The sequence below is a fragment of the Mesorhizobium sp. M0340 genome (assembly GCF_040321535.1).
Lineage (GTDB): Bacteria > Pseudomonadota > Alphaproteobacteria > Rhizobiales > Rhizobiaceae > Mesorhizobium.
Genome location: NZ_JAMYRR010000006.1, coordinates 1 through 111,385 on the forward strand (window position 1 = coordinate 1; position 111,385 = coordinate 111,385).

Sequence of the window (111,385 nt, forward strand, 5' to 3'; positions counted from 1 at the left end):
GAGCTGATCGTGCCGATCGCCATGGAAGAGAAGCTGCGCTTCGCCATCCGTGAAGGCGGCCGCACCGTCGGTGCCGGCATCGTCGTCACCATCAAAGAGTAATTTGGACTTAAACCGATCTGTCGCGGGCGCTGCCCGCGCCGCGCCAGAACAAGGAAGTGACGCATGAACGGACAGAATATCCGCATCCGCCTGAAGGCGTTTGATCACCGGGTGCTCGACGCCTCGACACGGGAAATCGTGTCGACCGCCAAGCGCACCGGCGCCAACGTCCGCGGCCCAATTCCGCTGCCGACGCGGATCGAAAAGTTCACGGTCAACCGGTCGCCTCACGTCGACAAGAAGAGCCGCGAGCAGTTCGAGATGCGCACGCACAAGCGTCTGCTCGACATCGTCGACCCGACCCCGCAGACGGTCGATGCTTTGATGAAGCTCGACCTAGCCGCCGGTGTCGACGTCGAGATCAAGCTCTAAGGAACCAGAGGTCAGCGGGGCGACCCGGAACTCTGAAGGAACAAGAGGCGTGGAGGGGCGACAGCCCCGACAGGGAACTCTAAAGGAATTGAACCGATGCGTTCAGGTGTGATTGCAAAGAAGGTGGGAATGACCCGCATCTACAACGATGCCGGGGAACATGTTCCCGTCACTGTTCTCCAGATGGAGAACTGCCAGGTCGTGGCGCAGCGCACGCAGGAGAAGAACGGCTATACCGCCGTCCAGCTCGGCGTTGGCCTTGCCAAGGTGAAGAACACGTCGAAGGCGATGCGCGGCCATTTCGCGTCCGCTTCCGTCGAGCCGAAGGCCAAGGTTGCCGAGTTCCGCGTCTCCGCCGACAACATGATCGATGTCGGCGCCGAGATCACCGTCGAGCATTTCGTCGTCGGCCAGAAGGTCGATGTAACGGGAACCACGATCGGCAAGGGTTTCCAGGGCGTCATCAAGCGGCACCACATGGGTGGCGGCCGCGCCACGCACGGCAACTCGGTGTCGCACCGTACACACGGTTCGACCGGCCAGCGCCAGGATCCGGGCAAGGTGTTCAAGGGCAAGCATATGGCCGGCCACATGGGTGACACCCGCGTCACCACGCAGAATGTCGAGGTCGTCTCGACCGATGCCGATCGTGGCCTGATCCTGATCCGCGGTGCGGTCCCGGGTTCGAAGGGTGCATGGATCCTGGTCCGCGATGCGGCCAAGGTGGCGCTTCCGGCCAATGCGCCGAAGCCCGCCGCGATCCGCGCCGTTGCAACCGATGGTGCCGCCAAGAACGAGGCCCCGGCCACAGAGGGAGCGGAATAATGGACCTCAAGATTACAACGCTTGGCGGCAAGGACGCCGGCAAGCTGAAGCTCTCCGAAGAGATTTTCGGCCTTGATCCGCGCGAGGACATCCTGCAGCGCGTCGTGCGCTGGCAGCTCGCCAAGAAGCAGCAGGGCACGCACAAGGCCAAGGGCCGCGCGGAAATCGCCCGCACCGGCGCCAAGATGTACAAGCAGAAGGGTACCGGCCGCGCCCGTCACCATTCGGCTCGCGCTCCGCAGTTCCGCGGCGGCGGCAAGGCCCACGGCCCGGTCGTGCGCAGCCACGAGCACGATCTGCCGAAGAAGGTGCGTGCGCTCGGTCTCAAGCATGCGCTTTCGGCCAAGGCCAAAAGCGCGTCGATCATCATCATCGACGAGCTGAAGCTGACCGAGGCCAAGACCAAGGCACTGATCGCGAATTTTGCGACGCTGGGCCTGAGCAACGCCCTGGTGATCGGCGGCGCCGAGCTTGACAAGAATTTCAAGCTGGCGGCGACCAACATCCCGAACATCGACGTGCTGCCCATCCAGGGCATCAACGTCTACGACATTCTGCGCCGCGGCACGCTGGTCCTTTCCAAGGCCGCCGTCGAGGCTCTCGAGGAGCGCTTCAAATGACCGACCTTCGTCACTACGACGTGATCGTCTCGCCGGCGATCACCGAAAAGTCGACCATGGCTTCCGAGCAGAACCAGGTCGTCTTCAATGTCGCCAAGAAGGCGTCGAAGCCGGAAATCAAGGCCGCCGTCGAAGCGCTGTTCGGCGTCAAGGTGATGGCCGTGAACACGCTTGTCCGCAAGGGCAAGATCAAGCGCTTCCGCGGCACGATCGGCCGCCAGAGCGACGTCAAGAAGGCGGTTGTGACGCTGGCCGACGGCCAGTCGATCGACGTCGCGACGGGTCTCTGAGCAAGGTCGCGAGGACAGAACAATGGCACTGAAAAAATTCAACCCGGTAACGCCGAGCACCCGTCAGCTGGTCATCGTCGACCGCTCGGGCCTCTACAAGGGCAAACCCGTCAAGGGCCTGACCGAAGGCCTGACCAAGTCGGGCGGCCGCAACAATTACGGCCGCATCACGGCCCGCTTCATCGGCGGCGGTCACAAGCGCACCTACCGCATCATCGACTTCAAGCGCCGCAAGTTCGACGTCGTCGGTACGGTTGAGCGTATCGAGTACGATCCGAACCGCACTGCCTTCATCGCGCTGATCAAGTACGACGATGGCGAGCTGTCCTACATCATCGCCCCGCAGCGTCTGGCTCCCGGCGACAAGATCGTAGCCGGGGAATCGGTCGACGTGAAGCCGGGCAATGCGATGCCGCTGGCCTCGATGCCGGTCGGCACGATCGTCCATAATATCGAGCTGAAGCCCGGCAAGGGCGCTCAGGTCGCCCGTTCGGCCGGTGGTTATGGCCAGCTCGTCGGCCGCGACCAGGGCATGGCGATCCTGCGCCTCAATTCGGGCGAGCAGCGTGTCGTCCACGGCTCCTGCATGGCCACTGTCGGTGCCGTGTCCAACCCGGACCACGGCAACATCAATGACGGCAAGGCAGGCCGCACCGTGTGGCGTGGCAAACGTCCGCACAATCGCGGCGTGACCATGAACCCGGTCGACCATCCGCATGGCGGCGGCGAAGGCCGCACCTCGGGTGGCCGCCATCCGGTTTCGCCCTGGGGCAAGCCGACCAAGGGCAAGAAGACGCGGTCCAACAAGGCGACCGACAAGTTCATCCTGCGCTCGCGCCATCAGCGCAAGAGCTAAGAAGAGGTAACGCCAAGTGACTCGTTCGATTTGGAAAGGCCCCTTCATCGACGGCTACCTTCTGAAGAAGGTGGACAAGGTTCGTGAAGGTGGTCGCAATGAGGTGATCAAGATGTGGAGCCGCCGCTCCACCATCCTGCCGCAGTTCGTCGGCTTCACCTTCGGTGTCTACAACGGCCAGAAACACGTTCCCGTTTCGGTGAACGAGGACATGGTCGGTCACAAATTCGGTGAATTCGCTCCGACCCGGACCTATTACGGTCACGGCGCGGATAAGAAGGCGAAGAGGAAATAATCATGGGCAAGGCCAAAGCTCCGCGCAGGCTTGCTGACAACGAAGCGCGCGCCGTGTTGCGCACGATCCGTATCAGCCCGCAGAAGCTGAACCTGGTTGCCGCGTTGATCCGCGGCAAGAAGGTCGCGACAGCGCTTTCCGATCTCGAATTCTCGGCCAAGCGGATTTCCGGTACGGTCAAGAAGACGCTGGAATCGGCGATCGCCAACGCGGAAAACAACCACGACCTCGACGTCGATGCGCTGATCGTGGCGGAAGCCTATGTCGGCAAGTCGATTGTCATGAAGCGGTTCCATGCCCGTGGCCGTGGTCGCGCCAGCCGTATCGAGAAGCCGTTCTCGCACCTCACGATCGTCGTTCGTGAAGTCGAAGAAAAAGGGGAGGCCGCATAATGGGCCAGAAAGTCAATCCGATCGGTCTGCGTCTCGGCATCAACCGCACCTGGGATTCGCGGTGGTTCGCGAACACTGGCGAGTACGGCAAGCTGCTGCACGAGGACATCAAGATCCGCAAATATCTTGAGAAGGAACTCAAGCAGGCTGCGATCTCGAAGGTCGTGATCGAGCGTCCGCACAAGAAGTGCCGCGTCACCATCCATGCGGCGCGTCCGGGCCTGATCATCGGCAAGAAGGGCGCCGACATCGAGAAGCTTCGCAAGAAGCTGATGGAGATGACCAAGTCCGAGACGCATTTGAACATCGTCGAAGTGCGCAAGCCGGAGATCGACGCGACCCTGGTCGCCCAGTCGATCGCCCAGCAGCTCGAGCGCCGCATCGCGTTCCGCCGCGCCATGAAGCGCGCCGTCCAGTCGGCGATGCGCCTCGGTGCCGAAGGCATCCGCATCAACTGCGCCGGCCGTCTCGGCGGCGCCGAGATCGCGCGCATGGAATGGTATCGCGAAGGCCGCGTGCCGCTGCATACGTTGCGCGCCGACGTCGACTACGGCACGGCCGAGGCGAATACGGCCTACGGCATCTGTGGCGTCAAGGTATGGGTGTTCAAGGGCGAAATCCTTGAGCACGACCCGATGGCTTCGGAGCGCCGCGCCACCGAGGGCGATCATGCGCATGGCGGTGGTGGTGAGCGCGAACGCGGTCGCCGTCGCGAAAACGCGTAAGACAGTCAGGAATTTGGAGTTAGAACGATGCTGCAGCCAAAGCGCACAAAGTTCCGCAAGCAGTTCAAGGGCCGCATCCACGGTACCGCCAAGGGCGGCACCAACCTGGATTTCGGTGGTTTCGGGCTGAAGGCGCTTGAGCCGAACCGCGTCACCGCGCGCGAGATCGAGGCGGCCCGCCGCGCGATCACCCGCGAGATGAAGCGCGCCGGCCGGGTGTGGATCCGTATCTTCCCGGACGTGCCGGTTACGTCGAAGCCGACTGAAGTCCGTATGGGTAAGGGCAAGGGCGCCGTCGACTACTGGGCGGCACGCGTCAAGCCGGGTCGCATCATGTTCGAGATCGACGGCGTCAACGAAGAAACCGCCCGTGAGGCGCTGCGTCTCGGCGCGGCCAAGCTCTCGGTCAGGACGCGCTTCGTACAGCGCATCGCAGAATAAGGACGGGCTGATCATGAAAGCCGAAGACATCCGGACCAAGACCCAGGACCAGCTGACCGACGACCTGGCCAGCCTGAAGAAGGAGCAGTTCAACCTGCGCTTCCAGAAGGCCACCGGCCAGCTTGAGAAGACCGCGCGCGTGAGGCAGGTCCGCAAGGACATTGCGCGTATCAAGACCATCGCTGCGGAAAAGTCCGCGGCCAAGAAGGCTTAAGGACGAAAACCATGCCAAAGCGCATTCTGCAGGGCACCGTCGTCAGCGACAAGAACGAGAAGACGGTTGTCGTCAAGGTCGAACGGCGCTTCACGCATCCCGTGATGAAGAAGACCGTGCGCATGACCAAGAAGTACAAGGCGCACGACGAGAACAACGCCCACAAGGTCGGCGATCAGGTGTTCATCCAGGAATCGAAGCCGATTTCCAAGGACAAGCGCTGGGTCGTGGTGTCTTCGGACCAGGCCTGATCAGGGCTGACGAAACGAATTTTGGACAGACCGGGGAGGGGTGAGAAACCCGTCCCGTTAGAAAAGAAGAAGGCGGCCAGTCATGATTCAGATGCAAACAAACCTCGACGTCGCGGATAATTCCGGCGCCCGTCGTGTCATGTGCATCAAGGTGCTGGGCGGCTCGAAGCGGAAATACGCTTCCGTTGGCGACATCATCGTGGTGTCGATCAAGGAAGCCATCCCGCGCGGCCGCGTCAAGAAGGGCGATGTGATGAAGGCGGTCGTGGTTCGCACGGCCAAGGACATCCGCCGCCCGGACGGCAGCGTGATCCGTTTCGACAAGAACGCAGCCGTTCTCGTCGACAACAAGAAAGAGCCGATCGGCACGCGTATCTTCGGACCGGTTCCGCGCGAACTCCGCGCCAAGAACCACATGAAGATCATCTCGCTCGCGCCTGAAGTGCTGTAAGGAGCCGGACCAATGCAAAAGATTAGAAAAGGCGACAAGGTCGTCGTGCTGGCCGGCAAGGACAAGGGCCGTTCGGGCGAAGTCCTTTCGGTGCAGCCGAAGGACGACACCGCGCTGGTGCGCGGCGTCAACCTGATTCGTCGTCATCAGAAGCAGTCCCAGTCCCAAGAGGGCGGGATCATCACCAAGGAAGCGCCGATCCAGCTGTCGAACATCGCGCTGGCCGACCCCAAGGATGGCAAGCCGACCCGCGTCGGCTTCATCTTCCAGAAGGACGGCAAGAAGGTGCGCGTCGCCAAGCGCTCGGGAGAAGTCATCAATGGCTAAGGCTCAGACCAAGCAGGCAACTGCCCAGAACACGCCGCGCCTCAAGCAGGTCTACAACGAGACCATCCGTAAGGCGCTGCAGGAGCAGTTCGGCTACGAGAACGAGATGCAGGTTCCGCGCATCGACAAGATCGTGCTGAACATGGGCGTCGGCGAAGCGACCGGCGATTCGAAGAAGCCTTCGATCGCGGCCGAAGACCTTGCGATGATCGCCGGCCAGAAGGCCGTGGTCACCCGCGCCCGCAACTCGATCGCCGGCTTCAAGGTCCGCGAGAAGATGCCGATCGGCGCCAAGGTCACGCTGCGCAAGGAACGCATGTACGAGTTCCTCGACCGCCTCGTGAACATCGCACTGCCACGCGTCCGCGACTTCCGCGGGCTCAACCCGAAGAGCTTCGATGGCCGTGGCAACTATGCCATGGGCATCAAGGAACACATCGTGTTTCCGGAGATCAACTACGACAAGGTTGATCAGATCTGGGGCATGGACGTCATCGTTTGTACGACTGCGAAGACGGACGACGAAGCCAGGGCATTGCTCAAGGCCTTCAACTTCCCCTTCCGCCAGTAACGGCAGCGAGAAAAGGAAAAATCTGAAATGGCAAAGACCAGCTCAGTCGAGAAGAACAACAGGCGCCGCAAGCTTGCGGACCAGTTCGCTGCCAAGCGCAAGGTGCTCAAGGCGATCATCATGGATCAGGCCAAGCCGATGGAAGAGCGCTTCCGCGCCCAGCTGAAGCTTTCGGCGCTGCCGCGCAACTCGGCCAAGACCCGCATCCGCAACCGCTGCGAAGTCACCGGACGTCCGCGTGCCTATTATCGCAAGCTCAAAGTATCGCGTATCGCGCTTCGTGATCTCGGCAATAACGGCCAGATCCCGGGCCTGGTCAAGTCGAGCTGGTAAGGAGCACATAACATGTCATTGAGCGATCCTCTCGGCGATATGCTGACCCGCATCCGCAACGCGTATGGCCGTAAGAAGTCGAGCGTTTCGACGCCGGCTTCGCGCCTGCGCACCCGTGTCCTCGACGTGCTGAAGGCCGAAGGCTATATCCGCGACTACAGCCAGACCGACTTCGACAACGGCAAGTCCGAAATCGAGATCGAGCTGAAGTATTTCGACGGTGCGCCGGTGGTGCGCGAAATCGCTCGGGTCTCGAAGCCCGGCCGCCGCGTCTACGTTTCCGCCAAGTCGATACCGCACGTCGCCAACGGCCTCGGCATCGCCATTCTTTCGACGCCGAAGGGTGTGATGGCCGACCACGAAGCGCGCGAACAGAATGTCGGCGGGGAAATCCTCTGCCAGATCTTCTGATCTGGTATGTGACCCGTTGGAATCCGGCTTTCGGGATCAAGTCCCGAAAACCGAGACCTGAAACAAGAGAAGTGACGAGGACAACAGAATGTCTCGTATTGGAAAGAAACCCGTTTCGCTGCCGCAGGGCGTGACCGCGACCGTCAACGGCCAGACCGTGACGGCGAAGGGTCCGAAGGGCGAGCTGAAGTTCGTGGTGAACGACGAAGTGCTGGTCAAGATGGAAGGCAGCGAGATCGCTGTCCAGCCGCGCGACCAGACCAAGACCGCCCGTTCCAAATGGGGCATGTCGCGCACGCAGATCGTCAACATCCTGCAGGGCGTCAAGGACGGCTTCGAAAAGAAGCTCGAGATCACCGGCGTCGGCTATCGCGCCGCGATGCAAGGCAAGAACCTGCAGCTGGCGCTCGGCTTCAGCCACGACGTTGTCTACGAGACGCCGCAGGGCGTGACGATTTCGGTGCCGAAGCCGACGGAAATCACAGTGACCGGCATCGACAAGCAGCAGGTCGGTCAGGTTGCCGCCGAGATCCGCGAGTACCGCAGCCCCGAGCCCTACAAGGGCAAGGGCGTCCGCTATGCCGGCGAGAAGATCGTCCGCAAGGAAGGCAAGAAGAAGTAATTTTAACGCCGCGGGGAGCGGTCGCGGGAGGCTCGTCCTACCGCATATGGTTGCCCCCGTTTTTTGAAGGCAAGGAACTGATATCATGGGCTCGAAAGAATCCACCCAACGCCGCGCTCAGCGCGTCCGCCGCCAGATCAAAAAGGTTGCCGGCGATCGTCCGCGTTTGTCGGTCCATCGCACGTCGAAGAACATCTATGTCCAGGTGATCGACGACGCTAAGGGCCACACCATCGCGGCTGCTTCGACGCTTGAGAAGGAGCTCAAGGGCTCGCTCAAGACCGGCGCCGACACCGCGGCCGCAGCTGCCATTGGCAAGCTGATCGCCGAGCGTGCCTCGAAGGCCGGCATCAAGGAAGTCGTCTTCGACCGCGGCGCCTACATCTACCACGGCCGCGTCAAGGCGCTTGCCGAGGCTGCACGTGAAGGTGGTCTGAGCTTCTAAAAACGAAATTCGCCCCGGCGACCCACCGAGGCCGCCGGACATTATCATCAACCGTGCTTCCGGAAAAAAACAAGGAACAGGATATGGCACAGGAACGTAGGGATGGCGGCCGCGGCCGTGATCGCGAAGAGCGCGACGACGGCATGGTCGACAAGCTCGTCCACATCAACCGTGTCGCCAAGGTCGTCAAAGGCGGCCGGCGCTTCGGCTTTGCAGCACTCGTTGTCGTCGGCGACCAGAAGGGCCGCGTCGGCTTCGGCCACGGCAAGGCGCGCGAAGTGCCTGAGGCGATCCGCAAGGCGACCGAATCGGCCAAGCGCGACATGATCTTCGTGCCGTTGCGCTCGGGCCGCACGCTGCACCATGACGTCGAGGGACGCTGGGGCGCGGGACGTGTCCTGCTGCGCGCCGCCAAGCAAGGTACCGGCATCATCGCCGGCGGCCCGATGCGCGCCGTTTTCGAGACGCTCGGCATGCATGACGTGGTCGCCAAGTCGATGGGTTCTTCGAACCCCTACAACATGGTTCGCGCCACTTTCGACGCGCTGAAGAGCCAGATGCATCCGAAGGATGTGGCTGCCGCGCGCGGCATCAAGTATTCGACCCTTCAGGCCCGCCGCGGCACCGCCGTTGCGGCTGAAGAATAGTCGACGCTGACCAGGGATCTGACCATGGCCAAGAAAGCAACCAAGACCATCACCGTCGAGCAGATCGGTTCGCCGATCCGCCGGCCGAAGGAGCAGCGCGCAACGCTGGTCGGCCTCGGCCTCAACAAGATGCACAAGCAGCGCACGCTGGAGGATACGCCCTCGGTGCGCGGCATGATCGCTGCCGTCCAGCATCTCGTCCGCGTCGTGGACGAGGGCTGAGCCAGAGCGCAGGAGAACCCAGATGAAACTCAATGATCTGCGTGACAAGGACGGCGCGACGCACTCCAAGAAGCGTCTCGGCCGTGGCATCGGTTCCGGTTCAGGCAAGACCGCCGGTCGCGGCGTTAAGGGCCAGAAGGCGCGCTCCGGTGTCGCCGTCAACGGCTTCGAGGGTGGCCAGATGCCGCTCTACCGGCGTCTGCCGAAGCGCGGCTTCAACAATATCTTCGCCAAGAGCTTCACCGTCGTGTCGCTGACCCGCATCCAGGCGGCGCTCGATGCCAAGAAGCTTGACGCTAAGACAGTTGTGACGGCCGAGGCGCTGGTTGCGGCCGGCGTCATCCGTCGCGTCAAGGACGGCGTGCGCATCCTTTCGGACGGCGACATCAAGGCCAAGCTTGCCTTCGACGTGGCCGGAGCCTCCAAGGCCGCGATCGAGAAGATCGAAAAGGCCGGCGGCTCGGTGAAGCTGCCTGAGCAGGCAGCCGCCGAGTAACGGCAATTTGAAGCACGGCCGGCAAAGGTGGATTCGGTTTTGCCTGCGGTCGTGCTTTGATCCGACAGATGTGGCGGCCGCATCAACGCGGCCGCTTGCATGTTTGCAGTCCGGAGCTTATCTCGTGAGCTTCGGTGACACGCGCCGCCTGAGCTGCGGGCATCGAGCGTGACCAAGCGGAGAATCAGGCATGGCTTCGGCTGCTGAACAACTAGCCTCGAATCTGAATTTTTCGGCCTTCGCCAAAGCCGAGGATCTGAAGAAGCGCATCTGGTTCACCATCGGCGCGCTGCTCGTCTATCGTCTTGGCACCTATATCCCGCTGCCCGGCATCAATCCCGACGCTTTCGCCCAGGCCTTCTCGTCGCAGAGCAAGGGCGTGCTCGGCATGTTCAACATGTTCGCAGGCGGCGCCGTGCAGCGCATGGCGATCTTTGCCCTTGGCATTATGCCCTATATCTCCGCTTCCATCATTATGCAGCTGATGACCTCGGTCATTCCGTCGCTGGAAGCGCTGAAAAAGGAAGGCGAGCAGGGCCGCAAGATCATCAACCAGTACACGCGCTACGGCACAGTGCTTCTGGCGCTGGTCCAGGCGTACGGCATTTCGGTCGGGCTTGAGGGCGGCAACGGCATCGTCAACGATCCCGGCATGTTCTTCCGCATCTCTACCGTCGTCACGCTGGTCGGCGGCACCATGTTCCTGATGTGGCTTGGCGAGCAGATCACCGCCCGCGGCATCGGCAACGGCATTTCGCTGATCATCTTCTCCGGCATCGTCGCCGGCCTGCCGCGCGCCATCTCCGGCACGCTGGAGCTTGGCCGCACCGGCGCCTTGTCGACCGGCCTGATCCTGGCGATCATCGTGCTCGCCATCATCGTCATCGCGCTGATCGTCTTCTTCGAGCGCGCCCAGCGCCGCCTGCTGATCCAGTATCCCAAGCGCCAGGTTGGCAATCGCATGTTCCAGGGCGATACCTCGCATCTGCCGCTGAAGCTCAACACGTCCGGCGTCATTCCGCCGATCTTCGCCTCGTCGCTGCTGCTGCTGCCTGCGACCGTCGCCGGCTTCTCGCAGACCACCAATATGCCTGCATGGGCCAGCACAGTCCTGGCGGCGCTCGGCCACGGCCAGCCGCTCTATATGGCCTTCTACGCGGCGATGATCGTGTTCTTCGCCTTCTTCTATACGGCGATCGTCTTCAATCCGAAGGACACCGCCGACCAGCTCAAGAAGCATTCTGGCTTCATCCCGGGCTATCGTCCGGGCGAGCGCACTGCGGACTATATCGACTATGTGCTCACCCGCATCACTGTCGTCGGCGCCATTTATCTGGTGCTGGTGTGTCTGCTGCCCGAGTTCCTGATTTCAGCGACTGGCGTACCGTTCTACCTTGGTGGCACTTCGCTCCTGATCGTGGTCAGTGTAACGCTCGATACGGTCGCGCAGATTCAGGGTCACCTGATCGCGCACCAGTATGAGGGCCTGATCAAGAAGTCGAAGCTGCGCGGGGGGAAAAAGGCCAGATGAGGTTGATATTGCTTGGACCGCCGGGGGCGGGCAAGGGGACACAAGCACTGAGACTGGTAGAACGACACGGCATCCCACAGCTTTCCACGGGGGACATGCTGCGTGCTGCTGTTCAGGCCGGCACCGAAGTCGGCAAGCGCGCCAAGGCGGTGATGGACGCTGGCGAACTGGTGTCCGACGCTATCGTCAATGCCATCGTGGCCGAGCGCATCGATCAAGCTGATTGCGCAAACGGCTTCATCCTTGACGGGTATCCCCGAACTCTGGTGCAAGCGGACGCCGTTGAGGAAATGCTGTCGGATCGCGGACTGGAGCTAGACGCGGTCATCGAATTTGTCGTCGACGACAAGGCGCTGGTTGGCCGAATCGTCAAGCGCGCCGAAGAAGCCAAGGCCGCAGGCCTGCCGGTGCGCAAGGACGACAGTCCAGCGGTGTTCGAAGAACGCTTGAGGGAATATTACAAGAAAACCTCGCCGCTGATCGGTTACTACTATGCCAAGGGCAAACTTAGGGGCGTCGATGGCATGGCCGACATCGATGCGGTGACGCAGCAGATCGAGGCGGTGCTCAGGGCGACGACCCGGCAGGTTGGCCGGGCGGCCGGCTAGAGAATCGAACGATTGCGCTTGACTGGAGCGGCCCGCTGGGGTATGGCGGCCCGTCTTCCTATCAGGCATGAGGCTTGCTTGTCCGCAAGGGCAAGGCAGGCCGCTTTGAACTGGAAACTCCCGCAAGGGCCGGCCTCCACCGGACGCGGGGCAACTTGAAGCGCCGGCTCGTCCGGCCTATATGGAGAAGAGAAGAACATGGCTCGTATAGCCGGCGTCAACATTCCGACCAACAAGCGCGTCGTCATTGCGCTTCAATACATTCACGGCATTGGCAAGAAGTTCGCCCAGGAGATCGTCGACAAGGTCGGCATCCCGGCCGAGCGTCGCGTCAACCAGCTGACCGACGCGGAAGTGCTGCAGATCCGCGAGACCATCGACCGCGACTACCAGGTCGAGGGCGATCTGCGCCGCGAAGTGTCGATGAACATCAAGCGACTCATGGACCTCGGCTGCTACCGCGGCCTGCGTCACCGCCGCTCGCTGCCGGTTCGTGGTCAGCGCACACATACCAATGCGCGCACCCGCAAGGGGCCGGCCAAGTCGATTGCCGGAAAGAAGAAGTAATTTAGGGCAGTAAGGAGTAGGGCAGTAAGGCAATAGGAACGGCAGACATACTGCCCTACTGCTATATTCCCCTACTGCCTTCTCCCTGGTGGAGCCGCTGGCATTACGGCGGTGTAGAGATCAACTGAAAGGACCATCATGGCCAAGGAAGCCACTCGTGTTCGCCGTCGCGAACGCAAGAACATCTCGTCGGGCGTTGCCCACGTCAATTCGACCTTCAACAACACGATGATCACCATCACCGACGCGCAGGGTAACTCGATTGCCTGGTCGTCGGCTGGAGCCCAGGGCTTCAAGGGATCGCGCAAGTCGACCCCGTTCGCTGCCCAGATGGCCGCCGAAGATGTTGCCAAGAAGGCCCAGGAACACGGCATGCGCATGCTCGAGGTCGAGGTCTGTGGACCCGGCTCCGGTCGTGAATCGGCGCTGCGCGCGCTGCAGGCCGCCGGCTTCACCATCACCTCGATCCGTGATGTGACGCCGATCCCGCACAATGGCTGCCGCCCGCGCAAGAAGCGCCGCGTCTAAAGAATTTACCGAACGCCGCGCGAGCGCCTCAAGGGCGCTCCTCCACGGCATTCCAGGTCGCCCGCCACGATTGGATGGTGGCGGGACAACGGAAGGAAAGCACTATGATCCAGAAAAATTGGCAAGAACTGATCAAGCCGAACAAGATCGAGTTCTCGTCGAAGAAGAAGACGCTGACCACGCTCGTCGCCGAGCCGCTCGAGCGCGGCTTCGGCCTCACCCTCGGCAACGCGCTGCGCCGCGTGCTTCTGTCTTCGCTGCGCGGCGCGGCTGTGACCGCCGTGCAGATCGACGGCGTTCTGCATGAATTCTCGTCCATCGCCGGCGTCCGCGAGGACGTGACCGACATCGTCTTGAATATCAAGGAAATCGCCATCCGCATGGAAGGCGACGGCCCCAAGCGCATGGTCGTACGCAAGCAGGGACCAGGTGCGGTTCTCGCCGGCGACATCCAGACGGTTGGCGACGTCGAGATCCTTAATCCCGACCACGTCATCTGCACGCTGGACGAGGGCGCTGAAATCCGCATGGAATTCACCGTCGACACCGGCAAGGGCTATGTGCCGGCCGACCGCAACCGCGCCGAGGACGCGCCGATCGGGCTGATCCCCGTCGACAGCCTGTATTCGCCGGTCAAGAAGGTCTCCTATAAGGTCGAGAACACCCGCGAGGGCCAGGTTCTCGACTATGACAAGCTGACCATGACCATCGAGACCGATGGTTCGATCTCGGGCGAGGACGCAGTGGCCTTCGCCGCTCGCATCCTGCAGGACCAGCTCGGCCTGTTCGTCAATTTCGACGAGCCGCAGAAGGAAGTCGCCGCCGAGCAGGTTACCGAGCTTGCCTTCAACCCGGCGCTGCTCAAGAAGGTCGACGAGCTCGAGCTTTCCGTGCGCTCTGCCAACTGCCTGAAGAACGACAACATCGTCTACATCGGCGACCTGATCCAGAAGACCGAAGCCGAGATGCTGCGCACCCCGAACTTCGGCCGCAAGTCGCTGAACGAGATCAAGGAAGTCCTGGCGGCGATGGGCCTGCATCTCGGCATGGAAGTGCCGGACTGGCCGCCGGAAAACATCGAAGACCTCGCCAAGCGTTACGAAGATCAATATTAAGCATGATCCCGAACCGAAGGTCAGCGCAGCAAAAAGTTGCAGACTTTTCGGACAAGATCATGCGGCTAACCAACTGGGGCTCAGGCCTCTTGAAACCGCAATGAAGGAGAAGAGCCATGCGCCACGGATTTAAAGGCCGCCGGTTCGCCCGCAGCATAAGCCATCGCAAGTCGATGTTTGCCAACCTTGCCGTGTCGCTTATCGAGCACGAGCAGATACTCACCACGCTACCGAAGGCGAAGGATTTGCGTCCGATCGTCGAGAAGCTGGTGACGCTCGGCAAGCGCGGCGACCTGCACGCCCGCCGCCAGGTTATTGCCCAGATCGGCAATGAAGGCGTCGTCAAACGCCTGTTCGATACCATCGCGCCACGTTATGCCACCCGCAACGGCGGCTATCTGCGCATCATGAAGGCCGGCTTCCGCCACGGTGATAACGCGGCAATGGCGGTCATCGAGTTCGTCGACCGCGACACCTCGGCCAAGGGCGCCGGCGACCGTGCCCGCATCGAGGCTGAAGGCACCGAAGAGGAAGCCGCGGCCGCATAAGGCTCGGCTTTCCTGAGAAGTTCAAAAGGGGCCTCCGGGCCCCTTTTTCTGTTTCCGAAGGTAACCGGGCAGGGCTGGTAGGGGTTTGGTCACCGGTTTTTGCGGCGACTACCCAAAATAATCGCATTTCAGCGGCTTAGCCTTTCATTTTGCACAATCGTCAGGACAATGGCGCCCGACTTGGAGGATTCGGAATGCGCGTTAAACGGCTGTCCATTGTTCTGATCTGCGCCTTGATGGCGTTGGCCGTCGTGCCGGCGGCCAGGCACGCGCTGGCGGAGGAGACCAAGCCAGATCCTGGTCTGTCCGACGTGCTGACCGACCTGTTGCATGGCGTCGAAGGCGAAAACGCCACCTCCGGCCCCGACAAGCGCGTGCCGTTCGGCCGCGAGGAGGTGCAGCTGTCCTTTGCGCCGCTGGTCAAGCAGACGGCGCCGGCTGTAGTCAATGTCTACGCCTCGCAGACCGCCAAGGTGGCGTCACCCTTCGACGGCGATCCGTTTTTCGAGGAGTTCTTCGGCCGCTCGCAGCCGCGCGCGCAGTCGTCGCTCGGTTCGGGGGTACTGGTCGATCCGACCGGCGTCGTGGTGACCAATTTCCATGTCGTCAAGGACGCCGACCAGGTCAAGGTCGCGACCGCCGACGGGCGCGAATTCGACAGTAAGGTGCTGCTCAAGGATGAGACGCTCGACCTCGCCGTGCTCAAGATTTCTTCCGACAAGCCGTTCCCGGTGATCGCCATCGGCGATTCCGACGCGCTCGAGGTTGGCGACCTGGTGCTGGCGATCGGCAATCCGTTCGGGGTCGGCCAGACCACCACCAGCGGCATCATTTCGGCGGTGGCGCGCAGCCATATCGGCGTCTCCGATTCCAGCTTCTTCATCCAGACCGACGCGGCCATCAATCCCGGCAATTCCGGCGGCGCGCTGGTCAACATGGGAGGGCAGCTGATCGGCATCAACACGGCGATCTACAGCCGTAGCGGCGGCTCGATCGGCATCGGCTTTGCCATCCCTTCGAACATGGTCCGCGCTTTCGCCGATGCGGCCAAGGCCGGGCTCGACTTCTTCGAGCGGCCGTATGCCGGTGCCGAGTTCGAGGCGGTGACGCCGCAGATTGCGGAATCGCTTGGCATGGACAAACCGACCGGTGCGCTGGTTTCTTCAGTCGAAGAGGCGGGACCCGCGGCCAAGGCAGGGCTCAAGCCTGGCGACGTAGTGCTGTCGCTCAACGGCAAGCCGGTCGAGAGCGTCGGGGCGCTGGACTACCGGATGGCGACGCTGTCGATTGGTACGAACGCCAGCTTCGGCGTTCTGAGCAAGGGTCAGCAGGCGACGATGGACATCGCTCTGGAACGACCGCCCGAAGGCGCCAAAGCTGCGGAACTCACATTGCGCGGCCGCAGCCCGTTTTCCGGCGCCAAGGTTGCTGAACTGTCGCCACGGCTTGCCCAACGGCTCGGTCTGCGCACCGATGTCAAAGGCGTAACCGTGGTCGACATCAACCGCGATTCGCCCGCTGCCGATTTTGGATTCCAGCCGGGCGACATCGTGCGTGAGGTCAATGGCCTGACGATCGACAAGGCGGCGACCCTGGAACAGGTAGCCCAGCAGGATACGCGCTGGTGGCGCTTTACCGTCGAGCGCGGCGGGCAGATACTGCGCCAGGTGTTGCGTTACTGAGCCCGACCGTCAGCATGATCGGGCTCCAGGCAGAAGAAGTTGCATGGCCGATCTGTTCAGTGTCGATGAACCGGAAAAGACGCCGCCCGGCAGGCCGCTGGCGGACCGTCTGCGCCCGAAGAACCTTGGCGAGGTCGTCGGCCAGGAGCACCTGACCGGACCCGACGGCGCGCTGACGCGGCTGATCGGCTCCGGCTCGCTCGGTTCGATGATTTTCTGGGGCCCGCCCGGCACCGGCAAGACAACGGTCGCACGGCTGCTTGCCGGAGAGACAAGCCTCGTCTTCGAACAGATTTCGGCCGTGTTTTCCGGCGTTGCGGACCTGAAGAAAGTGTTCGAGGCAGCTAAGCTGCGCCGCTCGAACGGCCGCCAGACACTGCTGTTCGTCGATGAGATCCATCGCTTCAACCGCGCTCAGCAGGACAGTTTTCTGCCGGTGATGGAAGACGGCACCGTCGTGCTGGTCGGCGCCACCACCGAGAACCCGTCCTTCGAGCTTAACGCCGCGCTTTTGTCGCGCGCGCGCGTGCTGGTCTTTCACTCGCTCGGCGAGGACAGCATCGCCAAGCTGCTGGCGCGGGCCGAGCAGGCAGAGGGCAGGGCGCTGCCGCTCGATGAAGACGCGCGGGCGATGCTCATCCGCATGAGCGACGGCGACGGCCGCGCGGCGCTGACGCTCGCCGAAGAGGTCTGGCGCGCAGCGAAATCAAAGGAGGTGTTCGGCGCCGAAGCTCTGCAGCGCATCGTCCAGCGCCGCGCGCCGATCTACGACAAAGGCCAGGACGGCCATTACAATTTGATCTCCGCCTTGCACAAATCGGTGCGCGGCTCCGATCCCGACGCGGCCCTCTACTATCTGGCCCGCATGTTCGACGCCGGCGAAGATCCGCTTTATCTCGGGCGCCGGTTGGTGCGCATGGCGATGGAGGATATCGGGCTAGCCGACCCGCAGGCGCTCGTCGTCGCTAACGCCGCCAAGGACGCCTACGACTATCTGGGCTCGCCCGAGGGCGAACTGGCCTTCGCCGAGGCGACCGTCTATCTCGCTACCGCGCCGAAATCCAATGCAGTCTATACCGCGTTCAAGGCCGCCACACAGGCGGCGAAGGAATTCGGTTCGCTGCTGCCGCCCAAGCACATTCTCAATGCGCCGACCAAGCTGATGAAACAGGAAGATTACGGCGCCGGCTATCGCTACGACCACGACGAGCCCGACGCTTTTTCCGGCCAGGACTATTTTCCGGAGAAGATGGGAAGGCAGACATTCTACGACCCGCCCGAGCGCGGCTTCGAGCGCGATATCAGGAAGCGGCTGGATTATTGGGCGAAGCTGCGCAGCGAGCGAGAAAAATAGCTGCCAGTCGCACAGTGGCGTGATCGCCGTTGTCTGGCGTGACAAAAAACCCTATCAAGATGCGCCTTCGGCCGGCGGACAGGCCAGAAACGTACCGACGATATTCAGAATGGAATCGCGCCTGGCGCGTGGAAAAATGACAAAAAAATCTCGCAAGACCCTTCGGAAGTTCGCCATAGCGATCCCGCTGCTGGCGCTCGGCTTTTATTTCATTCCCATCCTGATGACAATTTTCATTGTCCTCGGTCTGATCGACGTGTTGCGCAACGACAACAAGAACTGGGCCCTGTTCAGTGGTTATTTCCTCGGCAACGGCATCTTCACCTGGCTGCTTTCGCCCTTCAATCTGCTGGTCGATCTGCTGTGCTACAGAAACCGGGGTATCTGGAAACTGGACCAGTTTCCTCCGGACTATCAACGCGAGGTCAACGAGGTCCTGGACGTATTTAAGGCGCGCAAGGACGAGATCATCGCCGATATCGACGCCAATTTCGGCAGCGGCCGGCGCGGCATGTATGTCTATCAGTGGTATGGCAAGCACAAAATAGACAACGTTGCCGAATTCAACAAGGATTTCAAATATATCAAGACGATTGCCGTTTCTGTTTTCAGCGGCAGGGAATCGACTTCCTGGCACTTTGGCCCGCTCCGGCTCAGCCTGCGCATTCTCTACAACCTCATCCCGGTGAAATCGGAAGTGTTTGTCGAGTGCGGCAACGCCAAGAACTACTGGCACGAGAACCCGCTGTTCATCTTCGATGACACACTACTGCATCGCTCGGTCAACCAGTATGACGGGCGCCGCTACTGTGTGTTCATGGACATCATTCGCCCGTCGCCGTTTCCCGGTCTGATCGCGAGCCTCCTGGCCATCGTTTCGGTCAGCGTCGAGCGCATCAATGCCATGTTCTACAAAAACTGGAAGATGATCGCCTCCAGCAAGCCGAAGAAGGCCGGAGCCGCCTGACACCGTAGTGTGACCGGTGCGAGGGAGCACGATGTATGATCTGTTGCTTGTCTGCCTTGGTGGCGCGATCGGCGCAATGGCCCGCTTCTTCTTGTCCGGCTTCGTCGCCCGCCGGGTTGGCGAGACCTTTCCCTGGGGCACGATGGTGGTCAACGTCTCGGGAGCGTTTGCAATCGGTGTCGTTGCGCATGCGGTGACGCGCGACGGCATGCCCGCCATCTGGGCCTTTGCCGTCACCGGCGGCCTCGGCTGCTACACTACGGTCTCTTCCTTCAGCCTGCAGACGCTGGCACTGGCGCGCGAGGGCGAATGGCTGCGCGCCGGCGGAAATGTGCTGCTTTCGGTTTTCCTGAGCCTCGGCGGCGTGACGCTGGGCTTTGCCGCGGGAAGTCTTCTGATTGGCAGCGGGGCGCCGTGAGCGGCCCGCGGAAGCTCCGCCACGACGGGACGGAGACTGCCGCGGCCGGGCATGGCGGACGTCTCATTGGTTGGCGCAGAACCTCCGAAGCGGTTCGGCTCTATGCGACCGTGGCCGCAGGCAGCATGATCGGCGGTGTGCTGCGGGCGCTTGCCTCATCGACGAGCACTGCCCTGTGGGGCGCTGGATTTCCCTTCGGCACACTCCTCGTCAACATTGTCGGCTCATTCCTCATCGGCTTCTACGCGACATTGACGGGACCGGATGGACGCGTCTTCGCCGGTCCGCTGCAGCGCCAGTTCTTCATGGCCGGCTTCTGTGGCGGCCTGACGACCTTCTCGGCCTTCAGCCTTGAAACGCTCACCCTCGCGCAAGGCGGGAGGCTTCTGGCGGCTGGACTCAATATCGCGATCTCCGTGGTGGCCTGGCTTGCCGCCGTCTGGCTTGGCTACATCTTTGCAGTTCGCCTCAACCGGCTGAGAGGGTCCAGGCAATGAAGATACCAACGCAGGCGCAATTGCTGCGCATATTTATCGGCGAAAACGACAAGGCAGATGGCCGTCCGCTGTATGAGGTTATCGTGCTGAGGGCCCGCGAAATGCAGATCGCCGGCGCGACAGTCCTGCGCGGCGCGATGGGGTTCGGCCATTCCAGCCGGCTTCACACCACGAAGATCCTCCGCCTATCGGAGGATCTGCCCCTGGTCATCGAGATCGTCGATGACGAGGAAAAATTGGCCGCTTTCCTGCCCGTTCTTGAAACAATCATGACAAGTGGCTTGATTACGCTGGAGAAAGTTCAGGTTCTGCAATATGGAACCGACAACGAATAACCGAGTGAGATTGCGGGTGCCGGCGAATGCCGTTGCATGCCCGCAAAACGGCGATTGGAATCATGGCAGGCGTTGAACAGATCACAGTGGACGCCGGCGAGGCGGGCATGCGGCTCGACCGTTGGTTCAAGAGCCATTTCCCCGGTCTCGGTTTCGGTCATCTGCAGAAGCTGCTGCGTTCCGGCCAGATCCGCATCGACGGCGGCAGGGTGAAGGCCGATACCCGCGTCGAAGCCGGCCAGACGGTGCGTGTCCCGCCGCTCGAAGTCGACAAGAAAGGCGAAAGCCCGCTGACCGGCCATTCGATACGCAACCAGGGCGACGCCGATGTCCTGGCCAAGATGCTGATCCATGAGGACCCGAAGGTCTTCGTCTTCAACAAGCCGGCCGGCCTGGCGGTGCAAGGCGGCTCCGGGGTCACCCGCAATGTCGACGACATGCTGGAAGCCTGGCGCAACCAGAAGGGCGAGAAGCCGCGTCTGGTGCACCGGCTCGACCGCGACACGTCGGGTGTTCTGGTTGTCGCCCGTACAAGGCTCGCCGCCATGAAGCTCGCCGAAGCGTTCCGGGCGCGTGAGACGAAGAAAACCTACTGGGCGCTGGTCAAGGGTGTGCCGCCGAAGCGCGAGGACAAGATCTCGACCTGGTTGATCAAGGAACCGACGCCCGACGGCGATCGCGTGCGCATCGCCAAGCATGGCGAAAAGGGCGCCGACCACGCCGTGTCCTACTACCGTATCATCGAGCAGGCTGCACAGACGATGACCTGGCTGGAGATGGAGCCGTATACCGGCCGCACCCACCAGCTTCGTGTCCATGCCGCGCATATCGGCTGCCCGATCATCGGTGACCCCAAATATTTCGAGGCCGACACCAATTGGGATTTTCCCGGGGGCATGCAGAACCGCCTGCATCTGCACGCCCGCCGCATCGTCATCCCGCACCCCGACAAGGGGTTTGTCGACGTCACCGCGCCGATGCCGCCGCACATGCGCCAGAGCTGGAACCTGATCGGCTTCGACGACGCAAGCGCAGAGGATTAAATGAGCGAGGGCGTAAACCATGGATGAAGCGTCGCTCGTTCGTCAGTTGGTGAACTGGTTGCCATTCATCCTGATTCTCGTCGTCTGGTTCGCTTATATACGCCGCGTTGCAACCCGGCAGGGGTCGATGGCCGAAATGGGCCGTGAGAACACCGAAGCGGTAAGGCAGAATACCGAAGTGCTGAAGGCGCTGCTCGCGAAGCTGGAAAGCCAGTCCAAGCAATGACCGCAGCAACCGCAATGGACCGCCGCAGTTCCGTTGACGCTGCCGCCGCCGCCATCATGGTTGGGCTGACTTTTTCCTGGGGGCTGAACTACGTCGCCGCCAAGATCTCCTATGCCGGCTACGATCCCGTTTTCCTGTCGATCGCCCGCTCGGTGATCGGCGGCCTGTGTGTTTTCGGCTGGTGCCGCTGGCGCGGCATCGCGCTGTTCACGCCCGACAAGACCCTCGTCGCCGGCATTCTGGCAGGCGCGCTTTTCGGTCTCGAGTTCCTGTTTCTGTATGTCGGGCTCGAACACACCACCGTCGTGCGCAACACCTTGCTGGTCAACACCATGCCGTTCTGGATGCTGGTCGGCGGCCATTTCCTGCTGGGTGAAAGCATCACGGCACGCAAGCTCGTTGGTCTTCTGCTCGCTTTCGCCGGACTGGTCGCGGTGTTTTCCGACAAACTGAGCGCCAATGGCGGCGCAACATTGAGCGGCGATTTGCTCAGTCTCGGCGCCGGCATTCTGTGGGCCGTGACCAATATCGTCATCAAGCGGTCGAAGCTGGTGACGGCCAGCGCCGAAAAGCTGCTGCTCTATCAGCTGGCCGGGGCCGCCGTCGTCGGGATTTTGGTGATGCCTTTTGCCGGCCCGCCAGTCCGCAGCTTTGCAGTTCTGCCGACCTTGGCTCTGTTGTTCCAGGCCGTCTACGTCGTCGCGTTCACCTATGTTCTGTGGTTCTGGCTGCTCCGGCGCTACCCTGCATCTGGACTGTCGAGCTTCACCTTCCTGTCGCCGGTGTTCGGTGTGCTCTGCGGCGCCGTCTTCTTGAACGAGCCGTTGACAGTTCGTATCTTCCTGGCACTCGGCCTCATCGCCGCCGGTCTTATCATCGTCAACCGGCCGGCCCGAAAACAAGCCCCCGGATGAGCATGCGCGACATATTGAACGACCTCGAAGCTGGAAAGCAGCTCTCCGATCCGGACCCGGTGCGTCGCGCCCAGATCCAGATGAAGACGCAACTGCCGAAGCGCTTCTACAAGACCGTCGCAGTCGCGCCGGTCGAAGATGGTTTTGCCGTCCATCTCGATGGCAAGCCCGTCCGCACGCCGGCCAAAGCGCTGCTGGCGCTGCCGACCGAAAAGGCGGCTACTCTCGTCGCCGGCGAATTCGCCGCACAGGAGGAGACCATCGACCCGGTGACGATGCCGGTGATGCGTCTGGTCAATACGGCAATCGATGGCGTCGCCAGTGATCCCCAGGCGGTGCTGGAGGACATCCTGCGCTTCGCCTCATCCGATCTGCTCTGCTACCGCGCCGATGCGCCCCAAGGACTAGTCGACCGGCAGAACGAGCATTGGGACCCGGTCATCGACTGGGTGCGCAGCGCACTCGGCGCCCGGTTCCATCTCGCCGAAGGCGTGATCCATGTCGAACAGCCGCGCGAGAGTATCGCGCTGCTCGGCCAGCATCTTGCCCAACGTGCCGATCCGCTGCGCCTTGCCGCCATTCACGTCATGACCTCGCTGACCGGATCGGCGCTGCTGGCGATCGCCGTCGACTTCGGCGAGCTCGACGGCGAGGCGGCCTGGGCTGCCGGTCATGTCGACGAGGACTGGCAGGCCGAGCAATGGGGCCATGATGCAGAGGCGCTCGCGCGCCGTGCTGCCCGCAAGCGCGACATGATGGCCGCAGTCAAGCTGCTCGAAGCTCTCAAAGGCTGACGGCACCGCCCGCTATTTCGCACTGCACATTAGACCAAAGTCATAATCCCAAAGGCGGTCTGCCTCTGGGCACTGCTTTCTGTCATTTTTTGCACCGGTGGCTGCACTGAGTCTGCGTTGCGAGGAAACGCGGACGATGACGCGCAGCATCGAGGGCTGACGGAATCACACGGGAGGATACGCTCATGGCAATGGCATCGACCGCCGGCAAAACAAGCCGCGGCATGACACGCGAGGAGAAGAAGGTCATCTTCGCTTCTTCGCTCGGCACCGTTTTCGAATGGTACGATTTTTATCTCTACGGCTCGCTGGCAGTATTCATTGGTTCGACTTTTTTCAGTCCAACCATTCCGGAAGCGACGCGCAATATTTTCGCGCTGCTGGCGTTTGCCGCTGGCTTCCTCGTGCGCCCGTTCGGCGCATTGCTGTTCGGCCGCATCGGCGACCTTGTCGGCCGTAAATACACTTTCCTTGTCACCATGACGATCATGGGCCTGTCGACCTTCCTGGTCGGCTTGCTGCCTGGCTATGCGACTTTGGGCATCGCCGCTCCCGTGATCCTGATCATCTTGCGCATGTTGCAGGGCCTGGCGCTCGGCGGCGAGTATGGCGGTGCCGCGACCTATGTCGCCGAGCACGCACCTGACGATCGCCGCGGCTACTACACGTCGTGGATACAGACGACGGCAACGCTCGGCCTGTTCCTGTCGCTGGTCGTCATTCTGATCGTCCAGGGGTCGATGGCCAAGGAAACCTACGCCGCCTGGGGCTGGCGCATTCCGTTCATCGTTTCTTTTCTGCTCCTCGGGATTTCGATATGGATCCGACTGTCGCTTTCTGAATCGCCGACCTTCCAGCGCATGAAGGACGAAGGCAAAGGCTCCAAGGCGCCGCTGTCGGAAGCCTTCGGCCAGTGGAAGAACGCAAAGATTGCCCTGCTGGCACTGCTCGGCCTCACAGCAGGCCAGGCCGTAGTCTGGTACAATGGCCAGTTCTACGCGCTGTTCTTCCTGACCAACGTGCTCAAGGTCGACGCGCAGTCGGTCAACATCATGATCGCAATCGCGCTAGCAGTCGGCTCCATCTTTTTCGTCGTGTTCGGCTGGCTCTCCGACAAGATCGGCCGCAAGCCGATCATCATGGCCGGCCTTGCGCTGGCGATCGTCTGCACCTTCCCGTTGTTCAAGGCGCTGACCTGGGCAGCCAATCCGGCGCTCGCCACAGCGCAGCAGAACACACGCGCGACGGTGACCGCGGCACCGGGAGACTGCAAGTTCCAGTTCAACCCGGTGGGCACTGCAAAGTTCACGACCTCGTGCGATATCGCCACGTCGTTCCTGACCAAGAACTCGGTGCCTTACGACGTGGTATCGACTGCGGCGCCTGGTACAGCCGCGTCGGTCAAAATCGGCAACGAGACGGTCGAGTCTTATGACGCCACGGCCGCCGGCGATCAGGCCAAGGCCAAGGATGCAGCTTTCGCCAAGGCGGTCTACACGGCACTTCGGGATGGCGGCTACCCGCTGAAGCGGGCAGCCGCCAAGGTGCCGGACCAGAAGCTCGAGGCCTTTATTGCGGCCAATCCTGAGCTGAAGCTCGATGCCGCGGCAATCCGCGCCGGCGACAAGGCTACCGTTCCGACTGACCAGGCGATCAAGGACAAGCTGCTGACTGCCGACGAGGCTGCGGGAGCCCCCGAGGTCACTGTCTACACCGTACCCGGCGGCGGTCCCTTCGCCATGTTTGCCGACCCTGCAGCGGTCAACTGGCCGATGACGATCGCCATCCTGTTCATCCTCGTGGTCTTCGTCACGATGGTGTACGGGCCGATCGCCGCGATCCTGGTCGAGATGTTCCCGACCCGCATCCGCTACACCGGCATGTCGCTGCCCTATCACATCGGCAATGGCTGGTTCGGCGGGCTGCTGCCGGCGACGGTGTTCGCGCTCAGCGCCTACAAGGGCGATATCTACTACGGTCTCTGGTACCCAGTGGTGATCGCGGCGATGTCGCTGATCATCGGCATGATCTTTATCAGGGACACGCTCGGAACGGACCTGCACACCAAACAGTAGCCGGCCCGTCCCGGTTCAAAGCAAAGCCCGGCGCGAGCGATCGCGCCGGGCTTTTTCAATTTATCGAGTGCAGGGCTTAGCTCTTCCGATCCTGTTTCGCTTCCTCGATCGCTGCCTCATGATACCAGGCACTTCCGAAATCCGTTCGGTTGCGCAAAGAAGCAAGTTCTGCCGCGAACTTAGCCTTTCCGCTTAAATTTGAGGCAGAGGCGCGCGCTGCCACCGGGAACATCAGGATTTTGGCCGACTGACGAGTGGAAGTGATTTCCATTGTCGGTTTCCTTTCTTCGACAGAACCTTGCCGATTCAACCTTTCCCCAACATAGGTTCAGCAACCGAATTAGGCAACATGATTACGAAAAGATCAGTACGTGCACATTATTTGTGCAAAATGTGCTTGTGGATGATCCGAGCGCAGCATGACGGCGGACCAGCGATTTTGGGCGGATAGAACCTCACTTTTGCCGCATCCGTCGCCGGCGAGAATGGCACACGAATTGCATTTTAGTAATCCGGCAGGTCGGCTGCTGGATAGGCCGGCTCGCCCCGGCGCCATCCAGGGTTCGGTGATCAAGCAACGAGAGGCTAGAATGACGAAATACAAGCTCGAGTACATTTGGCTCGATGGATACACCCCGGTTCCCAACCTCCGCGGAAAGACGCAGGTCAAGGACTACGCCGAGTTTCCGACGCTCGACCAGCTTCCGCTGTGGGGCTTCGACGGTTCTTCGACCATGCAGGCCGAGGGCCACAGCTCCGACTGCGTTTTGAAGCCGGTCGCCGTCTATCCGGATCCCGCCCGCACCAATGGCGCGCTCGTCATGTGCGAGGTCATGATGCCGGACGGCGTGACGCCGCACGCGTCCAACAAACGCGCCACCATTCTCGACGACGAGGGCGCCTGGTTCGGCTTCGAGCAGGAATATTTCTTCTACAAGGACGGCCGTCCGCTCGGCTTCCCCGAGAGTGGCTATCCGGCGCCGCAAGGCCCGTACTACACTGGCGTCGGCTACAGCAATGTCGGCTCCGTCGCCAGGCAGATCGTCGAGGAGCATCTCGACCTTTGCCTTGCCGCCGGCATCAATCATGAAGGCATCAACGCCGAGGTAGCCAAAGGCCAGTGGGAATTCCAGATCTTTGGCAAGGGCTCCAAGAAGGCCGCCGACCAGATGTGGATGGCGCGCTATTTGTTGCAGCGCCTGACCGAGAAGTACGGCATCGACATCGAATACCACTGCAAGCCGCTCGGCGACACCGATTGGAACGGCTCCGGCATGCATGCCAACTTCTCGACCGCCTATATGCGCGAAGTCGGCGGCAAGACCTATTTCGAGGCGCTGATGGCAGCCTTCGACAAAAACCTGATGGATCACATCGCCGTCTATGGGCCGGACAACGACAAGCGTTTGACCGGCAAGCACGAGACCGCGCCCTGGAACAGGTTCAGCTACGGCATCGCCGACCGCGGCGCTTCGATCCGCGTGCCGCATTCCTTTATCAACAACGGCTACAAGGGCTATCTCGAGGATCGCCGTCCGAACTCGCAGGGCGACCCCTACCAGATCGCTTCGCAGATATTGAAGACGATCGCCTCCGTCCCGACCAGCGCCGAGGTTTCGGCGGCGGCTTGAGAATGCGTTCACGGCGCGGACCTCGAGTGTCTGCGCCGTGACTTTCTTTCCCATCGCATTGCATAAAAAACCCCGGCGTCTCCGCCGGGGTTTTTCTACGTGACTATGAGGTTCGGGATCACACCGAATAATACATATCGTATTCGACCGGATGCGGCGTCATTTCGAAGCGCATCACCTCGGCCATCTTGAGCTCGATATAGCTGTCGATCTGGTCGTCGTCGAAGACGCCGCCGGCCTTCAGGAAGCCGCGGTCCTTGTCGAGGCTCTGCAGGGCTTCGCGCAGCGACCCGCAGACGGTCGGGATCTTCTTCAATTCCTTCGGCGGCAGGTCGTAGAGATCCTTGTCCATCGGCTGTCCCGGGTGGATCTTGTTCTTGATGCCGTCGAGGCCGGCCATCAGCATGGCGGCAAAGGCGAGATAGGGGTTGGCACCAGGATCGGGGAAGCGGACCTCGACGCGCTTGGATTTCGGCGACGAGCCGAACGGAATGCGGCACGAGGCCGAGCGGTTGCGTGCCGAATAGGCGAGCAGCACCGGCGCTTCATAGCCCGGAACCAGGCGCTTGTAGGAATTGGTCAGCGGGTTGGTGAAGGCGTTGATCGCCTTCGCATGCTTGATGATGCCACCGATGTAGAACAGGCAGCTCTCGGACAGGCCGGCATATTCGTTGCCGGCGAAAGTCGGCTTGCCTTCCTTCCAGATCGACTGGTGGACATGCATGCCCGAGCCATTGTCGCCGAACACCGGCTTCGGCATGAAAGTGGCCGTCTTCCCATAGGCGTTGGCGACCTGGTGCACGACATATTTGTAGATCAGCATCTTATCGGCGTTGCGGACCAGCGTGTCGAACTTGATGCCGAGCTCGTGCTGCGCGGCGGCCACTTCGTGATGGTGCTTTTCAACGCGCACGCCCATTTCCGCGAGCACGGTGAGCATTTCCGAACGCATGTCTTGTGCCGAATCGATCGGCGGCACCGGGAAATAGCCGCCCTTGATGCGCGGCCGGTGACCGAGATTGCCGGTCTCATAGTCGGTGTCGTCATTGGACGGCAGTTCAGTGGAATCCAGCCTGAAGCCGGTGTTGTAGGGATCGGCCTTGTACTTGACGTCGTCGAACACGAAGAACTCGGCTTCAGGACCGACGAAGATCTGGTCGCCGATGCCTTCCGCCTTCATGTAGGCCTCGGCCTTCTTGGCGGTGCCGCGGGGGTCGCGGTTGTAGGATTCTCCCGAGATCGGATCGAGAATGTCGCACAGGATGACCATGGTCGACTGGGCGAAGAACGGGTCCATATGCACCGTATCTGCATCGGGCATCAGCACCATGTCGGACTCGTTGATCGCCTTCCAGCCGGCGATCGAGGAACCGTCGAACATGACGCCATCGGCAAACATGTCTTCCTCGACCTCGACGACATCCATCGTTACGTGCTGCAGTTTGCCCTTCGGATCGGTGAAGCGCAGATCAACGAACTTCACGTCGTTGTCTTTGATCTGCTTCATGATGTCTTTGGCTGTCGTCATGTCCCTGCTTCCCTATGTGATGACGTTTGAACGTGGCCTTTTAACGGGAAAATTCAGACGGCGTCCATGCCGGTTTCGCCGGTGCGGATGCGCACCACTTCCTCGATGTTCGAGACGAAGATCTTGCCGTCGCCGATACGGCCGGTCTGGGCCGCCTTGCGGATAGCTTCGATCGCGGCTTCGACCGCATCGTCGCCGAGCACGACCTCGATTTTCACCTTTGGCAGGAAGTCGACGACATATTCGGCGCCGCGATAAAGCTCGGTATGGCCCTTCTGGCGGCCAAAGCCCTTGGCTTCGGTCACGGTGATGCCTTGCAGCCCGGCCTCCTGAAGCGCTTCTTTCACTTCGTCTAGCTTGAACGGCTTGATGATCGCTTCGATCTTTTTCATGTAAAAAGTGGCCTCCACTGCCAAAAAAGACGGGTTGTGAGCCCCGCTTGCGCCTCGATCAAGCACGAACTGTGCCAATTGATGGGGCGTCGAGCAGCCTCACTTGATTTGGATACCATGCCGCGCAGGAATGTACATTCGCATCATTCGCTGCGTCGGATGCGCCATGAACGCCGCGAGCCTACACACCGCCGATCCTGCCGTCCGCACAAAAATTGGGCAGATCGGATATTTCATGAGCAGCTGCGCGCCGTCGTCCCGAACGAGATGCGCCGCCAAATTTGCTTGGGGACCTTCGTTGTTTGCGTCGGATCAAAAACTGGACAATGCTTGGGGAAATGATGTGCATGTCGCCTGATATTTCATGAGCAACGAACTTTTGTTTCCCTCCGAAATGGCCGAGGCCGACCGGCTGGCGATTGCCGCCGGTCCATTCGACGGTATTGGCCTGATGCGCAATGCCGGCGCCGCGGTTGCCGCCGTAGTGCTCAAGCGCTACCCGGCGGCTACACGCGTCCACGTGCTTTGCGGCCCCGGTAACAATGGCGGCGACGGCTATGTCGTGGCCCGCATCCTTCGGGAGAGCGCCGTCGATGTCTCTGTGTGGGCGTCCGGATCGCCCCAAGGCGGCCGTGATGCGGCACTCGCTGCCTCGGAATGCCCGGTTGAAGCTCGGCCGCTGTCGGATTTCGTTGCCGAGGTGGGCTCCGTCGTGGTTGACGCGCTCTATGGGGCGGGGCTGTCCAAGCCGCTGTCCGGCGACGCCGCCAAGGTGATCGACATTGCGGCCGAATTGAACTTGCCGGTTGTGGCGGTCGACCTGCCGTCGGGCGTTTCAGGGGAGAGCGGCAATGTGTTAGGAAAGGCCTTCCGGGCCCGGACCACGGTGACCTTCGCGCGAAAAAAGCCAGGCCATCTGCTGTTGCCGGGGCGCGAGCTGTGCGGCGATATCGAGCTCGCCGATATCGGCATAGACAACAGCATCGTTGCGCAGCTTCAACCGCGAACATTCGAGAACATTCCGGCGCTCTGGCTTGACCGCCTTCCGGTTCCGGCGGTCGACGCCCATAAGTACAAGCGCGGCCATGTTGGCGTCTTTTCCGGCGGACCGTCGGCGACGGGTGCTGCGCGGCTGTCGGCGCTTGCCGCGGCCCGGAGCGGGGCAGGGGCCGTCACCTTGCTGTCGCCGGCGAACGCCATGCAGGTGAACGCGGCGCATCTGACCTCGGTCATGCTGCACAAGATAGACACTATCGCGGATGTGGACGAATTCGTCGGCAGCCGCCGCCCATCGGCCTTCGTGCTTGGCCCGGGATTTGGCATCGGGGAGAAAACGCGCGATTTTGCCCTGGTCGTACTTGGCAACGCCCATGGGCAGGGCAGCGGGATCGACGGGCTGGTGCTCGACGCCGACGGCATCACCTCGTTTCGCGACACGCCGGATGCCCTGTTCGAAGCCGCCCGTCGACCGAAAACGCCGGCTCTGGTGATGACGCCGCATGAGGGCGAGTTCGCCAAGCTTTTTCCCGATGTCGCCGGGCACCACGATTTGTCCAAGCTCGCCAAAGCCCGCGCCGCCGCTAAGCGTGCCAGTGCTATCCTCGTCTACAAGGGCGCCGACACAGTGATCGCGGCCCCCAATGGCCGGGCAGCGATCAACAGCAATGGTGCCTCATGGCTGGCTACCGCCGGTTCGGGCGATGTGCTGTCGGGCATCATCGCCGGGTTGCTGGCTCAGGGCATGCCAGCCTTCGAAGCGGCCTGTGCGGCAGTCTGGATCCATGCCGAGACCGGCACCCGTTTCGGACCGGGGCTGATCGCCGAGGACCTGCCGCTGGCGCTGGTGGCGGTGCTGCGCGAACTCGTTGAAAGCCGCGGGATGGCTGCCGAATGAACCGCCTGATTGCGCTGCTCCTTGCGATCATTAGTGCCATGTCCATGGTACAGGCCGCGAACGCCGAAACTCCGCTAACCATCGTCGACGACCCGGCCGTTCTCGCCGAGCTTGACAGCAAGGGCTATGGTTTCGCCGGCATTTTCGGCGTCGATGGCAAGGGCGATTTGAAGACTCTCTACGACAAGGCGCCGGCCTATCATGCGATCGTCGAAACGATTGCAAGCGACGTCGCAGCATTGCGGGCCGAGATGAAGGCCGGCAGCCGGCCGCTTTACGAGGTGACCGACGGCAATGTCGGCCGTGTCATGGACATGCGCTGGCTGAGGACCGATGCCGCGCGCTTCCGTCTCGTCGGCATAGTCAACCGGCTCGATCGGCGCGACTTCGCCGCGCTGCAAGGCGACACGAGTTGCGGCGAAGTGCGCTTCATCTATCGCCTCGCCTACAGCTTCAAGAAGAACGGCAAGGTTTTGGCCTCGCGCCTGCCGTTCAATTTCAGTGCCATCTACAATGTCGCGCCGGATGCCGATGGCGGTTGTGTCGGCGTCGCCGGACGCTGGGCACCACAACTCGACGAGAGCGTCGATGCCGGCTGGCTGATCGGCGGGCCGCTGGAAAGAGCGGCGCTCACCTTCAAGCAGCTCGAGCTCAATGCGCAAGTGGTCCGCTTCCCCTCCGGCCAGGAGACCGAATTCGGCGGACAGGCCGCCTATCTCATGCGCATTTTCGGCATCGACGGGGGGGCTGTCAGTGAAAGACCGCTGGAAAACACGCCCGACACGGCACGTCTCGCCGACGACGCTGCGCTGAAAGCAAGACTTGCCGACTATGTCCGCACCAATGTCGCGGCAATCGACCTCGGCGTCTACCAAATCCCCGATAAATTCTTGGCAAAGAAGGTAGTCTCGTGGTCGACTTTCGGCAGCGCAAGGCAGGCCAACCACCCGTTCACGCCACTGTTCCAGCCCGCGGATTTAGCCGGGCTCGATTATTCCAAGCGGAAGCTGGTGCGCACGCCAGAGGCATTGGTCGAGCGGCTGGACAATGGCGCCTGCCAAGGCTGCCATCAGGCGGGTTCGACCGCCGGGTTCCACTTTATCGGCCTGGATGACAAGACGACCTCGCCGCTCAACCGCATCGAGGTCGGTATCTCACCGCATCTCCACGCCGACATCCCGCGCCGCGTCGCCTGGCTGCACGCGACTGCGAGGGGCAAGGAACCGAACCGCTTCCGCCCGCTGTCCTTCGCGCCGCCGGCGACATGGAACGATGCCGGCGAAATTGCCTATTCGCCGGCCGAAATGGCGATGCCGTGCTTCATGCCAGAAGATGCAGCCCGCTTCGGCGCGACTTGGCAATGCGGCGGCGGCACCGTCTGCACGCCGCTAGCGACCGCGTCCGGCGTGCGCACCAAGCTGGCGCAATGTCTGTTGCCCAAGGACAGCGAAAACATATTCTCCGGCCATCCGTGCCTGACCGGCTCGATCACCAGCAACCCGGCGCAACCTTTCAATGACCGCTATATCATCACCGGCCAGTTCGCGGCGTTCGCGCCAGGCATTTCGCGTACCGGCTACACCTGCCGACCGCCGAAGATCGGCGTGCCGGCGGGTATCGCTTATCGCGGCTGCGACGATCGGGATCGCAGCTTTGCCGCCTTCAAACCGGGCAAGCCGATGCCGAACGAGATTTGCGGATTGGTCGGCGGCAAAAAATTCGACACCTGCGTGGCGACCAATAATTTCGACCAGTGCCTGGGCGGCGCTGTCAATCGCGGTAATCGTCCCGCCTGCGCGGCCGACCATTTCTGTCGCGAGGATTACATGTGCCAGTCGCTGCCGCCCGATACGCCGGCCATCGGCAAGGTGAAAGGCATCGGCTTCTGCTCGCCGACCTATTTCATCTTCCAGATGCGCATCGACAATCACGCCACGCCGTGGTCGGGCGCTGTCAGCGCGACGATGGGAGCCGGGTTCGGAGCGACGGAAGCGGAATAGGCCGACGACTCTGACATTGGCCGCAGTAGCTCCAGGCGGACAGCTATCGATCGAGGTCGTCGGCGATGTTCGATGTCCATTCACCGTCGAAATGCCGGACGCGTTCGGCGACGATCGTATCGCTCAGCAGGCTCGACAAGGCGGAAACCAGAATTGGTTCTATCTTTGGAACCGAGCTAAATCCAAGAGCAATCAGACGTTCGGACCAGGGCGGATGGTCCGCGCTTTTGTTATCGGGCGCGTCCCAGGCCTTCTGCGCATATTCTTGCAGGATGGGAAGCCTCGACAGGTGACGGGCGGCCGCCAGAACTCTTTCGAGTGGTGGACGAGGCGGTACCATGGTGCCAAGCAGTTCACGTTTAAGCGGAATATACACTTGGTCATCGAAAAACGCACTGGCAGCACCGATCAGTAGCAGGGCGCGGGCCGCTTCATATGCGTCGCCGGACATCGCTGCATGGCGATCCGCGTCAATTTCCCCCCGCCGCGACAACCGTATTTCTTCGCGCTCCAGCGTGCGCGACAGCGGACCAAGCATCCAGTAGAACAGGCTGCCCGAAACGGTTTTTCCCGGAGGAGCGAAGTCGAAGATTAGATCGAAGCTTTTTTCGAGTTCGGCTAGGTTGAGGCCGCCGTTTGTGTCTTTGTTTCTCAGATGTGCGTTCTCATGGACCAAGATCGCGGCAAAAGCCTTTTGGTCGGTCACTGCGAGCAGAGGAAGGCCGATGGTGAGAATCGCCCTACGGCCAAGCAGCCCCAGAAACGGCCGCTCTTCACCGACACTGGCGTTGAGATCGGGGCTCAGCACGATGGTAGTCCGGCTGGCGCGGTGTTTGCCGGCAATACTCTCCCAGATGGCCCATAATTTCGGGGCTGATTCCCGAGCGATCCCCTCCACCTTGCTGGGTCGAAAACCGGCGAACAATGTCCCGATCAACAGAACCATGCCCAGCATCGCAGCTGGGATCGCAATAGCGCCAGCCGCGATGACGGCGAGCGGATGCCGGTCGAGAAACCAGAACCATAAGACTATTGGGCAGAACAGCGGCAGAGCGAAAAGCAGGACGGCAAACCTGCCGAAGCGCGCTCCCATGTAGAGGATCAGGCGCGACATCAGCGCCTCACAGCGGAATATTGTCGTGTTTCTTCCAGGGGTTCTGCATGTCCTTGTTGCGCAGCATCCTGAGTGCGCGGGCGATGCGCCGGCGGGTCGAATGCGGCATGATCACCTCGTCCACATAGCCGCGCTCGGCGGCAACGAAGGGCGACAGGAAGCGATCCTCGTAAGCCTTTGTATGCGCAGCGATTTTCTCCGCATCGCCGATGTCTTTGCGGTAAATGATCTCGACCGCGCCCCTGGCGCCCATGACGGCAATCTGCGCCGTTGGCCAGGCATAGTTCATGTCGCCGCGCAAATGCTTTGACGCCATAACGTCATAGGCGCCGCCATAGGCCTTTCTGGTGATGACGGTGATCTTTGGGACGGTCGCTTCGGCATAGGCGAACAGAAGCTTGGCCCCATGTTTGATCAGCCCGCCATACTCCTGCGCGGTGCCGGGCAGGAAGCCCGGAACGTCCACGAAGGTGACGATCGGGATCGAGAAGCAGTCGCAGAAGCGTACGAAGCGCGCCGCCTTGCGGCTGGCGTCGGCATCGAGCACGCCGGCCAGCACCATCGGCTGGTTGGCGACGAAGCCGACGGTGCGGCCCTCGACACGGCCGAAGCCGGTGACGATGTTTTTCGCAAAATTCTGCTGGATTTCGAAGAAGTCACCCTCGTCGGCAACTTTAAGGATCAACTCCTTGATGTCGTAGGGTTTGTTGGCATTGTCGGGGATCAGCCTGTCGAGCGACAGATCGTGATCGGTGACCGACTGGTGGCATTCGATCTCGGGAATTTCCGCCGTGTTGGAGGCGGGCAGCAGATCGACCAGCCGGCGCATCTGCAACAGCGCCTCGACGTCATTGTCGTAGGCTCCGTCGGCGATCGAGGACTTCGTCGTGTGGACGGAAGCGCCGCCGAGGCTTTCGGCGGTGACTGTCTCGTTGGTGACGGTCTTCACCACATCCGGCCCGGTGACGAACATGTAGGAGGTGCCGCGGACCATGAAGATGAAGTCGGTCATCGCCGGCGAATAGACGTCGCCGCCTGCGCAAGGGCCCATGATCAGCGAAATCTGTGGGATGACCCCGGAGGCCAAAACATTGCGCTGGAAGATCTCGGCGTAGCCGCCGAGCGCCGCCACGCCTTCCTGGATGCGGGCGCCGCCGGCGTCGTAGATGCCGATGATCGGCGCGCGGTTGCGCAATGCCATCTCCTGCACCTTGACCACCTTTTCGGCATGCGCCTCGGACAGCGACCCGCCGAACACGGTGAAATCCTTGGCGAAAAGATAGACCGGGCGACCATTGATGGTGCCCCAGCCGGTAACGACGCCATCACCGGCGATCTTGGTTTTCTCCATGCCGAAATCGGTCGAGCGGTGCTCGACGAACATGTCGAATTCCTCGAACGAGCCTTCGTCGAGGAAGACGTCGATGCGCTCACGGGCGGTGAGCTTGCCCTTCTTGTGCTGGGCCTCGATGCGGGCTCGGCCGCCGCCCATGCGGGCGATCTCGCGGCGCCGCTCGAGTTCCTTCAGCACGTCCTTCATGACCGGTCCCCAAAACGGAAAGCTGGATTGTGGTAATCGTGGCAGCAAGTGAGCGCAAGCGCCGCTTCGCCATGGCTTTTGCTGCGCTGCAGCATCCGACCCCTTGCATTCCGAAGCGAAGTGGGCCATATGCGGCGGCATAGGCGCTTGGGCCGGGACACTCCGGCCTTCTCGACGAATGAGACTGGTTGCGTCTGTTTTCCCTCTTCCCGACATATCGGCAAGGTGGCGAAAAAGCCCCGTGGCATGAAGCCTGCGGGCACGACAGCGCAGCCGTGTGGACGACGTCCGCCCGCCTTGTCGTTTCATGACAATTTTCGACGGCAGGTTGCGCCCTGCCGCCATCGATGTTTGCGGCCAGAAGCCGCATGAAAGAAGAATATTTTGACCAATGAAAACACTTTGACCGGTGAGAACACTGGGGAACTGACCGGTTTCGCCGCACTTGGAATTAGCGGTACACTGCTCAAGGCCACCCATGGCGCCGGCTTTACCGATCCCAAGCCGATTCAGGCGCAGGCTATCCCGCCGCAGCTCGAAGGCCGCGACATTTTCGGCATCGCCCAGACCGGCTCGGGCAAGACCGCGGCGTTCGCGCTGCCGATCCTGTCGAAGATCATCGCGCTTGGCACCAAGCGTCGGCCGAAGACGGCTCGTGCGCTGATCCTGGCGCCGACGCGCGAGCTCGCCGTCCAGATCGAGGACACCATCAAGATTCTCGCCAAGGGCGCGCATGTCTCGACCGCGCTGGTGCTTGGCGGCGTCTCGCGCTTCAGCCAGGTCAAGAAGGTTGCACCCGGCGTCGATATCCTGATCGCCACGCCTGGCCGGCTGACCGATCTGGTGCGTGAGGGCGACCTCGTACTTGCCGACACCAAATGGCTGGTGCTCGACGAAGGCGACCGCATGCTCGACATGGGCTTCATCAACGACGTCAAGCGCATCGCCAGGGCAACAGCGCCGGACCGTCAGACGGTGCTGTTCTCGGCGACCATGCCGGCCGAAATCGCCGAGCTGGCGAAAGGCTTGCTGAAGAACCCGATCCGCGTCGAGGTCGCCCCCCACAGCACTGCGGCCGCGGAGATCGTGCAGGGCGTCGTCTTTGCCCGCACCAAGCAGAAACGTCAGGTGTTGTCGGCGATGCTCGCCGACGAGGCGATGAAGTCCGTTATCATCTTTTCGCGCACCAAGCATGGTGCCGACAGGGTGACCAAGGACCTCGAGCGCGACGGCTTCAAGGCCGCCGTTATCCACGGCAACAAGTCGCAGAATGCCCGCCAGAAGGCGCTCAACGATTTCCGCGAAGGCTCGGTGCGAATTCTCGTGGCGACCGACATTGCAGCACGCGGCATCGATGTGCCCGGCATTAGCCATGTGGTGAATTTCGATCTGCCGGACGAGGCGGAGAGCTATGTCCACCGCATCGGCCGCACCGGCCGTAACGGCATGGATGGCATCGCCATCACGCTTTGCGACCCTTCGGAAAACGCCAAGCTGCGCCAGGTCGAGCGTATCATCCGCACCAAGCTGCCGATCGTTGCCGATCATCTCGGCAGCCCCGATCCGCAGCGCAATCCGGCCGAGAAGAACGAGCGCAGCTTCGAGCCGGCCAACGATCGCAACGACCACAACGGCCGTCGCGACGGCAGGCGTCCCGGCGGCGCCAACAACGGCTTCGCCAAGAAGCGTTTCGGCGGCGACAAGCCGGCCTTTGCGGGCGACCGCAAGCCGGAAGGCGCCAAGCCCTTCAAGGGCAACAACAAGCGCCGCTTCGGCGGCAAGCGACCGGCTGCACGGGCGGCATAACCTGACCGTTTTGCGTCCGGCCAAGCCTGCCTTGGTTACTCACGATTGAAAAGGGCGACCGGAGTGATGCTTCGGTCGCCCTTTGCTTGAGGCCTTTGGTTTACTTCACCACCGCCTCGACCCACACGACAATCCGCTGCGCGAGGGAAGCCGTGGTCGATGGCGCGAGCGCGTCGCCGGCAATGACGTGGCGCCCCAGCGACCCGCAAACACGATCCGTCGCCGCGTCACCGATCCTATTCGACCGGTGGCTTGCGGTCGAAATTCAGCGGCCGCGCATTCCAGCGGGTGACCGTGATGATCACCCATCGGCAGAACGGCCTCGGCAGCATCCTGAGCAGCTTCAGCGTCCAGCTCAGGCGGCGTGGGAATGTGACTTCGAAGCCGCCGCATTCGATGCCTTGCGCGATACGGCGCGAGGCCAGGTTGACCGGCATCAAGCCCGGCATCGGCAGGAAGTTCTTCTCAGTCAGCCGCGTGTCGACAAAGCCCGGATTAATCACCTGGATGCGGACGTTCATCTTGTCGAAATCGTATTTCAGCGACTCGGCCAAGATATTGACTGCCGCCTTGGTGCCGCCGTAAGCGGCGGTAGTGGGCCAGCCGAAATAGGCGGTGACCGAACCGATCAGCACGACATGGCCGCGCGAGCGTACGCGCATGCGTTCGATGACCGGCACCAGGCCATTGATGATGCCGAAATAATTGACTTCGAAAGACCGACGGAAATTGCGCGCGACAAGATCCTCGCCCGGCGTTGCGATATAGCTTCCCGCGTTGAACACTGCCAACACGATCGGACCGAGATTTTTCTCGATCGCTGCAACCGTCTCTGCCATGCGTTTTTCGTCGGTCACGTCGCAAGGAAAGGCTGCGACACGCCCCGACATCTGCGCCGTTTCGACGATGAGCGTATCGATCGGATGGTCATCGGGCGCAGTCACCGGGACGACATAGCCCTGAGCGGCAAGATCCTTGGCCAGCGAACGGCCGATACCGCTGCTGCCGCCCGTAATCCAGGCGACGCCATGCTTCGGATTGGCCCGATAGAGTGTCATGCTGCGCCCCGCCGGCTCTTCTTAACCTGCGCTCTACCGGTGAAGAAATCGAATGAAAAGAGTGCTTTTCGGTACATCGTTGAAATGAATACCGGCTGGGCGCCCCTGGGTGCAGGAATTGCAGTGTGCGAATGCGACTGGACCAGGCAAATTCTTGCCTTGAAACCGAAGCTTCGGGTTTCTAGGGTTTCGCCGCACCCACAAAGGAATCTCCATGCCCCGTTCTGTGATCGACGTGATCGGCAACACGCCCCTGATCCGCCTCAACAAGGCCTCGGAAGCAACCGGCTGCGAGATCCTGGGTAAGGCCGAATTCATGAATCCCGGGCAGTCGGTCAAGGACCGCGCCGGCCTGTTTATCATCCGCGATGCGGAGCAGCGCGGGTTGCTGCGGCCCGGCGGCGTCATCGTCGAGGGGACGGCCGGAAATACCGGCATCGGCTTGACACTGGTTGCCAAGGCGCTCGGCTACCGCACGGTGATCGTCATTCCCGACACCCAGAGCCAGGAGAAGAAGGATACAATCAAACTGCTCGGCGCCGAGCTGATCGAAGTGCCCGCCGTGCCTTACAAGAACCCGAACAACTACGTGAAGCTGTCGGGCCGGCTGGCCGAGCAGATGGCGAAGACCGAGCCGAACGGCGCGATCTGGGCCAACCAGTTCGACAATGTCGCCAACCGTGACGGCCATATCCGCACCACGGCCGAAGAAATCTGGAACCAGACCGACGGCAAGGTGGATGGTTTCGTGTCGGCGGTCGGTTCCGGCGGCACTCTGGCAGGCGTCGGTTTCGGGCTGAAGGCCAAGAACAGCCAAGTCAAGATAGCGCTGGCCGATCCGCTGGGGGCTGCGCTCTATTCCTTCTACACCAGCGGCGAGCTGAAATCCGAGGGCAGTTCGATCACCGAAGGCATCGGGCAGGGGCGGATCACCGCCAATCTCCAAGGCTTTACACCCGATTTTGCCTTCCAGATCCCCGACGAGGACGCACTGCCGATCATATTCGACCTGATCCAGGAGGAGGGGCTTTGCGTTGGCGGTTCGACCGGCATCAACATTGCCGGCGCCATTCGCCTGGCGCGCGAGTTAGGCCCCGGCCACACCATCGTGACCATGCTTTGCGACTACGGCACGCGCTACCAGTCGAAGCTGTTCAATCCTGAATTCCTGCGCGAAAAGAAGCTGCCGGTGCCGGGGTGGATGGAGCAACAGAGCACGATTTCGGTACCGTTCGAAAGGGTTGCCTGATGGCGCACAAGACCGAAGCGCTGTTTCGTGACGACGCCTATCTGGGGACGGCCGACGCCACCGTCGTCGCAGTCAACGATCGCGGGGGCATCATTCTGGACCGGACGGTGTTTTACGCCACATCGGGCGGGCAGCCGGGCGACACCGGCAGCCTCGAACGTGCCGACGGCACCGGCATTGCGATTATCGCTACGATCACCGGCGAAACCAAGGACGAGATCATCCATGTGCCGGCGCTGGAGCAGGCAGTTCCAAAGGTGGGCGAGCGCATGCGGCTCGCCATCGACTGGCCGCGGCGGCAGTTGCTGATGCGCATGCATTCTGCCTGCCACCTGCTTACCGTCGTCTGCCCGTTCCCGATCACCGGCGCCGCGGTTTCCGAGGACGACAGCCGTATCGATTTCGATATCCCGGACGCCGGCTTTACCAAGGAAGACGTGACGGCCAGATTGATGGAGTTGGTGCGGGCCGACCACCCGATCTTCACCCGGCTCATTTCCGACGAGGAACTGGCATCCAATCCGGGCCTGGTGAAATCCAAGAATGTGCGGCCTCCGGCTGGCACGGGAAAGATCCGATTGGTCTGCATCGGCGAGAACGCCTCGATCGACAGCCAGCCTTGCGGCGGCACCCATGTAAAGAGCACCGGCGAAATCGGCGAGATCCATATCGGCAAGATCGAGAAGAAGGGCCGCGAGAACCGGCGCTTCCGCATTCGCTTTGGTCCTATGCCGCCAGCCTGATATAGGACTGCGACAGGCGGGACAGGAGAGAAAAGATGGCCGACGACAGTCCTTTCACCATCGATGCCGATTGGTTGCAGAAGCGGCTCGGCAAGCCCGGCCTGACGATTGTCGACGCGTCCTGGTATCTGCCGGCACAAAAGCGCGACGCGCGCGCCGAGTATGACGCAGCGCATATTCCAGGCGCCCGCTTCCTTGACCAGGACGCGGTTTCGGACCCCGACGCGGCTCTGCCGCACACGCTGCCGTCGCCGCAGCATTTCGCGCAATATGTCGGCGCGATGGGTATTTCGGCCGATGACACGATTGTTGTCTATGACGGGCCAGGGTTCTTTTCTGCACCGCGCGCCTGGTGGTTGTTTCGCGTCATGGGCGTATTCCAAGTCTATGTTCTCGACGGCGGCTTCGACCGTTGGAAAGCCGCCGGACGGCCGGTGACGGCGGAGCCGACGAAGATCGCCCCTTGCGTGTTTTATGCCAACTTTGATGCCGCCCGCGTCGCCAGCCTTGCGGACATGCGCCGGATCGTCGAGACGGGGGAGAGCCAGATCGCCGACGCGCGCTCGCCTGGCCGTTTTGCCGGCACCGAGCCGGAGCCGCGCCCCGGCATCCGCTCCGGTCATATGCCGGGCGCGCACAACGTGCCGTTTTCGGCGCTTTCGGAAAACGGCACGTTGTTGCCAAAGGACAGGCTACGCAACGTGATCGAAGGAGCGGGCATCGACCTGTCGAAGCCGGTCGTCACCTCCTGCGGCTCGGGCGTCACCGCGGCAGCCATCACGCTAGCTTTGGAGACGCTTGGCCATACCGACAACAGGCTTTATGACGGTTCGTGGACCGAATGGGGCGGGCTTTCCGACACGCCCGTCGTGACGGGCAAGGACTGACGGGGATGGAAGACGGATCGCTGGAAGACATCGACGTCACCGTGACGTTTCTCGAAATGCATGTGCCGCCTGCCTATTCGCCGCCTCTGCCGTACAACCGCCAGATCGCGCTGCTCAAGACCAAAGACATTCCGCTGCATTTCTACCGCTATTTGATGGATCGGGTCGGCCGCAAATGGCACTGGGTCAATGTGCTGAGGCTGAGCGACGAGGAGCTTGCGGCGGGCATCCACCGCGAGGACCGCGACATCAGGGTGCTTTATCTGGATGGTGCGCCGGCCGGCTTCTTCGACCTCAAACCGCATTTGCCGGAGGAAGTGGAACTCGCTTATTTCGGAATGATGGAGCACGCGACCGGGCAAGGCATCGGCCGCTGGTTCCTCGGTGCGGCAATCGCCGCGGCGTGGTCGCACGGGCCAAGGCGGGTAACCGTGCAAACCTGTACCCTCGATCACCCAGCAGCACTGCCGCTCTATCAAAAACTAGGCTTTACGCCAGTGGCGCAAAAAAAAGAGGTCGTACATCCGATGTCTTTCGCCGAGCGCGCGGCCAGCGTCATGCGGCCCTGATTTCAGGCCCGTTCATCCAGGCTTCAGCTTGTCGTTGCCACGCCCAGGGTCTGGATCAACACTCAAATGTGTGTCCGACTTGTATGAGCCTAGCACTTTCCATATCGCTGTCGTCTAAAAACCGATGGTGATGGAGGATCGCACGATGACAATACGGGTGGTAATGGCCGGCGCGACGGGCTGGGTCGGCAAGGCGCTGGTTCCGGCGATCGGGGCGCAAGGCGACATGGCGCTGGCCGGGGCCGTGTCACGCAGCGGCGCTGGGCAGGATTCCGGTCTGCTGGTTGGCATGCCGGCTAATGGTATTGTCGTTTCGGCTTCGCTGGCCGAGGCGCTGGAGGCGCCGTCGGACGTACTGGTCGACTTCACCAAGCCGCATGTCGTGAAAGACCATGTGCTGCTCGCCATCGACAAGGGACGGCACGCTGTGATCGGCACATCGGGACTGGGTGCTGCCGACTATGCCGACATCGATGCCGCGGCGCGCGCCAACGGCGTCGGCGTCGTTGCCGCCGGCAACTTTTCCATCACCGCCACGCTGATGAAGCGGTTTGCACTTATGGCGGCAAAATACGTGCCGGATGTCGAGGTCATCGATTATGCCAGTGCAAAGAAGCCCGACGCGCCCTCCGGTACCGCACGGGAGCTTGCTGAGGCGCTGGCCGACATCCGCAAGGCCTCAACGGCAAAGCCGGTCTCCGAGGTCTCTGGCGTGCCGGCTACACGCGGGGGTGCGGTCGGCGCAGGCGAGGGGGTGCAAGTGCACGCGCTTCGCCTGCCGTCCTACATCCTGTCCTGCGAGGCGCTGTTCGGCCTGCCAGACGAGCGGCTGACCATCCGCCACGACGCCGGCTCGTCCGCAGCACCTTATGTGGCGGGCACGCTGCTCGCCATCAGACGGGTACAGCAGATCAAGGGTCTGGTTCGCGGTCTCGACGCGCTGATGGACTGATCCATTTCGGCAGGAATCGGGTGGGAAGCTCTGTCTTGCGAGCATAATTTCCGGTCAACGACACCGGAGATTTTGCCATGACGATAAGATTCAAAGCCTTGCCAACCGACGCGGTCCGGGCACTTCAGCGCGGCGGGGCGGATGCTTATGGCCTGATGCCAGAGCGGCAGATTTCGGACGGCGACGGCGTGCCTTGCCGTCATTGCTTGAAGAATGTTGCTGCGGGAGAAGCCTATCTTGTTCTGGCCTATCGGCCTTTTCCGGAGCTGCAGCCTTATGCCGAAACCGGGCCGATCTTTCTGCATGCGGAAGAATGCGAACGCGCCGCCGAGGTTGAGTTGCTTCCAGAAATGCTCGAAAGCAGCGATTACATCGTGCGCGGTTATGGCAAGGACGACCGTATTGTCTACGGTAGCGGCGGCGTCATTCCGACCGACGCCATTGCCGCACGGGCAGAGACGTTGTTCGAACGCGACGACATTGCCTACGTCCACATCCGCTCGGCGCGCAACAATTGCTATCAGTGCCGGATCGACCGCGCGTAACCGAACAGGCTGCACCGGCTTGGGGCTGTCGCACTCCCGTCGCATACAAGTGGTAGAAAGAGACTGTCGATCGATTTGCCGACCGCGGATGAACCGGCGGAAATCTCGAAAACCGAGGAAGCGGGGCTTTGGCTCCGCTTTTTTGTGCCTGCATTGTTCGCAAAACAAAAAACCCGCCGGGATTAGCCGGCGGGCTTGAACGATTTGCCTGGAGGGCCTTAGTTGAACTTATACTTCGCACCGATACGGACGGTGTGGAAAGAAGGAGTGGTGGTGAGGACATCGCTCGGCCCTCCAAACTCCTCCAGAATATCCTTCTCGGCAAACTGCGAATAACGATATTCGAGACCGACAGTTACGTTGTTGGTCACGGCCGCTTCCAAACCACCACCGACCGAGAAGCCGCTCGAGCCCCAATCGATGATGTCGCCGATGGGTGAAGATGCGTTCAGATCGAAATGTTGCCAGCTGTAACCGCCAAGCACATAGGCGAGGGTTGATTCGTTGACCTTCAAACCGACCCGGCCCAGCACATCGAAACCATAGTCGGTGTCCAGATTAATGGACCCGCCGGGCACTTCCAGCTCCGAGGTCATGCCGGAGTAGCGAGCATCAACCATAACGCCGGCAACCCAGCTGCCGAAGTCATGATCGTAGCCGGCGTTCAATTCGCCAAACACGCCTTCGCCGCCGATACCGTTGAACTCCAGGTCGCCAAGCGGCGGAACATTGATCTGATGCACCGACGCACCCGCGCCGCCCGCACCGCCGATATAGAAGCCGGTCCAGTTGTAGGTAGGTGCCTCAAAGGAAGAGACACCGCCATTCTGGGCGCCAAAACGATAATTGGCTGCTACCTGGAACGTGTGACGCGATGTATCGAGGTTGATTGCACCATCCGGTACACCGAACTCGGAAAGGACATCATCGTTGGTGCTGAATTGCGTAAAACGATATTCGGTTTTGATGGTCCAGTTGCTGTTGATGGCCGTCTCGACGCCGGCTCCGACGAAGTAGCCGCTCTGGTCCCAGTCGAAGTCAAAACCTGCGCTCGTGTCAAATTTGTATTTCTGCCAGGAATAGCCACCAAGGACGTAGCCCAAGGTGTTTGGCGTGAAGAGGTAGCCTGCCCGCAAGCCAGCGTCGAAACCATAGGTCTCTTTGACCGATGCGTCGAATCCAGCAACGTCGAGGGAGGTTTCGATGTTGCCGGCATGAGCGTCCAGAAGTCCGCCGATCAGGAACCGCGGCGCCACCATATAGTCGTACCCAACGGTGAGTTCACCGTACAGGCCTTCGCCACCAATGCCGTTGAACGACACCCCAGGAATGAAATCGCTGCTCAACTCGTGGACGTTCGCCCCGGCGCCAACGCCAAAGCCGACGTAGATGCCACTCCAGTTGAAGCCCGCCGTCTCCACGACCGGTTCGACCACGTCGGCGGCATGAGAGACCGACCCAAGCGCCAGAACAGAAACTGCGCCGAGAAGAAGAGATTTCGTGAATTTTCTGCTGATCATTACCCTGCCCCTGGTGAACCCTGCATCTACGTAGCATCGGCTCATTGTGGCGGCTGTAACAAAAAAGCCACAGAAAGAGCACATTGCATCAAACGGGCACCAGATGCAGGCAAAACCGGCTGTAGACCGAGAAAATTGCCTGTGAACAAGCAGCCGCCGACAGCATCGGCGACTCATCAGGAACAAACGGTTGGAAATCAGGCCGCGAGAACGGCCTTTGGCTCGACCAGTTCGTAACCGAGCGCCTCGGCCACCGCGCGATTCGTTATCTTGCCCTTGTGGACGTTAAGCCCGTTGCGCAGATGGTGGTCGTCTACCAGCGCCTTGAGGCCCTTGTCGGCAAGCTGCAGGCCATAGTGCAGCGTCGCATTGTTGAGCGCGTGGGCCGAGGTGACCGGCACCGCACCCGGCATGTTGGCGACGCAATAATGGATGATGCCGTCGACTTCATAGGTCGGCTCGGCATGGGTGGTGGCGTGCGATGTCTCGAAACAACCGCCCTGGTCGATGGCGACGTCGACCAGCACGGCGCCTTTCTTCATGCCCGACAGCATTTCGCGCGTCACCAGCTTGGGCGCTGCTGCCCCCGGGATCAGCACGGCGCCGACGACTATGTCAGCCGAAAAACATTCTTCCTCCAGCGCCTCGACGGTCGAGTAGCGGGTGTGAACGCGGCCGCCAAAGATGTCGTCGAGCTGACGCAGGCGCGGGATCGAGCGGTCGATGATAGTGACGTCGGCGCCGAGGCCGGCCGCCATCCGTGCGGCATGCAGGCCGACAACGCCGCCGCCGAGCACGGTGACCTTGCCGGGGAGCACGCCGGGCACGCCGCCAAGTAGCACGCCGCGGCCGCCATTGGCCTTTTGCAGCGCCGTGGCGCCCGCCTGGATCGACAGGCGGCCAGCAACTTCCGACATCGGCGCCAAGAGCGGCAGGCCGCCGCGCTCGTCGGTGACCGTCTCGTAAGCGATCGCGGTCACACCGGAGGCCAACAGGCCCTTGGTTTGCTCCGGATCCGGGGCAAGATGTAGATAGGTATAGAGGATCTGGCCGTCGCGGAGCTGAACCCACTCGTTGGGCTGCGGCTCCTTGACCTTCACGATCATGTCGGACTTGGCAAACACGTCGGCTGCCGTCTTGGCGATCGTGGCGCCGGCAGCGCGATACGCGTTGTCATCGGCGCCGATGCCTGCACCGGCGCCGGTCTCGACCAGCACTTCATGGCCATGCGCGACATATTCGCGGACCGAGCCCGGTGTCAGGCCGACGCGGTATTCGTGATTCTTGATTTCCCGGGGGCAACCGACGCGCATCTTTTTTCTCCTGATCCGGCCCTTTGGGGCTCGTTCCCTGTCTAGAGATAGTGAACCACGAATCGCTCGATAAGTGTTTGCGAATGCGCTTGCCTGAGAGGCGACTCTTCGATAATCGTTGCGCAAAACATTGCAATTGTCGCAGGAACTCGCAAAAATGCCGCTCGACAGGATTGATATCGCCATTCTTGAGACGTTGCAGAAGGATGGGCGGATACCCAATGCAGCGCTCGCCGAGAAGGTCGGCCTATCGCAGTCGGCCTGTTCGCGGCGGCTGGACAATCTGGAGAAATCCGGAACCATCCGTGGCTATCACGCTCGGCTGTCCAACGCTGCACTTGGGCACCAGATGACGGCGATCGTGCATATATCGCTGTCCGGGCAATTCGAGAAGACGTTGTCGGATTTCGAGGCAGCGATAAAGCGCTGCCCGAACGTCCTATCCTGCCATTTGATGTCGGGCGAATATGACTACATCCTGCGCATAGCGGCAAAGGATCTCGTCGACTACGAACGTATCCACAAGGAGTGGCTGTCGGCAATGCCGCATGTGACGAAGATCAATTCGTCTTTTGCCTTGCGCGAAATCGTCGATCGCACAGCGGTGGGAATGAAACCTGAACTCGCCTAGGCCCGAACTCGCCTAGGTGTTGACTGCCTCGGTCACCACACGGTCCATCGGAATGTCGTGCGGCTGCGGGTAGATGGTGACGATGCGCTGCAGTTCGTAGCCGACGCCGATGACCAGCGGTTTGAAGGGCATCGCGGCAAGCGTACGATCGAAGAAGCCGCCGCCATAGCCCAGGCGAAACTGCTCAGGATCGATGCCGACAATCGGCGAAATGACGATGTCGGGTAACACCGGATCGCCGTCAGCCGGTATCGGGATATTCCAGACGCCCTTCTCCAGCCGGTCTCCGTGGGTATAGGCGCGAAAGACAAGCGGCCGGTCTTTCTCGACGACGACGGGCAACGCCGTGCGCCCGCCCCGCGCGTCGACGGTTTCCATCCACGGGCGCAGGTCCGGCTCGCCGCGAAACGGCCAATAGAGGCTGACCACGCGGCCGGCGATGTCACCGATCATCGCGTCGAGCCCTTCGGCAATGCGCTGCGACATGGCTGCGCGCGTGTCGGCTGAAACGGCAAGGCGGGATGCGATCAATCGCTGGCGCTCGGCCTTGCGCCAGCGCCTTACGTCGGTCCAGTCGGATAGCGGCGGTTGGAACTCCGGGTCGAGCTCGTGCATAAAACAAGGCGGCGAGGCGTACTGCGCTGAGCCTTCATCTTCATCCCTAGCCATGCTTCACCTGCAATATATACAGTTCCAACCAAGTCGTATCCTGGACGCAGGCTATATCTGGGAACGAGTCTGCAGCATGCGTATTCACGACATCAAGGGACGACTCCCAGTTAGGTGCAGCGCAGGCATTGCTGCACTGCACAAGGACACTTACATCAGCCTTGGCGAGAGGGATGAGTGAGATGAACACAGCCAACCATCACGTCGTCGTCGTAGGCGCCGGATTCGGCGGTCTCGAATTCACCCGCGCACTTGCCGGCGCGCCGGTGCGTATCACCATGATCGACAGGCGTAATCATCACCTCTTTCAGCCACTACTCTACCAGGTGGCGACGACGGCGCTGGCCACCTCCGAAGTGGCCTGGCCGATCCGCCATCTCCTGCGCAAGCGCGATGATGTGACGACGCTGCTCGCCACCGTTCCCGGCATCGACCGCACCGGCAAGCGCGTGCTGCTGCAGGACGGCGGCACGGTCGCTTACGACACGCTTGTGCTGGCCACCGGCGCGCGGCACGCCTATTTCGGCCATGACGAATGGGAACCGTTTGCCCCGGGCCTGAAGACGCTGGAGGATGCCACCACCATTCGACGGCGTATTCTTTTAGCTTTCGAGCGGGCCGAACGGGAAACCGATCCCGCCAAGCGTCAGGCATTGCTGACGCTGGCGATCGTCGGCGGCGGGCCGACCGGCGTGGAACTGGCCGGCACCATTGCTGAGCTGGCGCACGACACGCTGCGCGGCGAGTTCCGCAACATCGACACGCGGCAGACGCGTGTGGTGCTGATTGAGGCCGGCGACCGCATCCTCTCCAATTTCGCTCCCGAACTCTCCGGTTATGCAACGAAGGCGCTCGAACGGCTCGGCGTGACCGTCGAACTCGGCCGGGCGGTTACGCGCTGCGATGCCGAGGGTGTCGTCTTCGGCGACACACACTTGCCGGCCAGGACAATCCTGTGGGCGGCGGGCGTCGCCGCTTCGCCGGCCGCCGAATGGCTCGGCGCGGCAGCGGACCGCGCGGGCAGAGTGCTTGTCGAGCCCGACCTGAGTGTGCCGGGAAACCCGGAGATTTTCGTCATCGGTGACGCAGCGCACGTCCTGCGGCCGGATGGCCGGCTGGTGCCGGGCGTCGCGCCCGCCGCCAAGCAGCAGGGACGGCACGTCGCCGCGACGATCAAGGCAAGGCTTGCCGGTGACGCGACACCGCGTCCTTTCAGCTACAGGCATGACGGCGATCTGGCGACGATCGGCAAGCGCGCCGCGGCCATCGATTTCGGCTGGATCAAGCTCACCGGCCGGCTTGCCTGGTGGCTGTGGGGCTTGGCGCATATCTACTTCCTGATCGGCTTTCGTAACCGGCTTGCGGTTTCCCTGAGCTGGCTATGGATCTACTTCACCGGTCAGCGCAGCGCGCGGTTGATCACCCAGGGCGACGACGATAAGGGCTGATTGTTCGCTGCCGGACATTCATCGGCGCGTCACCTCCTCTTGATGGAATCGGCTTCTGGACTCGGCTGGATTTCGGCGCGAAGCTTTGCTTCGGGCAGGACTTGTCACGTCGTGGAAGAAAGAGAAAACGAATGTCCCAACTGCGCCACCTCGTCTCACGCCGCGATTTCCTCGCCGGCGTTGCCGCCAGCGGAGCGCTGATCATGCTGCACCCGTTCCCCGCCCGGGCTCAAGCCAATCAGGCGCATCTGAGGATTATGGAGACGACCGACATCCACGTGAATGTGCTGCCTTACGATTACTACGCCGACAAAGCCAACGACACGATGGGGCTGTCGCGAACGGCATCGTTGATTGAAGCCGTGCGCAAGGAAGCAACCAACGCGATGCTGGTCGATAATGGCGACCTTCTACAAGGCAACCCGATGGGCGACTACATCGCCTACGAGAGAGGGATGAAGGATGGCGATCTGCATCCGGTCATGAAGGGCATGAACCTGCTCGGCTACGAATGCTCGACGCTCGGCAACCACGAGTTCAACTATGGCCTGTCGTTCATGGACAAGGTGCTGGCCGGTGCCAATTTTCCGTTCGTCTGCGCGAACCTGATCCGCGGCACCGAGCTCGCCGCGAACCCGCGCGACGACAAGCTCTATCTCAAGCCGTATGTCATCCTCGACAGGAAGATCAAAGACGGATCGGGCGCCGAGCAACCGATCAGGATCGGCATCATTGGCTTCGTGCCGCCGCAGATCATGGTCTGGGACCTGAAAAATCTCGAAGGCAGTGTCAAGACGCGCGACATCGTCGAGGCGGCCAAGGCGTGGGTGCCGCAAATGAAGGAAGAAGGCGCCGACATCGTCATTGCGCTCTCCCATTCCGGCATCGACGTGAAGCAAAGCGACATGATGGAGAATGCCTCCGTCTTCGTGGCAGGTGTCGAAGGCATCGATGCGGTGTTCACCGGCCACCAGCACCTCGTCTTCCCTGGCAAGAAGGACTTTCAGTTGCTGGAAGCCGTCGATCCGGCGAAAGGCACGCTGCAAGGCAAGCCCGCCGTTATGGCCGGCTTCTGGGGCTCGCATATGGGGCTGATCGATCTGTTGCTGGAGCGCGACGGATCGACATGGAAAATCGTCTCGGCGACCTCTGAGGCCAGGCCGATCTTTGAGCGGGTCGACAAGACGAACAAGCCGACCGTCGCGGACGACCAGCGCATCGTCGACGCGCTCAAACAGGATCACGAGGCGACGCTCGCCTATGTGCGCCGGCCTGTCGGCAAAACCTCGGCGCCGCTCTATTCCTATTTTGCGCTGGTCGCCGACGATCCATCGGTCCAGATCGTCAGTCAGGCGCAGACCTGGTACTTGAAGGACATCCTGAAGAACACCGAGTGGAAGGATATGCCGCTGCTGTCGGCAGCGGCACCGTTCAAGGCGGGTGGGCGCAACGGCGCCGACTATTACACCGACGTGCCGGTGGGCGATATCGCCATCAAGAACGTCGCCGACCTCTACCTCTATCCAAACACGGTGCGCGCCGTCGAAATCACCGGAGCGGAGGTGAAGGAATGGCTGGAAATGTCGGCCGGCATCTTCAACCGGATCGAACCGGGCAAAGCCGACCAGGCGCTCATCAACACTGACTTCCCATCCTATAATTTCGACGTGATCGACGGCGTCACCTACAGAATCGATCTGTCGCAGCCACCGAAATATGATTCGAAGGGCGGGCTGGTGAATGCTGGCTCGAACCGCATCATTGACTTGATGTTCAACGGCAAACCAATTGATCCCAACCGGAAATTTGTCGTCGCCACCAACAACTACCGAGCCGGCGGCGGAGGCAATTTCCCGCAGATCAATGCCTCGAAGATCATCTACGAAGCGCCCGACACCAACCGCGATGTGATCGTGCGCTATATCGTCAGCAAAGGCACCATCAATCCGTCGGCGGACGCCAACTGGTCGTTTGCGCCACTACCGGGAACCAGTGTCGTATTCGAGACCGGCGCCAGGGCAAAGGATTTCATTGCGCAAGTGACGTCGCTGAAGATCGAGCCGGCGGGCGAGGGCGAAGCAGGGTTTGCCAAGTACCGCATCACTCTCTAGGTGAGGATTTGAACATCGACTCGAAACTGTCTCAGCGTTAAGATACTGTCCGGTATAGCAAACCTTTTTCCAGCAGATGGCCTTGTCACCCGCGTGGTGCGAAACGCCGCTTGACGGCAGGCATGACCAGATCCAGTGCGTCCGTCGAAATCCCACCGGAATAATCGTCCGGCAGTTGGTCGATCGAGGCTGGGTCGTCGAGGCCTTGTGAAAAGCCGCCGCCGGAATAGGGACCGAGCAGGTAGACATGGCTGCCGACACCGTCCATACGGTCGAGAAAACGGTCCGGCCAGCCCCACATCCACTTGGCGATATTGACGGGGATGAGCAAAGTGCCCTGGCGGCAGGCATCAGGAACGTAGCCGCTCCAGCCGAGCGCAGTGTAGCGAAGAATGCAGCGCGTCAGGGATGCGCGGCTCAGCGTGTGCGTATCCGGCAATGCTGCCTTGACCGCGTCCATAGGCCTGTCGCCGCCATAGACCGTCAGATTGGCGCGCTCGGCCGGCGTCAATGTGGCGAGCCAGGCAGCCAGCATCTCGCCTTCCTTGGGATCGTTGCTTTTGACGTTGATGTTGAAGCGCCGGTTCGGGAAGCGCTGCAAGACTTCATCCAGCGACGGCATCATGCCGACACCCTTGCCGCGAAACGGAAAGGTCTTGCCGCCATCGGCAGTGTAGCCATAACCAATATCGAGCGTCTTCAATTCGGACATTGCATGGCTGCGCGTTTCACCCTTGCCGTCGGTGCGACAATCCGGCGTCCAATCGTGGAAGACGGCGAACTTGCCGTCCGTGGTAGGATGGACATCAAGTTCGAGCGCGTCCGCACCGAGCGCGAAGGCGGCTTCCATCGACGGTATCGTGTTCTCGAGGAAGGAATGGCGCGGCGTCAGCATGCGAGCGGCCGTGCATGTTTCCGATCCGAGGTTCGTACGGTCGAAATCCTGAGCCAGGCCGCGATGCGCAAGCACCGAAGGGGTGCCGGCCGGCCGGCTCGAAAGCAGCGAGGTGTTGTTGAGCCAGATGCCGCCTGTAGCGACAAGAATTGCAACGAGGGAGATCGTCCGTCTGCGCATGATATGATTTCCCATTGGCCGTTATGGCCGCATCCTGCGTCACGATCGGACTTTTTGACGGCCGGGCAGATCAAACGGCCGCTAAAGATTCCCGGGGAGGGTCCCCAGCAGCGTTGGAATCGTTATGGTTGCAACCGTCCATATGCGCTAGTTTTAGTCATGCGTTATGTCATCGTCATCACGACCGTCACCTTTTTCCTGATCTGGGACGGCATTTACAACCAAGGCCGCTACCTCGATAGGACGGTCAGGGAGGTAACCCGCATCGTGCACTATGTGACCAGCATGGTGTAGTTTCTCTTCGCTGCTACGGTTCGCAGACGCGACAAACCTGCCGATTGACGGCACACTGCCGCTGACACAAAAGAACGCCGGTCCAACGGTCGAGGAGGCTGGGTTGATCCGGCATATCGTTTTCTTCAGCGCACGGCATAAAGCGGATGTCGAGGCAGTGCGCACGGGCCTCCTTGCGCTTGGCAAGATACCTCATTCGCGTCACTTCGAGGTAACGCTCAACACCAAGGTCGACCCGCTCTCGGATGAGATCGATGTGGTCGTCTACGCCGAGTTCGAGGACGAAGCGGCGCTCGCCGCCTACAAGGCGCATCCGCTCTATGCAGAGACGACCAGCCGGGTCAAACCGCTACGCGAATTGCGTTATTCGGCCGACATCGTTGCAAGTAGACGAGCCGCCGTCCCCTAGGCGCTGATAGTGGTCTTGCCGCTGAGGCGTCGGCCAAGCCCTTGAACCATTTTCAGGAATGAGGCACACCGCGCGGGACATGACCGAGAACACCTGCGCAAGGCCTCATCCGCTCGATCATCTGGTGCTGCCGACCGCGAGCCTCGATGTTGCGCGGGCGCGCTTGACCCTGCTTGGCTTTACCGTTGCGCCGACAGGTATCCACCCTTTCGGAACGGAAAACTGCTGTGTCTTCCTCACCGACGGCACCTATCTCGAGCCGCTCGTGGTCGCCGACAGACAGGCCGTGGCAAAGGCGATCGCGAACCGCAATGTCTTTGTCGCGCGTGATCGCACCTATCGCGAAGAAAACGGCGATGAAGGATTTTCTGCCGTGGCGCTGGGCACCGAAAGCGCCGCCGCGGACTACGCGCGCTACATGGAAGCCGGTCTGTCGGCGGGAGACGCGCTAAGCTTTTCGCGCGCCTTCACCGATGCGACGGGAAAGAGCGACACCGCATCGTTCAAACTGGCCTTCGCGGCTACAGGCAAGGCAACGGACGCTTTTCTCTTCGCCTGCGAGCGGATCAATGCGCCGAACGTCGACCGCACTGCGTTGCAGGCGCACGCTAATGGCGCAACCGGCATTGTCGAAGTCGTGGCAGTCACTGGCGAACCTTTCGAACAAGGCCGCTTGATTTCGATCGTAGCCGGAATCGAGGCGCCGGGCGGCACTGTCTATAAGCTGCCGAATGCCGTCGTTACCATTCTGGATCCTGCAGCCTATTCGGCACGCTTCGGCATTCCCGCCGGCGCGCCATCTGAACTCCGCTTTGCCGGGATCGTCTTTTCGATTGGGCACGCCGACGCCGTCGCCAAACTGCTTGCAGCCAATTCCGTCGAACATCACACGCGCGGCAGTGATATCATCGTGCCGCCCGCGCCAGGGCAGGGCGCCGCCTTTATTTTCCGGGAGATCGCATGAACAAGCTCAATCCACTGATGCCGAACTCTTCCGTTGCGGTCGGCAAAGTCATTTTCGGCAACAGCGCGCCCTTATCGCTGATCGCCGGTCCATGCCAGCTGGAATCGCGGCAGCACGCTTTCGACATGGCCGGTGCGCTAAAGGAATTGACCGAAAGGCTCGGCATTGGGCTCGTCTACAAGACCAGCTACGACAAGGCCAATCGCACCTCGCTTGGCGGCACGCGCGGCGCGGGACTTGAAGTGGCAATGCCGATCTTCGACGACTTGCGCAAGAATTTTGCGCTGCCGATCCTGACCGACGTCCACACTGAGGAACAATGCGCGATCGTCGCTCCGCATGCCGATATCCTGCAGATTCCTGCCTTCCTCAGCCGCCAGACCGATTTGCTGATTGCTGCGGCAAGAACCGGCAAGGTGGTCAATGTGAAGAAGGGCCAATTCCTCGCGCCGTGGGACATGAAGAACGTCGTCGCCAAGATCATCGGCTCCGGCAACGCCAATGTCTTGGTGACCGAGCGCGGCGCATCCTTTGGTTACAACACCCTGGTGTCCGACATGCGGGCGCTGCCGATCATGGCCGAGATCGGCGCGCCGGTGATTTTCGATGCCACCCATTCCGTGCAGCAACCGGGTGGGCAGGGCGGTTCGTCTGGAGGCGACCGGCGCTTTGTCGAGACGCTGGCGCGCGCGGCCGTCGCGGTTGGCGTCGCCGGCGTCTTCATCGAGACGCACCAGGACCCCGACAACGCGCCTTCCGACGGTCCCAACATGGTGCCGCTAAAGGATCTTCCCGCATTGCTTGAACGACTGATGGCCTTCGATCGCATCGCCAAGAGCGTGGGTTGAACCAGCAGTTGCGCCACAGCAGCGTCGTCAAGAAAACTTTGAAGAATTTCGAACCCGCCTGGAACCTTAGCCCGCGGCCCTCATTGTCAAAATCTAATGTCAACGACGACGAGGAGAACACCATGACGACCCAGACGGGACACACCGAAGCCATCGCCGCTTCGCGGGTTATCGGCACATCGGTCTACAACACGGAAGGCACTCATATCGGCGACATCGAGGACGTCATGCTCGACAAATTGTCGAACGGAATCATGTTTGCCGTGATCGGTTTTGGCGGATTTCTCGGCATTGGCGAGAAATACCACGCCATTCCGTGGGCGAGCCTTGATTATGACGAGAACAAGGGTGGCTATGTCGTGCCGTTCACCAAAGACCAGCTGATGGCCGCTCCTTCTTACTCGATCAACGAGCTGACCGGCGCCGACGGCGAGGCCGCACGTGACGCCTCATACAACTACTACAAGGTCGAGCCTTACTGGCATTGACCTTACTGGCACTGACTATCTCCTGGAATCAAAAAGGCCCCCGGGAAATCGGGGGCCTTTCGATGTGGCGGGATGCTACTGCGCAATCTGCAGGGCCGGCAAAGGCGACGATCCCTGCGGGGGTTGCTGATTGTCGCACGACGTCAGGAACGCAGCCGCGATCAGGAACAAACTCACAATACCGCTCAACTGGGACATGGCGAAACTCCTCCTGTTTCGCCCCGCGCGACAACAGCCATAAACCAGAAACCGGCATGCCGCGTATGACAAATGATGACAGTGTTTTGTGCTTCGTGAGTCCCAAGAGCGGCAATGGGCGCGGGCAATATTTGCAACTGCCCCGATTGCGTTTTGCGGCGCTTTGGCTAAGAGGTGCGCGACGCTTTAATCGATCAATCGGGGACATCGCAATGACGGCCATCATCGACATTGTCGGGCGTGAAATCCTGGACAGCCGCGGAAATCCGACCGTCGAGGTCGACGTCGTGCTCGAAGATGGCTCGATGGGTCGCGCCGCGGTGCCGTCCGGTGCCTCTACCGGCGCGCATGAGGCGGTCGAACTGCGCGATGGCGGCCCCCGCTATCTCGGCAAGGGCGTGCTCACGGCGGTCGAGGCGGTGAACGGCGAGCTGTTCGAGGCGATCGGCGGCATGGAGGCAGAGAATCAGATCCATATCGACCAGACCATGATCGAGCTCGATGGTACGGCCAACAAGAGCCGGCTCGGCGCCAATGCCATCCTCGGCGTGTCGCTGGCGGTGGCCAAGGCCGCGGCCGAAGCGGCCGACCTGCCGCTCTACCGTTATGTCGGCGGTACCAAGGCCCATGTGCTGCCGGTGCCTATGATGAATATCATCAATGGCGGCGCGCATGCCGACAACCCGATCGATTTCCAGGAATTCATGATCCTGCCGATCGGCGCGCCGACGCTGCGCGACGGCGTGCGCTGGGGCTCGGAGATCTTTCATACGCTGCGAAAGAAGCTGAAGGACGCCGGCCATAACACCAACGTCGGCGACGAGGGCGGCTTTGCTCCCAACCTGAAGAGTGCGCCGTCCGCGCTCGACTTTATCATGGAATCGATCGAGCAGGCTGGCTTCAAGCCTGGCGAGGAGGTTGCGCTAGGCCTCGACTGCGCGGCGACCGAATTTTTCAAGGATGGTAACTACGTCTATGAAGGCGAGAGGAAAACCCGCGACCCGAAGGCACAGGCCAGATATCTGGCCAAACTTGCTGCCGACTACCCGATCATCACCATTGAGGACGGCCTGGCGGAGGATGACTGGGACGGTTGGAAAATGCTGACCGATCTCATCGGCAAGCAAACGCAGCTGGTTGGCGACGATCTGTTCGTCACCAACACGGCGCGGCTGCGCGACGGCATCCGCATGGGTGTCGCCAATTCGATCCTGGTCAAGGTCAACCAGATCGGCTCGCTTACCGAAACGCTCGACGCCGTCGAGACCGCGCACAAGGCCGGCTATACCGCGGTGATGTCGCACCGCTCGGGCGAGACCGAGGATTCGACCATCGCCGACCTCGCCGTTGCCACCAATTGCGGGCAGATCAAGACAGGCTCGCTGTCGCGCTCGGATCGCATGGCCAAGTACAACCAGCTCATCCGCATTGAGGAGGAGCTCGGCAAGCAGGCGCAATATGCCGGCAAGTCGATCGTGAAAAGCTGATTTCGAGAGAAAATCCGTGGCGGCGAGGGCGGGGACATTCCCGCCCTTTTTTGCTTCCTGGCTCTGAATCCAACAGGCTGTAACCGTCCATTAAGCACAATCGGGCGACAAAGGCGGCCTAGAGGATTCGGACCATGTGGACACGCCAGCACAAGCAAAGAAACACCGGCCGGCTGATCATCCCCTCGCTCTGCGTGGTGTTCCTGACTTATTTCGGCTTCCATGCCTATCATGGCGAGTTCGGCATCTATTCCAAGTATCAGCTCGAAGCCGAGACTGTCGAATTGCGGGGCAGGCTCGATGCCGTCAAGGCGCGCCGTGTCGATCTCGAGCGCCGCGTTCAGCTGATGCATGAGGGCACGCTGGAGAAGGACATGCTGGACGAGCAGGCGCGCAAGGCGCTTAATCTGTCCCACGCCGACGAGATCACCATCATGTTGCCGGGCACAAGATAACCCGATTTCAGTTAATCAGCGATATCTGCAATGATTTTAATTGGTTAGATGCATGACAGCCATGCGTTTTCGGCATGGCGAAAGCCTTCCCTGCATGTTAGCCTGCCTCAAATCGGTGGGAGAACTGATCTCCCTCGCTGTCCGCCAAGAGACGCCAACAGGGAGTGATGCATGGCCACCGCCACCAGAAAAGCGCCCGCCAAATCCAAATCAGACGGTAAAACGCCGGGCCTTTCCACCCCGAAGCCTGTTGAATTCACCAAAGACCAGGAGCTTGCCGCCTACCGGCACATGCTGCTCATCCGCCGCTTCGAGGAAAAGGCCGGCCAGCTTTACGGCATGGGCTTCATCGGCGGTTTCTGCCACCTCTACATCGGCCAGGAAGCGGTCGTTACCGGCATGAAGATGGCGCTGATCGATGGCGACCAGATGATCACCGCCTATCGCGACCATGGTCATATGCTGGCCATGGAGTTGTCACCGCGCGGCGTCATGGCCGAACTGACCGGGCGCCGTAGCGGCCTGTCGAGAGGCAAGGGCGGCTCCATGCACATGTTCTCCAAGGAGAAGCATTTTTACGGCGGCCACGGCATCGTCGGCGCGCAAGTGTCGCTCGGCACCGGCATTGCCTTCGCCAACCGCTATCGCGGCAACAACAATGTGACGCTGACCTATTTCGGCGATGGCGCAGCGAACCAGGGCCAGGTCTACGAAAGCTTCAACATGGCCTCGCTGTGGAAGCTTCCGGTGATCTACATCATCGAGAACAACCGCTACGCCATGGGAACCTCGGTCTCGCGCTCTTCGGCCGAGACGGATTTCTCGCACCGCGGCGCCTCCTTCAAGATTCCAGGCATCCAGGTCGACGGCATGGATGTGCGCGCCGTTAAGGCCGCCGGCGACCTCGCCGCCGAATGGTGCCGCGCCGGCAACGGGCCGCTCATTCTCGAAATGCAGACCTATCGTTACCGCGGCCATTCGATGTCGGATCCGGCAAAATACCGCTCCAAGGAAGAAGTGCAGAAAATGCGCTCCGAACGTGACCCGATCGAGCAGGTCAAGGCGCGGCTGCTCGACAAGAAATGGGCAAGCGAGGACGAACTCAAGGCCATCGACAAGGAAGTCCGCGACGTCGTCGCCGACGCCGCAGAATTTGCCCAGAACGACGCGGAGCCGGATCCGTCCGAGCTCTGGACCGACATCGTACTTTAACGAGAGGGCAAGGACATGCCGATCGAAATTCTCATGCCCGCCCTCTCGCCGACCATGGAAGAGGGTAATGTTTCCAAGTGGTTGAAAAAAGAGGGCGACAAGGTCGTAGCCGGTGACGCCATTGCCGAGATTGAGACCGACAAGGCAACGATGGAAGTCGAAGCCGTGGACGACGGCACGCTTGCCAAGATCGTGGTTCCGGCCGGCACCGAGGGTGTCAAAGTCAACACACTGATCGCTGTGCTGGCCGTCGATGGCGAAGACGTCGACGAGGCAGGCGAAGGTATCGGCGAGGAGGCCATTGAGTCGCAAGCGGAAGCGCCCGCGGCTGCTCCGCCCCCCGCGGCTGCTCCGGCCAAGAGCGAAGCTGCAGCACCTGTTGTCGCCGCACCCAGGCTGGAAATTGCCGCCGATCCCGACGTCCCGGCCGGCACCGAAATGGTCTCGACCACGGTACGTGAAGCCTTGCGCGATGCAATGGCGGAGGAAATGCGCCGCGACGGCGATGTCTTTGTCATGGGCGAGGAGGTTGCCGAGTACCAGGGCGCCTACAAGATCACGCAAGGCCTGTTGCAGGAATTCGGTCCGCGGCGCGTGGTCGACACGCCGATCACCGAGCACGGCTTTGCCGGCGTTGGTGTTGGCGCGGCGATGGCCGGCTTGAAGCCGATCGTCGAATTCATGACCTTCAACTTCGCCATGCAGGCGATCGACCAGATCATCAATTCTGCCGCCAAGACGCTCTACATGTCTGGCGGCCAGATGGGTGCCCCGATCGTCTTTCGCGGCCCGAACGGGGCGGCTGCCCGCGTCGCCGCGCAGCATTCGCAATGCTATGCCGCCTGGTACAGCCATATTCCCGGCCTGAAAGTGGTGATGCCTTATACCGCCGCCGACGCCAAGGGTCTGCTTAAGGCGGCGATCCGCGACCCGAACCCGGTCATCTTCCTCGAGAACGAAATCCTTTACGGCCACTCCTTCGACGTGCCGAAGATGGACGATTTCGTGCTGCCGATCGGTAAGGCACGCATTCACAAATCCGGCAAGGACGTGACCATCGTCTCGTTCGGCATCGGCATGACCTACGCGATCAAGGCCGAGGCGGAGTTGCGTGGCATGGGCATCGATGCCGAGATAATCGACTTGCGCACCATCCGCCCGCTCGACTTCGACACGATCATCGCTTCGGTCAAAAAGACCAATCGCCTGGTGGTGGTCGAGGAAGGCTTTCCGCAGAACTCGGTCGGCGACCATATCGCCAATCAGGTCTCGCAGCGGGCCTTCGATTTCCTCGACGCACCGGTCATCACCATTGCCGGCAAGGACGTGCCGATGCCCTATGCGGCGAACCTCGAAAAGCTGGCGCTGCCCAATGTCGGCGAGGTCGTCGAGGCGGTCAAAGCCGTCACGTATCGCTGAGCAGGGCGGAGGACAAAATGCCTATCAACATCACCATGCCGGCGCTGTCGCCCACAATGGAGGAGGGCAACCTTTCCAAGTGGCTGGTCAAGGAGGGCGACAAGGTTTCGCCCGGCGACGTGATCGCCGAGATCGAGACCGACAAGGCAACGATGGAAGTCGAAGCCGTCGACGAAGGCACGGTTGCCAAGCTGGTGGTTCCGGCCGGCACTGAAGGCGTCAAGGTCAATGCGCTGATCGCGGTGTTGGCGGCTGAGGGGGAGGATGCGGCGGCCGCCGCGAAAAGCGGTGACGGCGCTGCGCCGGCAAAGGCTGAGGCTCCGAAAGCGGACGCCTCCAAAGCTGAAACACCAAAGCCCGAAGCGCTGAAGCAGGAACCTGCCGCACCTGCAGCTAAGGCGGAAGCGGCGCCGGCCGCCAACGGCCATGCAAACGGTGAGCGCATCTTCGCCTCGCCGCTGGCCCGGCGCATCGCCAGCGAAGCCGGTATAGATGTCGCGGCGCTGACCGGCTCCGGCCCTCACGGCCGCGTGGTAAAGGCCGATGTCGATGCCGCGATTTCCAGTGGCGGCGCCAAGGCGGCACCAGCAGCAAAAGCGGCCCCCGCCGGCGCTGCGGCGCCTGCGGCCGCAGCACCCAAGGCGATGCCGGACGAGCAGGTGCTCAAACTGTTTGCCGAAGGCTCCTACGAGCTGATCCCGCACGACAATATGCGCAAGACCATTGCGCGGCGGCTGGTCGAGGCCAAGACCACCATCCCGCATTTCTATCTGACGCTCGACTGCGAACTCGACGCACTTCTGGCCCTGCGCACGCAGATCAATGCGGCCGCCCCGGTGAAGAAGACCGAGAAGGGCGAAACGCCGGCCTACAAGCTGTCGGTCAACGACATGGTCATCAAGGCTCTTGCCATGGCGCTGATGGCGGTTCCGGACGCCAATGCGTCGTGGACAGAAAACGCCATGATCAAGCACAAGCATGCCGATGTCGGTGTCGCCGTGTCGATCCCCGGCGGCCTGATCACCCCGATCATCCGCCGTGCCGACGAAAAGACGCTGTCCGTTATCTCCAACGAGATGAAGGACCTTGCCGGCCGCGCCCGCAGCCGCAAGCTGAAGCCGGAAGAATATCAGGGCGGCACCACGGCGGTGTCCAATCTCGGCATGTTCGGCGTCAAGGATTTTTCTGCCGTCATCAACCCGCCGCATGCGACAATCCTGGCGGTCGGCGCCGGCGAGCAACGCGCGGTGGTGAAGAACGGCGAGATCAAGATCGCAACAATCATGTCGGTGACGCTGTCGACCGATCACCGCGCAGTCGACGGTGCGCTCGGCGCCGAGCTGCTCGTCGCCTTCAAGCGCATGATCGAAGATCCGATGGGCATGCTGGTCTAAGCAGGGAACAGGGCGGTGCGGAAATTCTACACCAGCCTTTTCGCCTCCATCCAATCCGGCTCGTAAACGATTATCGTACATTGGCTGTTCGGGCGGTAGCGATTGCGGATAGGTCTTTGTTGGAGGGGGGAAAACGCATGAAAACGGTCCTCTGCTATGGCGATTCGCTGACCTGGGGCTATGACGCGGCAAGCCTCGGCCGACACCCGCTGGAAGATCGCTGGCCGAGCGTGCTGCAGGCGGCATTGGGCAGCGGCGTCGAGGTCGTTGCCGAAGGCCTGAATGGCCGAACCACCGCCTTCGACGATCACTTGGCCGGGGCGGACCGCAATGGCGCAAGGCTGTTGCCAACAATCCTGACGACGCACGCACCGATCGATCTGATCGTCGTCATGCTCGGCGCCAACGATATGAAGCCGTGGATTCACGGCAATCCTGTCGCGGCAAAGCAAGGCATGCAACGCCTGATCGATATCGTGCGCGGTCACGATTACCCGTTCAATTGGCCGGCGCCGCAGATCCTGATCGTCGCGCCGCCCGTAGTCAGCCGCACGGAAAACGCCGAGTTCAAGGAAATGTTCGCTGGCGGCGATGACGCGTCAAAGCGGCTGGCGCCGCAATATTCCGCCCTTGCCGACGAGGCCGGCTGTGGCTTCTTCGATGCCGGCACGGTGGCCAAAACCACGCCGCTCGACGGCGTCCATCTCGATGCCGAAAACACGCGGAACGTCGGGCAAGCGCTGGCGCCGCTCGTGCGCCTCATGTTGGAATTGTGAAGGAGAAAGCCGTGGCTGAGAACTACGACGTCATCATCATCGGCTCCGGCCCCGGCGGCTATGTCACTGCAGTGCGTTCGGCGCAGCTTGGCTTCAAGACGGCGATCGTCGAGCGCGAGCACTTGGGTGGCATCTGCCTGAACTGGGGTTGCATTCCGACCAAGGCGCTGCTGCGCTCCGCCGAGATCATGCACTATTCGGATCATCTGAAGGACTACGGCCTGAAGATCGACGGCAAGGTCAGCGTCGACACAGCCGCCGTCGTCGATCGGTCACGAAAGGTCTCGCTGCGGCTCAACGGCGGCGTCGGCTTCCTGATGAGGAAGAACAAGGTTGACGTCATCTGGGGCGAAGCCAAGCTGACCAAACCTGGCGAGATCGTTGTGTCGAAATCGTCGAAGAAGCCGATGGAGCCGCAGCCGCCGGCGCCCAAGGGCGTCAAGGGCGAGGGCACCTATAGCGCCAAGCACATCATTCTGGCGACCGGCGCCAGGCCGCGCGCGCTGCCCGGCATCGAGCCTGACGGCAAGTTAATCTGGACCTATTTCGAGGCGATGGTGCCGACAGAGATGCCAAAATCGCTGCTGGTGATGGGCTCGGGCGCCATCGGCATCGAGTTCGCCTCGTTCTACCGCACCATGGGCGCCGAGGTGACGGTGGTCGAACTGCTGCCGGCTGTGATGCCGGTCGAGGACGCCGAGGTCTCGAAATTCGCGCAGAAGCAGTTCGAGAAGCAGGGCATGAAGATCATCCTAGAAGCCAAGGTGACCAAGGTCGAGAAGGGCACTAACTCGGTCACCGCGCATGTCGAGATGAAGGACGGCAAGGTCGAGAAGATCACCGCCGATCGTATGATCTCGGCCGTCGGCGTACAGGGTAACATCGAAAACCTCGGCCTCGAGACGCTCGGCGTGAAGACCGACCGCGGTTGCGTCGTCGTCGACGGCTACGGCAAGACCAACGTGCCGGGCGTCTACGCCATCGGCGACGTTGCCGGACCGCCGATGCTCGCCCACAAGGCCGAGCATGAGGGCGTGGTCTGTGTGGAAAAGATCGCCAATTTCCCCGGCGTGCATGCCACCGACAAGCTGAAGATCCCAGGCTGCACCTATTGCAATCCGCAAGTCGCCTCGGTCGGACTGACAGAAGCCAAAGCGAAAGCCGACGGAAAGGACATCCGTGTCGGCCGCTTTCAGTTCGCGGCAAACGGCAAAGCGATTGCGCTCGGGGAGGACCAAGGCTTCGTCAAGACCATTTTCGACAAGAAGACCGGCCAGTTGCTGGGTGCCCACATGGTCGGCGCAGAAGTAACCGAACTGATCCAGGGCTTCGTCGTGGCGATGAATCTGGAGACCACCGAGGAAGAGCTGATGCACACGATCTTCCCGCACCCGACGCTGTCGGAGATGATGAAGGAGAGTGTACTCGACGCCTATGGTCGCGCACTGAATGCATGATAAATTAGTTGGGCGAGTCTCACAGGGAAGACACAAAGGAACTCGACGGCAGAGCAATTCGTTTCGCAGGCATCATCCATCATACAAGGAGAGGGCATATGGAAATGAACGGCGTGGGCTGGGTAGCAGCCATCATCATCGGTGGCCTGGCGGGATGGCTCGCCGAGATGGTCATGAAGAGCAATACCGGCATCCTCATGAACATCGTTCTCGGCGTTGTCGGCGCAATCGTGTTGAACGCCATCTTGCAGGCCCTGAACATCGGCATCTTCGGCGTCGGCTGGATCGCCTATCTGATCACCGGCTTCATCGGCGCGTGCATTCTGATTGCGGTCGGACGACTGGTGCGCCGCTAACCTCTGTCGGCACTTGCTATGCGAAAAAGGCCACCGGGGCATGCGTGATCGCGGCCTTTTTCTTTTCGCCGAAAAGTCCTAGATGACGTGGGTAGAGCGAGCGCTGGACAAGCGCTTGCCAATTAGCCGGGTTTCACATGGTCACCGTCCTCGACACGATTGCCAATGCGCCGCGCTTGCGGCATCCCGAAAAGGCGCACAAGCCGGATCAGGACGTACTGCGCAAGCCCGACTGGATCCGCGTCAAGGCGCCGATGTCGAAAGGCTATGCCGAGACGCGCGAAATCGTGAAGTCTCACAAACTGGTGACGGTTTGCGAAGAGGCGGGCTGCCCCAATATCGGCGAGTGCTGGGAGAAGAAGCACGCCACCTTCATGATCATGGGCGAGATCTGCACGCGGGCCTGCGCCTTTTGCAATGTCGCCACCGGCATCCCGACCGCACTCGACCCCGACGAGCCGGCGCGTGTCGCGCATGCGGTCAAGCAGATGGGCTTGAGCCATGTCGTCATCACCTCCGTCGATCGCGACGATCTCGCCGATGGCGGGGCCCAGCATTTTGCCGATGTCATTCGCGCGATCAGGGCAGCAACCCCGTCGACGACGATCGAAATCCTGACGCCCGATTTCCTGCGCAAGGACGGTGCGCTGGAGATCGTCGTGGCGGCCAAGCCGGATGTTTTCAACCATAATCTCGAGACCGTGCCGTCTAACTATCTGACGGTTCGGCCGGGCGCGCGCTATTTCCACTCGATCAGGCTCTTGCAGCGGGTCAAGGAGCTTGACCCCTCGATCTTCACCAAGTCCGGCATCATGGTTGGCCTTGGCGAGGAGCGGAACGAAATCCTGCAACTAATGGACGATCTGCGTTCGGCCAATGTCGATTTCATGACCATCGGCCAATATCTGCAGCCGTCGAAGAAACACCATCCGGTGATCCGCTTCGTCACGCCTGAGGAATTCAAGTCCTTCGAGACGATCGGCAAGACCAAGGGCTTCCTGCTGGTGGCGTCAAGCCCGCTGACGCGCTCGTCGCACCATGCCGGCGACGATTTCGCCAGACTACGCGCGGCGCGTGAAGCGTTTCTCAGGAAGTCCGCCTAACAAACTGGTTTCATGCCACAATTCGAAGCCCATCGCCGCGTCGCGCATACGCCGGAGCAGATGTTCGCTCTGGTCGCCGATGTCGAATCCTATCCGCAATTCGTGCCGCTTTGCGAGGCACTGACGGTTCGCTCACGCAAGGAACGCGACGGACGCACCTTGCTCATCGCCGACATGAGCATCGGCTACAAGGCGATCCGAGAGACCTTTACCACGCAGGTGCTGCTGAAGCCGGACGAGAACGCCATCGATGTCAAATACATTGACGGCCCTTTCAAATATCTGAGCAATGTCTGGCGCTTCGACCCGGCCGACGGCAGCGGTTGCAACGTCTGCTTCTTTATCGACTACGAGTTCAAGAGCCGCATTTTGGGTGCGTTGATGGGAACCATGTTCGACCGCGCCTTCCGCATGTTCTCCGAGGCGTTCGAGAAAAGGGCCGAAATCATCTACGGCGCGCCATCGGCAGCCTGATCCGCAGCGAGCGCGCGCAGACCCAGCTCAAGCGCATGCCGGACCGTCTCCCGGCGGATAAAATCACGGCCCTTGTCGGCGAACAGCTGGCATTCGCTGACTACCGGCCGGCCAGCCACGGCAACGCCGAACCAGACCAGGCCGACGGGTTTTTCCGCCGAGCCGCCGGCCGGACCGGCGATGCCAGTTACCGCCAGTGCAAGCCCGGCCGGCGAATGGGCCAAGGCTCCGGCCGCCATCTCCACTGCGGTCTCGCGCGAGACCGCACCGTGCGCCTCGAGCGTAGCGGCCGAGACGCCGAGCATCTCGGTCTTGGCCTGGTTGGAATAGGTGATGAAGCCTCGATCGACCACCGCGGAAGAGCCGGCGATGTCGGTCAGGGCGGCGATGATCATGCCGCCGGTGCAGCTCTCGGCCGTCGCCAGCGTGATGCCGCGCTGCTGGCAGGCCTGAAGCAGGGCATCTGCGAGATCGCTATTGCTCACTCGGGGACATCCCCTGGAAACACGACGCTGGCGGTCGCGATGGCCGCTATGCCTTCCTCACGGCCGACGAAGCCGAGCTTCTCATTGGTTGTCGCCTTGATCGAAATGCGATCGAGCGAAATTCGCAGGATTGCGGAAAGCGTTTCGGTCATCGCCTCGCGATGCGGGCCGACGCGCGGCGCCTCGCAGATCAGGGTGATATCGGCGTTGGCGATGCGCCCGCCGCGCGCGCGCACCAGCTTGGCCGCGTGTTCGACGAAGATGCGTGAAGCGGCCCCTTTCCACTGCGGGTCGGAGGGCGGGAAATGCGTGCCGATGTCCCCGGCGCCGCAGGTGGCGAGCAGGGCGTCGGTCAAGGCGTGGAGACCGACATCGGCATCCGAATGGCCGGACAATTTCCTGTCGTGTGGAATGGCGACGCCGCACAAGGTGACATGGTCGCCGGGCTCGAACGCATGGACGTCATAGCCATTGCCCGTTCGGATGTCGGGAAAACGTGGGGCGCTAGAAAGCCGCTGATCCGCCATTGCAATATCCCGTGCCCAAGTCAGTTTGACGTTGTCCGGCGAGCCGGGAACGATCTTCACCGGAATATGCGCCCATTCGGCGATTGCCGCATCGTCGGTGAAATCCGCTTTGCCCAGATGATGAGCCTTTTCGTGCGCAGCCAGGATCGGCCAGAACGGAAAGCCTTGCGGTGTCTGTGCGGCATAAAGCCCGGCCCTGGACACGGTTTCGCCGATCATGCCTTCTGCCGTTTCGCGCTTGAGCGTATCGGCAACCGGCAAAGCCGGCAGTGCCCCCTGGCGCTCGCCAATAGCGGCGATCGTGCGGTCTATTAGTTCCGCATCGACAAACGGCCGGGCCGCATCATGGATCAGGACCCGGCCCGGCGCATTGCTTCTCAACGCCAGCAGTCCAAGGCGGACGGACTCCTGCCGTGACGTACCGCCGGTCACAGCGACGACACGGTCGGCGTTCGCACCGGCCGTACGGCGGAAAAGCGCGCCGTCGTCGGCATGGATAGCAACGACGACAGGTCCAATCTTCGGATGCGTCAGAAAGGCGCCGAGCGTGCGTGCAATAACGGCGCCGCCGCCAATTTGCTGGTACTGCTTTGGCCCATTGGCCTGTCCGGCGCGCGCGCCGCGGCCGGCAGCAACGATGACCACGGCGACCTTGTCGTCCGCAGCTTGCTTTTCGCTCACATCTCTCATGCCGAGACGCTTAACCCATGATCCCGAAAAGTGGTATCGCTTTTGAAAGACCCAGGATTGATGCGGTGCGGCGATCCGTTTTTTTTCCCAAATGCGCCTTAATGTCACGACATTGCGCGTTGCACATTGCCGTCGTTCTGGCTAGAGAATGTGCAGCAACCGAAGGTGCTTGGTTTTTGTGCATGCCTGATGTGACCAAATTGGCTTCGCCGCTGGATGTGGGTGGCGTGAGAATCCGCAATCGCGTGTTTCTCGCGCCGATGTCGGGCATTACCGACGAACCGTTCCGGCAGCGCGCCCATGCCCATGGCGCCGGGCTGGTTGTATCGGAAATGGTGGCGAGCGGTGAGCTTGCAAAGGGCAGGGCTGGTTCGGGCCTGCGCATCCGTCATTCCGGGCTGCCTGTTCACATCGTCCAGCTTGCCGGCCGCGAGGCGGTGCACATGGCCGAGGGCGCGCGAATCGCGGCCGGCGAGGGCGCCGACATCATCGACATCAACATGGGCTGTCCGGCCAAGAAGGTGACGGGCGGCTATGCCGGTTCGGCACTGATGCGAGACCTCGACCACGCGCTGTCGCTGATCGAAGCGGTGGTCGGCGCGGTCAACGTGCCGGTCACGGTCAAGATGCGGCTCGGCTGGGACGAAGGTGCGCTCAACGCGCCGATGCTGGCGCGACGCGCCGAGCAGGCCGGGGTGATGATGGTGACGGTACACGGCCGGACACGTTGTCAGTTCTACCAGGGCAAGGCCGACTGGCGTGCCATCGCACGCGTCAAGAAGGCGGTCTCTATCCCGGTCGTTGCCAATGGCGATGTCGGCTCGCCGGCAGAGGCCGCGTCGATCCTCGAGCAGTCTGGCGCCGACGCGGTGATGGTCGGCCGCGCGCACTATGGCGCGCCGTGGACGGCCGGCAGCATTGTAGCGGCCGCGCTGGCCGAGCCGGTATCCAGCATGCCGGAAAGCCCGCAAGCGCTGGCCGACTACGTCATTGCCCATTACGAAGACATGCTGGCGCTCTATGGCGTGGAAAGCGGAGTGCGCCAGGCGCGCAAGCATCTCGGCTGGTATCTCGACCGCCACGCCGGCGGCACAAGCGACGACCGGCGCAAGACCATACTCACGTCTTTCGAGCCTGGGCGTGTCATTGCGTTGCTGCGCGACATGTTTTCAACCGCTCCCGAAGCGGCGAACCTGCGGAGTGCGGCATGAACGCCACCGTCACACAGAGCACGGATATGGCGGACGCCGCGCATATTGTGCTCAACACCATTCGCCGGCCGGTAATCATGGTCGATCCGCAAGGTTTCATCACCTTCGCCAATGCCGATGCCGAGGATTTTTTCCGGTCGAGCGCCACGATGCTCGCCCGCAACACGCTGCACAAGCTCATTCCTTTCGGCAGCCCGCTGCTGACGCTTGTCGACCAGGTGCGCGAGCGCCGGGCACCGGTCAACGAATACCGGGTCGACGTGTCGTCGCCACGTCTCGGCATCGAGAAGGTGGTCGACCTCTACGTCGCACCAGTGACGGAATTTCCAGGCTCGGTCGTGGTGATGTTCCAGGAACGCTCAATGGCCGACAAGATCGACCGGCAGATGACGCATCGCGGTGCGGCACGCTCGGTCACCGGCCTCGCCGCGATGCTTGCCCATGAGATCAAGAACCCGCTGTCCGGCATTCGTGGTGCTGCGCAGTTGCTAGAGCTGTCGGCGTCCGACGAGGATCGCGCACTGACCAGGCTGATCACCGACGAGACCGACCGCATTGTCTCGCTGGTCGACCGCATGGAGGTGTTTTCCGACGAACGGCCGATCGACCGCTACCCCGTCAACATCCATGTCGTGCTCGACCATGTCAAGGCAATCGCCAAGAACGGTTTTGCCAAGCGAATCAAGATATTGGAGGACTATGATCCATCATTGCCTCCGGTTTTTGCCAATCGCGACCAGCTCATCCAGGTGTTTCTCAATCTGGTAAAAAATGCCGCCGAGGCGATCGGCAGTGATCCGCAGGGCGAGATCATGCTATCGACCGCCTTCCGTCCGGGCATCCGTGTTTCCGTACCCGGGACCCAGGACCGCGTATCGCTGCCATTGGAATTCTGCGTGCGTGACAACGGTTCGGGTGTTTCCGAAGACATCCTGCCGATCCTATTCGATCCTTTCATCACTACCAAGCCGAACGGCTCCGGTCTCGGTCTGGCGCTGGTCGCAAAGATCGTCGGCGAGCATGGCGGCATCATTGAATGCGAATCGACCCCGCGCGGCACCACTTTCCGCATCCTGATGCCGGCGTGGAAAGAAACCCAGTTTGGCACCGACGACGACGGTGAAGGAGACCGCAAATGACCGTTCGCGGCAATATTCTCGTCGCCGACGATGATGCGGCCATCCGCACTGTCCTCAACCAGGCGCTTTCGCGCGTCGGCCATGACGTGCGCGTCACGTCCAACGCTTCGACGCTGTGGCGCTGGGTTGCGGCGGGCGAGGGCGATCTGGTTATCACCGATGTTGTCATGCCTGACGAGAACGCCTTCGACATGCTGCCGCGCATCAAGAAGGCGCGACCGGAACTGCCGGTCATCGTCATGAGTGCGCAGAACACGTTCATGACAGCAATTCGTGCCTCCGAAACCGGGGCCTACGAGTATCTGCCGAAACCGTTCGACCTGACGGAGCTGCTTAACATCGTCAACCGCGCTCTTTCCGAGCCGCGGCGGCCGAAGATCGATACGCGGGCCGACGAGCCGCCGGAAACGATGCCGCTGGTCGGCCGCTCGGCGGCCATGCAGGACATCTACCGCATGCTGGCGCGCATGATGCAGACCGACCTGACGGTCATGATCAGCGGCGAGTCGGGTACCGGCAAGGAACTGGTGGCGCGCGCGCTGCATGAGTACGGCCGCCGCCGAGGCGGTCCGTTCGTCGCTATCAACATGGCGGCGATCCCGCGCGACCTAATCGAATCGGAGTTGTTCGGGCACGAGAAGGGCGCCTTTACCGGCGCGCAGAATCGCTCCACCGGCCGTTTCGAGCAGGCCGAAGGCGGCACGCTCTTCCTCGACGAGATCGGTGATATGCCGATGGAAGCGCAGACGCGGCTGCTGCGTGTATTGCAGCAGGGCGAATACACCACGGTCGGCGGCCGCACGCCAATCAAGACCGACGTGCGCATCGTCGCTGCCACCAACAAGGACCTGCGCACACTGATCAATCAAGGGCTTTTCCGCGAGGACCTGTTCTACCGGTTGAACGTTGTGCCGCTCAGGCTGCCGGCGCTGCGCGAGCGGTCGGAGGACATTCCGGACCTCGTCCGCCACTTCTTTAAGCTCGGCGTCAGTGAAGGCTTGCAGACCAAGCGCATTTCCACCGGCGGCATCGAGCTGATGAAGCGCTACCCATGGCCCGGTAATGTGCGCGAACTCGAAAACCTCATTCGCAGGCTGGCCGCACTGTATTCGCAGGACGAGATTTCCGCCGAGATCATCGAGGCGGAGTTGAAGACCGGCGAAAGGCCTGTCGTTCCAGGTGGCGGCAACCTCATTCCCGACGACCTTTCCATCGGCCAGGCGGTGGAGCATTTCCTGCAACGCTATTTTGCCTCGTTTGCCGGCGACCTGCCCCCGGCCGGGCTCTATCAGCGAATCCTCTCCGAGGTCGAATATCCGCTGGTCCTCGCCTCGATGACCGCAACGCGCGGTAACCAGATCAAGGCTGCCGAATTGCTGGGGCTCAACCGCAACACGCTGCGCAAGAAGATTCGCGAACTCGGCGTCAACGTCTACAAATCGTCCAGGCAGGTCTAGACGAATCCCTTTACGAGCGCTTTCCAGGGGATCGATTGCCGAAAGATTTCCGTCTCGGCCACACTTGTTGCATAATCGCCACAATGCGTTGCATACATCCGACGCAATCACTGGCTCTAGACGGCGACATGGCCCTGCACGCACCGACACTGAGCAAATCGCCTTTCAGCAATACGGGCGCGCGAGACGGTCGCCGGCTGCTTGCGCTGCCGGGCGTGATCGCCATTGCCGGTGCGCTGGTGACGGCGGCGATCTCCTTCGCCATTCTGGTCGGCGCGACGCCGATCACGCCCGACGCGAGGACGACGCTGGCGCTGATTGCGCTTAATGCGGCGTTCGTCCTGTTTCTGATCTTGCTGGTCGGCCGCGAGGTGCATCGTATCCTGATGGCACGACGGCATGGCAAGGCCGCGTCGCGCCTGCATGTGCGCATAGTGGCGATGTTTGCGCTGGTCGCCGCCATCCCCGCGATCATGGTGGCGATCATCGCGTCGATCACGCTCGACATCGGCCTCGACCGCTGGTTCGAGATCCGCACCAAGACGATCGTCAATTCGTCGTTGTCGATCGCTGACGCCTATGTGCAGGAAAACGCGCGAAATCTTCAGGGCACGACGTTGTCGATGGCTTACGACCTCGACGCTTCGCGCACGCTTTACGGCCTCGATCGTACCGGTTTCCTCGACCTCATGAACAAGGAGGCGGTGGGTCGCTCGCTGGCGCACGCGGCACTCATCAAGCCCGATGGTTCCTTCGTCATGAGCGCCAAGACCGACGCGGACTTTGCCATGCCGGAGCCGCCTGAGGGCGCCGTGGCAAGCGCTGCCGACGGCAAGCCGGTGCTGATAGAACCGCGCACCCGCAACATCATGGGTGCCATCGTCAAGCTGCGCGAGATCGACGGCCTCTATCTCTACACCATCCGCCTCGTCGATCCCGAGGTGATCAAGGCGCGGCAGATCGTCAAATCCAACACCGCCGAATATCGCGGTCTCGAAGACAATCGCCGCACCTCGCAAGTGGCTTTCGCGCTTCCCTATCTGTCGCTGACGCTGATCATCGTCCTGTCCGCCATCTGGACCGGCATTGCGGTGGCCGACCGCCTGGTGCGGCCGATTCGTCAGCTCATCGGCGCGGCCGACGAGGTCGCTACCGGCAATCTCGACGTAGCCGTGCCTGTCCGCCCCTCCGACGGTGACGTCGCCTCGCTCGGCGACACCTTCAACAAGATGCTGATGGAGCTCAGATCGCAGCGCAACGAGATCCTGTCGGCCAAGGATTTGATCGACGAGCGGCGGCGCTTTTCGGAGGCGGTGCTTGCCGGCGTCACCGCCGGGGTCATCGGCGTCGATCCATATGGCATCGTCACCATCGTCAACCGTTCGGCCGAAACGATGCTGGCCATATCCGCGCCGGCAGCGCTTGGGCAGAACCTTTCCGCGGTGCTGCCGCATGTCGGCCGCGTTTTCGAGATCGGCCGCAAATCGGGCAAGCCGGTCTATCGCGAACAGGTCACCTTCTATCGTGCCGGCACCGAGCGAACCTTCAACGTGCAGATCACGATTGAAGCCGGCGACGACGGTTCGGAGGATAAGTCCTACGTCGTGACAGTCGACGACATTACCGATCTGGTCCAGGCACAGCGTTCCTCTGCATGGGCCGACGTGGCGCGGCGCATCGCCCACGAGATCAAGAACCCGCTGACGCCGATCCAGCTTTCGGCCGAGCGCATCAAGCGTCGTTACGGCAAGGTCATCACCGAGGACCGTGAGGTTTTCGATCAATGCACCGACACCATCATCCGGCAAGTGGAGGACATCGGCCGCATGGTCGACGAGTTCTCGGCGTTCGCCCGCATGCCGAAACCGGAAATGAAGGCAATCGATCTGCGCGATTCGTTGCGCGAGGCCTCGTTCCTGGTCGAAGTAAGCCGCGCCGACATCACCTTCGAGCGCGTCTTCGGCAATGAGCCGCTCAAAGGCACGTTCGACAGCCGCCTGATGGCGCAGGCGTTCGGCAACGTCATCAAGAATGCCGCCGAAGCCATCGACGGCCTTGATGCAGAGGATCGTCCGCACGGCATAATCCGGATTCAAGCCGGGCGTCAGAATGGCGCGATTCGAATCGACGTCATCGACAACGGCAGGGGCTTGCCGCGCGAAAACCGGCAGCGCTTGCTCGAGCCTTACATGACGACACGCGAGAAAGGCACCGGGCTTGGCCTCGCTATCGTCAAGAAGATCGTGGAGGACCATGGCGGGCGACTCGAATTGCACGATGCACCAGCGGACTTCCACGATGGGCGGGGTGCAATGATCAGCATCATCCTGCCGGTTGCCGCCACAGTTCCGATACGCGGCGAGGGCAAGACGGAACACGAAAAAGAAACTGAAAAGGTCGGTAATGGCGTCTGATATTCTCATCGTCGATGACGAGGAAGACATCCGCGAACTCGTCGCCGGTATCCTGAGCGACGAAGGTCACGAAACACGCACGGCGTTTGACGCCGACAGCGCGCTGGCGGCGGTCGCCGACCGAGCACCCCGGCTGATCTTCCTCGACATCTGGCTGCAGGGTTCGCGGCTCGATGGCCTCGCTCTGCTGGACGAGATCAAGACGATGCACCCGAACCTGCCGGTGGTGATGATCTCGGGCCACGGCAATATCGAAACGGCGGTCTCGGCCATCCGCCGCGGCGCCTATGATTTTATCGAAAAGCCGTTCAAGGCCGACAGGCTGATCCTTATTGCCGAACGGGCGCTTGAAACGTCCAAATTGAGACGCGAGGTTTCGGATCTCAAGTTGCGCAGCGGCGAGACTTTCGACCTCATCGGCATGTCGTCGGCAATGAGCCAATTGCGCCAGACCATCGAGCGCGTCGCGCCGACCAACAGCCGGGTCATGATTATCGGCCCCTCCGGCTCGGGCAAGGAACTGGCGGCGCGCGCCATCCACGCACTGTCGGCGCGCAAGAGTGCACCTTTTGTGACGCTGAGCGCCGCCAACATCACGCCAGAGCGTATGGAGATCGAGCTGTTCGGCACCGAATCGAACGGCGTCGAACGCAAGGTCGGCGCGCTGGAGGAAGCCCATCGCGGCATTCTCTACATCGATGAAGTGGCCGACATGCCGCGCGAGACGCAAAACAAGATCCTGCGCGTGCTGGTCGAACAGCAGTTCGAGCGGGTAGGGGGCACCAAGCGGGTCAAGGTCGACGTGCGCATCATCTCGTCGACCTCGCAGAACCTCGAAGCCATGATCGCCGACGGCCGTTTCCGTGAGGACCTTTATCATCGCCTGGCCGTGGTTCCGGTCATGGTGCCAGGACTGGCCGAGCGTCGCGAGGACATTCCTTATCTGGTCGACAATTTCATGAAGCAGATCGCTCGCCAGGCCGGCATCAAGCCGCGCCGCATCGGCGACGACGCGCTGGCGGTGCTGCAGGCGCACAACTGGCCGGGCAACGTTCGGCAGTTGCGAAACAATGTCGAGCGTCTGATGATCCTGGCGCGTGGCGACGATGTCGATGCGCCGATCACCGCCGACCTCTTGCCTGCCGAGATCGGCGACGTCATGCCGCGCACTCCAAACAAGTCCGATCAGCACATAATGGCGCTGCCGCTGCGTGAAGCACGCGAACAATTCGAAAAGGATTATCTGATCGCCCAGATCAACCGTTTTGGCGGCAACATCTCGAAGACGGCAGAGTTTATCGGCATGGAACGCTCTGCATTGCACCGCAAGCTGAAGTCGCTGGGCGTCTGACAGCCAAACCAGTCGTGGCCCACGCAATTATCGGTTACGGCGGTCTTGGAATCGCTTAAGAAAGCTGGGACTTCTTCAGGGATTAGCCATGCCGCGCATTGCCTATGTGAACGGGCGCTATGTCGCTCACGCCGAAGCTTCCGTGCATATCGAAGACCGTGGCTATCAATTCGCCGACGGCGTCTACGAGGTCTGCGAGGTGGCACGAGGCTTCATCGTCGACATGCCGCGCCATCTCGCTCGATTGAACCGCTCACTTACCGAACTCTCGATCGATTGGCCGATCACGCGCGGCGTGCTGCCGCTCGTCATGCGCGAGGTGGTGCGCCGCAACCATGTCGTCGACGGTCTGGTCTACGTCCAGGTGACACGCGGCGTCGCCAGCCGCGAGTTTTTCTTCCCGCCGGCGGGCACGAAGCCGTCGCTGGTGGTGATCGCGAAAAAAGCCGATCCTGCAGTTGCCGCGAAGCGGGCCGAGAGCGGGATCCGGGTCATCACGGTGCCGGAGAACCGATGGGATCGGGTCGATATCAAGTCGGTCGGCCTGCTGCCGAACGTGCTGGCCAAGCAGAAAGCCAAGGAAGCCGGCGCTCAGGAGGCCTGGTTCGTTGATGTTGACGGTACCGTCAAGGAAGGTGGATCGTCGAACGCGTGGATCATCACCAGGGACGGCGTGCTGGTGACACGGCCCGCCGAGCACGGCATCCTGCGCGGCATCACCCGCACGACGCTGTTCGATGTCGCCGCCAAGCTCGGCCTGAAGATTGAGGAGCGCGGCTTTTCGGTTGCCGAAGCCAAGGCCGCGCGCGAGGTTTTCATCAGCTCTGCAACCACGATTGCCATGCCGGTGGTGGCGATCGATGGCGCTCCCGTCGCCAACGGCCACCCGGGCTCGATAACAGTTTCATTACGGCAGGCCTTTTTTGACGTTGCGGAAAAAAGTCCAGCCTGATAACCGCACAGATGGAATGAACATCAATATATCTCGTTCTGCTTGTCGTTACTGACGGCAAGATGGTGTTTGCGTGCTTGACATGTGCCGGCTAATTTGGCGCATTGGCCTGCAAACCGAAGGGGATCGGCGAAAGACAAGAACAATGGCGGAACGATCGCAAAATCTTCAGGACCTGTTCCTGAATTCAGTTCGCAAGAGCAAAAACCCACTCACCATCTTTCTCATCAACGGCGTGAAGCTGACCGGCGTGGTCACTTCGTTCGATAATTTCTGCGTTCTGCTGCGTCGCGACGGCCATTCCCAGCTTGTCTACAAGCACGCTATTTCCACGATTATGCCGAGCCAGCCGGTTCAAATGTTCGATGGTGAGGAAAGCCAGGGCGCCTGATTGGCACGTGAGAAAGACGCGGACCGCAGCGTTCGCGGAAAACCAGCACATCAGACCGGGACAGAGGCCAACGGTCGGACCCGGGCGGTGGTCATCGTGCCGGTGCTTACCCGGCAGCCGCGTGGCGACGACGATACCAATCGTCCGCGCCTGACCCGTTCCGCCGAGGCCCGTCGCGACGAGGCGGTCGGCCTCGCCAGCGCCATCGACCTTGACTTGGTCCACACGGCGGTGGTGACCGTCAATGATCCACGTCCGGCGACCCTGCTCGGCAGCGGCAAGGTCGCGGAGTTCGCCGAGATCGTCAAAGAGGGCCACGCGGAAGTGGTCATTGTCGATCATCCGCTGACCCCGGTACAGCAGCGCAACCTCGAAAAAGAGTTGAACGCCAAGGTGCTCGACCGCACCGGGCTGATCCTGGAGATTTTCGGCGAGCGCGCCCGCACCAAGGAAGGCACGCTGCAGGTCGACCTTGCCCATCTCAACTACCAGAAGGGCCGCCTTGTCCGAAGCTGGACCCACCTCGAGCGCCAGCGCGGCGGCGCCGGCTTTCTCGGCGGTCCTGGCGAGACCCAGATCGAGTCGGATCGGCGTGTGCTGCAGGACAAGATCACCAAGCTGAAGCACGAGCTCGAAACCGTGCGCCGCACCCGCGACCTGCACCGCGCCAAGCGCAAGAAGGTGCCATTTCCGGTGGTGGCGATCGTCGGCTACACCAATGCCGGCAAGTCGACGCTGTTCAACCGGCTGACCGGAGCAGGGGTGCTGGCCGAAGACATGCTGTTTGCCACGCTCGACCCGACGCTGCGCCGCGTGCACCTGCCGCACGGTACGCCGATCATCCTTTCCGATACGGTCGGCTTCATTTCCGACCTGCCAACGCATCTGGTCGCGGCCTTCAGGGCGACGCTGGAGGAAGTGGTCGAGGCAGACCTCGTCATTCATCTGCGCGACATCTCCGATCCCGATACGGCCGCGCAGGCCGAAGATGTCGAGCGCATCCTTGCCGATCTCGGCGTCGATGCCCGCGATAGCAAGCGAGTCATCGAAGTATGGAACAAGATCGACCGACTCGACGAGGGCAACCGGGCGCGGCTGCTTGCTGATGGTGCTGACGGCAAGAAGGCGCCGCCAATCGCCATATCGGCGGTGACCGGCGAGGGCATCGATGCGCTGAAGGCGATCATCGAGACGATGATGTCGGGCGAACTGGAGACGTTCACCGTCACGCTCAAGCCCGACCAACTCGCCGTCGTCGACTGGCTTTACCGCAACGGCGACATCGCCTCGCGTGATGACAATGAGGATGGCAGCGTGACCATCGCGCTCAAGGCCACGCATAGCGCCAGGCAGGAGATCGAAAGCCGATTGCGCCGTCAAAACAACGGGTAGGGGCCTACTTTGCGCTTTTCGCTTGCTGCCAGAGCGCTTCCATCTCGTCCAGCGTCGCTTCTTCGAGGCTGTTTCCCGACGCTTGCAGCGTCCGCTCGACATAGTGGAAGCGCGATCGGAATTTTTCGTTGGTGCCGCTGAGTGCCGCTTCGGAATCAGTTTTGAGGTGCCGGCCGAGATTGACGACCGCAAACAGCATGTCGCCGAACTCATCCTTGATCGGCGCGCTGTCGCCTTTGGCCAGCGCTTCGCGCAATTCGCCGATCTCCTCCTCTATCTTTTCGAGGATCGGTGCCGCCTCGCTCCAGTCGAAGCCGACGCGAGCGGCCTTTTCCTGCAGCTTGAGCGCCCGGGTCAGCGCGGGCAGCGCGACCGGCACGCTGTCGAGAAAGCCCTTGCCATGGTCTTCCGGGTCGAGCCCACGGGTGAGGCGCGCACTGCGCTTCTCCGCCTTTTCCTCTGCCTTGATCTTTTCCCACATGCCCTTGGCCATGCCGGCGCTGCGCGCCTTGTCGTCGCCGAAGACATGGGGATGGCGGCGGATCATTTTTGTGGTGATGGCCTGGACCACATCGCCGAATGAAAATTCGCCGGCCTCCTCGGCCATTTGCGCGTGGTAGACCACTTGCAGCAGGAGATCGCCAAGCTCGTCCCGCAGATCGTCGAGGTCGCCGCGCGCAATGGCGTCCGCCACTTCGTAGGCTTCCTCGATCGTGTATGGCGCGATTGTCGAAAAGTCCTGCTCGATATCCCACGGGCAACCGGTTTCCGGCGCCCGCAGCGCTGCCATGATCTCGATCAGCCGGGAAATGTCTTTCGAGGGTTTCATCTGGGAAACGCTATCCTGTACACGGCTATGCGGCCAACGGCTTCAGCCGGTGAGGGCGCCTTGTCCACAGATGGGCCGCCAGACAATGATACGAAAGTGGAAGCCGGTTTCCGGAAGATCCTAGTTAGCAAAAGCATCAGTCGACCACGGAAACGATCGCCTTGGCGAGCGCATCCATGCCGTCCTCGGGCAGGCCAGCAATGTTGATGCGGCTGTCGCCGACCATGTAGATGCCATGCTCGGCGCGCAGCCGCTCGACTTGCGCTTCCGACAGGCCAAGCCGGGAAAACATGCCGCGATGGCTGGCGACGAAATCGAAACGGCCGGAGTTGGACTGCCGCCGGAGCGCCTCGGCGAACTGGACGCGCAGCCGCAGCATGCGCAGCCGCATCTCTTCAAGCTCTGCCTCCCAATCGGAACGCAATGCGGAGTCTTCGAGCACGATGCGCACCGCCGCCGCGCCGTGGTCCGGCGGCATCGAATACATGGCACGTGCCGCCGACAGCATCTGGCCCATCGCCAAATCCGCCTGCGCGCCGTCTTTCGCCATGATCAGCGCTGCACCGACTCGGTCGCGATAGACGGCAAAGTTCTTCGAGCAGCTCGAGGCAACGACCATTTCCGGAACTTTTGCCGCCAGAAGGCGCAAGCCAGCGGCATCCGCATCAAGCCCGTCGCCAAAGCCCTGATAGGCGATGTCGACAAAGGGCAGCAGGCCGCGCTCAACGGCAAGATCGGCAATGGCAGCCCATTGCGGGATGTCTAAATTGGCGCCCGTCGGGTTATGGCAACAGCCATGCAACAATACGACGTCGCCAGGATTCGCGGTTCTCAATGCATTCAGCATGTCGTCGAAGCGAACCGCACCAGAAGCAGCGTCGAAATAGGGATATTCGCGTGTCTGCAGGCCAGCGGCGCGCATCACCGGCGTGTGGTTCGGCCATGTCGGATCCGACAGCCAGACCATCGCGTCGGTGCGGGTCCTTTTCAGCAGCTCTGCCACCAGCCGCAGCGCGCCGGAGCCGCCGGGCGCCTGTGCCGCACGAATGCGCGTCATGTCGGCGGCTGGGCCGAACACCAACCTGGCTATCGCCGCGTTGAAGGCGGTATCCCCGGCAAGGCCGAGATAGGTCTTGGTATCCTGGCCGTGCAGCAACCGCTTTTCGGCTTCGCGCACCGCGCGCATCACCGGCGTCTTGCCGTCGCGATCCTTATAGACGCCGACCCCGAGATCGACCTTGTCGGGACGCGGGTCGGCGCGATAGAGGCCGATCAAGGCCAGGATCTTGTCGGCAGGCGCGGGCTGGAGATTTTCGAACATCGATAAGTTTCCGTTGGCGGCGGAGTGATACGCAAACCGGCCGTGCTTTGCCAGCAGTTTCATATGCGCCAACTCGGCGTCGGTTTGTCTCGAGGGCGGCCGATACTATCTGCCGGGCGAGGGCAGGCGCGAGATCTCCCAGAGAGAGCGCGGCGAGCCGAAAAATTCGGGGAGAGCGGGATTAAAATTCCGACCTGCTCCGTAAACAGGACATGAAACGGCCGATGCCACGCTTCGACATTCTGGGACAGCTCGGTTCACTGCGCCGCTATGCACGCTCGCTGACACGCGACAGCGCCGATGCAGAGGATCTGGTGCATGATGCGCTGGTGCGTGCCTATGAGCGACGCGGCAGCTTCCGCTCCGGCGGAAACCTTCGCGTATGGCTGCTGTCGATCGTCCACAACGCGTTCATCGATGGCTTGCGATCCCGCAAATCCGAAGCAATGCGCATCGAACAGGCCGGCTATCTCGCCGAGGCCAGCGTCCAGGCTGCGCAGGAACATTCGGTCCGTCTGGCACAGGTGCGCGACGCTTTTTTCACATTGCCGGAAGAGCAACGTTGCGCGCTGCATCTCGTCGCCATCGAGGGGCTCAGCTACAGCGAGGCGGCCGAGGTTAGCGGCGTGCCGCTTGGCACGCTGATGTCGCGCATCGGCAGGGCACGTGCGGCACTCCGCGAGATGGAGGACGCGGCACCGGCACGGGCGAAAGGCCATCTGAAGATCGTCGGAGGTCGATGATGAACCAACTGCGCGATCCCGTGACCGACACCGATCTCGACGCCTATGTCGACGATCAGCTGGACGTGGCGCGTCGCATCGAGGTCGAGGCGTTCCTTTCGGCCCGCCCGGAGGCGGCCGCACGGGTGATGTCCGACCTGCGGATGCGTGACGAATTGCGCGTGGCGCTTGCCGGATCGAAAGGCATGGCGCGGCCCGCGACGGCCGATGCCGCGCGGCGGCTGGAGCGGGGATTGGCGCGCGGCCGCGTCCTTGGTGCTTTGCAGCGAGCGGCGGCAGTCGCTGTCTTCGTCGCTGCCGGCTGGCTTGCGAACGGGCTCATCGGGCCGATATCGGTGACGGAAGTCGTCGCTTCGACCCATCCGCCCGCCTATGTGGAGGACGCGGTCCGGGCGCACCGCACGACGCTCGTGCGCGAGGCGATGTCGTCGCAACCCGAAGCGCCCGGCTACAATGCCGACGAAATTCGCGCCGCGACGGCGATCATTATGCCATCGCTGCCAGCGGACTGGACGGTCCGCGACGTGCAGATCTACCCATCGCAGTTCGGTCCGAGCGTCGAGATGGCTGTCGAGACGAAAGAGATGGGGCTGGTCTCGTTGTTCGCAATCAGGCCCGGGACATTCGACGTCGTCAAGCCGACTGTCGTTCCCTCGGGCGACGTTTCCTCGGCTTATTTCCAGATCGGCGAGGTCGCCTACGCGGTCGTCGCACATAGCGACATCCAAGGCATAGATGTCACGGCCGAAGCGCTCGCCAAGACGCTTTACTGATCGACCTTCAAGAAGGAGAACCACATGAACAATCTCGGATATATCGGGGCCGGAGCCCGAGCCGGAGCCGTCTACGACGAAGGCCTGCGCCGGCACATGCTGCGCGTCTACAACTACATGGGCCTTGGCCTCGTCGTTACGGGCGTGATCGCGTTCGTGGTGGCTTCCACACCCGCGCTTTACGTGCCGATCTTCTCCACACCGCTGAAATGGGTGGTTATGCTGGCACCACTGGCCTTTGTGCTCTTGTTCTCGTTCCGGATGCAGACGATGTCGGCGGCCGGCGCCCAGGCGATGTTCTGGGCATTCTGCGCGGTCATGGGGCTGTCGCTGGCTTCCGTGTTCCTGGTCTTTACCGGCACCAGCATCGCACGCACCTTCTTCATCGCCGCTACCATGTTCGGCGCGACCAGCCTTTACGGGTACACGACCAAACGCGACCTGACGCAGTTCTCGTCGTTCCTGATCATGGGCCTGATCGGCGTGGTAATCGCCAGCATCGTCAATATCTTCCTGGGCTCGACCGCGCTCCAGTTCGCCATCTCCGTGATCGGCATCGCCGTCTTCATCGGCCTCACCGCCTGGGATACCCAGACTATCAAGGAGCAGTATGCGGAAAACTTCGGTGCGGAATCACAGCAGAAGCTCGCTGTCTTCGGTGCATTCTCGCTCTATCTGAACTTCATCAACATCTTCCAACTGCTGTTGAACTTCACCGGCGAGCGCGAATAGCCGGCGTCGGACCACGACCGGAGGCGGATATCATGGACAGAAACGATCAACAGGCGATCGGACACCTCTTCGAGAAGTTGGCAAATGTCGAGCGCCAGGCGCCGCCGCGCGATGCGGAAGCAGAGCGCTTCATCCAGGATCAGATCGGCCGGCAGCCTGGCGCGCCATATTACATGGCCCAGACGATCGTGGTGCAGGAGCAGGCCTTGAACGCAGCTCAGGCGCGCATCGAAGAACTGGAAGAGCAGGCGCAGCAGCCCGCCGGCGGTGGACCGCTCAGCAGCTTCTTCGGCCGCAGCGGCGGCAGGCGCTCGGGCTCGGTTCCGCGGGTAGGGCGCGCCGCCTCCGTTGCAACTGAAGGGCCGCAGGACACGCCACAGCGGGCAGGCGGCGGTTTTCTTGCTGGCGCTGCGCAGACCGCGATGGGCGTGGCCGGCGGAGTGCTGCTCGGCAACGCGATCGCCGGCATGTTTGGCGGCAGCGAAGCGAAGGCCGCTGAACAGCCGACGCCGCAGCCGGACGAAGCCGATCAGGCAGGCGATGCCAGCTCCGACAATGGCGGTGACTTCGGTGATATGGAGTTCTGACGAGCGACCCAGACTGTGCCTGTGCCGGCGCTGGTGACGATTGCGGGTCAGCATAGGCGAGATGGCGAGGGCAGCATCCGGGAAGCGAGCCCTCGCCGGCGGCTAATAGCCCAGGCGCTTCAGTTCAGTCTTGACCGCTGCGATCGTCTTGAAGCGGAAGTGCTTCGTTGTGCCGTCGCGCCAATGGCAGTCGCATGTGGCGTCGAACTTCCGGCTCGCTTTCAATTGAGTCAGCGCCTTCTGGCCTGGCTTGGGGCCATCGAAGATGCGAACTTCGTAGAGCGTCCCTTCGACATCGTAGTGCATCTGAGCCCAGGAAAGTATCACGATCAGTTCCTTTGCCGGGTCGTGGTCGGCGTTGGCGAGGCCGAGCGCTATGTCCGGCGTGTCACCCTCCTGTTCACCGATCGTGACCTGGATTGCGCGATATCTGTTGTCAGCTAGCCGTTGCAGCGCGACGAGCGGGCGTTCCGGATAGTCCTCAGCGGTCTGGTAATCGACGAAGAGTGTCTGAAGGCCGCTCCAGCTCACGGCTGTGGTGTGCGGATCAGCATTGTCGGCGAACCCGACAACACGTTTGGCGAAAGCCAGGTCGTTCTCGCCTGGCGCACGATCAAGGTCCTGCGCTCGCGCGCCAGTGAGCACGCAGGCGAGGGTGAGGACGAAACTTGTGAAGAGCCCAAGTCGCTTCATGATTCGCAACCGTAGCATGCCGGTTGCGAATCTTCGCGCCTGGCCGGCAGCCGATGAAATCTTGTCTGGCCATCATGCGTGAGTAAGCCGGCTTTCAAACTTGACGGACGATGGTGCCGATTACATTGACGAGAAGGCGTGCGGCGGTCATCGCCGACAGGCCGTCAATGTCGGCGGGAGGATAGAGCTCGACAAGGTCGAATCCTGCGATCTTGGCCCGCCTGCCGAGGCCCGCGATCAGGTCGATCACTTGCGTATAGGTGAGGCCGCCAGGTGTACGCGCAGCTACGCCAGGCATGATACCGGGATCGAGGCCATCGCAGTCGAGCGTGATGACGATCCGCGCTCCTTCCGGAATGTATCGGAGAGCGGCTTCGACGCCCTGGGCGTGAACCTCGCGGGCGGTCACGAAACGGCTGCCATAGCGCCGCGCAGCTTCGATTTCGGTGATGCGTGCGCTACCGACGCCACGGATGCCGACCTGCACGATGCCGGCAACATGCTGCATCTCGCTCGCCCGGCGCATCGGGTTCGAATAGCCGTATCGTTCGCCATGCAACTCGTCGCGCCAGTCGATATGGGCGTCGATCTGCAGGATCCAGACCGGGCCGTGATCCGCAAATCCGGCGAGGAAGGGAATGGGCACGGAGTCGTCGCCGCCGAGCAGGATCGGCACGGCCGGCAATGCCAGGACCTCGCGCGTCTTCGCCTCGATCTTGGCCCGGTTGCCGGCATTGTCATGCATGGTGGTCGGGATGTTGCCGGTATCGATGCAGCAGATCGGCCTGCCGTCGAACAGCGGGCCACCAAGATCGAAATCCCAGTGCTCGATGAGCGTGGCATCGACCCGGCTTGCAGCGCGGATGGCGTCGGCTGCCAAGGCATAGCCATGACTGTCCTCGCTGGGATACGTGCTGCCGTGACCGGCTCCGAAGATCACCGCACGAGGCATGCGGCCATCGGCGAGGTGATCGGGAAAGCCGAGAAAGTGGGTCATTTGCTGGTTGTAACGCTGCGGTTCGTCAGACGCACGACAAATGTCGCATCTCTAATTTGCTCAACCGTCGCATTCCTAAAATGGCTGCTACAAGCTTCAGTCGCATAAGATAGGTTATGGAACTGAAATGGCGGATAAGAATGTGGCGTGGAAGTGGCACCAGCGAGCCGCTGGGCCGGCTTTAGAGCGAGAATTGGTTCACGCACCTTGCGAGATCCCACTCAGAAACCCAGCCGTAAAAACTTGGTCCTTCACGCTGATTCGTAAGGGATTTCGATCGTCATGCCGTCATAAGCAGGCTCGACGTTGGCCGGCGTCTCGGCCATTACCGTGGCGTAGTCGAGTGGCACATGCATATGCGTCAGCACCGCGTTCTTCGGCGCCAGTCTTTCGATCCAGCCAAGCGCCTGGCCAAGCGACAGATGGCTCGGATGGACGGTGTATTGCAGCGCGTCGATGACCAGCACGTCCAACCCGCGCAAGCGCTCGGCGGTCGCGTCCGGAAAGTCGCTGACATCAGGGCAATAAGCCAGCCCGCCGATGCGGAAACCCAGCGAGGTGATGTCGCCATGAAGCTGCAGCAGCGGTTCTAGGGTGAGGGCGCCGCCCTCGCCCTCGATCACCACCGGCCTGTCGTGGTCGATGATATGGGCGTTGACGATCGGCGGATACGAACTGCCTTTCGGTGTTTCGAAACAGTAGCGGAACGCCTCGCGTAAGCGCAGCATGGTGGCCTGATCGGCATGGATGTCGATCCGGTGGCGCTGCTCCAGTACGAAGCCGCGCAAATCGTCGATGCCGTGGATATGGTCGGCATGCGGATGTGTGTAGACCACCGCATCGATGCGCCTGACCGATGCCAGCAGCATCTGCTCGCGGAAATCCGGGCCGGTGTCGATGACGACTGTGGTCCGGACGCCATTCGCCGCGATCCGCTCGACGAGCGCTGCGGTGCGCGTGCGCCGGTTCCGGGGGTTCGCGGGATCGCAATTGCCCCAATCGCCGGTGATGCGTGGCGTACCCGGCGATGAGCCGCAGCCGAGGACGGTAAGACGTAACCGGTCGCTCATACGTCAGGCGCCCGGCGCGGCATTTTCCTGAACAGCCGGAAGAAATTATCCGTGGTGATATCAGCGATTTCGGCCTCGCTGAAGCCGATCGTCTCGGCCAGCACCTTGGCTGTATGCGCAACATAGGCGGGCTCATTGCGCTTGCCGCGAAACGGAATCGGCGCAAGGTATGGCGCGTCGGTTTCGACCAGCAGACGGTCGCGCGGCACATCGGCGGCGACGGCGCGCAGCTCGGCGGAGTTCTTGAAGGTCAGGATACCGGAAAACGAAACGTAGCCGCCGAGCGCAACACCGATCTCGGCTAGCCTGCGCCCAGACGAAAAACAGTGCAGGATGAAGGGGAAGGCGCCCTTCCCTGTTTCTTCTTCGAGGATGTCAGCCATGTCGTCGTCGGCGTCGCGCGAATGGATGACCAGCGGCAGACCGGTCACGCGCGCCGCGGCGATGTGGGTGCGAAAGCCCTGAGCCTGTGCGTCGCGCGGCGCATGATCGTAGAAATAGTCGAGCCCGGCCTCGCCGATCGCCACCACTTTGCGATGAGCAGAGAGCCGCACCAGATCATCGACAGTGACGTCAAGCTCTTCCGCCGCATTGTGCGGATGGGTGCCCACCGAGCAATAGACCTCATCGAAAGTCTCTGCAATCTCAAGCACTTGGCTAAATCGCCTCACCCTCGTCGAGATCGTCACCATACGGCCGACGCCGGCCGCGAGGGCGCGGGCGACGATGGTCGCCCGCTCTTCGGCGAAATCCGGAAAGTCGAGATGGCAGTGACTGTCGACCAGCATCAGGCGCTTGTATCCGTTTGCTCGACATAGCGAGGAAATACTGGTTCCGGCGCCGGCAGTGCCGTACCGGACACCAGCGCATGACGTTCGGCGACATGCGCGAAGTCGCGGCTGTCCGCCGGCACTGCCAAAAGATCGAGCAGCTTTGCCGCCGAGCCTGGAATGAAGGGCTGGCACAGCAATCCGACACGCCGGATCACCTCAGCCGTCGTCCACAGCACCGTTTCCATGCGTGCCGGATCGGTCTTCTTCAGCGCCCATGGCTCCTGCCCAGCGAAATAGCGGTTGGCTTCGGCCACCACGCCAAAGATCGCCGCCAGCGCCAAATGGATGCCCTGGTCGGCCATCGTCCTGCGCGCCGTGACAAGGGCGGCATCTGCCTGATCGAGGATCGCCTGGTCGGCGTCGCTCAATTCGCCACGCTTCGGCACCACGCCGCCGCAGTTCTTGGCGATCATCGACAGCGAGCGCTGCGCCAGATTGCCGAGATCGTTGGCAAGGTCGGCATTGGTGCGGTTGACGATCGCATCATGGCTGTAGCTACCGTCCTGACCGAACGGCACTTCTCGCAGGAAGAAATAGCGCACCTGGTCGAGACCGTAGTGCTCAATCATGGCGAACGGGTCGATGACGTTGCCGACCGACTTCGACATTTTCTCGCCGCGGTTGAACAGAAAACCATGCGCGAACACGCGCTTCGGCAATTCGATGCCAGCCGACATCAGGAAAGCCGGCCAGTAGACCGCGTGAAAGCGCACGATATCCTTGCCGATGACATGGACGTTTGCCGGCCAGAAAGACCATCTCTCGCTGGCCGGATCGGGATAACCGGCGGCGGTGATGTAGTTGGTCAGTGCATCGACCCAGACATACATCACATGCTTGTCGTCGCCGGGGACCGGCACGCCCCAGTTAAACGTGGTCCGCGAGATGGACAGATCCCTGAGGCCGGATTTGACGAAGCTGACGATTTCATTGCGCCGCTCCGCCGGCCCGACGAATTCGGGGCTGTTCTCGTACAGTGCGAGCAGCCTGTCCTGATAGGCGGAAAGCCGAAAGAAGTAGCTTTCTTCTTCGGTCCATTCGACAGGCGAGCCGAGCGGTTCGCGGCGCACGCCGTCGTCGCCGACCTTGGTTTCGGCCTCGTCGAAATAGGCTTCCTGCCGCACCGAATACCAGCCGCTGTAGCGGTCGAGGTAAATGTCGCTATTCTCAGCCATGCGTGTCCAGATCGCCTGGCAGGCCTTGTAGTGCCGCTCCTCGGTCGTTCGGATAAAAACGTCGTTCGAGCAGCCGGTCGCTTCGAGCATCGAACGGAAGATCGCCGAATTGCGATCGGCAAGCGCCTTCGGCGTCAGGCCTTCGGCGTCCGCCGTCTGCTGCATCTTCAAGCCGTGCTCGTCGGTCCCCGAGACGAAGAAGACGTCCTTGCCGTCGAGCCGCTGGAAGCGGGCAAGCGTGTCGCTGGCGATCACATTGTAGGCATGGCCGATATGCGGCTTTCCGTTCGGATAGAAGATCGGCGTCGTGACGTAGTATTTTTCGCGTGACATGGATGAGCCGTCATGAATGTCTGAATGAAAGATGTCGCGGTGAGATATCGCATCGAAACGGCAATTGCCATCCGACGCCAATGTGGTGGCTTCGAAGTTCCTGCGATTGATTGGGATCAATGCTCAGGGGCTTCAAAGCCACGCCAGCGGCCGTCACATTCGCATTGCAGAATTCAGGCGGTCGATCATGGTCAGGGCGTGCTGCTTTTTGTCGAGATTGTAGGTCTCGGTTTCAGATATAGCGTTCAAAGCCTCGTGCCAAGTATCCGACAGCGTTTTGGCCCGCGCGAGATCGCCGGCGAGCGCGGCCTGGCTGGCGCCGGCCGACAGCAGGTCGAGCGCGCGGCGATTGAATATCTCGAACGGGATTGCCTGGTCGCGGCCGGCGACCGCCTCGGCAAGACGGTAGGCGCCTGCGACATCCATCTTTTTGGACATCACCAGGGCATCGAGGGTGGCGGCGATTTCAAGCCCGCCATACTGCGTCAACAGGATCGCGTTGCGCGCGCTGCCCCCTGCCCGCTCCGCCAGCGCCGCGCGCGCCGCAGGATCCTCCGGTGGCGGGGGCTCGATGCCATCCAGAACCGCCATCAAGCTCTTGGCATCGAGCGGGGCCAATCGCACCATCTGGCAGCGCGACCGGATCGTCGGCAGCAAACTGCCCGGCGCATGGACGATGAGGATGAACAAGGTGCGCGCGGGTGGCTCTTCAAGATTCTTCAGCAAGGCATTGGCAGCATTGGTGTTCATGTCGTCGGCGGGATCGACGATAACCACCCGGTAGCTGCCGTCGTGCGAGGTCAGCGACAGAAAACGACTGACCTTGCGGATCTCGTCGACCGTGACCACTGTCTTGAAGCTCTTGGTCTTGTCGTTCGCGGGGCGTGTAAGATGCAGAACCGAAGGATGTGCCCCGGTGGCGATCTGGCGAAACAGCGACGAAGCCGGATCTGGAACGGCAAGCCGTTCCGGCGCCTGCTCGAAGGCCGGGTGCTTCAACAGATGATGCGCCAGATGAAAGGCCAGCGTCGCTTTGCCTATGCCCACCGGTCCGGCAAAGATCAGTGCGTGCGGCAGCTTTCCCGAGCGGTAAGCGGTGGCGAGCATGTTGGCCGCCTGCGGGTGACCGACAAGACGCGGCGTCTCGGATGGCTCGGGCACCCCGTCCAGCGTATCGTGCTGTTCCGGCGCGATGCGTTCGAAAATCATACCGGCGCCGCCTGCCTTCTTTGCGCCGGCATCATCCTCTCGAGAGCCGCGAAGACGATGGCGGTAACGACATCCTCCACAGTGTCGAGGTCGGCTGACGCATCGACGACGACGCAGCGTTCGGGTTCAGCTGCGGCGATCGCGAGAAACGCCTCGCGCCGGCGTTGGTGGATGGCCAATGTTTCCTTCTCGAAGCGGTCCGGTCCGTCACTGCTCCCCCGCCGGGCGGTAGCGCGCCTCAGGCCCTCGGCGGGGTCGATATCGAATATCAGCGTCATGTCCGGCACCATGCCGTTGATGGCGACCTTCTCCAATGCGTCCATGAATGCCGGGTCGAGGCCCCCGGTGACGCCCTGGTAGACGCGCGAAGAATCCATGAAACGATCGCAAAGCACGACCGAACCGCGCTCGACCGCCGGCCGGATGACCTGTTCGACATGGTCGGATCGAGCAGCGGCGAAAAGCAACGCTTCCATCTTGGGGCCGAACGGCTCGGCTGCGCCTGAAAGCAGGACATGCCTGACCGCCTCCGCGCCCGGCGAGCCACCCGGCTCACGCGTCACCAGCACATCGTATTTCTTGGCGCGCATCTTCTTTGCCAGCCGCTCGATCTGCGTCGACTTGCCTGCTCCTTCGCCGCCTTCAAAAGTGATGAAAAATCCGCGCGCCAAAGCCTTTGTCCATACTTCGGGGACCGTATAGTCCCGGCGGGAAAAAAGGTCCACCGCGACGGTGCTAACGCAGCCAGCCGACGGCCAGTTCCTTGGCGGCGTCGAGCGCGCGCTGCGGCAGCGAACCGACACCGATCGACTCGGCGGCGAACAGCGGCGTCTCCTGGCTCAGAGTATCGCCGATCCAGACGCGCAGCGTACCGACCGGCTGCCCCTCCTCCACCGGCGCGGCAACCGGTCCGTCATAGACGATCCGGGCGGTGAGCTTGTCGCGGTTGGTGATTGGCAGGAAGATCTGCACCGGTCCTTTTGCCTTTAACGCGACTCCGGACTTCGCGCCGCCAAAGACCTGGGCTTCGCCAACCACTTCGTCCTTGGCGAATATTTCAGTCTTCTCGAAGGAGCGAACGCCCCAGTCGAGCAGCTTTCGCGCTTCCTCAGCACGCTCGCGGTCGTTTGCCAGGCCGCTCATCGCCGCGATCACCCTTGTGCCGTTGTGGCTGGCCGAGCCGACAATGCCGAACCCGGATTGCTCGCTGGCGCCGACCGCGAGCCCGTCTGCGCCTATATCCATGGCCAGCAGCGGATTGCGGTTTCTCTGGGAAATCTTGTTCCAGGTAAAATCCTTCTGGCCGTAATAGCGGTAGAGATCCGGGTAGTTGCGCCAGATATGCAGCGCCAGAAGTGCGAGTTCGCGAACGCTCGTTTGCTGCCCATCTGCCGGCAGACCGGTGGAGTTGACGAAGGTCGATTTCTGCAAGCCGATCTGGCGGGCACGCTCGGTCATCTGCGCCGCGAAGTTTGCCTCGGACCCCGCGATTCCTTCAGCGATGACGATACAGCCGTCATTGGCCGCCTGCACGGTCACGCCCTGGATCAGGTCTTCAAGCCGGATCGTCGACTTGAGTTTCGCGAACATAGTCGATGTCCCCGAAGGAGCGCCGCCCTTGCGCCAGGCGTTTTCGCTCACCACGAAGGTGTCGTCGAGCGTCATGCGCCCCGATTTGATGGCGTTGAAGACCACTTCCATCGTCATCAGCTTGGCCAACGAGGCCGGCGGGATCAACCTGTCGGCGTCCTTGGAAAACAGCACGGTTCCGGTTTCGGCATCGATCATGAAGGCCTGCGCGGCCTTGGTCTCGAAAAGCTGTGCCGAGGCCGGCGCAAGCGAGAGCAGCAGCAGCAGGCCGAGCGCTATAAGCCCAGTGAAAGGGCGAAAAAATTTCATCAGATTCGACCAGTGAGCCGGCGCTCTTGCACGTTGGCAGAAGCTATCAGGCTTTTGCCTGGCGGATCAATCGCGCACGAAAAAACCAGGCAACCCCGAGCTCAGTCGCGTACAGCAAGCGCATCCGGCGCACCATGCGACCACGCTGCCTGCAGCATCTCGTCCAGGCTGCCACGGCCGTCGGCATAGAGGTTGACCGAGTACCAGTCCTTGCCTTCAAGTTCCGAGCGCTGGATTTCGGTCTTGCCGAAGCTGGAAAGCTGGGTCGCCACCTGCTCGGCTTCGGCGGCATCCTCGAACGAACCCGCCGCGACATAGTCCGTGGGCGACCGGGTTGGAGGAGCTTGCCGCTTCCACGATTGAAGAAGCTCGGCGGGCGACATGCCGGTGTCGTCCAGCTCGGCAAACGCGTTGGAGGCGCGCTGCACGCGCTCGTCGGCGTAAGACAGCGACGCCATGGTGAATGGAGATTGCGCCGGCAGGTTGATCTCCGGACGCTCCGGCACGATCGGGCCGAAATCGGGCAGTACAATGTCTCCCGAAGCAGACGCTTGCACCGCTATGACAGGCCCTGCATCGGATCCCTGCCCGGTATTCGTCAGCTGACCGGGGAACGGCACGGCTGCAGCGCTCACCGCCAGGCTTGGCGACGGCCCATTCATGGCGACCATGACACCGCTGGGCAGACCGTCCGACGGATCCGGCGCCCTGTTGCCTGGACGATACGAAGCCATAAGATACTGCCCGTCATTGCCTTCGAGCGGCGCACGGCCGACATATTCGACCTTCACCTCGGCCGTACCGATATTGGCATAATCGAGCATTTCAGCAGCGCGCTTCGACACATCGATGATGCGTCCATCATGATAGGGTCCGCGATCGTTGACGCGCACGATCACCGAGCTGCCGGTCTTCATGTTGGTGACCCGCGCATAGCTCGGGAGCGGCATAGTCGGATGCGCCGCCGTCAGATCTGCCATGTCGTAGACTTCGCCATTGGCGGTCAACCGGCCGTGGAACGCCTCACCATACCAGGACGCTAGGCCAACCTTGGCGTAACGTTTGTCTTCCTTCGGATAATACCACTTGCCGCGCACCTGATAGGGCTTGCCGAGCTGGTCGCGCCCCCGAGACGTCTTGAACATCACGCGCGGGCTGGCTTTCACGCCATATTCGGCTTCGGAAAAATATTCCTTGGAGCGAGGTTTCTTGTTGACCATCGCCTTTTGCTGCGGCGCGGCACATGCCGCAAGAAACGCTGCCGACAAGGCCAACAGCGCGAAAGCGAAAGCGCGACGAAGACGCGGGCGCGCCGTGGTCTGCATATTTTGATTGTCCCCTATAGCATCGACGAAGGCACCGCAGCATAAACGTCAGCGATGCCAAAGCACCCACTCCAGAAACGCCGGCAACGCCCTACCCCAATGCTTTTTGTGCGCAGGAATTGTTTATCACCGTATTAACCGATTGTGGTCGGAACCGGGCGAGATTGTGGCGCGGACCGTCTCGCCGGTCGGGATGAAGTCATCGCTTAGATCAGCAAAACGCCGTTCGTGGCGGGCTTTGAACCTCGCCTGGCGTGTCTGCGAGCGCAGACTCAGGGACCGAAGATCACGAGCTCGGTGAACGTCAGATCTCCAGGTGTGGGTGGTCTGGGACCCTTGAAGTATTTCAGCCCCTTGTTGGGGCGGTACCATCCCACCAAACCTGGAATCGGCTCCTTGGCGTCGACAAAGCAAACCAGGATTCCGCTTCGCAAGAGAAAGCGCCCCATGGCACCGGCGCAGCGGCTCAAATCCGCGAGCGAGCGGCAATAGATGACCTGATGGCACCGGATAAGACCGTGCAACATTCGGCGCGGCATCAACACCAGGGGGAACGCTGCTCCGTCGCAGATGCAGATCAGCGACAGGCACCCCAGCGCGGCGTGTTCCGAGAGTATGTATCTCTCACTCTCGGACAGCATCGCCAGTTCCGGAAGATCGGGACGCACTTCGACCACGCGACATGACCGCGGCGCCGAACTTAAAGCCGGCAAGAAGGTAAATTGTCCGCTGGAGAAGAGCCGAAAGCCGAGCGCCCGGTTGGCTTTCAATGTCGCTTGCGCCGGCGAAATGTTCGTGTAGGTCACGTCCTTCCGCTTGAGAACCGCCGCAACCAACATGGCGCCATAGGAACGGAATTCTGCGTCGACTGACCAGCTCGAAAGATTGCAGCGGATTTCCTCGCTCTCCGACCCCTGGTAGCGCGCATAAAGGGTGAGCACAACGCCGACGATCCGATCGGCATGCTCCAAAGCAAAGCCATATTGTGGGAACTCGGCAACCGCAGGCCGCTTCGACAAACGGGTCAGAGCCCGGATCCAGTAACTTCGGTTACGCGCCGGAAAGCCCCTGCACAGACAATCAACCACTCCCTCCCAGTCGGTTTCGCGAATTGGTCTACAGCGAAGACCGGGCCGGAGAGCGCCAAGTACGGCCAAAATTCAACTCCAGAAGACGATTTTACTTACATGTGCCTAATGCGCCCAACATATCAGCGCGCAACGATTAATAGTCCGTGCGGGTTTTAAAAACGATTTTCCACACTCAGCACAAACAGCTCGCCATGACGCTGCTCACCGTCCTGGATCGCGCCGAAAGGTGCGGCCGCCACGGTTGACTTGGCGTTGAATGCGGCTTTACAGGAATGGAGCGCGAACCGATCGGGGACCGTCCTGGTGCCAATCCGGTACCGACAGCTCGAACCCGCTCCTCTCGCGATATCCTAAGTGATTGAAAAATCACCCTGGAGGGATGGCCGAGCGGTTTAAGGCACCGGTCTTGAAAACCGGCGTGGGTGCAAGCCCACCGTGGGTTCGAATCCCACTCCCTCCGCCAGTGACGCTCTTTATCCCGAAAGCAATCTCCCGGGCTTGCATCGAGATGACCGGGACGCGAGCGAGCCCCCGATCGGATTGATTTTTGCGCCGAAATATGGTGCTTCTCCCGCCCATGAATAGGTTATTTTTTGCGCTCCTCGCATGGATGGCGCTGCCTTGGCCGGCCAGCGCGATGGACAGCGCATTGCGCGCCGGCCTGCTGAAACTCGATCCGCAAACCCGGCTGGAGCAGCGATGCGACGCCGAAATTCTCGACCGGATTACCCGCGACGACCACAAATACAAAGCCGATCGTGTCGTCGCCTACGCTTTTGCGACGCCCGAAATGGGCGCCGATGCGATCAGGAGCCCGGGTGCTGCGTTTCGCAGCAAAGGACAATGGTACCGGCTGAAATTCAAATGCGAGACAGCGCCGGACCATATGGAAGTCCTGCAGCTCCGCTACCGGATCGGTGATGAAATTCCGGAAAGCGACTGGCCCAAATACAATCTCTATAACTAGGCATTCGCGACCTGTGGCCGCATTTTGCAGGTGTTTCGGGCCGATCGTCGTAAACTCTGTATATTGCCGACCTTGTTCCAACCAGTCCCTTGACGTGCGGGAACCATACACGTTAGGCCCTCGAGGCATTCGACGCGAACGGTCGGCCAACCAGCAAGGGACTTCCAGTCGATGGAAATTTTCACTGCCGCGGGCTTCTCTGCCCTGCTCCAGGTCATCGCCATCGACCTCGTGCTTGCAGGCGATAACGCCATCGTCATCGGCCTGGCCGCAGCGGGCTTGCCGGTCGAGCAGCGCAAGAGAGCGATTCTCATCGGCGTGGTGGCGGCGACGGTGCTGCGCATCGGTTTTGCCGCGATCACCGTCACCCTGCTGCAGATTGTCGGCCTGCTGCTGGCCGGCGGCATCTTGCTGCTGTGGGTGTGCTGGAAGATGTATCGCGAGCTGCGCACGTCGCATGCCGACGAGGTGGAGGCGACCGAAGCGCTGTCCAATTCCGATATCAACAGCGATGATATGGTGGCCGGCAAGGCGCGTAAGAAGACCTTGGGTCAGGCGGCATTGCAGATCGTCATCGCCGACGTGTCGATGTCGCTCGACAACGTACTGGCGGTCGCCGGCGCGGCGCGCGATCATTTCCAGGTGCTGGTGATAGGCCTCGTCCTGTCGATCGCGCTGATGGGCCTTGCCGCGAGCTTCATCGCCAAGCTGCTGCACCGCCATCGCTGGATCGCCTATATCGGCCTTTTGATCATCTTCTATGTCGCACTCGATATGATCTATCGAGGCGCGGTGGAAGTCTTGCCGCATGTCAGCAGTGCGGTGAGTTGACGCATCGACTCGAATTCGTATCGGCCGTCCTTTTAGCTTCGGCGAGCCCTCGGTGATGCTGGCGGTTGCGTTTCGCCGCAGCCGCTGCCCATACCAATGCCGCGACAACTGTGATACTCCGCCGCCAATCCTGAAAATCCGGAAAAGCTTAGATGTCCGCCCCTCGCGTCAGTTTCGTCAGCCTTGGATGCCCGAAAGCCCTTGTGGATTCGGAGCGCATTATCACCCGCCTGCGCGCCGAAGGCTACGAGATCGCTCGCAAGCACGACGGTGCCGACCTTGTCGTCGTCAACACCTGTGGCTTTCTCGATTCGGCCCGCGACGAATCGCTCAACGCTATCGGCTCGGCACTTTCGGAGAACGGCAGGGTTATCGTTACCGGCTGCCTCGGCGCCGAGCCGGACGTCATTCGTGAAAGACACCCCAACGTCCTCGCCATCACTGGCCCACAAGCCTATGAAAGCGTTATGGCGGCTGTGCATGAGGCAGCACCGCCGAGCCACGGTCCCTACATTGACCTTTTGCCGCCGCAAGGGGTCAAGCTTACACCGCGCCACTATGCGTATCTCAAGATTTCGGAAGGCTGCAATAACCGCTGCACCTTCTGCATCATTCCGGCGCTGCGTGGCGACCTCGTATCGCGGCCGGCCGCCGACGTGTTGCGCGAAGCCGAGAAGCTGGCCAAGGCCGGGGTCAAGGAGATCCTCGTCATCTCGCAGGATACCAGCGCCTACGGCATCGACATCAAATACCAGACCAGCATGTTCGGCGACCGCGAAGTGCGGGCGAAGTTCCTCGATCTATCGGAAGAACTGGGCAAGCTCGGTGTCTGGGTGCGTATGCACTATGTCTATCCCTACCCGCATGTCGCAGACGTCATCCCCCTGATGGCCGAAGGCAAGATTCTTCCCTATCTCGACATTCCGTTCCAGCATGCCTCGTCGCAGGTGCTGAAGAACATGCGCCGGCCCGCTCATGGCGAAAAGACGCTCGAGCGCATTCGCAGCTGGCGCGACGTCTGCCCGGACCTTGCCATCCGCTCCACCTTCATCGTCGGCTTCCCCGGCGAGACGGACGACGATTTCGAGATGCTGCTCGACTGGCTGGACGAGGCGAAGATCGACCGCGCCGGCTGTTTCAAATACGAGCCGGTCAGAGGCGCGCGCTCCAACGAGCTCGGCCTCGAGCAGGTGCCGCAGGAGATCAAGGAAGCCCGCTGGCACCGCTTCATGCAGCGCCAGCAGAAGATTTCGGCAACGCAGCTCACCAGGAAAATCGGCAAGCGACTGCCGGTCCTGATCGACGAGGCGCATGGCAATTCGGCCAAGGGCCGGACCAAATACGATGCGCCTGAAATCGACGGCTCGGTCCATATCCAGTCGCGGCGGCCCTTGCGCGCCGGCGACATCGTCACGGTCAAGATCGATCGCGCCGACGCTTACGACCTCTACGGCTCGGCGGTCTGAGATCACTCAGTCCGAAATGAAAGGGCGCCTCGCGGCGCTCTTTCGTTCGGTGTGCTTCCGGTTGCCTACTGCGGCAGCTTGTCGTCGACGCCCTTCACGTAGAAATTCATGCCGAGCAACGTGGCGTCGTCGGCGACCTCGCCCTCCTTCAGCCAAGGTGTGCCGTCCTGCTTGGCGATCGGCCCGGTAAAGGGGTTCCAGCCGTCGGCGATCTTCTTGGTGGTGGCTTCGGCCATCGCCTTGACGTCGTCGGGCATGTTGGTGAACGGCGCCAGCTTGACGGCGCCGTCCTTGATGCCGAGCCATACATTGTCGGGCTTCCAGGTGCCGTCGAGTGCCGCCTGGACCCGGCTGATGTAGTACGGGCCCCATTCGTCGGTCAGTGCGGTCAGCTGCGCGTGCGGTGCGAACTTGATCATATCGGAGGACTGGCCGAAGCCGTGCAGCTTGCGCTCCTCCGCCACCTGCAACGCAGCGGTCGAGTCGGTGTGCTGGACGATGATGTCGGCGCCTTGGTCGAACAATGCCTTGGCGGCGTCGGCTTCTTTGCCCGGATCGAACCAGGAGTTCACCCAGACGATTTTGGCTTTGAAGTTCGGATTGATCGACTGTGCGCCTAGCATGAAGGAATTAATACCCATCACCACTTCCGGGATCGGGAAAGAAACGATGTAGCCGGCGACACCCGACTTCGATTGCTTGGCGGCGATCTGACCAAGTACGTAGCGGCCTTCATAGAAACGCGCATTGTAGATGCCGAGATTTTTGGCGGTCTTGTAGCCAGTGGCGTGCTCGAACATCACCTTGGGGAATTTTTTGGCGATCTTCACTTCCGGGTCCATGAAGCCGAAGGATGTGCCGAAAATGATCTTGCACCCCTCGCGCGCCAGGCGCTCGAAGGCGCGGTCGGCATCGGGGCCTTCGGAGACGTTTTCGAGATAGGCAGTCTCGACCTTGTCGCCGAGTGCCTTTTCCACCTCGAGCCGGCCCTGGTCGTGCTGGTAGGAGTAGCCGAAATCGCCGATCGGGCCGGTATAGACCCAGCATGCCTTCAGCTTGTCCGCCGCCTCGGCTGAGGCCGCCAGCGACAATGCGGCCGTCGTCGCCAGCACGGCAATAAGCAGTTTTTTCATTTTGTTACCTCTCTGAGTTAAGCCTTGGAGCTTCCGTCTTTTTGTTGTCAACGATCCGGAACGAATGGCTGGCCCAAGGAGGCCGGCGTGTTCATCATCGTCAAACGCTTGTTGCGCGAGATTAGAACGAGAACCACGACGGTTGCCAGATAGGGCAGCGAAGAAAGCAGTTGCGAGGGGACCGGAATGCCGAATGCCTGTGCATGAAGCTGGCCAATCCAGACCGCGCCGAAAATATAGGCGCCGGCCAGCACCCGCCACGGCCGCCAGGAAGCGAAGACGACCAGAGCCAGCGCGATCCAGCCGCGGCCGGCGGTCATGTTCTCCACCCATTGCGGCGTGTAGACCAGCGATAGGTGGCCGCCGGCGAGCCCGGCACAAGCGCCGCCGAAAATCACTGAGAGATAACGGTAGCGGATGACATGGATACCAAGCGCATGGGCGGATGCATGGCTGTCGCCGATCGAGCGCAGCGTGAGCCCGGTGCGGGTCTTGAACAGGAACCACATCACGGCAGCGGTAAGCGCGATCGAGATGTAGAAGATTGGATCCTGGCCGAACAGCAGCCTGCCGACGACCGGGATTGCGGTCAGGCCGGGAATGTCGAGGTTTGGCAGCCTCTCGCCAGGCTGGCCGACAAAATTCGTCCCCATCATGCCGGAAAGCCCGAGGCCGAGCAGTGTCAGCGACAGGCCGGTTGCCACCTGATTGGTGGCCAGCGACAGCGTCATGACGGCGAACAGAAGCGAGAACACTGCCCCCATGGTGATTGCCGCCAACAGCCCTATCCAAGGCGAGCCGGTGAGATAGCCGGCGCCGAAACCACCGACGGCACCCATGATCATCATTCCTTCGACGCCGAGATTGAGCACACCCGAACGTTCGACCACCAGTTCGCCGATCGCCGCGATCAGCAGCGGCGTCGCCGCCGTCGCGATGGTCAAGAGGATGTTGACGGTGATGTCCATCAGCGGGCTCCCTCCAGCTTCGGCGCTGCCTCGAGCTTCGGCGCGGAAAAGCCGGTCAGGCGAATGCGGTAATGGATGAGCGTGTCGCAGCCGAGCACGAAGAACAAAAGCATGCCCTGGAACACGCGCGCCACCTTGTCGGATATGCCGAGCGCGCTTTGCACTGCCTCGCCGCCCAGATAGGTCAGCGCCAGCACAAGGCCTGCGGCGACGATGCCGAGCGGATTGAGCCGGCCGAGGAATGCCACGATGATAGCGGTAAATCCGTAGCCGGGCGAGATCACCGGCTGCAATTGTCCGATGGCTCCCGAGACCTCCGAAATCCCGGCAAGTCCGGCCAGTGCGCCCGACAGCAGGAAGGCAAAGAAGACCATGCGGTTAAGGCCAAACCCGGCGAAGCGCCCTGCCCTCGGGCTTGAACCGAGCACGCGGACCTCGAAGCCTTTCAGCATACGGCTCATCAGGATCCAGATCAGTATCGCCGCGACCAGCGCGAAGACAAATCCCCAGTTTGCCCGGCCGGATTCCGGGAGGAGTTCCGGCAGTATGGCCGAGTCGTTGAACTGGATGGTTTGCGGGAAACCGTGGCCCTGCGGATCGCGCCACGGCCCGCGTACGAGCCAATCGAGGAAGAGCTGGGCGACATAGACCAGCATCAGGCTGGTCAGGATCTCGTTGGTGTTGAAGCGCGTCTTCAGCAGTGCCGGGATTGCAGCATAGGCAGCCCCACCGACCATGCCGAAAAGAAGCATCAGCGGCAGCACCAAAGGGCCTTCGAACTGCGGAAACAGCACAGGGAAGATCGAGCCGACAATGCCGCCCAGGATGAACTGGCCTTCGGCGCCGATGTTCCAGATGTTGGCTTTGTAGCAGACCGACAGTCCGACCGCGATCAGGATCAGGGGGGCAGCCTTGATCGCCAGCTCATGCAACTGCCAGACCTGGCTGATCGGTTCGATGAAGTAGATGCGGAACGCAGTCAACGGGTTGACGCCGAGCAGCGCGAACATGATGGCACCGGCTATGATCGTCAAAACGAAAGCGATGAAAGGCGAGAGTGCCGAAAACAGCATCGAGCGCTGCGGGCGTTTTACAAGTTCGAGGCGCATCAAGCCGTCTCCAGCGTATGTTCGGCATGACCGGGTTCGGCGCCGCCCATCAGCAGCCCGATTTTCTCGAATGTCGCTTCAGCTATCGGCAGCGGCTTCGACAGTTCGCCATTGTGCATGACCGTGATCGCATCGGAAATCTCGAACAGCTCGTCGAGGTCCTGGCTGATCACCAGCACCGCCGAGCCGCTGCGCGCCAGTTCGATCAGCGCCTGGCGGATGTGGGCCGCCGCACCCGCGTCGACCCCCCAGGTCGGCTGATTGACCACCAAGACGCTTGGCCGGCGGTCGAGTTCGCGGCCGACGATGAATTTCTGCAGATTGCCGCCCGAAAGGGCCGCAGCCTCTGGGTCCGGCGCGCTCTTGCGCACGTCCATTGCCTTTATGATGCGTTGAGCAGCGGTATAGATCGCATCGCTCTTGACCATTCCACCGGCGCCGACAAACATCTTGCCGTCGGTGGCGTGGCGCGACAGAAGCAGGTTTTCCGAAAGCTTCATGCGCGGTGCTGCGCCGTGGCCGAGCCGCTCTTCCGGAACGAAGGCAGCGCCCATCAGGCGCCGGCCGGTGATGGCGAGGCCGCCGGCATCCTTGCCGCGGATGCGGACCGAGCCGGTATCCTCCTGCAGCACCTCGCCGGAAACGGATTCGAAGAATTCACCCTGGCCGTTGCCGGCCACACCGGCAATGCCGATCACCTCGCCGGCGCGGACTTCAAGATTGATGTTCCTGAGCGGGATCGAGAACGGGGTCGCCGGCTTGCGGGTGAGTTCGCGGATTTGAAGCAGCACCGGCGCGGTCTCGATACCCTCGGCCGGCGCCCGCACCACGGCCTGGACCTCGTTGCCGACCATCATCCGCGCCAACGAAGACGCGGTTTCCTGGCGCGGATTGCAATGGCCGACCACCTTGCCGTGACGCAGCACGGTGGCGCGGTCGCAGGTGCGTTTGACTTCTTCCAGCCGGTGCGAAATGTAGAGGATGGACTTTCCTTCCGAACGCAACCGTTCGAGCGTTTCGAACAGCTTATCGGCTTCCTGCGGCGTCAGCACCGAAGTCGGCTCGTCGAGGATGATGAGTTGCGGCGTCTGCAGCAGGCAGCGGATGATTTCGATCCGCTGACGCTCGCCGACCGACAGATCACCGACCAGCGATAGCGGGTCGAGAGGCAGGCCGTAACTGTAGGAGAGCGCCCTCGCCTTGGCCGCGATCGTGCTGATCGGCGAGCCGTCATCCAGCGACAGCGCGATGTTCTCCGCCGCCGTCAGCGCTTCGAACAGGGAAAAATGCTGGAAAACCATGCCGATGCCGAGCTTTTTTGCGGTGCCTGGGCTGGTGATCCTGACCGCCTGGCCATTCCAGAAAATCTCGCCAGAATTCGGTTCCAGCGATCCAAAAAGCATTTTCACCAGCGTCGACTTGCCGGCGCCGTTCTCGCCAAGCAACGCATGGATCTCGCCCTTGGCGATGTTGAGATCGACATGGTCGCAGGCTGTCAGCGTGCCGAATATCTTTGTGAGGCCGCGAACCTCAAGCAGGTTTGCGCCGTCCTGATCTGCACTCACGGTGCCTCCATCTGGTTTGCCAGACATGTTCTGTGTTCCCGCAAGCATCGTATGCGCGCCCTGCTCTCTACGGTAAGCGCCTCACGACTTGAAAGAGCTTCAAGAATTTCAGCGGAAACTCAAGCGGTAAAGAGCAGTTCGCAAGAACGGCGGCGTCGGCGGGCCGAAACTGCGGGCGCTCAAGGGATAAGTATCGTTGTCCCGGTGGTCCTGCGCCCTTCGAGATCGGAATGCGCCTTGCCGGCCTCGCTGAGCGCGTAACGCTGGTTGATCTTGATCTTGACGGCGCCGCTGAGCACCACGTCGAACAATGCGGCGGCGGAAGCCTCGAGGTCTTCGCGCCTGGCATTGTAGACGAACAGCGTCGGCCGCGTTGCGAACAGCGAGCCCTTCTGCGCCAGCAACGAGATGCTGAAGGGCGGGATCGGCCCAGACGATTGACCGAAGCTGACGAACGTGCCGAGCGGCCGCAGGCAATCGAGCGAGGCTGGAAACGTGTCGTTGCCGACCGAATCATAGACGACGTCGCATTTCTTGCCACTGGTGATAGCGGCAACGCCGGCGACGAAATCCTGTTCGCGATAGTTGATCACGTGGTCGAAGCCATGCGCCTTGGCGAGTTCGATCTTGTCGGTTGAACTCGCGGTGCCGATCACCGTCGCGCCGAGATGCTTGGCCCATTGACCGAGGATCAGCCCGACACCGCCGGCCGCCGCATGAAACAGGATCGTGTCGCCGGCTTTCACCTTGAATGTACGGCGCAACAGATACTCGGCCGTCATGCCCTTTAGCATCATGGCTGCGGCCTGTTCGTCGCTGATGCCGTCCGGCACCTTCACCACGCGGTCGGCAGCGATCACGCGCTGCTCGGCATAGGCGCCGGTGGTCACGGCATAGGCGACGCGATCGCCGGGTTTGAGCCAGTCGACATCCGAGCCGACCTTAAAGACCACGCCGGCCGCCTCACCGCCGGGGATCAGCGGAAATCCGCCCTGCGGCGGATAAAGGCCCGAGCGATAATAGACGTCGATGAAATTGAGACCGATCGCGCTGTGCTTGACCAGGATCTGTCCCGAGCCTGGCTGCCCGGGATCGGCATCCTCATAGGTCAGGACCTCCGGGCCGCCATGGGCATGGATGCGGATCGCTTTGGACATTTTCAGGCTCTCTTGGGATCAGGCTTTCTTGTCCGGCTTGGCGCCGAGATTTGGAAAGAACTGCATGATAGCGCCGATGCAGGCGAGGTAAAGCCCGGTGACCGTGATCCCGATCTTGATGAAGTCGCTGACCTGCTCGCCCAGCACGCCGATCTGGTCGTAGAAGGAGGCAAGTGCGGCCTGCGCCAGCGCCAGCGCGCCGAAAGCGCACCAAAGCAGCGTCATGCCGAGATTGACGCGCCGCAGCCGCTTCACCCGCACCGGATGGATGAAATTGATCGGCACGAAGGTGAGAATGCCGGCCACCACGACCACGGCGAAGGAAACCCATTGTCCTGGTTCGATGACGAACAGCGTGAACACCACCATGTTCCAGACGACCGGAAAGCCTTTGAAGAAATTCTCCTTCGTCTTCATGCCGGTATCGGCATAGTAGATCGCGCTCGACACCACGATTATCGCCGCAGACAGGAACGACAGGCGCTCGCCCATGAAGCCGCGCTGATAGAGCGCGAAGGCCGGAATCAACACGTAGGTCACGTAGTCGATGATGTTGTCGAGCAGTTCGCCCGACCATGTCGGCAGGATTTCCTTGACGTCGAGCTTCCTGGCGATCGGCCCGTCGATGCCGTCGACGAAAAGCGCCAGCCCCAGCCACCAGAACATCGCCGTCCAGCGCTGCTCGCTTGCTGCCACCAGCGACAGAAACGCCAGGAATGAGCCCGACGCGGTCAAGAGATGGACCGAGAACGCCCGCGCCTGCGGCCAGGTGACTTTCTTCTTCGGCCGCGGAATCCGGTCGGCGATTTTCCTGGCCGTCGTCTTCTTGCTCACGGGCCCCGCCAGTCCAGCTTGCAGATTTCGGCCGAACGGCCGGCAAAGTTCCAGTTGCGGCCAAAGGCCCGCATTTTGCTCTTGTCGGATTTGGCGACGATGATTTCCGGCGCAATCCAGTATTCCGAATTGCTGATGACCGTATCCTTGTCGCGATCCTTGCCGGTGATCGGCGTCACCGCACCATCGATGAGCTTCGGTATCTGGAAGATGCGTGTTTTCTCACGCGTCTCATAGGTGATCGGCACCTGCTCGACGCCGAGGAACTGTCCGACCAGGATGGAAAGCAGCGATGTGGTTCCACCGGCCCTGCCGGTGACTATCTTCGTCAGTCCCTTCACAGCGTAAACGGAGGCGCGCTTGTCGATGAAAAGGCCGGCCGTCCAGTTGCCGCGGCTCATATAGCCGGGGATTTCCATGATCAGCCCAAGATTGAGACCGGACAGGTCGACCTCGCCGAAATGGCCGGCATCGATACGGAACCCCGCCCAGGTTTGGCAATAGCCTTCCGTAGGCGAATGGTTGCCGAGCGACAGAACGCAAGGGCAAAAAACCGTGCAATTGCAGGAGAGGACGAGTTCTCCCTTCATTGCCCAGCTTTGGTCTGTCATCGAATTGTCCCCCTCATGTCGAGACTACTAGTAGCGCTGCTGCCCAGACAAGCAGTATCGCACCGGCCAGCCGCGTCGGCAGATTGCCTGCCGTCTGTTTTTCGACCAGGCTGAACAAGCCGATCAGCGCCATCCAGAACACGTTCATCACACCGACGGCAAACATTACCAGCATTAGAGCCCAGCAGCATCCAAGGCACCACAGGCCCTGCTTCATGCCTAGCCGCAAAATACGAATGGGCCTGGCGCTCCAGTTGGCGAACAGGACCGAGAACGGATTTCTGCACTTGTCCAGACAGACTTCCTTCAGCGAGCTGAACTGATAGAGACCAGCGATCGACAGCGCGGCTGCCCCGGCAATTCCAACCAGTGGATCGAGCATCTGCCCGGATGAGGCGAATGCATGGATTGCGAGCGTCAGGGCAGCGAACATTGCCGAGGCGACAAGCCAGACGCTCAAATATCCAGCGACCAGGATCAGCGGATGGACGGCCGGCTCCCTCTTGATCCGGGCGGTATCCGCGATCTCGCAATAGGTGCGGATCATCGGCGCCGCGGAGGGCAGCATGGTCGCGATGGCCATCAACAGCCACATCGCGGTGAGTGCCCCGCCTTGCGCGCCTAGGCTTGCGCGAAGCGGCGCCGGCGCAAGGCAGAGGGCGAAGAAACGCGCAAGGAAATCCGGCAACGGCAGTAGCGGCAGGTATTCCAGCACGGCGTCGCCCGGTACATCAGCGCCCGGGAGCCGGCTTGCCGCCCCCCGAACTGCCATTACGCCGAGAAGGAGCCAGGCAAGGGCGATGCCCATGCCGGCAACAACGCTCACGGTCAGTCGAGGGCTGCGCGCAACGCTCGCCATCGCGCGGCCGGTACCGTCGAGGTGGCTGAAATCGTCTTGTTGGCCGGTCATGGCAACCGAATGGGCCGAATCGCCGCGTTGATCAAGCCGCATCACCTGACGTATATGGACCAGCAGGTCGGACAGGCCTCACCTCGCAATCCGGAAGCCGAATTTGAACCATCGGGAAACAGCACGGATACTGGTCGCCGGCAGCGGCCCTGCGGGGCTGATCGCGGCGCTTGGCTTTGCCGAGGCGGGCTTTCCCGTGACGCTCGTCGGACCCGACGCTGCCGGCCCCGACGGCCGGACGACAGCCTTGATGAACCCTGCCCTAAAGATGTTCGAACGGCTAGGGATCTTCGACGGAATCAGGCCGCACGCAGCGCCGCTCAAGGTGATGCGTATCGTTGACGCAACCAAGCGGCTGATCCGCAGCCCGACAGTGACCTTTCGCGCCAGCGAGATCAACGAAGAGCAATTCGGGCTGAACTTGCCCAACAGCGTTCTCAACCGCACGCTAGCCGAGGCTGTCGCGCATTCGGGCATCGAATGGCGAAAGTCGATGGTGGAGGCATGGCGCCTCGATGCCGACCATGCACATGCCGTTCTCGCCGACGGTAGCGAGATCGAGGCATCGTTGGCAGTTGCCGCCGATGGCCGTCAATCGCCGGCCCGCGAGGCAGCCGGCATCCGGACCTCGGTCCGATCCTTTCCGCAGGCGGCGCTGGTGCTCAATTTCGGTCACCGCAGCGACCATGCATTCACCTCGACCGAATTCCACACCGAGACCGGTCCGTTCACACAGGTTCCCCTGCCCGGCAACCGGTCCAGCCTTGTCTGGGTGCTCGAACCCGAAATCGCCAAGGATCTTGCAGCACTCGACGAGGCCGAGCTTTCGACGCGGGTCGAACAGCGGATGCAATCGATGCTGGGCCGCGTGTCGGTTGAGCCCGGCCGGCAGGTCTACCCACTTTCAGCGGTGAGCCCGTGGCGGTTTGCGCATCGCCGCGTGGCACTTGTCGGTGAAGCCGCCCACGTGTTTCCCCCAATCGGCGCGCAAGGCCTTAATCTCGGCATCCGGGACATTGACGACCTGATTGGTACCGCAAGCAGAAACCGCTCGGACCCGGGCGCCGCCCAGGCGCTTGCAGCCTATGATTTTAAGCGGCGGCCGGACATTCTGGCGCGCAGCAGCGCGGTCAACCTGCTGAACATGTCGTTGCTTTCCGACATGCTGCCGGCCCAGCTGATGCGCAGCGCTGGTCTTGGCGCGCTTGAGGGGTTTGCGCCGTTGCGGGCGTTTTTCATGCGCGAGGGTCTTCAACCCGGCAGCGGTTTTGCGGCGTTTTTTGGCGGACTGCGAAAAGCGGCTGCGCGATAGCGATCGTGGCGCCGCCCTTGATCCGCATCTTGTGATGCTCAACCCGGCATCAAGCTGATCGGGATTGAATTGACGCGGCGTCTGCGCCAAATAATGACGATGTCGACCGTGAGGCCTGGGCCGATCTTTGCCTGACCGGTGTGTAAGAATCTAAAATTCTGGAGCGTTTCCTTGCGTGTTCCAGGATGCGTGGCGTTCAAGAAGTTCAAGTGGTGAGTGCGATGAAAACAGCCAAATTCTCGATCGGACAGGTGGTTCGCCACCGGCTGTTTCCGTTCCGCGGCGTCATTTTCGACGTCGATCCGCAATTCGCCAATACCGACGAATGGTACGAGGCGATCCCCGCTGACGTGCGGCCGCGCAAGGACCAGCCCTTCTATCATCTGCTCGCCGAGAATTCGGAGACGGAATACATCGCCTATGTGTCCGAGCAGAATTTACTCGAGGACCGGTCGGGCGAACCGGTTCGGCATCCGCAGATTGGTGAAATGTTCGACAAGAAGCCGGACGGGCGCTACGAGCCGAAGCACCAATTGAGACATTGACTTAGTCGGGATCTGGCTGGGCTCGGACAGGCTTGAGACAAGTCTTGACCCGATAATCAGCCGATTCAATAAAAAAGCGGGGCATGAACCCCGCTTTTGTTTTGTTCGAAAACCCGTCGATCAGTTGGCGGCCTTCGCCTTTTCCTGCTCTTCCTTGAGCTTCTTGGCAAAATCCTGATTGTTCTTGGCGACGAACTCCTGGAGCTTCTTCTGTCGGTCCTCGATGTCCGACTGCTGCAGCGGCGGGCCGTCGAAGGCGCCGCTGAAGCCGGTCAGCGCGATCTTGATCGGGTTCGGCTGGTTCTGGAAATTGACCGAGGTCAGCGTCAGGTTCGAACCTTTCTTGAAGGACGCGACGAGCTGATCGGTCAGCGGCACTTCCGCCACGCAGCGATCCGGGAAACAGATCACGTACTCGAGCTTCTGCGCCTTGCCGGCGTCGATCTGGAGGCCGATGCCGGGAGGAACCAGACGGCCAGTCGGAACCGTCACCTGGAACACCTTGCGGTTCACCTTGCCCTTCAATTCGATCAGGCTGACGCCGGTGATGAGCTGACCATTACCGGCGGTGGTGATGTTCTGGACATTGCAAATGTCGACATCTTCCTGCTTGGTGCAGGCCTTGAACCAGCCTTGCGGAATCTGCTGTTGCTGCTGCGCGACAGCAGCGGGAATGCCGGCGCCCAGAATGCCGGCCACGCCAGCGGCCATGACCGACAGGCGGTACGCGTTGCTGTTCAGGCTCGTCATGTCGTGCATTCCTCTCAAATGATCCCGGGACCGGCTTTTTTCATGCCGTGTGGTCCAGCTACCTGTTGCCGAAATGAGGCAACAGAATGACTTCGGACGGCGTGTTACACTGCAAGCAGCGCCGAATCCAGCCCGGGCCGCGCGAATCTTGGCCGAGGGACTGGGTCGAGGGATTGGCCGGTGGACGACCGGCTCATGTATGCTGCGCATCGAATCGGGAAGGAGACGGTCATGGGCCGCGTTGTCGTTTGGCTGATCGCCACAATCTTGTTTGTCGGCCTTTCCCTGCAGCCGGCCCTGTCGGAACCGAAGCACGCGCTTGCCATGCAGGGCGAGCCGGTGCTGCCGGCCGACTATGATCATTTCAACTACGTCAATCCCGACGCGCCGAAAGGCGGCAGCATTACCTATTGTGTCGTCGGCAGCTTCGACAATCTCAATCCGTTCATCCTGAGAAGTCTGCGCACCACTGCGCGCGGCATGATGGATCAAGCTTTTGGCAATCTTGTCTTCGAGCCGTTGATGCAGCGCAACTACGACGAGGCCTTCAGTCTCTACGGCCTGCTCGCCGATACCGCCGACATGGACCCCGAGCGCAAGAGCATCGAATTCCACCTCGATCCCAGGGCCAAATGGTCGGACGGCGAGCCGGTGACGCCGGAAGACGTGTTGTTCACCTACGATGTCTTCACCGAGAAGGGCCGGCCACCTTACAGCCAGCGAATGAAAGCGATCGCCAAGCTCGAAAAGACCGGCGACCGCAGTGTGCGCTTCACTTTCAACGAAAAGGCGGACCGCGAATTTCCCCTAATCATTGCGCTGACGCCGATCATCCCGAAACACGCGTTCAACAAGGACACTTTCGACAGGACGACGCTAAAGCCGGTGATCGGCAGCGGGCCTTACACGGTGGCGCAAGTCGTGCCCGGCCAGCGCATCGTGTTCAAGCGCAATCCGCACTATTGGGGCAAGGACGTGCCGTCCAAGCGCGGCTTCGACAATTACGACCAGATCACCATCGAGTATTTCCTCAACGCCAACGCCAAGCAGGAAGCGTTCAAGAAAGGCATCTGCGCCATCGACGACGACAGCGACCCAGTCAAACGCGAGCGCGATCTCGACTTTCCGGCCTTCCACAGGGGCGAGGTCATCGCCGAAACTTTCGATACCGGCATTCCGCCGGTGGTCAACGGTTTCCTGTTCAACACGCGGCTGCCGAAATTTTCCAATCCGGTCGTGCGGCGCGCGCTCGGCATGCTCTACGATTTCGAATGGGCCAACAAGAATCTGTTCGGCGGCAAATACACGCGCACGATGAGCTTTTGGCAGAATTCCGAGCTGTCCGCGCTCGGCCACCCGGCCAGCGAAAAGGAAAAGGCCCTGCTGGCCCCCTACCCCGGCCGCGTGCCCGCAGATGTCATGGACGGCACCTACAGGCCGCCCGTTACCGATGGCTCCGGCCAGGACCGCAAGGTGCTGAAGGCGGCATTCGAGCTGCTGAAGAGCGCAGGCTATACGGTGCAGGACGGCGCGATGCTCGATCCCCAGGGAAAGCCGTTCGGTTTCGAGATCCTGACCGCCTCGCAGGACGAAGAGCGACTTGCCGCTATCTATCAGCGCACCCTTGAGAAGCTCGGCATCGATGTCGGCATCCGCAGCCTCGACGGCGATCAGATCCAGTCGCGCAAGCAGCGTTTCGATTTCGAGGTGCTGGTCGGCTCGACCGGTTTCAACAACTCACTGTCGCCCGGTATCGAGCAAGCCGGGCGCTGGGGATCCGCTGCCGCCAAAGCCGAAGGCTCGTTCAACCTAGCGGGTGTCGCCGACCCCGCAGTGGACGCGGCGATCGAGGCGATGTTGAGAGCTCGCTCGAAGGAGGACTATGTCGCTGCTGTCCGGGTCCTCGACCGGCTGCTGATCTCAGGCAATTACATGGTGCCGACCCAGCACAACAACCAGCAATGGCTTGCTTATTGGAACTATCTGGAACATCCGCAAAAGACGCCCATATACGGTTATCAGTTGCCGACCTGGTGGCGCAAACCGAAGTGACCTCTTCAGAACAGGAGATCAAGATGAACGACGAGAACTCGATTACCGTCGATGTGGTCTCCGATGTCGTGTGCCCCTGGTGCTTTATCGGCCAGAAACGGCTCGACAAGGCGATTGCCGCCGTCGACATCGACGTTCACATACGTTGGCGGCCCTTCCAGCTCGAGCCGACGATTCCGCCCGAAGGCAAGAACCGCCGCGACTACATGGTGGCGAAATTCGGCAGCGAGCAACGCATCCGCGAGATCCATGCCAGGATCGAGCCGTTGGGCGAGGCTGAGGGGATTTCCTTTGCCTTCGACGCCATCAAGGTCGCGCCCAATACGCTGGATGCGCACCGGCTCATTCGCTGGGCCGGGACGGCCGGCGAGGCCGTTCAGAACCGGCTGGTGCGCCGCCTGTTCCAACTGAATTTCGAAGAAGGCGCCAATCTCGGCGATCATGCCGTGCTGATCGAAGCCGCCCGCGAGGCCGGCATGGATGCCTCCGTCGTCGAAACGCTTCTGTCGACGGACGCGGATGTCGAGGCGGTGCGCACCGAAATCGCCACCGCTTCGCGCATGGGCATATCGGGCGTGCCGTGCTTTCTGCTTGAAGGTAAATATGCGGTGATGGGCGCCCAGGACGCCGATACGCTTGCCGATGCGCTGCGCCAGGTGGCTGCGGCCAAGGCACGCGGCGAACTGGAGGCGGCGAACTGAGCCGGACTATTTTCGACTATTTCACCGTCACCTTGGCCTTGCCGACGAAAAAGCCATGGCCATGCTTGCCGGTGCAGGTCAATCCCTTGGTGGAGGACTGGCAGGAAAACGGCCCCTTGCCCCAGCTGTTGCCGTAGGCCTTGCTCGCCCGGGTTCGTGATCTGTGTCGGAATCGATGTCGGTCCGCATCCTGGACGTAGGGGCAACGTCGTTGCTTGGCTGATTACGGGCTCTCCCGACAAGGCGGCTTCACCCACGAATCATACAGGTCGCGTTCTGGCCGCCAACGAGGTCGGACCTGGCCGTAAGGGCGCGCTGAAGATCGGTTCAGGCTGTGAAGATCGACCGCTGGACGGCGCTTCTACGTTCACAAAGCTGTGTGAGGGCCTTCCCCAAGGGAAGGTCCCTACTTTCTCCGGCGCAGGCAAGTAAAATTGCATTGATATCAAGCGCCTAGAATTCCGACGGCACAGCCCCGTGATCATCCACTCTGTTGCTCCACTGCAACGGCCGGCGAGTTAAACCACTCGCGGCTGGTGAAAAGCTAATGGAAAATGATCAATTGGTGTTACTGTCCGTAATAAAAGAAAAATCGTTTGGGCGGGATAGTGATTCGGGTCGATAGACCAACGCGACATTCAATATCGGAAAAATGGCTCCGCGGTGCCGCAAGGCAGTCGCCCCTTACGCCCGTATCGTCGATGCGCAGCTTCTGGGGCCTGATGCGGGCCTACTGGTTTTCGGACAAGTGGGTGGAAGCCTGGACCTTGACGCTGGTGATCGCCCTGCTCACCGCGCTCTCCAGCAAGTCAGGCGTGTGGTTTGCCGTAGCATCCGGAGAGCTGGTCAACTCGATCGCCTTTTTTCATGATGCCGCGAACACCACCCCGCTTCAGACACTGCTGGCCAATGCCGGGATACTTGTCCTCCTGGTCTTGCTCAAGGATGCGGGTTTTACCGGTATCCGCAGCCTGGTGTCCGCAACGTTGCATCGCAAGTGGCGCGGCTGGCTGGACAGCCAGTTCAACGAAGCCCTGCTTGATTCCAATCACACCCATTTCCACGCTCAGCATGGCTCGTCAGGTGCCGCCGCTCCCGACAATATCGACCAGCGCATCCAGGAATCGATCAAGGATATGACGGGCGGCGCCATCGGCCTCGCGATGGGGGTTTTGGCCGTTGCTACTTCATTGTATTTCGTCGGCCAGCAACTGCTTGCACACTCGGCGGAGGTCAAAGGGCTGGAGTTCCTCGGCAGCTATGGCAGCGCCGTCCTCGCCTTTCTGGCAGTCGCCACTTACGTGCCGTTGAACACCTGGATCGCCGTCAAGCTGGGCAGGCTGCTGGAACGGCTCAATGTCAGGATGCAGCAGGCCGAAGGCAGCTATCGCGGCGAGCTGATCACCTTTCTGCGCCGCAGTTTTCATGTCGCCGCATCGCAAGGCGAGAACGTGCAGAAGGCAGTGCACAGCCAGCGCTATGTCGACATCGACCGCACCTGGGCGCGGCTGAACATCGTCAACACAGGCTACAATTCGTTCGAGCTGATCTACAATTTCATCGGTGCCCGCATTGTCGCCTACGGGCCAGGCTTGGTTCCCTTCATCCATAACGGGTTCGATCTCAAGGGCTACATAACCGGCTCCGAGATGGTCAACTCGCTGATCAGTCAATGCTCGTGGTTCATCCATGTCATGCCTGCCATCGCCGCGCTGCGGGCCAACAGCCAGCGCGTC

General features: G+C 61.5%; 121 protein-coding genes and 1 tRNA gene (1 of these 122 cut by a window edge). 88 read left to right on the plus strand and 34 right to left on the minus strand.

Features of this window, described 5'->3' with window-relative positions:
- The 39 genes from NKI79_RS10630 to NKI79_RS10820 form a co-directional block, all read left to right on the plus strand.
- Positions 1–102, plus strand: a 102-nt coding sequence (locus NKI79_RS10630) for an EF-Tu C-terminal domain-related protein (protein WP_152536282.1), incomplete at its 5' end; no start/stop codon positions are given.
- A 63-nt stretch (positions 103–165) separates the two neighbouring features.
- Positions 166–474, plus strand: a complete 309-nt coding sequence (gene rpsJ / locus NKI79_RS10635) for a 30S ribosomal protein S10 (RefSeq protein ID WP_006205468.1) — start codon at positions 166–168, stop codon at positions 472–474.
- A gap of 96 nt (positions 475–570) precedes the next feature.
- Positions 571–1,299 (plus strand): 50S ribosomal protein L3, encoded by a 729-nt coding sequence (gene rplC / locus NKI79_RS10640; RefSeq protein WP_254817149.1) that lies wholly within the window; start codon positions 571–573, stop codon positions 1,297–1,299.
- Positions 1,299–1,919 (plus strand): 50S ribosomal protein L4, encoded by a 621-nt coding sequence (rplD, locus tag NKI79_RS10645; protein WP_023675140.1) that lies wholly within the window; start codon positions 1,299–1,301, stop codon positions 1,917–1,919. Before rplC ends, rplD begins: the two co-directional genes overlap by 1 nt.
- Positions 1,916–2,209: a 50S ribosomal protein L23 gene (locus tag NKI79_RS10650; RefSeq protein ID WP_006205465.1), complete on the plus strand. Its 294-nt coding sequence runs from the start codon at positions 1,916–1,918 to the stop codon at positions 2,207–2,209. Before rplD ends, NKI79_RS10650 begins: the two co-directional genes overlap by 4 nt.
- A 22-nt stretch (positions 2,210–2,231) precedes the next feature.
- Positions 2,232–3,065, plus strand: a complete 834-nt coding sequence (gene rplB / locus NKI79_RS10655; protein ID WP_023675138.1) for a 50S ribosomal protein L2 — start codon at positions 2,232–2,234, stop codon at positions 3,063–3,065.
- Positions 3,066–3,081: 16 nt separating this feature from the next.
- Positions 3,082–3,360 (plus strand): 30S ribosomal protein S19, encoded by a 279-nt coding sequence (rpsS, locus tag NKI79_RS10660; protein WP_006205463.1) that lies wholly within the window; start codon positions 3,082–3,084, stop codon positions 3,358–3,360.
- A 2-nt stretch (positions 3,361–3,362) separates the two neighbouring features.
- Entirely contained in the window at positions 3,363–3,752 is a 390-nt protein-coding gene (gene rplV / locus NKI79_RS10665) for a 50S ribosomal protein L22 (RefSeq protein ID WP_006205462.1), read from the plus strand.
- A complete protein-coding gene (rpsC, locus tag NKI79_RS10670) occupies positions 3,752–4,477 on the plus strand; it encodes a 30S ribosomal protein S3 (RefSeq protein ID WP_023675137.1) in 726 nt (241 codons plus the stop codon). Before rplV ends, rpsC begins: the two co-directional genes overlap by 1 nt.
- Before the next feature lie 27 nt (positions 4,478–4,504).
- Entirely contained in the window at positions 4,505–4,918 is a 414-nt protein-coding gene (rplP, locus tag NKI79_RS10675) for a 50S ribosomal protein L16 (protein WP_006205460.1), read from the plus strand.
- A 13-nt stretch (positions 4,919–4,931) separates the two neighbouring features.
- Positions 4,932–5,132, plus strand: a complete 201-nt coding sequence (gene rpmC, locus NKI79_RS10680; RefSeq protein ID WP_006205459.1) for a 50S ribosomal protein L29 — start codon at positions 4,932–4,934, stop codon at positions 5,130–5,132.
- Positions 5,133–5,143: 11 nt separating this feature from the next.
- Positions 5,144–5,383 (plus strand): 30S ribosomal protein S17, encoded by a 240-nt coding sequence (rpsQ, locus tag NKI79_RS10685; RefSeq protein WP_023675136.1) that lies wholly within the window; start codon positions 5,144–5,146, stop codon positions 5,381–5,383.
- An 82-nt stretch (positions 5,384–5,465) separates the two neighbouring features.
- Positions 5,466–5,834, plus strand: a complete 369-nt coding sequence (gene rplN / locus NKI79_RS10690) for a 50S ribosomal protein L14 (RefSeq protein ID WP_006205457.1) — start codon at positions 5,466–5,468, stop codon at positions 5,832–5,834.
- 12 nt (positions 5,835–5,846) lie between these two features.
- Complete coding sequence (gene rplX / locus NKI79_RS10695; RefSeq protein ID WP_254817150.1) at positions 5,847–6,161, plus strand: 50S ribosomal protein L24; 315 nt, start codon at positions 5,847–5,849, stop codon at positions 6,159–6,161.
- Positions 6,154–6,732, plus strand: a complete 579-nt coding sequence (rplE, locus tag NKI79_RS10700) for a 50S ribosomal protein L5 (RefSeq protein WP_008875670.1) — start codon at positions 6,154–6,156, stop codon at positions 6,730–6,732. The genes rplX and rplE overlap by 8 nt, the downstream gene beginning before the upstream one ends.
- Before the next feature lie 27 nt (positions 6,733–6,759).
- Complete coding sequence (gene rpsN / locus NKI79_RS10705) at positions 6,760–7,065, plus strand: 30S ribosomal protein S14 (protein ID WP_352478780.1); 306 nt, start codon at positions 6,760–6,762, stop codon at positions 7,063–7,065.
- A gap of 12 nt (positions 7,066–7,077) precedes the next feature.
- Positions 7,078–7,476 carry a 30S ribosomal protein S8 gene (gene rpsH, locus NKI79_RS10710; RefSeq protein WP_006205453.1) on the plus strand — a complete coding sequence of 133 codons (399 nt, stop codon included), beginning with the start codon at positions 7,078–7,080 and terminating at the stop codon, positions 7,474–7,476.
- Positions 7,477–7,564: 88 nt separating this feature from the next.
- Positions 7,565–8,098: a 50S ribosomal protein L6 gene (rplF, locus tag NKI79_RS10715; protein ID WP_023675133.1), complete on the plus strand. Its 534-nt coding sequence runs from the start codon at positions 7,565–7,567 to the stop codon at positions 8,096–8,098.
- An 85-nt stretch (positions 8,099–8,183) separates the two neighbouring features.
- Complete coding sequence (gene rplR / locus NKI79_RS10720; RefSeq protein ID WP_352801472.1) at positions 8,184–8,543, plus strand: 50S ribosomal protein L18; 360 nt, start codon at positions 8,184–8,186, stop codon at positions 8,541–8,543.
- An 83-nt stretch (positions 8,544–8,626) separates the two neighbouring features.
- Positions 8,627–9,190, plus strand: a complete 564-nt coding sequence (gene rpsE / locus NKI79_RS10725; RefSeq protein WP_006333394.1) for a 30S ribosomal protein S5 — start codon at positions 8,627–8,629, stop codon at positions 9,188–9,190.
- 24 nt (positions 9,191–9,214) lie between these two features.
- The gene (gene rpmD, locus NKI79_RS10730; RefSeq protein WP_006205449.1) at positions 9,215–9,412 is read left to right on the plus strand and encodes a 50S ribosomal protein L30; all 198 of its coding nucleotides are present in this window, start codon (positions 9,215–9,217) and stop codon (positions 9,410–9,412) included.
- 22 nt (positions 9,413–9,434) lie between these two features.
- Positions 9,435–9,908, plus strand: coding sequence for a 50S ribosomal protein L15 (gene rplO / locus NKI79_RS10735; protein WP_352801474.1), 474 nt, complete (start codon positions 9,435–9,437; stop codon positions 9,906–9,908).
- Positions 9,909–10,098: 190 nt separating this feature from the next.
- A complete protein-coding gene (gene secY, locus NKI79_RS10740; protein ID WP_254817152.1) occupies positions 10,099–11,439 on the plus strand; it encodes a preprotein translocase subunit SecY in 1,341 nt (446 codons plus the stop codon).
- Entirely contained in the window at positions 11,436–12,047 is a 612-nt protein-coding gene (locus NKI79_RS10745; protein ID WP_254817153.1) for an adenylate kinase, read from the plus strand. Before secY ends, NKI79_RS10745 begins: the two co-directional genes overlap by 4 nt.
- Before the next feature lie 198 nt (positions 12,048–12,245).
- Positions 12,246–12,614, plus strand: a complete 369-nt coding sequence (gene rpsM / locus NKI79_RS10750) for a 30S ribosomal protein S13 (RefSeq protein WP_006205445.1) — start codon at positions 12,246–12,248, stop codon at positions 12,612–12,614.
- A 138-nt stretch (positions 12,615–12,752) separates the two neighbouring features.
- Positions 12,753–13,142, plus strand: coding sequence for a 30S ribosomal protein S11 (gene rpsK / locus NKI79_RS10755; RefSeq protein WP_023799279.1), 390 nt, complete (start codon positions 12,753–12,755; stop codon positions 13,140–13,142).
- A gap of 104 nt (positions 13,143–13,246) precedes the next feature.
- Positions 13,247–14,257 carry a DNA-directed RNA polymerase subunit alpha gene (locus NKI79_RS10760; protein ID WP_023675128.1) on the plus strand — a complete coding sequence of 337 codons (1,011 nt, stop codon included), beginning with the start codon at positions 13,247–13,249 and terminating at the stop codon, positions 14,255–14,257.
- 116 nt (positions 14,258–14,373) lie between these two features.
- Positions 14,374–14,805 carry a 50S ribosomal protein L17 gene (rplQ, locus tag NKI79_RS10765; protein WP_023675127.1) on the plus strand — a complete coding sequence of 144 codons (432 nt, stop codon included), beginning with the start codon at positions 14,374–14,376 and terminating at the stop codon, positions 14,803–14,805.
- Positions 14,806–14,999: 194 nt separating this feature from the next.
- Entirely contained in the window at positions 15,000–16,487 is a 1,488-nt protein-coding gene (locus NKI79_RS10770) for a DegQ family serine endoprotease (RefSeq protein ID WP_352478789.1), read from the plus strand.
- Between the two features lie 43 nt (positions 16,488–16,530).
- Entirely contained in the window at positions 16,531–17,841 is a 1,311-nt protein-coding gene (locus tag NKI79_RS10775) for a replication-associated recombination protein A (protein ID WP_352478791.1), read from the plus strand.
- Between the two features lie 136 nt (positions 17,842–17,977).
- The gene (locus NKI79_RS10780; RefSeq protein ID WP_352478793.1) at positions 17,978–18,808 is read left to right on the plus strand and encodes an aspartyl/asparaginyl beta-hydroxylase domain-containing protein; all 831 of its coding nucleotides are present in this window, start codon (positions 17,978–17,980) and stop codon (positions 18,806–18,808) included.
- Between the two features lie 31 nt (positions 18,809–18,839).
- Positions 18,840–19,226, plus strand: a complete 387-nt coding sequence (gene crcB, locus NKI79_RS10785; RefSeq protein WP_352478794.1) for a fluoride efflux transporter CrcB — start codon at positions 18,840–18,842, stop codon at positions 19,224–19,226.
- Positions 19,227–19,351: 125 nt separating this feature from the next.
- A complete protein-coding gene (locus NKI79_RS10790) occupies positions 19,352–19,723 on the plus strand; it encodes a CrcB family protein (RefSeq protein WP_352801814.1) in 372 nt (123 codons plus the stop codon).
- Entirely contained in the window at positions 19,720–20,058 is a 339-nt protein-coding gene (locus NKI79_RS10795; RefSeq protein ID WP_254817158.1) for a DUF190 domain-containing protein, read from the plus strand. The genes NKI79_RS10790 and NKI79_RS10795 overlap by 4 nt, the downstream gene beginning before the upstream one ends.
- A gap of 62 nt (positions 20,059–20,120) precedes the next feature.
- Complete coding sequence (locus NKI79_RS10800) at positions 20,121–21,101, plus strand: RluA family pseudouridine synthase (RefSeq protein ID WP_352801477.1); 981 nt, start codon at positions 20,121–20,123, stop codon at positions 21,099–21,101.
- Positions 21,102–21,120: 19 nt separating this feature from the next.
- Positions 21,121–21,327, plus strand: coding sequence for a hypothetical protein (locus NKI79_RS10805; RefSeq protein ID WP_352801479.1), 207 nt, complete (start codon positions 21,121–21,123; stop codon positions 21,325–21,327).
- A complete protein-coding gene (locus tag NKI79_RS10810; protein ID WP_352645829.1) occupies positions 21,324–22,241 on the plus strand; it encodes a DMT family transporter in 918 nt (305 codons plus the stop codon). The genes NKI79_RS10805 and NKI79_RS10810 overlap by 4 nt, the downstream gene beginning before the upstream one ends.
- A gap of 2 nt (positions 22,242–22,243) precedes the next feature.
- Positions 22,244–23,035: an ATP12 family chaperone protein gene (locus tag NKI79_RS10815; protein ID WP_352801816.1), complete on the plus strand. Its 792-nt coding sequence runs from the start codon at positions 22,244–22,246 to the stop codon at positions 23,033–23,035.
- A 185-nt stretch (positions 23,036–23,220) separates the two neighbouring features.
- A complete protein-coding gene (locus tag NKI79_RS10820) occupies positions 23,221–25,110 on the plus strand; it encodes an MFS transporter (protein WP_352478803.1) in 1,890 nt (629 codons plus the stop codon).
- A gap of 76 nt (positions 25,111–25,186) precedes the next feature.
- Here the strand turns inward: NKI79_RS10820 and NKI79_RS10825 are convergent, their stop codons facing one another.
- Entirely contained in the window at positions 25,187–25,381 is a 195-nt protein-coding gene (locus tag NKI79_RS10825) for a DUF2735 domain-containing protein (protein ID WP_292660390.1), read from the minus strand.
- Positions 25,382–25,700: 319 nt separating this feature from the next.
- Here NKI79_RS10825 and NKI79_RS10830 point away from each other — a divergent pair, with 319 nt between their 5' ends.
- The gene (locus NKI79_RS10830; RefSeq protein WP_352478804.1) at positions 25,701–26,741 is read left to right on the plus strand and encodes a glutamine synthetase beta-grasp domain-containing protein; all 1,041 of its coding nucleotides are present in this window, start codon (positions 25,701–25,703) and stop codon (positions 26,739–26,741) included.
- A 118-nt stretch (positions 26,742–26,859) separates the two neighbouring features.
- On the opposite strand, the gene glnA is transcribed toward NKI79_RS10830, so the two are convergent.
- Together glnA and NKI79_RS10840 are read right to left on the minus strand one after the other, a co-directional pair.
- Positions 26,860–28,269 carry a type I glutamate--ammonia ligase gene (gene glnA / locus NKI79_RS10835; protein WP_254817166.1) on the minus strand — a complete coding sequence of 470 codons (1,410 nt, stop codon included), beginning with the start codon at positions 28,267–28,269 and terminating at the stop codon, positions 26,860–26,862.
- Positions 28,270–28,322: 53 nt separating this feature from the next.
- Complete coding sequence (locus NKI79_RS10840; protein ID WP_019857988.1) at positions 28,323–28,661, minus strand: P-II family nitrogen regulator; 339 nt, start codon at positions 28,659–28,661, stop codon at positions 28,323–28,325.
- A gap of 364 nt (positions 28,662–29,025) precedes the next feature.
- On the opposite strand from NKI79_RS10840, the gene NKI79_RS10845 reads away from it, so the two are divergent.
- Positions 29,026–30,555, plus strand: coding sequence for an NAD(P)H-hydrate dehydratase (locus NKI79_RS10845; protein WP_352801481.1), 1,530 nt, complete (start codon positions 29,026–29,028; stop codon positions 30,553–30,555).
- Complete coding sequence (locus NKI79_RS10850) at positions 30,552–32,555, plus strand: hypothetical protein (RefSeq protein WP_352801483.1); 2,004 nt, start codon at positions 30,552–30,554, stop codon at positions 32,553–32,555. The genes NKI79_RS10845 and NKI79_RS10850 overlap by 4 nt, the downstream gene beginning before the upstream one ends.
- A 43-nt stretch (positions 32,556–32,598) precedes the next feature.
- Here the strand turns inward: NKI79_RS10850 and NKI79_RS10855 are convergent, their stop codons facing one another.
- Positions 32,599–33,669, minus strand: coding sequence for a M48 family metallopeptidase (locus NKI79_RS10855; protein WP_352801485.1), 1,071 nt, complete (start codon positions 33,667–33,669; stop codon positions 32,599–32,601).
- A 7-nt stretch (positions 33,670–33,676) separates the two neighbouring features.
- Positions 33,677–35,209 (minus strand): acyl-CoA carboxylase subunit beta, encoded by a 1,533-nt coding sequence (locus NKI79_RS10860; RefSeq protein ID WP_352478807.1) that lies wholly within the window; start codon positions 35,207–35,209, stop codon positions 33,677–33,679.
- A 384-nt stretch (positions 35,210–35,593) separates the two neighbouring features.
- On the opposite strand from NKI79_RS10860, the gene NKI79_RS10865 reads away from it, so the two are divergent.
- Positions 35,594–37,015 (plus strand): DEAD/DEAH box helicase, encoded by a 1,422-nt coding sequence (locus NKI79_RS10865; protein ID WP_352801487.1) that lies wholly within the window; start codon positions 35,594–35,596, stop codon positions 37,013–37,015.
- 236 nt (positions 37,016–37,251) lie between these two features.
- Here NKI79_RS10865 and NKI79_RS10870 read toward each other — a convergent pair whose 3' ends face one another.
- Positions 37,252–38,073, minus strand: coding sequence for an SDR family oxidoreductase (locus NKI79_RS10870; RefSeq protein WP_352801489.1), 822 nt, complete (start codon positions 38,071–38,073; stop codon positions 37,252–37,254).
- Between the two features lie 214 nt (positions 38,074–38,287).
- Between NKI79_RS10870 and NKI79_RS10875 the strand changes: the two genes are divergently transcribed.
- The 6 genes from NKI79_RS10875 to NKI79_RS10900 all read left to right on the plus strand — a co-directional run bounded on the left by NKI79_RS10875 (position 38,288) and on the right by NKI79_RS10900 (position 43,018).
- On the plus strand, positions 38,288–39,322 hold the full coding sequence (locus NKI79_RS10875) for a cysteine synthase A (protein ID WP_254817174.1): 1,035 nt from the start codon (positions 38,288–38,290) through the stop codon (positions 39,320–39,322).
- Positions 39,322–40,065: an alanyl-tRNA editing protein gene (locus tag NKI79_RS10880; RefSeq protein ID WP_352801491.1), complete on the plus strand. Its 744-nt coding sequence runs from the start codon at positions 39,322–39,324 to the stop codon at positions 40,063–40,065. The genes NKI79_RS10875 and NKI79_RS10880 overlap by 1 nt, the downstream gene beginning before the upstream one ends.
- 35 nt (positions 40,066–40,100) lie before the next feature.
- Positions 40,101–40,952 (plus strand): 3-mercaptopyruvate sulfurtransferase, encoded by an 852-nt coding sequence (sseA, locus tag NKI79_RS10885; protein WP_352801493.1) that lies wholly within the window; start codon positions 40,101–40,103, stop codon positions 40,950–40,952.
- Between the two features lie 5 nt (positions 40,953–40,957).
- The gene (locus NKI79_RS10890; RefSeq protein ID WP_292655364.1) at positions 40,958–41,521 is read left to right on the plus strand and encodes a GNAT family N-acetyltransferase; all 564 of its coding nucleotides are present in this window, start codon (positions 40,958–40,960) and stop codon (positions 41,519–41,521) included.
- Positions 41,522–41,666: 145 nt separating this feature from the next.
- Complete coding sequence (dapB, locus tag NKI79_RS10895; protein ID WP_254817178.1) at positions 41,667–42,473, plus strand: 4-hydroxy-tetrahydrodipicolinate reductase; 807 nt, start codon at positions 41,667–41,669, stop codon at positions 42,471–42,473.
- Between the two features lie 77 nt (positions 42,474–42,550).
- The gene (locus tag NKI79_RS10900; RefSeq protein ID WP_352801495.1) at positions 42,551–43,018 is read left to right on the plus strand and encodes a DUF1203 domain-containing protein; all 468 of its coding nucleotides are present in this window, start codon (positions 42,551–42,553) and stop codon (positions 43,016–43,018) included.
- A gap of 218 nt (positions 43,019–43,236) precedes the next feature.
- Here the strand turns inward: NKI79_RS10900 and NKI79_RS10905 are convergent, their stop codons facing one another.
- Together NKI79_RS10905 and ald are read right to left on the minus strand one after the other, a co-directional pair.
- Entirely contained in the window at positions 43,237–44,538 is a 1,302-nt protein-coding gene (locus tag NKI79_RS10905) for an outer membrane protein (RefSeq protein ID WP_352478814.1), read from the minus strand.
- 197 nt (positions 44,539–44,735) lie between these two features.
- The gene (ald, locus tag NKI79_RS10910; RefSeq protein ID WP_352645808.1) at positions 44,736–45,851 is read right to left on the minus strand and encodes an alanine dehydrogenase; all 1,116 of its coding nucleotides are present in this window, start codon (positions 45,849–45,851) and stop codon (positions 44,736–44,738) included.
- A gap of 157 nt (positions 45,852–46,008) precedes the next feature.
- Here ald and NKI79_RS10915 point away from each other — a divergent pair, with 157 nt between their 5' ends.
- Positions 46,009–46,482 carry an Lrp/AsnC family transcriptional regulator gene (locus tag NKI79_RS10915; RefSeq protein ID WP_023675099.1) on the plus strand — a complete coding sequence of 158 codons (474 nt, stop codon included), beginning with the start codon at positions 46,009–46,011 and terminating at the stop codon, positions 46,480–46,482.
- Positions 46,483–46,494: 12 nt separating this feature from the next.
- Here the strand turns inward: NKI79_RS10915 and NKI79_RS10920 are convergent, their stop codons facing one another.
- Entirely contained in the window at positions 46,495–47,151 is a 657-nt protein-coding gene (locus NKI79_RS10920; protein ID WP_352801498.1) for a 5-formyltetrahydrofolate cyclo-ligase, read from the minus strand.
- A gap of 182 nt (positions 47,152–47,333) precedes the next feature.
- Here NKI79_RS10920 and NKI79_RS10925 point away from each other — a divergent pair, with 182 nt between their 5' ends.
- Together NKI79_RS10925 and NKI79_RS10930 are read left to right on the plus strand one after the other, a co-directional pair.
- A complete protein-coding gene (locus NKI79_RS10925; RefSeq protein ID WP_352801500.1) occupies positions 47,334–48,599 on the plus strand; it encodes an NAD(P)/FAD-dependent oxidoreductase in 1,266 nt (421 codons plus the stop codon).
- Positions 48,600–48,730: 131 nt separating this feature from the next.
- Positions 48,731–50,710, plus strand: coding sequence for a bifunctional 2',3'-cyclic-nucleotide 2'-phosphodiesterase/3'-nucleotidase (locus NKI79_RS10930; protein ID WP_352801502.1), 1,980 nt, complete (start codon positions 48,731–48,733; stop codon positions 50,708–50,710).
- 85 nt (positions 50,711–50,795) lie between these two features.
- Here NKI79_RS10930 and NKI79_RS10935 read toward each other — a convergent pair whose 3' ends face one another.
- The gene (locus NKI79_RS10935) at positions 50,796–51,785 is read right to left on the minus strand and encodes a glycerophosphodiester phosphodiesterase family protein (protein ID WP_352801504.1); all 990 of its coding nucleotides are present in this window, start codon (positions 51,783–51,785) and stop codon (positions 50,796–50,798) included.
- Between the two features lie 159 nt (positions 51,786–51,944).
- On the opposite strand from NKI79_RS10935, the gene NKI79_RS10940 reads away from it, so the two are divergent.
- From NKI79_RS10940 to NKI79_RS10960, 5 genes are all read left to right on the plus strand, one after another.
- Positions 51,945–52,079 carry a hypothetical protein gene (locus tag NKI79_RS10940; protein WP_292655342.1) on the plus strand — a complete coding sequence of 45 codons (135 nt, stop codon included), beginning with the start codon at positions 51,945–51,947 and terminating at the stop codon, positions 52,077–52,079.
- A gap of 103 nt (positions 52,080–52,182) precedes the next feature.
- Positions 52,183–52,488 carry a Dabb family protein gene (locus NKI79_RS10945; RefSeq protein WP_352801506.1) on the plus strand — a complete coding sequence of 102 codons (306 nt, stop codon included), beginning with the start codon at positions 52,183–52,185 and terminating at the stop codon, positions 52,486–52,488.
- Positions 52,489–52,567: 79 nt separating this feature from the next.
- Complete coding sequence (locus tag NKI79_RS10950; protein WP_352801507.1) at positions 52,568–53,452, plus strand: VOC family protein; 885 nt, start codon at positions 52,568–52,570, stop codon at positions 53,450–53,452.
- Entirely contained in the window at positions 53,449–54,300 is an 852-nt protein-coding gene (gene kdsA / locus NKI79_RS10955; RefSeq protein WP_352801509.1) for a 3-deoxy-8-phosphooctulonate synthase, read from the plus strand. The genes NKI79_RS10950 and kdsA overlap by 4 nt, the downstream gene beginning before the upstream one ends.
- Positions 54,301–54,422: 122 nt before the next feature.
- Positions 54,423–54,788, plus strand: a complete 366-nt coding sequence (locus tag NKI79_RS10960; protein ID WP_023675091.1) for a PRC-barrel domain-containing protein — start codon at positions 54,423–54,425, stop codon at positions 54,786–54,788.
- A 75-nt stretch (positions 54,789–54,863) separates the two neighbouring features.
- Here NKI79_RS10960 and NKI79_RS10965 read toward each other — a convergent pair whose 3' ends face one another.
- Positions 54,864–54,986 (minus strand): hypothetical protein, encoded by a 123-nt coding sequence (locus NKI79_RS10965; protein WP_084642452.1) that lies wholly within the window; start codon positions 54,984–54,986, stop codon positions 54,864–54,866.
- Positions 54,987–55,198: 212 nt separating this feature from the next.
- Between NKI79_RS10965 and eno the strand changes: the two genes are divergently transcribed.
- The 10 genes from eno to NKI79_RS11015 all read left to right on the plus strand — a co-directional run bounded on the left by eno (position 55,199) and on the right by NKI79_RS11015 (position 65,119).
- Positions 55,199–56,473 (plus strand): phosphopyruvate hydratase, encoded by a 1,275-nt coding sequence (gene eno, locus NKI79_RS10970; RefSeq protein ID WP_352801511.1) that lies wholly within the window; start codon positions 55,199–55,201, stop codon positions 56,471–56,473.
- Between the two features lie 134 nt (positions 56,474–56,607).
- Positions 56,608–56,928 (plus strand): FtsB family cell division protein, encoded by a 321-nt coding sequence (locus tag NKI79_RS10975; RefSeq protein ID WP_352801513.1) that lies wholly within the window; start codon positions 56,608–56,610, stop codon positions 56,926–56,928.
- Positions 56,929–57,099: 171 nt separating this feature from the next.
- Positions 57,100–58,140: a pyruvate dehydrogenase (acetyl-transferring) E1 component subunit alpha gene (gene pdhA, locus NKI79_RS10980; RefSeq protein WP_352507419.1), complete on the plus strand. Its 1,041-nt coding sequence runs from the start codon at positions 57,100–57,102 to the stop codon at positions 58,138–58,140.
- A 15-nt stretch (positions 58,141–58,155) separates the two neighbouring features.
- The gene (locus NKI79_RS10985; RefSeq protein WP_352801515.1) at positions 58,156–59,559 is read left to right on the plus strand and encodes a pyruvate dehydrogenase complex E1 component subunit beta; all 1,404 of its coding nucleotides are present in this window, start codon (positions 58,156–58,158) and stop codon (positions 59,557–59,559) included.
- A gap of 17 nt (positions 59,560–59,576) precedes the next feature.
- The gene (locus NKI79_RS10990) at positions 59,577–60,953 is read left to right on the plus strand and encodes a pyruvate dehydrogenase complex dihydrolipoamide acetyltransferase (RefSeq protein ID WP_352801516.1); all 1,377 of its coding nucleotides are present in this window, start codon (positions 59,577–59,579) and stop codon (positions 60,951–60,953) included.
- A 137-nt stretch (positions 60,954–61,090) separates the two neighbouring features.
- Positions 61,091–61,729, plus strand: a complete 639-nt coding sequence (locus NKI79_RS10995) for an SGNH/GDSL hydrolase family protein (protein WP_352507416.1) — start codon at positions 61,091–61,093, stop codon at positions 61,727–61,729.
- Between the two features lie 11 nt (positions 61,730–61,740).
- A complete protein-coding gene (gene lpdA / locus NKI79_RS11000) occupies positions 61,741–63,186 on the plus strand; it encodes a dihydrolipoyl dehydrogenase (RefSeq protein ID WP_352801518.1) in 1,446 nt (481 codons plus the stop codon).
- A gap of 98 nt (positions 63,187–63,284) precedes the next feature.
- Entirely contained in the window at positions 63,285–63,542 is a 258-nt protein-coding gene (locus NKI79_RS11005; RefSeq protein ID WP_352801520.1) for a GlsB/YeaQ/YmgE family stress response membrane protein, read from the plus strand.
- Between the two features lie 137 nt (positions 63,543–63,679).
- Complete coding sequence (lipA, locus tag NKI79_RS11010; protein WP_254817194.1) at positions 63,680–64,645, plus strand: lipoyl synthase; 966 nt, start codon at positions 63,680–63,682, stop codon at positions 64,643–64,645.
- Positions 64,646–64,657: 12 nt separating this feature from the next.
- Positions 64,658–65,119, plus strand: a complete 462-nt coding sequence (locus NKI79_RS11015) for a type II toxin-antitoxin system RatA family toxin (protein WP_352801522.1) — start codon at positions 64,658–64,660, stop codon at positions 65,117–65,119.
- Here NKI79_RS11015 and NKI79_RS11020 read toward each other — a convergent pair.
- Both NKI79_RS11020 and NKI79_RS11025 read right to left on the minus strand, forming a co-directional pair.
- Positions 65,095–65,604, minus strand: coding sequence for a CinA family protein (locus NKI79_RS11020; RefSeq protein ID WP_254817196.1), 510 nt, complete (start codon positions 65,602–65,604; stop codon positions 65,095–65,097). The genes NKI79_RS11015 and NKI79_RS11020 overlap by 25 nt on opposite strands.
- Complete coding sequence (locus NKI79_RS11025; protein WP_352801524.1) at positions 65,601–66,821, minus strand: bifunctional 2-C-methyl-D-erythritol 4-phosphate cytidylyltransferase/2-C-methyl-D-erythritol 2,4-cyclodiphosphate synthase; 1,221 nt, start codon at positions 66,819–66,821, stop codon at positions 65,601–65,603. Before NKI79_RS11025 ends, NKI79_RS11020 begins: the two co-directional genes overlap by 4 nt.
- 182 nt (positions 66,822–67,003) lie before the next feature.
- On the opposite strand from NKI79_RS11025, the gene dusB reads away from it, so the two are divergent.
- The 8 genes from dusB to hflX all read left to right on the plus strand — a co-directional run bounded on the left by dusB (position 67,004) and on the right by hflX (position 77,128).
- Positions 67,004–68,032, plus strand: a complete 1,029-nt coding sequence (gene dusB, locus NKI79_RS11030) for a tRNA dihydrouridine synthase DusB (RefSeq protein ID WP_352801526.1) — start codon at positions 67,004–67,006, stop codon at positions 68,030–68,032.
- Positions 68,029–69,171, plus strand: a complete 1,143-nt coding sequence (locus tag NKI79_RS11035) for a two-component system sensor histidine kinase NtrB (protein ID WP_023675075.1) — start codon at positions 68,029–68,031, stop codon at positions 69,169–69,171. Before dusB ends, NKI79_RS11035 begins: the two co-directional genes overlap by 4 nt.
- A complete protein-coding gene (gene ntrC, locus NKI79_RS11040) occupies positions 69,168–70,628 on the plus strand; it encodes a nitrogen regulation protein NR(I) (RefSeq protein ID WP_254817199.1) in 1,461 nt (486 codons plus the stop codon). The genes NKI79_RS11035 and ntrC overlap by 4 nt, the downstream gene beginning before the upstream one ends.
- 83 nt (positions 70,629–70,711) lie before the next feature.
- Positions 70,712–73,042 carry a sensor histidine kinase NtrY-like gene (locus tag NKI79_RS11045; protein WP_502909806.1) on the plus strand — a complete coding sequence of 777 codons (2,331 nt, stop codon included), beginning with the start codon at positions 70,712–70,714 and terminating at the stop codon, positions 73,040–73,042.
- Positions 73,032–74,393 carry a nitrogen assimilation response regulator NtrX gene (gene ntrX / locus NKI79_RS11050; RefSeq protein WP_254817201.1) on the plus strand — a complete coding sequence of 454 codons (1,362 nt, stop codon included), beginning with the start codon at positions 73,032–73,034 and terminating at the stop codon, positions 74,391–74,393. The genes NKI79_RS11045 and ntrX overlap by 11 nt, the downstream gene beginning before the upstream one ends.
- Positions 74,394–74,481: 88 nt before the next feature.
- A complete protein-coding gene (locus NKI79_RS11055; protein WP_254817202.1) occupies positions 74,482–75,345 on the plus strand; it encodes a D-amino-acid transaminase in 864 nt (287 codons plus the stop codon).
- A 145-nt stretch (positions 75,346–75,490) separates the two neighbouring features.
- Positions 75,491–75,736 carry an RNA chaperone Hfq gene (hfq, locus tag NKI79_RS11060; RefSeq protein WP_006202172.1) on the plus strand — a complete coding sequence of 82 codons (246 nt, stop codon included), beginning with the start codon at positions 75,491–75,493 and terminating at the stop codon, positions 75,734–75,736.
- On the plus strand, positions 75,737–77,128 hold the full coding sequence (gene hflX / locus NKI79_RS11065; protein ID WP_352801530.1) for a GTPase HflX: 1,392 nt from the start codon (positions 75,737–75,739) through the stop codon (positions 77,126–77,128).
- A 4-nt stretch (positions 77,129–77,132) separates the two neighbouring features.
- Here the strand turns inward: hflX and mazG are convergent, their stop codons facing one another.
- Together mazG and NKI79_RS11075 are read right to left on the minus strand one after the other, a co-directional pair.
- The gene (gene mazG, locus NKI79_RS11070; RefSeq protein ID WP_352801532.1) at positions 77,133–77,957 is read right to left on the minus strand and encodes a nucleoside triphosphate pyrophosphohydrolase; all 825 of its coding nucleotides are present in this window, start codon (positions 77,955–77,957) and stop codon (positions 77,133–77,135) included.
- A 136-nt stretch (positions 77,958–78,093) separates the two neighbouring features.
- Positions 78,094–79,278 (minus strand): amino acid aminotransferase, encoded by a 1,185-nt coding sequence (locus NKI79_RS11075; RefSeq protein WP_352801534.1) that lies wholly within the window; start codon positions 79,276–79,278, stop codon positions 78,094–78,096.
- A gap of 212 nt (positions 79,279–79,490) precedes the next feature.
- Here NKI79_RS11075 and NKI79_RS11080 point away from each other — a divergent pair, with 212 nt between their 5' ends.
- Genes NKI79_RS11080 through NKI79_RS11095 form a run of 4 tightly spaced genes read left to right on the plus strand, consistent with a single transcriptional unit; the run spans position 79,491 to position 82,113 of the window.
- Entirely contained in the window at positions 79,491–80,021 is a 531-nt protein-coding gene (locus NKI79_RS11080; protein ID WP_352876799.1) for a sigma-70 family RNA polymerase sigma factor, read from the plus strand.
- On the plus strand, positions 80,021–80,794 hold the full coding sequence (locus tag NKI79_RS11085; RefSeq protein ID WP_352801536.1) for an anti-sigma factor family protein: 774 nt from the start codon (positions 80,021–80,023) through the stop codon (positions 80,792–80,794). Before NKI79_RS11080 ends, NKI79_RS11085 begins: the two co-directional genes overlap by 1 nt.
- Positions 80,795–80,818: 24 nt before the next feature.
- Positions 80,819–81,526 (plus strand): Bax inhibitor-1/YccA family protein, encoded by a 708-nt coding sequence (locus tag NKI79_RS11090; RefSeq protein WP_254817208.1) that lies wholly within the window; start codon positions 80,819–80,821, stop codon positions 81,524–81,526.
- A gap of 32 nt (positions 81,527–81,558) precedes the next feature.
- Complete coding sequence (locus NKI79_RS11095; protein ID WP_352801538.1) at positions 81,559–82,113, plus strand: DUF2076 domain-containing protein; 555 nt, start codon at positions 81,559–81,561, stop codon at positions 82,111–82,113.
- Between the two features lie 102 nt (positions 82,114–82,215).
- Here the strand turns inward: NKI79_RS11095 and NKI79_RS11100 are convergent, their stop codons facing one another.
- From NKI79_RS11100 to NKI79_RS11145, 10 genes are all read right to left on the minus strand, one after another.
- Positions 82,216–82,806, minus strand: a complete 591-nt coding sequence (locus NKI79_RS11100) for a hypothetical protein (RefSeq protein WP_352801540.1) — start codon at positions 82,804–82,806, stop codon at positions 82,216–82,218.
- 94 nt (positions 82,807–82,900) lie between these two features.
- Complete coding sequence (locus NKI79_RS11105) at positions 82,901–83,803, minus strand: agmatinase (RefSeq protein ID WP_352689309.1); 903 nt, start codon at positions 83,801–83,803, stop codon at positions 82,901–82,903.
- Positions 83,804–84,054: 251 nt separating this feature from the next.
- Positions 84,055–84,873, minus strand: coding sequence for an MBL fold metallo-hydrolase (locus NKI79_RS11110; RefSeq protein WP_352801542.1), 819 nt, complete (start codon positions 84,871–84,873; stop codon positions 84,055–84,057).
- Positions 84,870–85,661 (minus strand): TatD family hydrolase, encoded by a 792-nt coding sequence (locus NKI79_RS11115; RefSeq protein ID WP_254817212.1) that lies wholly within the window; start codon positions 85,659–85,661, stop codon positions 84,870–84,872. The genes NKI79_RS11110 and NKI79_RS11115 overlap by 4 nt, the downstream gene beginning before the upstream one ends.
- Positions 85,661–87,247: a methionine--tRNA ligase gene (gene metG, locus NKI79_RS11120; RefSeq protein ID WP_352801818.1), complete on the minus strand. Its 1,587-nt coding sequence runs from the start codon at positions 87,245–87,247 to the stop codon at positions 85,661–85,663. The genes NKI79_RS11115 and metG overlap by 1 nt, the downstream gene beginning before the upstream one ends.
- A 120-nt stretch (positions 87,248–87,367) precedes the next feature.
- On the minus strand, positions 87,368–88,423 hold the full coding sequence (locus tag NKI79_RS11125; RefSeq protein ID WP_254817214.1) for a DNA polymerase III subunit delta': 1,056 nt from the start codon (positions 88,421–88,423) through the stop codon (positions 87,368–87,370).
- A complete protein-coding gene (gene tmk, locus NKI79_RS11130) occupies positions 88,420–89,094 on the minus strand; it encodes a dTMP kinase (protein ID WP_254817215.1) in 675 nt (224 codons plus the stop codon). Before tmk ends, NKI79_RS11125 begins: the two co-directional genes overlap by 4 nt.
- Before the next feature lie 64 nt (positions 89,095–89,158).
- Positions 89,159–90,322 (minus strand): D-alanyl-D-alanine carboxypeptidase family protein, encoded by a 1,164-nt coding sequence (locus NKI79_RS11135; RefSeq protein ID WP_352801545.1) that lies wholly within the window; start codon positions 90,320–90,322, stop codon positions 89,159–89,161.
- Between the two features lie 101 nt (positions 90,323–90,423).
- Entirely contained in the window at positions 90,424–91,647 is a 1,224-nt protein-coding gene (locus NKI79_RS11140; RefSeq protein ID WP_352801547.1) for a septal ring lytic transglycosylase RlpA family protein, read from the minus strand.
- A gap of 272 nt (positions 91,648–91,919) precedes the next feature.
- The gene (locus NKI79_RS11145) at positions 91,920–92,666 is read right to left on the minus strand and encodes a hypothetical protein (protein WP_352507395.1); all 747 of its coding nucleotides are present in this window, start codon (positions 92,664–92,666) and stop codon (positions 91,920–91,922) included.
- Positions 92,667–93,111: 445 nt separating this feature from the next.
- On the opposite strand from NKI79_RS11145, the gene NKI79_RS11150 reads away from it, so the two are divergent.
- From NKI79_RS11150 to rimO, 4 genes are all read left to right on the plus strand, one after another.
- Positions 93,112–93,201, plus strand: a tRNA-Ser gene (locus NKI79_RS11150).
- A gap of 96 nt (positions 93,202–93,297) precedes the next feature.
- Positions 93,298–93,705, plus strand: coding sequence for a DUF930 domain-containing protein (locus NKI79_RS11155; RefSeq protein ID WP_352801549.1), 408 nt, complete (start codon positions 93,298–93,300; stop codon positions 93,703–93,705).
- A 171-nt stretch (positions 93,706–93,876) separates the two neighbouring features.
- Positions 93,877–94,536 (plus strand): TerC family protein, encoded by a 660-nt coding sequence (locus NKI79_RS11160; RefSeq protein ID WP_254817220.1) that lies wholly within the window; start codon positions 93,877–93,879, stop codon positions 94,534–94,536.
- A 152-nt stretch (positions 94,537–94,688) separates the two neighbouring features.
- Entirely contained in the window at positions 94,689–96,002 is a 1,314-nt protein-coding gene (gene rimO, locus NKI79_RS11165) for a 30S ribosomal protein S12 methylthiotransferase RimO (RefSeq protein WP_352801551.1), read from the plus strand.
- A 65-nt stretch (positions 96,003–96,067) separates the two neighbouring features.
- On the opposite strand, the gene NKI79_RS11170 is transcribed toward rimO, so the two are convergent.
- The 8 genes from NKI79_RS11170 to NKI79_RS11205 form a co-directional block, all read right to left on the minus strand.
- Complete coding sequence (locus tag NKI79_RS11170) at positions 96,068–97,135, minus strand: BMP family ABC transporter substrate-binding protein (RefSeq protein WP_352801553.1); 1,068 nt, start codon at positions 97,133–97,135, stop codon at positions 96,068–96,070.
- A 47-nt stretch (positions 97,136–97,182) separates the two neighbouring features.
- A complete protein-coding gene (locus NKI79_RS11175; RefSeq protein ID WP_352801555.1) occupies positions 97,183–98,103 on the minus strand; it encodes an ABC transporter permease in 921 nt (306 codons plus the stop codon).
- On the minus strand, positions 98,103–99,215 hold the full coding sequence (locus tag NKI79_RS11180) for an ABC transporter permease (protein WP_352801557.1): 1,113 nt from the start codon (positions 99,213–99,215) through the stop codon (positions 98,103–98,105). Before NKI79_RS11180 ends, NKI79_RS11175 begins: the two co-directional genes overlap by 1 nt.
- Positions 99,212–100,804, minus strand: coding sequence for an ABC transporter ATP-binding protein (locus tag NKI79_RS11185; RefSeq protein ID WP_502909807.1), 1,593 nt, complete (start codon positions 100,802–100,804; stop codon positions 99,212–99,214). Before NKI79_RS11185 ends, NKI79_RS11180 begins: the two co-directional genes overlap by 4 nt.
- Positions 100,805–100,956: 152 nt before the next feature.
- Entirely contained in the window at positions 100,957–101,934 is a 978-nt protein-coding gene (locus NKI79_RS11190; protein ID WP_352801561.1) for a quinone oxidoreductase family protein, read from the minus strand.
- Between the two features lie 18 nt (positions 101,935–101,952).
- Positions 101,953–102,768: a phosphatidylcholine synthase gene (gene pcsA / locus NKI79_RS11195; protein ID WP_254817227.1), complete on the minus strand. Its 816-nt coding sequence runs from the start codon at positions 102,766–102,768 to the stop codon at positions 101,953–101,955.
- Positions 102,765–103,379 (minus strand): DUF1326 domain-containing protein, encoded by a 615-nt coding sequence (locus tag NKI79_RS11200; protein ID WP_352801563.1) that lies wholly within the window; start codon positions 103,377–103,379, stop codon positions 102,765–102,767. The genes pcsA and NKI79_RS11200 overlap by 4 nt, the downstream gene beginning before the upstream one ends.
- Positions 103,380–103,392: 13 nt before the next feature.
- On the minus strand, positions 103,393–104,289 hold the full coding sequence (locus tag NKI79_RS11205; protein WP_254817229.1) for a DUF2182 domain-containing protein: 897 nt from the start codon (positions 104,287–104,289) through the stop codon (positions 103,393–103,395).
- Positions 104,290–104,392: 103 nt separating this feature from the next.
- Between NKI79_RS11205 and NKI79_RS11210 the strand changes: the two genes are divergently transcribed.
- Both NKI79_RS11210 and hspQ read left to right on the plus strand, forming a co-directional pair.
- Complete coding sequence (locus NKI79_RS11210) at positions 104,393–105,601, plus strand: UbiH/UbiF family hydroxylase (RefSeq protein ID WP_352801565.1); 1,209 nt, start codon at positions 104,393–104,395, stop codon at positions 105,599–105,601.
- A gap of 221 nt (positions 105,602–105,822) precedes the next feature.
- On the plus strand, positions 105,823–106,146 hold the full coding sequence (hspQ, locus tag NKI79_RS11215; protein WP_023675043.1) for a heat shock protein HspQ: 324 nt from the start codon (positions 105,823–105,825) through the stop codon (positions 106,144–106,146).
- 120 nt (positions 106,147–106,266) lie between these two features.
- On the opposite strand, the gene NKI79_RS11220 is transcribed toward hspQ, so the two are convergent.
- On the minus strand, positions 106,267–106,896 hold the full coding sequence (locus NKI79_RS11220; RefSeq protein WP_254817231.1) for an invasion associated locus B family protein: 630 nt from the start codon (positions 106,894–106,896) through the stop codon (positions 106,267–106,269).
- A 231-nt stretch (positions 106,897–107,127) separates the two neighbouring features.
- Here NKI79_RS11220 and NKI79_RS11225 point away from each other — a divergent pair, with 231 nt between their 5' ends.
- The 3 genes from NKI79_RS11225 to NKI79_RS11235 form a co-directional block, all read left to right on the plus strand.
- Positions 107,128–108,948, plus strand: a complete 1,821-nt coding sequence (locus tag NKI79_RS11225; RefSeq protein WP_352801567.1) for an extracellular solute-binding protein — start codon at positions 107,128–107,130, stop codon at positions 108,946–108,948.
- Positions 108,949–108,971: 23 nt separating this feature from the next.
- Positions 108,972–109,649 carry a DsbA family oxidoreductase gene (locus NKI79_RS11230; protein ID WP_352801569.1) on the plus strand — a complete coding sequence of 226 codons (678 nt, stop codon included), beginning with the start codon at positions 108,972–108,974 and terminating at the stop codon, positions 109,647–109,649.
- Between the two features lie 701 nt (positions 109,650–110,350).
- A protein-coding gene (locus tag NKI79_RS11235) for an ABC transporter ATP-binding protein/permease (protein ID WP_352478859.1) crosses the window boundary here: on the plus strand, positions 110,351–111,385 show its 5' portion. 855 nt of this gene lie beyond the right edge of the window; 1,035 of the gene's 1,890 nt are visible here — the first part of the coding sequence; its start codon is at positions 110,351–110,353; the stop codon falls past the right edge of the window.

Bases quoted from the DNA above. Each gene is read 5' to 3' on its own strand.
- NKI79_RS10935 (WP_352801504.1), bottom strand. From the start codon at position 51,785: ATGCGCAGACGGACGATCTCCCTCGTTGCAATTCTTGTCGCTACAGGC.
- rpsE (WP_006333394.1), top strand. From the start codon at position 8,627: ATGGCACAGGAACGTAGGGATGGCGGCCGCGGCCGTGATCGCGAAGAG.
- NKI79_RS10790 (WP_352801814.1), top strand. From the start codon at position 19,352: ATGATCGGCGGTGTGCTGCGGGCGCTTGCCTCATCGACGAGCACTGCC.
- NKI79_RS11170 (WP_352801553.1), bottom strand. From the start codon at position 97,135: ATGAAAAAACTGCTTATTGCCGTGCTGGCGACGACGGCCGCATTGTCG.
- rpsK (WP_023799279.1), top strand. From the start codon at position 12,753: ATGGCCAAGGAAGCCACTCGTGTTCGCCGTCGCGAACGCAAGAACATC.
- hfq (WP_006202172.1), top strand. From the start codon at position 75,491: ATGGCGGAACGATCGCAAAATCTTCAGGACCTGTTCCTGAATTCAGTT.
- rplE (WP_008875670.1), top strand. From the start codon at position 6,154: ATGGCTAAGGCTCAGACCAAGCAGGCAACTGCCCAGAACACGCCGCGC.
- glnA (WP_254817166.1), bottom strand. From the start codon at position 28,269: ATGACGACAGCCAAAGACATCATGAAGCAGATCAAAGACAACGACGTG.
- rplD (WP_023675140.1), top strand. From the start codon at position 1,299: ATGGACCTCAAGATTACAACGCTTGGCGGCAAGGACGCCGGCAAGCTG.
- NKI79_RS10815 (WP_352801816.1), top strand. From the start codon at position 22,244: ATGCGCGACATATTGAACGACCTCGAAGCTGGAAAGCAGCTCTCCGAT.
- NKI79_RS10745 (WP_254817153.1), top strand. From the start codon at position 11,436: ATGAGGTTGATATTGCTTGGACCGCCGGGGGCGGGCAAGGGGACACAA.
- NKI79_RS11025 (WP_352801524.1), bottom strand. From the start codon at position 66,821: ATGAGAGATGTGAGCGAAAAGCAAGCTGCGGACGACAAGGTCGCCGTG.
- rplQ (WP_023675127.1), top strand. From the start codon at position 14,374: ATGCGCCACGGATTTAAAGGCCGCCGGTTCGCCCGCAGCATAAGCCAT.
- rplX (WP_254817150.1), top strand. From the start codon at position 5,847: ATGCAAAAGATTAGAAAAGGCGACAAGGTCGTCGTGCTGGCCGGCAAG.
- NKI79_RS11140 (WP_352801547.1), bottom strand. From the start codon at position 91,647: ATGCAGACCACGGCGCGCCCGCGTCTTCGTCGCGCTTTCGCTTTCGCG.
- NKI79_RS11055 (WP_254817202.1), top strand. From the start codon at position 74,482: ATGCCGCGCATTGCCTATGTGAACGGGCGCTATGTCGCTCACGCCGAA.
- rplP (WP_006205460.1), top strand. From the start codon at position 4,505: ATGCTGCAGCCAAAGCGCACAAAGTTCCGCAAGCAGTTCAAGGGCCGC.
- hspQ (WP_023675043.1), top strand. From the start codon at position 105,823: ATGAAAACAGCCAAATTCTCGATCGGACAGGTGGTTCGCCACCGGCTG.
- NKI79_RS11205 (WP_254817229.1), bottom strand. From the start codon at position 104,289: ATGACCGGCCAACAAGACGATTTCAGCCACCTCGACGGTACCGGCCGC.
- NKI79_RS10820 (WP_352478803.1), top strand. From the start codon at position 23,221: ATGGCAATGGCATCGACCGCCGGCAAAACAAGCCGCGGCATGACACGC.
- NKI79_RS10960 (WP_023675091.1), top strand. From the start codon at position 54,423: ATGACGACCCAGACGGGACACACCGAAGCCATCGCCGCTTCGCGGGTT.
- NKI79_RS11090 (WP_254817208.1), top strand. From the start codon at position 80,819: ATGAACAATCTCGGATATATCGGGGCCGGAGCCCGAGCCGGAGCCGTC.
- rplR (WP_352801472.1), top strand. From the start codon at position 8,184: ATGGGCTCGAAAGAATCCACCCAACGCCGCGCTCAGCGCGTCCGCCGC.
- NKI79_RS10925 (WP_352801500.1), top strand. From the start codon at position 47,334: ATGAACACAGCCAACCATCACGTCGTCGTCGTAGGCGCCGGATTCGGC.
- NKI79_RS10990 (WP_352801516.1), top strand. From the start codon at position 59,577: ATGCCTATCAACATCACCATGCCGGCGCTGTCGCCCACAATGGAGGAG.
- NKI79_RS11190 (WP_352801561.1), bottom strand. From the start codon at position 101,934: ATGTCCAAAGCGATCCGCATCCATGCCCATGGCGGCCCGGAGGTCCTG.
- NKI79_RS11160 (WP_254817220.1), top strand. From the start codon at position 93,877: ATGGAAATTTTCACTGCCGCGGGCTTCTCTGCCCTGCTCCAGGTCATC.
- mazG (WP_352801532.1), bottom strand. From the start codon at position 77,957: ATGAAACCCTCGAAAGACATTTCCCGGCTGATCGAGATCATGGCAGCG.
- NKI79_RS11185 (WP_502909807.1), bottom strand. From the start codon at position 100,804: ATGTCTGGCAAACCAGATGGAGGCACCGTGAGTGCAGATCAGGACGGC.
- ntrX (WP_254817201.1), top strand. From the start codon at position 73,032: ATGGCGTCTGATATTCTCATCGTCGATGACGAGGAAGACATCCGCGAA.
- dapB (WP_254817178.1), top strand. From the start codon at position 41,667: ATGACAATACGGGTGGTAATGGCCGGCGCGACGGGCTGGGTCGGCAAG.
- NKI79_RS10965 (WP_084642452.1), bottom strand. From the start codon at position 54,986: ATGTCCCAGTTGAGCGGTATTGTGAGTTTGTTCCTGATCGCGGCTGCG.
- NKI79_RS10840 (WP_019857988.1), bottom strand. From the start codon at position 28,661: ATGAAAAAGATCGAAGCGATCATCAAGCCGTTCAAGCTAGACGAAGTG.
- ntrC (WP_254817199.1), top strand. From the start codon at position 69,168: ATGACCGTTCGCGGCAATATTCTCGTCGCCGACGATGATGCGGCCATC.
- rpsC (WP_023675137.1), top strand. From the start codon at position 3,752: ATGGGCCAGAAAGTCAATCCGATCGGTCTGCGTCTCGGCATCAACCGC.
- NKI79_RS10995 (WP_352507416.1), top strand. From the start codon at position 61,091: ATGAAAACGGTCCTCTGCTATGGCGATTCGCTGACCTGGGGCTATGAC.
- NKI79_RS10810 (WP_352645829.1), top strand. From the start codon at position 21,324: ATGACCGCAGCAACCGCAATGGACCGCCGCAGTTCCGTTGACGCTGCC.
- rpmC (WP_006205459.1), top strand. From the start codon at position 4,932: ATGAAAGCCGAAGACATCCGGACCAAGACCCAGGACCAGCTGACCGAC.
- NKI79_RS10775 (WP_352478791.1), top strand. From the start codon at position 16,531: ATGGCCGATCTGTTCAGTGTCGATGAACCGGAAAAGACGCCGCCCGGC.
- secY (WP_254817152.1), top strand. From the start codon at position 10,099: ATGGCTTCGGCTGCTGAACAACTAGCCTCGAATCTGAATTTTTCGGCC.
- NKI79_RS11005 (WP_352801520.1), top strand. From the start codon at position 63,285: ATGGAAATGAACGGCGTGGGCTGGGTAGCAGCCATCATCATCGGTGGC.
- rpsJ (WP_006205468.1), top strand. From the start codon at position 166: ATGAACGGACAGAATATCCGCATCCGCCTGAAGGCGTTTGATCACCGG.
- NKI79_RS10830 (WP_352478804.1), top strand. From the start codon at position 25,701: ATGACGAAATACAAGCTCGAGTACATTTGGCTCGATGGATACACCCCG.
- NKI79_RS11110 (WP_352801542.1), bottom strand. From the start codon at position 84,873: ATGAGCGACCGGTTACGTCTTACCGTCCTCGGCTGCGGCTCATCGCCG.
- NKI79_RS11105 (WP_352689309.1), bottom strand. From the start codon at position 83,803: ATGACCCACTTTCTCGGCTTTCCCGATCACCTCGCCGATGGCCGCATG.
- NKI79_RS10845 (WP_352801481.1), top strand. From the start codon at position 29,026: ATGAGCAACGAACTTTTGTTTCCCTCCGAAATGGCCGAGGCCGACCGG.
- rplC (WP_254817149.1), top strand. From the start codon at position 571: ATGCGTTCAGGTGTGATTGCAAAGAAGGTGGGAATGACCCGCATCTAC.
- NKI79_RS10900 (WP_352801495.1), top strand. From the start codon at position 42,551: ATGACGATAAGATTCAAAGCCTTGCCAACCGACGCGGTCCGGGCACTT.
- NKI79_RS10825 (WP_292660390.1), bottom strand. From the start codon at position 25,381: ATGGAAATCACTTCCACTCGTCAGTCGGCCAAAATCCTGATGTTCCCG.
- NKI79_RS10780 (WP_352478793.1), top strand. From the start codon at position 17,978: ATGACAAAAAAATCTCGCAAGACCCTTCGGAAGTTCGCCATAGCGATC.
- NKI79_RS10930 (WP_352801502.1), top strand. From the start codon at position 48,731: ATGTCCCAACTGCGCCACCTCGTCTCACGCCGCGATTTCCTCGCCGGC.
- rpmD (WP_006205449.1), top strand. From the start codon at position 9,215: ATGGCCAAGAAAGCAACCAAGACCATCACCGTCGAGCAGATCGGTTCG.
- ald (WP_352645808.1), bottom strand. From the start codon at position 45,851: ATGCGCGTCGGTTGCCCCCGGGAAATCAAGAATCACGAATACCGCGTC.
- eno (WP_352801511.1), top strand. From the start codon at position 55,199: ATGACGGCCATCATCGACATTGTCGGGCGTGAAATCCTGGACAGCCGC.
- NKI79_RS11135 (WP_352801545.1), bottom strand. From the start codon at position 90,322: ATGAAATTTTTTCGCCCTTTCACTGGGCTTATAGCGCTCGGCCTGCTG.
- rpsQ (WP_023675136.1), top strand. From the start codon at position 5,144: ATGCCAAAGCGCATTCTGCAGGGCACCGTCGTCAGCGACAAGAACGAG.
- NKI79_RS11085 (WP_352801536.1), top strand. From the start codon at position 80,021: ATGAACCAACTGCGCGATCCCGTGACCGACACCGATCTCGACGCCTAT.
- NKI79_RS10920 (WP_352801498.1), bottom strand. From the start codon at position 47,151: ATGGCTAGGGATGAAGATGAAGGCTCAGCGCAGTACGCCTCGCCGCCT.
- crcB (WP_352478794.1), top strand. From the start codon at position 18,840: ATGTATGATCTGTTGCTTGTCTGCCTTGGTGGCGCGATCGGCGCAATG.
- rpsM (WP_006205445.1), top strand. From the start codon at position 12,246: ATGGCTCGTATAGCCGGCGTCAACATTCCGACCAACAAGCGCGTCGTC.
- NKI79_RS10975 (WP_352801513.1), top strand. From the start codon at position 56,608: ATGTGGACACGCCAGCACAAGCAAAGAAACACCGGCCGGCTGATCATC.
- NKI79_RS10870 (WP_352801489.1), bottom strand. From the start codon at position 38,073: ATGACACTCTATCGGGCCAATCCGAAGCATGGCGTCGCCTGGATTACG.
- rpsN (WP_352478780.1), top strand. From the start codon at position 6,760: ATGGCAAAGACCAGCTCAGTCGAGAAGAACAACAGGCGCCGCAAGCTT.
- NKI79_RS11045 (WP_502909806.1), top strand. From the start codon at position 70,712: ATGCGTTGCATACATCCGACGCAATCACTGGCTCTAGACGGCGACATG.
- NKI79_RS10875 (WP_254817174.1), top strand. From the start codon at position 38,288: ATGCCCCGTTCTGTGATCGACGTGATCGGCAACACGCCCCTGATCCGC.
- NKI79_RS10940 (WP_292655342.1), top strand. From the start codon at position 51,945: ATGCGTTATGTCATCGTCATCACGACCGTCACCTTTTTCCTGATCTGG.
- NKI79_RS11225 (WP_352801567.1), top strand. From the start codon at position 107,128: ATGGGCCGCGTTGTCGTTTGGCTGATCGCCACAATCTTGTTTGTCGGC.
- kdsA (WP_352801509.1), top strand. From the start codon at position 53,449: ATGAACAAGCTCAATCCACTGATGCCGAACTCTTCCGTTGCGGTCGGC.
- rplF (WP_023675133.1), top strand. From the start codon at position 7,565: ATGTCTCGTATTGGAAAGAAACCCGTTTCGCTGCCGCAGGGCGTGACC.
- NKI79_RS10855 (WP_352801485.1), bottom strand. From the start codon at position 33,669: ATGTCGCGCCTGATCCTCTACATGGGAGCGCGCTTCGGCAGGTTTGCC.
- NKI79_RS10800 (WP_352801477.1), top strand. From the start codon at position 20,121: ATGGCAGGCGTTGAACAGATCACAGTGGACGCCGGCGAGGCGGGCATG.
- NKI79_RS10805 (WP_352801479.1), top strand. From the start codon at position 21,121: ATGGATGAAGCGTCGCTCGTTCGTCAGTTGGTGAACTGGTTGCCATTC.
- NKI79_RS11080 (WP_352876799.1), top strand. From the start codon at position 79,491: ATGAAACGGCCGATGCCACGCTTCGACATTCTGGGACAGCTCGGTTCA.
- rplO (WP_352801474.1), top strand. From the start codon at position 9,435: ATGAAACTCAATGATCTGCGTGACAAGGACGGCGCGACGCACTCCAAG.
- NKI79_RS11230 (WP_352801569.1), top strand. From the start codon at position 108,972: ATGAACGACGAGAACTCGATTACCGTCGATGTGGTCTCCGATGTCGTG.
- rplV (WP_006205462.1), top strand. From the start codon at position 3,363: ATGGGCAAGGCCAAAGCTCCGCGCAGGCTTGCTGACAACGAAGCGCGC.
- NKI79_RS10905 (WP_352478814.1), bottom strand. From the start codon at position 44,538: ATGATCAGCAGAAAATTCACGAAATCTCTTCTTCTCGGCGCAGTTTCT.
- NKI79_RS11100 (WP_352801540.1), bottom strand. From the start codon at position 82,806: ATGAAGCGACTTGGGCTCTTCACAAGTTTCGTCCTCACCCTCGCCTGC.
- rimO (WP_352801551.1), top strand. From the start codon at position 94,689: ATGTCCGCCCCTCGCGTCAGTTTCGTCAGCCTTGGATGCCCGAAAGCC.
- NKI79_RS10860 (WP_352478807.1), bottom strand. From the start codon at position 35,209: ATGAAGGACGTGCTGAAGGAACTCGAGCGGCGCCGCGAGATCGCCCGC.
- sseA (WP_352801493.1), top strand. From the start codon at position 40,101: ATGGCCGACGACAGTCCTTTCACCATCGATGCCGATTGGTTGCAGAAG.
- NKI79_RS10760 (WP_023675128.1), top strand. From the start codon at position 13,247: ATGATCCAGAAAAATTGGCAAGAACTGATCAAGCCGAACAAGATCGAG.
- NKI79_RS10770 (WP_352478789.1), top strand. From the start codon at position 15,000: ATGCGCGTTAAACGGCTGTCCATTGTTCTGATCTGCGCCTTGATGGCG.
- dusB (WP_352801526.1), top strand. From the start codon at position 67,004: ATGCCTGATGTGACCAAATTGGCTTCGCCGCTGGATGTGGGTGGCGTG.
- NKI79_RS11035 (WP_023675075.1), top strand. From the start codon at position 68,029: ATGAACGCCACCGTCACACAGAGCACGGATATGGCGGACGCCGCGCAT.
- NKI79_RS11115 (WP_254817212.1), bottom strand. From the start codon at position 85,661: ATGCTGGTCGACAGTCACTGCCATCTCGACTTTCCGGATTTCGCCGAA.
- NKI79_RS10880 (WP_352801491.1), top strand. From the start codon at position 39,322: ATGGCGCACAAGACCGAAGCGCTGTTTCGTGACGACGCCTATCTGGGG.
- NKI79_RS11095 (WP_352801538.1), top strand. From the start codon at position 81,559: ATGGACAGAAACGATCAACAGGCGATCGGACACCTCTTCGAGAAGTTG.
- NKI79_RS11220 (WP_254817231.1), bottom strand. From the start codon at position 106,896: ATGACGAGCCTGAACAGCAACGCGTACCGCCTGTCGGTCATGGCCGCT.
- NKI79_RS11015 (WP_352801522.1), top strand. From the start codon at position 64,658: ATGCCACAATTCGAAGCCCATCGCCGCGTCGCGCATACGCCGGAGCAG.
- pdhA (WP_352507419.1), top strand. From the start codon at position 57,100: ATGGCCACCGCCACCAGAAAAGCGCCCGCCAAATCCAAATCAGACGGT.
- rpsH (WP_006205453.1), top strand. From the start codon at position 7,078: ATGTCATTGAGCGATCCTCTCGGCGATATGCTGACCCGCATCCGCAAC.
- NKI79_RS11200 (WP_352801563.1), bottom strand. From the start codon at position 103,379: ATGACAGACCAAAGCTGGGCAATGAAGGGAGAACTCGTCCTCTCCTGC.
- rplB (WP_023675138.1), top strand. From the start codon at position 2,232: ATGGCACTGAAAAAATTCAACCCGGTAACGCCGAGCACCCGTCAGCTG.
- NKI79_RS11155 (WP_352801549.1), top strand. From the start codon at position 93,298: ATGGTGCTTCTCCCGCCCATGAATAGGTTATTTTTTGCGCTCCTCGCA.
- NKI79_RS10650 (WP_006205465.1), top strand. From the start codon at position 1,916: ATGACCGACCTTCGTCACTACGACGTGATCGTCTCGCCGGCGATCACC.
- NKI79_RS10850 (WP_352801483.1), top strand. From the start codon at position 30,552: ATGAACCGCCTGATTGCGCTGCTCCTTGCGATCATTAGTGCCATGTCC.
- NKI79_RS10985 (WP_352801515.1), top strand. From the start codon at position 58,156: ATGCCGATCGAAATTCTCATGCCCGCCCTCTCGCCGACCATGGAAGAG.
- NKI79_RS10950 (WP_352801507.1), top strand. From the start codon at position 52,568: ATGACCGAGAACACCTGCGCAAGGCCTCATCCGCTCGATCATCTGGTG.
- rplN (WP_006205457.1), top strand. From the start codon at position 5,466: ATGATTCAGATGCAAACAAACCTCGACGTCGCGGATAATTCCGGCGCC.
- NKI79_RS11075 (WP_352801534.1), bottom strand. From the start codon at position 79,278: ATGTTCGAAAATCTCCAGCCCGCGCCTGCCGACAAGATCCTGGCCTTG.
- NKI79_RS10915 (WP_023675099.1), top strand. From the start codon at position 46,009: ATGCCGCTCGACAGGATTGATATCGCCATTCTTGAGACGTTGCAGAAG.
- NKI79_RS11175 (WP_352801555.1), bottom strand. From the start codon at position 98,103: ATGGACATCACCGTCAACATCCTCTTGACCATCGCGACGGCGGCGACG.
- lipA (WP_254817194.1), top strand. From the start codon at position 63,680: ATGGTCACCGTCCTCGACACGATTGCCAATGCGCCGCGCTTGCGGCAT.
- NKI79_RS10890 (WP_292655364.1), top strand. From the start codon at position 40,958: ATGGAAGACGGATCGCTGGAAGACATCGACGTCACCGTGACGTTTCTC.
- NKI79_RS10795 (WP_254817158.1), top strand. From the start codon at position 19,720: ATGAAGATACCAACGCAGGCGCAATTGCTGCGCATATTTATCGGCGAA.
- NKI79_RS11125 (WP_254817214.1), bottom strand. From the start codon at position 88,423: ATGATTTTCGAACGCATCGCGCCGGAACAGCACGATACGCTGGACGGG.